The organism is Sorangium sp. So ce1153, from assembly GCF_051521595.1.
Classification (GTDB): Bacteria; Myxococcota_A; Polyangia; order Polyangiales; family Polyangiaceae; genus Sorangium.
In genome coordinates this window covers 5,581,100-5,696,442 of record NZ_CP150361.1, presented here as the reverse complement: position 1 = coordinate 5,696,442, position 115,343 = coordinate 5,581,100, and the positions used below count along the sequence as shown (strand labels likewise).

At 71.7% G+C, this 115,343-nt stretch carries 82 protein-coding genes and 1 pseudogene (2 of these 83 running past the window's edge); 39 read left to right on the top strand and 44 right to left on the bottom strand.

Annotation, left to right across the window (positions count from 1 at the left end):
- Window positions 1-2,422: the 5' portion of a PAS domain-containing protein gene (locus WME85_RS20240; RefSeq protein WP_437840329.1), read on the bottom strand. Its footprint begins 410 nt before the window's first position; only the first 2,422 of its 2,832 coding nucleotides appear in the window; it begins with the start codon at window positions 2,420-2,422; its stop codon lies off the left edge, out of view.
- A 279-nt stretch (window positions 2,423-2,701) separates the two neighbouring features.
- Here WME85_RS20240 and WME85_RS20235 point away from each other — a divergent pair, with 279 nt between their 5' ends.
- Window positions 2,702-5,101 (top strand): hypothetical protein, encoded by a 2,400-nt coding sequence (locus WME85_RS20235; protein ID WP_437840328.1) that lies wholly within the window; start codon window positions 2,702-2,704, stop codon window positions 5,099-5,101.
- 33 nt (window positions 5,102-5,134) lie between these two features.
- Here the strand turns inward: WME85_RS20235 and WME85_RS20230 are convergent, their stop codons facing one another.
- The 4 genes from WME85_RS20230 to WME85_RS20215 all read right to left on the bottom strand — a co-directional run bounded on the left by WME85_RS20230 (window position 5,135) and on the right by WME85_RS20215 (window position 10,137).
- A complete protein-coding gene (locus WME85_RS20230; protein WP_437840327.1) occupies window positions 5,135-6,556 on the bottom strand; it encodes a serine hydrolase domain-containing protein in 1,422 nt (473 codons plus the stop codon).
- Window positions 6,557-6,981: 425 nt separating this feature from the next.
- Window positions 6,982-7,800 carry a hypothetical protein gene (locus tag WME85_RS20225; protein ID WP_437840326.1) on the bottom strand — a complete coding sequence of 273 codons (819 nt, stop codon included), beginning with the start codon at window positions 7,798-7,800 and terminating at the stop codon, window positions 6,982-6,984.
- A complete protein-coding gene (locus WME85_RS20220; RefSeq protein WP_437840324.1) occupies window positions 7,797-8,948 on the bottom strand; it encodes an aromatic ring-hydroxylating oxygenase subunit alpha in 1,152 nt (383 codons plus the stop codon). The genes WME85_RS20225 and WME85_RS20220 overlap by 4 nt, the downstream gene beginning before the upstream one ends.
- A gap of 112 nt (window positions 8,949-9,060) precedes the next feature.
- The gene (locus tag WME85_RS20215) at window positions 9,061-10,137 is read right to left on the bottom strand and encodes a latent transforming growth factor beta-binding protein (RefSeq protein WP_437840322.1); all 1,077 of its coding nucleotides are present in this window, start codon (window positions 10,135-10,137) and stop codon (window positions 9,061-9,063) included.
- Between the two features lie 930 nt (window positions 10,138-11,067).
- Here WME85_RS20215 and WME85_RS20210 point away from each other — a divergent pair.
- Window positions 11,068-12,573 carry a hypothetical protein gene (locus tag WME85_RS20210; RefSeq protein ID WP_437840321.1) on the top strand — a complete coding sequence of 502 codons (1,506 nt, stop codon included), beginning with the start codon at window positions 11,068-11,070 and terminating at the stop codon, window positions 12,571-12,573.
- Between the two features lie 89 nt (window positions 12,574-12,662).
- Here WME85_RS20210 and WME85_RS20205 read toward each other — a convergent pair whose 3' ends face one another.
- The gene (locus WME85_RS20205) at window positions 12,663-13,964 is read right to left on the bottom strand and encodes a sialate O-acetylesterase (RefSeq protein ID WP_437840320.1); all 1,302 of its coding nucleotides are present in this window, start codon (window positions 13,962-13,964) and stop codon (window positions 12,663-12,665) included.
- Window positions 13,965-14,049: 85 nt separating this feature from the next.
- Window positions 14,050-14,724: a universal stress protein gene (locus tag WME85_RS20200; RefSeq protein ID WP_437840319.1), complete on the bottom strand. Its 675-nt coding sequence runs from the start codon at window positions 14,722-14,724 to the stop codon at window positions 14,050-14,052.
- A gap of 323 nt (window positions 14,725-15,047) precedes the next feature.
- Between WME85_RS20200 and WME85_RS20195 the strand changes: the two genes are divergently transcribed.
- On the top strand, window positions 15,048-15,836 hold the full coding sequence (locus WME85_RS20195; protein WP_437840318.1) for a CBS domain-containing protein: 789 nt from the start codon (window positions 15,048-15,050) through the stop codon (window positions 15,834-15,836).
- A gap of 16 nt (window positions 15,837-15,852) precedes the next feature.
- Here WME85_RS20195 and WME85_RS20190 read toward each other — a convergent pair whose 3' ends face one another.
- The gene (locus WME85_RS20190) at window positions 15,853-20,118 is read right to left on the bottom strand and encodes a DEAD/DEAH box helicase family protein (protein ID WP_437840317.1); all 4,266 of its coding nucleotides are present in this window, start codon (window positions 20,116-20,118) and stop codon (window positions 15,853-15,855) included.
- Window positions 20,119-20,354: 236 nt separating this feature from the next.
- Here WME85_RS20190 and WME85_RS20185 point away from each other — a divergent pair, with 236 nt between their 5' ends.
- Window positions 20,355-20,582 (top strand): hypothetical protein, encoded by a 228-nt coding sequence (locus WME85_RS20185; RefSeq protein WP_437840316.1) that lies wholly within the window; start codon window positions 20,355-20,357, stop codon window positions 20,580-20,582.
- A gap of 33 nt (window positions 20,583-20,615) precedes the next feature.
- Here WME85_RS20185 and WME85_RS20180 read toward each other — a convergent pair whose 3' ends face one another.
- From WME85_RS20180 to WME85_RS20170, 3 genes are all read right to left on the bottom strand, one after another.
- Entirely contained in the window at window positions 20,616-20,909 is a 294-nt protein-coding gene (locus tag WME85_RS20180; protein WP_437840315.1) for a type II toxin-antitoxin system RelE/ParE family toxin, read from the bottom strand.
- Window positions 20,899-21,195, bottom strand: a complete 297-nt coding sequence (locus WME85_RS20175) for a type II toxin-antitoxin system Phd/YefM family antitoxin (protein ID WP_437840314.1) — start codon at window positions 21,193-21,195, stop codon at window positions 20,899-20,901. The genes WME85_RS20180 and WME85_RS20175 overlap by 11 nt, the downstream gene beginning before the upstream one ends.
- 93 nt (window positions 21,196-21,288) lie before the next feature.
- Window positions 21,289-22,500 (bottom strand): FAD-dependent oxidoreductase, encoded by a 1,212-nt coding sequence (locus tag WME85_RS20170; RefSeq protein WP_437840313.1) that lies wholly within the window; start codon window positions 22,498-22,500, stop codon window positions 21,289-21,291.
- An 89-nt stretch (window positions 22,501-22,589) separates the two neighbouring features.
- Here WME85_RS20170 and WME85_RS20165 point away from each other — a divergent pair, with 89 nt between their 5' ends.
- Window positions 22,590-23,597, top strand: a complete 1,008-nt coding sequence (locus WME85_RS20165; protein ID WP_437840312.1) for a LysR substrate-binding domain-containing protein — start codon at window positions 22,590-22,592, stop codon at window positions 23,595-23,597.
- Between the two features lie 55 nt (window positions 23,598-23,652).
- Here the strand turns inward: WME85_RS20165 and WME85_RS20160 are convergent, their stop codons facing one another.
- Entirely contained in the window at window positions 23,653-26,004 is a 2,352-nt protein-coding gene (locus tag WME85_RS20160; RefSeq protein WP_437840311.1) for a nitric-oxide reductase large subunit, read from the bottom strand.
- A 202-nt stretch (window positions 26,005-26,206) separates the two neighbouring features.
- On the opposite strand from WME85_RS20160, the gene norR reads away from it, so the two are divergent.
- Together norR and WME85_RS20150 are read left to right on the top strand one after the other, a co-directional pair.
- Window positions 26,207-27,778: a nitric oxide reductase transcriptional regulator NorR gene (gene norR / locus WME85_RS20155; RefSeq protein WP_437840309.1), complete on the top strand. Its 1,572-nt coding sequence runs from the start codon at window positions 26,207-26,209 to the stop codon at window positions 27,776-27,778.
- A 107-nt stretch (window positions 27,779-27,885) separates the two neighbouring features.
- Window positions 27,886-28,296: a VOC family protein gene (locus WME85_RS20150; protein ID WP_437840307.1), complete on the top strand. Its 411-nt coding sequence runs from the start codon at window positions 27,886-27,888 to the stop codon at window positions 28,294-28,296.
- Between the two features lie 88 nt (window positions 28,297-28,384).
- Here WME85_RS20150 and WME85_RS20145 read toward each other — a convergent pair whose 3' ends face one another.
- Window positions 28,385-28,966: an antibiotic biosynthesis monooxygenase family protein gene (locus WME85_RS20145; RefSeq protein ID WP_437840305.1), complete on the bottom strand. Its 582-nt coding sequence runs from the start codon at window positions 28,964-28,966 to the stop codon at window positions 28,385-28,387.
- 66 nt (window positions 28,967-29,032) lie between these two features.
- Window positions 29,033-29,506 carry a hypothetical protein gene (locus WME85_RS20140; RefSeq protein ID WP_437840304.1) on the bottom strand — a complete coding sequence of 158 codons (474 nt, stop codon included), beginning with the start codon at window positions 29,504-29,506 and terminating at the stop codon, window positions 29,033-29,035.
- A gap of 125 nt (window positions 29,507-29,631) precedes the next feature.
- On the opposite strand from WME85_RS20140, the gene WME85_RS20135 reads away from it, so the two are divergent.
- The 3 genes from WME85_RS20135 (at window position 29,632) to WME85_RS20125 (ending at window position 33,153) form a co-directional block, all read left to right on the top strand.
- The gene (locus tag WME85_RS20135; protein ID WP_437840303.1) at window positions 29,632-30,270 is read left to right on the top strand and encodes a hypothetical protein; all 639 of its coding nucleotides are present in this window, start codon (window positions 29,632-29,634) and stop codon (window positions 30,268-30,270) included.
- Window positions 30,271-30,593: 323 nt separating this feature from the next.
- Window positions 30,594-31,877 carry a PAS domain-containing protein gene (locus tag WME85_RS20130; protein WP_437840301.1) on the top strand — a complete coding sequence of 428 codons (1,284 nt, stop codon included), beginning with the start codon at window positions 30,594-30,596 and terminating at the stop codon, window positions 31,875-31,877.
- Between the two features lie 202 nt (window positions 31,878-32,079).
- Window positions 32,080-33,153, top strand: coding sequence for a cyclase family protein (locus tag WME85_RS20125; RefSeq protein ID WP_437840300.1), 1,074 nt, complete (start codon window positions 32,080-32,082; stop codon window positions 33,151-33,153).
- A 416-nt stretch (window positions 33,154-33,569) separates the two neighbouring features.
- Here WME85_RS20125 and WME85_RS20120 read toward each other — a convergent pair whose 3' ends face one another.
- The gene (locus tag WME85_RS20120; RefSeq protein ID WP_437840298.1) at window positions 33,570-34,565 is read right to left on the bottom strand and encodes a TetR/AcrR family transcriptional regulator; all 996 of its coding nucleotides are present in this window, start codon (window positions 34,563-34,565) and stop codon (window positions 33,570-33,572) included.
- Between the two features lie 98 nt (window positions 34,566-34,663).
- Here WME85_RS20120 and WME85_RS20115 point away from each other — a divergent pair, with 98 nt between their 5' ends.
- The 3 genes from WME85_RS20115 (at window position 34,664) to WME85_RS20105 (ending at window position 38,231) form a co-directional block, all read left to right on the top strand.
- The gene (locus WME85_RS20115) at window positions 34,664-36,016 is read left to right on the top strand and encodes a hypothetical protein (RefSeq protein WP_437840297.1); all 1,353 of its coding nucleotides are present in this window, start codon (window positions 34,664-34,666) and stop codon (window positions 36,014-36,016) included.
- A 147-nt stretch (window positions 36,017-36,163) separates the two neighbouring features.
- Window positions 36,164-36,673, top strand: a complete 510-nt coding sequence (locus tag WME85_RS20110) for an NADPH-dependent FMN reductase (RefSeq protein WP_437840295.1) — start codon at window positions 36,164-36,166, stop codon at window positions 36,671-36,673.
- Between the two features lie 199 nt (window positions 36,674-36,872).
- On the top strand, window positions 36,873-38,231 hold the full coding sequence (locus WME85_RS20105; RefSeq protein WP_437840294.1) for a PQQ-dependent sugar dehydrogenase: 1,359 nt from the start codon (window positions 36,873-36,875) through the stop codon (window positions 38,229-38,231).
- A 7-nt stretch (window positions 38,232-38,238) separates the two neighbouring features.
- Here WME85_RS20105 and WME85_RS20100 read toward each other — a convergent pair whose 3' ends face one another.
- Genes WME85_RS20100 through WME85_RS20090 form a run of 3 tightly spaced genes read right to left on the bottom strand, consistent with a single transcriptional unit; the run spans window position 38,239 to window position 44,065 of the window.
- Window positions 38,239-39,498, bottom strand: a complete 1,260-nt coding sequence (locus WME85_RS20100) for a PEGA domain-containing protein (RefSeq protein WP_437840292.1) — start codon at window positions 39,496-39,498, stop codon at window positions 38,239-38,241.
- Between the two features lie 35 nt (window positions 39,499-39,533).
- Window positions 39,534-42,287, bottom strand: coding sequence for an FG-GAP repeat domain-containing protein (locus tag WME85_RS20095; protein WP_437840290.1), 2,754 nt, complete (start codon window positions 42,285-42,287; stop codon window positions 39,534-39,536).
- Window positions 42,288-42,289: 2 nt separating this feature from the next.
- Complete coding sequence (locus tag WME85_RS20090) at window positions 42,290-44,065, bottom strand: serine/threonine-protein kinase (RefSeq protein ID WP_437840289.1); 1,776 nt, start codon at window positions 44,063-44,065, stop codon at window positions 42,290-42,292.
- 234 nt (window positions 44,066-44,299) lie between these two features.
- Here WME85_RS20090 and WME85_RS20085 point away from each other — a divergent pair, with 234 nt between their 5' ends.
- Entirely contained in the window at window positions 44,300-44,947 is a 648-nt protein-coding gene (locus WME85_RS20085) for a histidine phosphatase family protein (RefSeq protein WP_437840287.1), read from the top strand.
- Here WME85_RS20085 and WME85_RS20080 read toward each other — a convergent pair.
- Window positions 44,916-45,938, bottom strand: a complete 1,023-nt coding sequence (locus tag WME85_RS20080) for a phosphotransferase family protein (RefSeq protein WP_437840286.1) — start codon at window positions 45,936-45,938, stop codon at window positions 44,916-44,918. The two genes, WME85_RS20085 and WME85_RS20080, sit on opposite strands and share 32 nt — an antisense overlap.
- Window positions 45,939-46,262: 324 nt before the next feature.
- On the opposite strand from WME85_RS20080, the gene nhaA reads away from it, so the two are divergent.
- Window positions 46,263-47,669, top strand: a complete 1,407-nt coding sequence (gene nhaA / locus WME85_RS20075) for a Na+/H+ antiporter NhaA (protein ID WP_437840284.1) — start codon at window positions 46,263-46,265, stop codon at window positions 47,667-47,669.
- A 30-nt stretch (window positions 47,670-47,699) separates the two neighbouring features.
- On the opposite strand, the gene WME85_RS20070 is transcribed toward nhaA, so the two are convergent.
- Window positions 47,700-49,442 carry a DUF389 domain-containing protein gene (locus WME85_RS20070; protein WP_437840283.1) on the bottom strand — a complete coding sequence of 581 codons (1,743 nt, stop codon included), beginning with the start codon at window positions 49,440-49,442 and terminating at the stop codon, window positions 47,700-47,702.
- Between the two features lie 103 nt (window positions 49,443-49,545).
- Complete coding sequence (locus WME85_RS20065) at window positions 49,546-51,726, bottom strand: bifunctional alpha,alpha-trehalose-phosphate synthase (UDP-forming)/trehalose-phosphatase (protein ID WP_437840282.1); 2,181 nt, start codon at window positions 51,724-51,726, stop codon at window positions 49,546-49,548.
- A gap of 585 nt (window positions 51,727-52,311) precedes the next feature.
- On the opposite strand from WME85_RS20065, the gene WME85_RS20060 reads away from it, so the two are divergent.
- Window positions 52,312-53,238, top strand: coding sequence for an SRPBCC family protein (locus WME85_RS20060; protein WP_437840280.1), 927 nt, complete (start codon window positions 52,312-52,314; stop codon window positions 53,236-53,238).
- 80 nt (window positions 53,239-53,318) lie between these two features.
- Here the strand turns inward: WME85_RS20060 and WME85_RS20055 are convergent, their stop codons facing one another.
- The 9 genes and pseudogenes from WME85_RS20055 to WME85_RS20015 all read right to left on the bottom strand — a co-directional run bounded on the left by WME85_RS20055 (window position 53,319) and on the right by WME85_RS20015 (window position 62,012).
- Window positions 53,319-54,239 (bottom strand): CBS domain-containing protein, encoded by a 921-nt coding sequence (locus WME85_RS20055; RefSeq protein WP_437840279.1) that lies wholly within the window; start codon window positions 54,237-54,239, stop codon window positions 53,319-53,321.
- Window positions 54,240-54,596: 357 nt separating this feature from the next.
- Entirely contained in the window at window positions 54,597-55,058 is a 462-nt protein-coding gene (locus tag WME85_RS20050; RefSeq protein ID WP_437840277.1) for a hypothetical protein, read from the bottom strand.
- A gap of 218 nt (window positions 55,059-55,276) precedes the next feature.
- Window positions 55,277-56,554, bottom strand: a complete 1,278-nt coding sequence (locus WME85_RS20045; RefSeq protein WP_437840276.1) for an AAA family ATPase — start codon at window positions 56,552-56,554, stop codon at window positions 55,277-55,279.
- Between the two features lie 503 nt (window positions 56,555-57,057).
- Complete coding sequence (locus tag WME85_RS20040) at window positions 57,058-58,695, bottom strand: MFS transporter (protein ID WP_437840274.1); 1,638 nt, start codon at window positions 58,693-58,695, stop codon at window positions 57,058-57,060.
- A complete protein-coding gene (pqqE, locus tag WME85_RS20035; RefSeq protein ID WP_437842332.1) occupies window positions 58,692-59,753 on the bottom strand; it encodes a pyrroloquinoline quinone biosynthesis protein PqqE in 1,062 nt (353 codons plus the stop codon). The genes WME85_RS20040 and pqqE overlap by 4 nt, the downstream gene beginning before the upstream one ends.
- Before the next feature lie 210 nt (window positions 59,754-59,963).
- Window positions 59,964-60,224: pseudogene (gene pqqD / locus WME85_RS20030) on the bottom strand (pyrroloquinoline quinone biosynthesis peptide chaperone PqqD); the annotation flags it as partial.
- Between the two features lie 7 nt (window positions 60,225-60,231).
- The gene (gene pqqC, locus WME85_RS20025; protein ID WP_437840273.1) at window positions 60,232-60,933 is read right to left on the bottom strand and encodes a pyrroloquinoline-quinone synthase PqqC; all 702 of its coding nucleotides are present in this window, start codon (window positions 60,931-60,933) and stop codon (window positions 60,232-60,234) included.
- Window positions 60,930-61,847: a pyrroloquinoline quinone biosynthesis protein PqqB gene (gene pqqB, locus WME85_RS20020; protein WP_437840272.1), complete on the bottom strand. Its 918-nt coding sequence runs from the start codon at window positions 61,845-61,847 to the stop codon at window positions 60,930-60,932. Before pqqB ends, pqqC begins: the two co-directional genes overlap by 4 nt.
- A gap of 21 nt (window positions 61,848-61,868) precedes the next feature.
- A complete protein-coding gene (locus WME85_RS20015) occupies window positions 61,869-62,012 on the bottom strand; it encodes a hypothetical protein (protein WP_436618051.1) in 144 nt (47 codons plus the stop codon).
- Window positions 62,013-62,285: 273 nt separating this feature from the next.
- Here WME85_RS20015 and WME85_RS20010 point away from each other — a divergent pair, with 273 nt between their 5' ends.
- On the top strand, window positions 62,286-62,744 hold the full coding sequence (locus WME85_RS20010) for a hypothetical protein (RefSeq protein WP_437840270.1): 459 nt from the start codon (window positions 62,286-62,288) through the stop codon (window positions 62,742-62,744).
- Between the two features lie 9 nt (window positions 62,745-62,753).
- On the opposite strand, the gene gspC is transcribed toward WME85_RS20010, so the two are convergent.
- Window positions 62,754-63,704, bottom strand: a complete 951-nt coding sequence (gene gspC, locus WME85_RS20005) for a type II secretion system protein GspC (protein WP_437840269.1) — start codon at window positions 63,702-63,704, stop codon at window positions 62,754-62,756.
- 152 nt (window positions 63,705-63,856) lie between these two features.
- Between gspC and WME85_RS20000 the strand changes: the two genes are divergently transcribed.
- The 9 genes from WME85_RS20000 (at window position 63,857) to WME85_RS19960 (ending at window position 76,412) form a co-directional block, all read left to right on the top strand.
- Window positions 63,857-65,386 carry an ATP-binding protein gene (locus WME85_RS20000; RefSeq protein ID WP_437840268.1) on the top strand — a complete coding sequence of 510 codons (1,530 nt, stop codon included), beginning with the start codon at window positions 63,857-63,859 and terminating at the stop codon, window positions 65,384-65,386.
- Window positions 65,383-66,756 (top strand): sigma-54-dependent transcriptional regulator, encoded by a 1,374-nt coding sequence (locus tag WME85_RS19995; RefSeq protein ID WP_437840266.1) that lies wholly within the window; start codon window positions 65,383-65,385, stop codon window positions 66,754-66,756. The genes WME85_RS20000 and WME85_RS19995 overlap by 4 nt, the downstream gene beginning before the upstream one ends.
- A 282-nt stretch (window positions 66,757-67,038) precedes the next feature.
- Window positions 67,039-67,905, top strand: a complete 867-nt coding sequence (locus WME85_RS19990) for a fumarylacetoacetate hydrolase family protein (protein ID WP_437840264.1) — start codon at window positions 67,039-67,041, stop codon at window positions 67,903-67,905.
- A gap of 9 nt (window positions 67,906-67,914) precedes the next feature.
- On the top strand, window positions 67,915-69,420 hold the full coding sequence (locus WME85_RS19985; protein ID WP_437840263.1) for an aldehyde dehydrogenase (NADP(+)): 1,506 nt from the start codon (window positions 67,915-67,917) through the stop codon (window positions 69,418-69,420).
- Complete coding sequence (locus tag WME85_RS19980; protein ID WP_437840261.1) at window positions 69,417-71,366, top strand: YjhG/YagF family D-xylonate dehydratase; 1,950 nt, start codon at window positions 69,417-69,419, stop codon at window positions 71,364-71,366. Before WME85_RS19985 ends, WME85_RS19980 begins: the two co-directional genes overlap by 4 nt.
- Before the next feature lie 108 nt (window positions 71,367-71,474).
- Window positions 71,475-72,713, top strand: a complete 1,239-nt coding sequence (locus WME85_RS19975; RefSeq protein ID WP_437840260.1) for a sugar ABC transporter substrate-binding protein — start codon at window positions 71,475-71,477, stop codon at window positions 72,711-72,713.
- 89 nt (window positions 72,714-72,802) lie between these two features.
- Window positions 72,803-74,386: a sugar ABC transporter ATP-binding protein gene (locus tag WME85_RS19970; protein ID WP_437840258.1), complete on the top strand. Its 1,584-nt coding sequence runs from the start codon at window positions 72,803-72,805 to the stop codon at window positions 74,384-74,386.
- The gene (locus WME85_RS19965; RefSeq protein WP_437840257.1) at window positions 74,383-75,438 is read left to right on the top strand and encodes an ABC transporter permease; all 1,056 of its coding nucleotides are present in this window, start codon (window positions 74,383-74,385) and stop codon (window positions 75,436-75,438) included. The genes WME85_RS19970 and WME85_RS19965 overlap by 4 nt, the downstream gene beginning before the upstream one ends.
- Before the next feature lie 5 nt (window positions 75,439-75,443).
- Entirely contained in the window at window positions 75,444-76,412 is a 969-nt protein-coding gene (locus WME85_RS19960) for an ABC transporter permease (protein WP_437840255.1), read from the top strand.
- Window positions 76,413-76,590: 178 nt separating this feature from the next.
- On the opposite strand, the gene WME85_RS19955 is transcribed toward WME85_RS19960, so the two are convergent.
- A complete protein-coding gene (locus WME85_RS19955; protein WP_437840254.1) occupies window positions 76,591-77,511 on the bottom strand; it encodes an SMP-30/gluconolactonase/LRE family protein in 921 nt (306 codons plus the stop codon).
- A gap of 149 nt (window positions 77,512-77,660) precedes the next feature.
- Complete coding sequence (locus tag WME85_RS19950) at window positions 77,661-78,815, bottom strand: winged helix DNA-binding domain-containing protein (RefSeq protein ID WP_437840252.1); 1,155 nt, start codon at window positions 78,813-78,815, stop codon at window positions 77,661-77,663.
- Between the two features lie 166 nt (window positions 78,816-78,981).
- Between WME85_RS19950 and WME85_RS19945 the strand changes: the two genes are divergently transcribed.
- The 3 genes from WME85_RS19945 (at window position 78,982) to WME85_RS19935 (ending at window position 84,690) form a co-directional block, all read left to right on the top strand.
- Window positions 78,982-80,574: a CotH kinase family protein gene (locus WME85_RS19945; protein WP_437840251.1), complete on the top strand. Its 1,593-nt coding sequence runs from the start codon at window positions 78,982-78,984 to the stop codon at window positions 80,572-80,574.
- Between the two features lie 199 nt (window positions 80,575-80,773).
- Complete coding sequence (locus WME85_RS19940; RefSeq protein ID WP_437840249.1) at window positions 80,774-83,548, top strand: TonB-dependent receptor domain-containing protein; 2,775 nt, start codon at window positions 80,774-80,776, stop codon at window positions 83,546-83,548.
- On the top strand, window positions 83,548-84,690 hold the full coding sequence (locus WME85_RS19935; RefSeq protein WP_437840248.1) for a hypothetical protein: 1,143 nt from the start codon (window positions 83,548-83,550) through the stop codon (window positions 84,688-84,690). Before WME85_RS19940 ends, WME85_RS19935 begins: the two co-directional genes overlap by 1 nt.
- Window positions 84,691-84,718: 28 nt before the next feature.
- Here WME85_RS19935 and WME85_RS19930 read toward each other — a convergent pair whose 3' ends face one another.
- From WME85_RS19930 to WME85_RS19910, 5 genes are all read right to left on the bottom strand, one after another.
- A complete protein-coding gene (locus tag WME85_RS19930) occupies window positions 84,719-85,951 on the bottom strand; it encodes an RNA polymerase sigma factor (protein ID WP_437840247.1) in 1,233 nt (410 codons plus the stop codon).
- Entirely contained in the window at window positions 85,951-86,370 is a 420-nt protein-coding gene (locus WME85_RS19925) for a DoxX family protein (protein ID WP_437840246.1), read from the bottom strand. Before WME85_RS19925 ends, WME85_RS19930 begins: the two co-directional genes overlap by 1 nt.
- 80 nt (window positions 86,371-86,450) lie before the next feature.
- Complete coding sequence (locus tag WME85_RS19920) at window positions 86,451-86,807, bottom strand: YciI family protein (protein WP_437840244.1); 357 nt, start codon at window positions 86,805-86,807, stop codon at window positions 86,451-86,453.
- A 378-nt stretch (window positions 86,808-87,185) separates the two neighbouring features.
- On the bottom strand, window positions 87,186-88,187 hold the full coding sequence (locus tag WME85_RS19915; protein WP_437840243.1) for a hypothetical protein: 1,002 nt from the start codon (window positions 88,185-88,187) through the stop codon (window positions 87,186-87,188).
- A gap of 203 nt (window positions 88,188-88,390) precedes the next feature.
- On the bottom strand, window positions 88,391-90,085 hold the full coding sequence (locus WME85_RS19910; protein ID WP_437840242.1) for a glycoside hydrolase family 43 protein: 1,695 nt from the start codon (window positions 90,083-90,085) through the stop codon (window positions 88,391-88,393).
- 868 nt (window positions 90,086-90,953) lie between these two features.
- Here WME85_RS19910 and WME85_RS19905 point away from each other — a divergent pair.
- Window positions 90,954-92,108: a hypothetical protein gene (locus tag WME85_RS19905; protein WP_437840241.1), complete on the top strand. Its 1,155-nt coding sequence runs from the start codon at window positions 90,954-90,956 to the stop codon at window positions 92,106-92,108.
- A gap of 69 nt (window positions 92,109-92,177) precedes the next feature.
- Here the strand turns inward: WME85_RS19905 and WME85_RS19900 are convergent, their stop codons facing one another.
- Entirely contained in the window at window positions 92,178-93,683 is a 1,506-nt protein-coding gene (locus WME85_RS19900; protein ID WP_437840240.1) for an FAD-dependent oxidoreductase, read from the bottom strand.
- Window positions 93,684-93,727: 44 nt separating this feature from the next.
- Here WME85_RS19900 and WME85_RS19895 point away from each other — a divergent pair, with 44 nt between their 5' ends.
- Window positions 93,728-94,246, top strand: a complete 519-nt coding sequence (locus tag WME85_RS19895) for a MarR family winged helix-turn-helix transcriptional regulator (RefSeq protein ID WP_437842331.1) — start codon at window positions 93,728-93,730, stop codon at window positions 94,244-94,246.
- A gap of 2 nt (window positions 94,247-94,248) precedes the next feature.
- On the opposite strand, the gene WME85_RS19890 is transcribed toward WME85_RS19895, so the two are convergent.
- Window positions 94,249-96,708, bottom strand: coding sequence for a substrate-binding domain-containing protein (locus tag WME85_RS19890; protein WP_437840238.1), 2,460 nt, complete (start codon window positions 96,706-96,708; stop codon window positions 94,249-94,251).
- 451 nt (window positions 96,709-97,159) lie between these two features.
- Here WME85_RS19890 and WME85_RS19885 point away from each other — a divergent pair, with 451 nt between their 5' ends.
- Window positions 97,160-97,966, top strand: coding sequence for a helix-turn-helix domain-containing protein (locus WME85_RS19885; protein ID WP_437842329.1), 807 nt, complete (start codon window positions 97,160-97,162; stop codon window positions 97,964-97,966).
- A gap of 197 nt (window positions 97,967-98,163) precedes the next feature.
- Here the strand turns inward: WME85_RS19885 and WME85_RS19880 are convergent, their stop codons facing one another.
- Window positions 98,164-99,045, bottom strand: a complete 882-nt coding sequence (locus WME85_RS19880; RefSeq protein WP_437840237.1) for an AraC family transcriptional regulator — start codon at window positions 99,043-99,045, stop codon at window positions 98,164-98,166.
- A 341-nt stretch (window positions 99,046-99,386) separates the two neighbouring features.
- Here WME85_RS19880 and WME85_RS19875 point away from each other — a divergent pair, with 341 nt between their 5' ends.
- The gene (locus WME85_RS19875; protein WP_437840236.1) at window positions 99,387-101,807 is read left to right on the top strand and encodes a substrate-binding domain-containing protein; all 2,421 of its coding nucleotides are present in this window, start codon (window positions 99,387-99,389) and stop codon (window positions 101,805-101,807) included.
- A 30-nt stretch (window positions 101,808-101,837) separates the two neighbouring features.
- On the opposite strand, the gene WME85_RS19870 is transcribed toward WME85_RS19875, so the two are convergent.
- Window positions 101,838-102,434 carry an NAD(P)H-dependent oxidoreductase gene (locus WME85_RS19870; RefSeq protein ID WP_437840235.1) on the bottom strand — a complete coding sequence of 199 codons (597 nt, stop codon included), beginning with the start codon at window positions 102,432-102,434 and terminating at the stop codon, window positions 101,838-101,840.
- Between the two features lie 68 nt (window positions 102,435-102,502).
- Here WME85_RS19870 and WME85_RS19865 point away from each other — a divergent pair, with 68 nt between their 5' ends.
- Both WME85_RS19865 and WME85_RS19860 read left to right on the top strand, forming a co-directional pair.
- Window positions 102,503-103,438 (top strand): LysR family transcriptional regulator, encoded by a 936-nt coding sequence (locus WME85_RS19865; protein ID WP_437840234.1) that lies wholly within the window; start codon window positions 102,503-102,505, stop codon window positions 103,436-103,438.
- 758 nt (window positions 103,439-104,196) lie between these two features.
- The gene (locus WME85_RS19860) at window positions 104,197-106,017 is read left to right on the top strand and encodes a glucuronyl esterase domain-containing protein (RefSeq protein WP_437840233.1); all 1,821 of its coding nucleotides are present in this window, start codon (window positions 104,197-104,199) and stop codon (window positions 106,015-106,017) included.
- 135 nt (window positions 106,018-106,152) lie between these two features.
- Here the strand turns inward: WME85_RS19860 and WME85_RS19855 are convergent, their stop codons facing one another.
- Window positions 106,153-107,349, bottom strand: coding sequence for an outer membrane protein assembly factor BamB family protein (locus tag WME85_RS19855; RefSeq protein ID WP_437840232.1), 1,197 nt, complete (start codon window positions 107,347-107,349; stop codon window positions 106,153-106,155).
- Between the two features lie 22 nt (window positions 107,350-107,371).
- Here WME85_RS19855 and WME85_RS19850 point away from each other — a divergent pair, with 22 nt between their 5' ends.
- Together WME85_RS19850 and WME85_RS19845 are read left to right on the top strand one after the other, a co-directional pair.
- Window positions 107,372-107,875, top strand: coding sequence for a hypothetical protein (locus WME85_RS19850; RefSeq protein ID WP_437840231.1), 504 nt, complete (start codon window positions 107,372-107,374; stop codon window positions 107,873-107,875).
- 20 nt (window positions 107,876-107,895) lie between these two features.
- Entirely contained in the window at window positions 107,896-109,590 is a 1,695-nt protein-coding gene (locus tag WME85_RS19845) for an alpha-amylase family glycosyl hydrolase (RefSeq protein WP_437840230.1), read from the top strand.
- 121 nt (window positions 109,591-109,711) lie between these two features.
- On the opposite strand, the gene WME85_RS19840 is transcribed toward WME85_RS19845, so the two are convergent.
- Complete coding sequence (locus tag WME85_RS19840) at window positions 109,712-110,764, bottom strand: NAD(P)-dependent alcohol dehydrogenase (RefSeq protein ID WP_437840229.1); 1,053 nt, start codon at window positions 110,762-110,764, stop codon at window positions 109,712-109,714.
- Window positions 110,765-111,118: 354 nt separating this feature from the next.
- Between WME85_RS19840 and WME85_RS19835 the strand changes: the two genes are divergently transcribed.
- Both WME85_RS19835 and WME85_RS19830 read left to right on the top strand, forming a co-directional pair.
- Window positions 111,119-113,524, top strand: coding sequence for a hypothetical protein (locus tag WME85_RS19835; RefSeq protein WP_437840228.1), 2,406 nt, complete (start codon window positions 111,119-111,121; stop codon window positions 113,522-113,524).
- Window positions 113,525-113,730: 206 nt separating this feature from the next.
- Window positions 113,731-115,343, top strand: partial view of an AAA family ATPase gene (locus tag WME85_RS19830; RefSeq protein WP_437840226.1) — the beginning only. The gene runs 4,384 nt beyond the window's last position; only the first 1,613 of its 5,997 coding nucleotides appear in the window; its start codon is at window positions 113,731-113,733; the stop codon falls past the right edge of the window.

The window sequence follows — 115,343 nt, the reverse complement described above, 5'->3', positions numbered from 1 at the left end:
CGACCTCCTCGATGAGCGGCCCCACGGCGACGACCTCGGTGGGCACCCGGACGCGCCCCACGCGCGAGTACTCGAGGATGGCGTCGATGAGCGAGTCCATGCGCTGCACCCGGTTCCTCAGGAGCTCCAGGTTCCGCTTCGACTCCTCGGTGAGGTGCTCGCGCGTGTCGTCCTCGATCCACTGCGAGAGGTTCGCGATGCCGCGCAGCGGCGCCTTGAGATCGTGCGACGTGATGTAGGCGAACTGGTCGAGCTCGCGGTTCATCCGCTGCAGCGCCTCCGTCAGCCTCGCCAGCTCGTCCGCGCGCTGGCGGAGCGCGACCTCCGCGTTCATGCGCACCGTGACGTCGGTGCACGCGCCCGTCATGGTGAGCGGCCTGCCGCCCGCGTCGCGGAGCATGCGGCCGCGATCGAGGAGCCAGTGGACGCTGCCGTCGGGCCACACCACGCGGAACTCGAGATCGAAGTCGGCGCCCTCGCGCACGCAGCGGTCCAGCGCGGCGAGGACGCGCTCCCGATCCTCGGGGTGGACGAGGCTCGTGAACTGGTCGATGTGGCGCGCTGTCTTGCCCGCCGGCAGGCCGAAGAGCCGATCGAGGTTCTCGTCCCAGTCGAGGCTGTTCGTGGCCGGATCCCACCGGAACGTGCCTGTCGCCGAGGCGTCGAGCGCCGCGCGGAGGCGCTCCTCCTTCTCCTGGAGCGAGCGCTGCGCCTCGCGCTGCTCGGTGATGTCGTGGCAGGTGCCGAGCACGCGCGCCGGAGCGCCGTCGGGCGCGCGGGCGACCTCGATGCGCGCCTGGATCCAGCGGGTCGCGCCGTCGGGCCGGACGATGCGGTACGTCACCTCGCCCGAGGGCCTCTGGCCGACGATCGCCTCGATCTCCGCGGCGGTGCGCTGCCTGTCCTCCGGGTGGACGCAGGCCATGGCGACGTCGGGGCGAACGCCGCCTTCCTCGATGGGCACGCCGTGGATGCGGTGCTGCTCCTCCGACCAGTCGAGCTTGCCGCTCACGAGGTCCCACGACCAGCTGCCCAGGTGGGCGACCTCCTGCGCCTTCGCGAGCAGCTCGCGGCTCTCGCGCAGCGCGCGCTCGGCGCGGGCGCGCTCGATGGCGATGGCGGCGAGGCGCGTCGCGATGCGGACCACCTCCTCGTCGGCGGGGGTCGGGGCGCCGGGGGTCGACCTGTACACGGCCCAGGTGCCCAGCACCTCGCCCCTCGAGGAGACGATGGGCGTGGACCAGCAGGCCCGCAACCCGAGCGGCAGGGCCAGGTGGCGGAAGTCCTCCCAGAGCGGGTCGGTCGCGATGTCCTCCACGACGACCGGCGCGCGGCGGTGGGCGGCGGTGCCGCACGAGCCCGCGCGCGGGCCGATGAGGATCCCGTGCACCGCCTTGTTGTACGACTCCGGCATGCTCGGCGCCGCGCCGTGGAGCAGGTGGCGGCCGTCGTCGCTCGCGAGCAGGACGCTGAAGCGGCGGCCGGCCGAGTGCTCCTCGGCGTCGCGGCACAGGGCGTCGAGCGTCTCCTCGATGCCCTCGTCGAGGACGATCTTCTCGAGCACCTTGCGCTGCCAGGCGAGCAGGATCTGCTGCCGGCGCTGCTCGGTGGCGTCCATCATCGAGCCGAGCATGCGCACGGCCTTCCCGGTCGCGTCGCGCAGGACGAGGCCGCGGTCGTAGATGTGCGCGTACTCGCCGTCGGCGCGGCGGAAGCGGTACTCGTCGCTCCACGTCGTCGCGGCGCCGTCGAGGACGTCGTGAATGCCGCGGGAGACGCGATCGAGGTCGTCCGGGTGGATCCGGTTCGTCCAGCTCTCGACGCCCGGCTCGATCTCGTAGCGCGCGTAGCCGAACATGCGCTCGAAGTTCTCGTTCCACCAGACCGTGGCGGCGGCGAAGTCCCAGTCCCAGAGGGTGTCGTTCGTGGCCTTGGCGAGGAGGTGGAAGCGCTGGTCGCTGAGGCGCAGCAGGTCCTGCGCCTTGCGGCGCGGCGTCACGTCCTCCAGCGCGCCCTCGTAGCGCACGACGCGCCCGGTCGCGTCGCGGAGGGCGCGCGCGGTGATGCTGACCCAGATGCGCACGCCGTCGAGGCGCACGAACTCGATCTCGTGGCCGTGGACGGAGCCCTCGCGGTCGAGGATGCCCATGATCTCGTGCCGCTTGGCCGGGTCGGCGTAGAAGGCCGGGACGGGCATGTCGAGGAACTGCGTCTGGTCCGCGTAGCCGAGGAGGCGCGCGAAAGCGCGGTTCGCGTCGACGAAGCGCCCCTCGGGCGTGGTCGTGAAGAGCGCGACGGGGCAGCCGGCGTAGAAGGAGGCGAGGCGTTCCTCGCTCGCACGCAGGGCGAGCTCCGCCTCGGCGCTGGATCTCTCCGGGTGCGTCTTGAATTCGGGGGGGGTGAGGCGGACGTCGTGGCTCATCGGGGGGGCTCTCGCGGCAGGGCACCTTCCTTTGAGGGCGGATCCATACGACGGCAAGCGCGATGCGGTGGCAAGCGCGATGCGGCCGATCGCGACGATTGTCCGGCGGGACGGCCGCGCTCGCTGCAGCGCGCCGGGGCACATCGGCGGCGCTGCGGGGACGCATGGCCGGGCTTCCATGGCCGGGGCCCGTGTGCCGAGGAGAGGAAATGAGCCCGTCACCTTCGCGATGCTGAATGAGACGCCTGGGGACACGCACCTGAGCGGGGCATGCGAGCGATGTCACTCAACATCTCGTGTCTCCTCTTGCTGGTCGCCTGCTCCGGCTGCGGGCCAGGCGCCTCGACCGGAAACACATCGGGCTCCGGAGGAAGCGGCGGCAGCGGCGGTTACCTCAGCGGCTCCGGCGGCGCGGGGGGCGGCGGCGGCAGCGGCGGTTACCTCAGCGGCTCCGGCGGCGCAGGGGGCGGCGGCGGCAGCGGCGGTGGCCCCAGCGGCTCCGGCGGCGCAGGGGGCGGCGGCGGCTCCGGCGGTGACCCCAGCGGCGCCGGCGGCGCAGGGGGCGGCGGCGGCTCCGGCGATGACCCCAGCGGCTCCGGCGGCGCAGGGGGCGGCGGCGGCTCCGGCGGTGACCCCAGCGGCGCCGGCGGCGCAGGGGGCGGCGGCGGCTCCGGCGATGACCCCAGCGGCGCCGGCGGTGGTGGCGGCTCCGGCGGCTCCGGTGGAAGCGGCGGCAGCGGCGGCTCCGGCGGCCCTGAATTCCGCTCTACCTGCGGCACGTCCGGCAACCTCCTCGATACGCCGGAAGCGTTCCTCGATCTGGGACACATCGACCCTGTGCGCCGGCTCTTCGTCTCCGGGGATCGCTTCCTGAGCTGGGACTACGACCGCTGGATCCTCTGGGACACGGCGGCCCGCGCCGCGATCGCCGACGGTCATGCGCCCGGCGGCATCGACTACGAAGATCCCATGGAGCCGCCGCCGGAGCTCCCAGGAGGCGTCGAGCTCCGCGGCGAGCTCGTGCTCGTCCAGACCAACCCGCTGCACGCCTTCGACCTGCGCAGCGCCGTCGACGGCTCGCTGCTGGCAACCGTCTCCGCCGAGTACGACCGGGTGGGGCTCGCGAGCGACGGGAGCTATGCGTGGACCCTCGACAACTACCGCGATCTCACCATCTGGAGCCCCTCCGGGGACGAGGTGCTGTCGACGACGGTGAGCCGCCCCGGCCCGCTCCATGCCGCCCCCGACGCGGTGCGCATCGCGCAGCAAGGGATCGGCGCGCTGCCGATCGAGGTCGTGCCGGTCGACGGCTCGCCACAGACGTTGACGCCCACGTTCTCGGGCACCTTCCACGCGTGGTCCGCGGACGGAGCGCGCTTCCTCACCACGGCCGGCACCACGGTGCGGGTGTACTCGAAGGCCGGCGTCCAGGAGAGCATCGTCTACCTGCCGACCATCGAGGGGCTCTCGGCGACCGGGGATTACCTCTGGACCTACCAGGGCAATATCCCGGGCTACCCGCTCAAGATCTACCGGATCGGCGGAGGGAACATCCCCGTGGCGGAGTACTCCTATGGCTCGAGCACGGCCGTCGTGCCCACCGAGCGCGCGATCGCCGTCATCGACTATGGGCGATCGAAGTTCGAGGTCATCGATCTCGGCGGCGCCGAGATCACGCGAATGGAGCACACGATCGCGCGCGAGACCACCAGACTGGCGCACATCGACGGAGGTCTTCGCTGGGCGGTCACGGCCCAGGGCAACACCATCGCGCAGCGGGGAACCCTGGCCGACCCCGACGCGACCGCGACCTTCGGCTGCGGACCGTCGATCCTGGACGCCTCGGCCTCCGGACACGTCGCGATCGCGACGACCTCGGGCGTGGCCGTGATCTACGATACAGCCGATCTCGACGCCGGTCCCACGATGTCCCTCTCGCTCAAGAGCTCTCACGTCGAGCTCTCGGCCGACGGACGCCTGCTCGTCGCGCACGACGCCATCAGCTCGCCGGACAGCGACCTCCGGGTCATCTCCCTGACCGACGGCGCGGAGCTGGCCTTGCCCGACGTCGGGGGTAGCCTGATCGACTTCTCCCTTTCTGCGGGCGGGACGACGCTGGGCCGCATCTATTTTCCTCCCGCCGACACGCCCGGAAGCGGCCCTCGCATCGTCAGCGACGTGAGCGGGGAGACGGTGTTCTTCCAGAGCAACGGACCCGGGCAGCTGCCGGTCATCTCCCCCGATGGCCAGCATTTCCTCCTGGCGGACAAGGGGCCCGGGAGCAGCGGGTGCGGGTTCACCCAGTTCTACGAGGAGGGGGTGCTCGTCAACGTGGTGCCCGGCTGCGCGATCGGATGGGTCGACGACACCCGCGCGCTCGTCCAGACGTACCGGCGCAACACCTCGGATCGATGGGAGTATGAGGCGTCCACCCTGTACGACCCGACCGGCAACGTGGTCTCCACGCCGGCGCTGCCGCCCATCACCACCAGGCAGCGGGGCAACATGAGCGGCGGCATCGTCTCCGTCTCACCGACGGCGATCCACGTGCGGGGCGGGAGCACCATCCACGATGTCGAGACCGGTGCCGTCGTGACGACCCTCCCTGTCGCCGGCCTCCTCGCCGCTGACCACGTCGTCTATCTCTGCGGCCGCGGGGTCTGCGCGACCCGGTACTGAAGGCCCAGCCCGCGCCGGGTCGGGTCCCGACCCCTACGGCACATCCATCAAGGACAGATTGACCGCATCGCTGACCTCCTCCGCGCGGATGTCCTCGATCATCGCGTCGAAGTCGTGCCAGTAGCACATCTGATTCTCGTCGATCCCCAGCTGATCGTACCCCGGGAGCCCGTGGTTCGTGAGCAGGATGATCATGAGATCTCGCGCTGGATCGGGGTCGATCACGAGGAGCGTCCCGGCGCCGCCGGTCTTGCTGTAGGCGACCGTCGACGTGTGATCGCCGCCGGGCCACGCGCCGGGGTCGTACATCTCCCACCCGTACCCCTTGCCTGAATAGAACAGGTTCTGCGCGAACGTCGCGGCCGGCGTCGGGAGCCCCAGATCGCCTGTCTGCAGCGTCGTCATGCTCCTTACCGCCTGCCGCGACATCACCCGTTCCCCGGGACAGAGGGAGAGGATGGGGTTGCAGAGCACGTCCAGGCCCCGGACGTGAACGCCCCGGTTCAGGAGCACCTGCGCGAACTTCGCCAGGTCCTCCGCGGTCGAGAACAGCCCGTCGCACCCGGTGAGGTGGTTGTGCTGGCCGTTCCCCGTGTTCTGCTCGATGTCGTAGTCGGTCTCGTCCTGGACCTCGCCCCGCAGGTAGCGCCCGCGCGCGCTCGACCAGGCCGTGCCGACGAAGCGGTCGCACTTCGCCGGCATGTGGACCTTCGGCCTGTAGGACGTGCTCGACATGTCGAGCGGATCGAAGATGTACTCCTTCATCAGGCCCTGCAGCGATCTGCCGCCGACCTCCTCGAGGGTATGGCCGAGGATGCGAAACCCGAGATCGCTGTAGAGGACCTTCTGGGCCGGCGTGTAGAGCAAAGGGGCCGTGAGCATCGTGCGCCAGCGGTCGTCGGCGCCCACGATGCCGCCGGCGTCGATGTCCTCGCCCGACGCGTAGCGCATCAGGTCCCTGAGGGTCACGAGGCGCTTCTCCGGGCTCGACGCGTCAGCGAACTCGGGAAAGTACTTCACGACGGGGTTGTCGACGCTGAAGCCAGGGAATCGCCCGGACTCCTGCATCCTCATCGCCAGGAAGACGGTGAACGGCTTCGTCATCGACTCCAGGTCGAAGATCCCGTCGCGCGGCATCGGCGGCGACGGCATCTCTGGCCAGCGCTCGTTCGACCCGTCCCTCTCGCCTCGCGCCTCGTGGAGCACGATCCGCCCGTGGCGCGCGACGAGGAGGACGGCGCCGTTGATGTCGCCGTCCGCAATCGCGTCCTCCAGCGCCAGGGTCGCGCCGCGGAGCGCGGCGCTGCTCATGTTCACCGACTCCGGAGCCGCGCGCTCGAGGCTGCGCGGCCACACGCCGCTCGACGGCTGAGAGACGAGGGCGTGAGCGACGTCCGGCGCGCCGAGGCATGCCAGGACCGCCACGGAAGACACGAGGAATGACGTCGTTCTCATGGATGGTGCCTCCTCGCCAGTGCTGCTGGCGGCGAAAGGACGAGACCTTCATGATAACTCGCGATCGAGCGCGTCAGCCAGGGGGTTTGTACCGATATCCTTCGGCACGCGCACGCGCACGCGCGCGCGCGTTCTTTCAGCGAGGTACACGCGCCGCGAACACGCGATATCAAGGCGAAACGAGCTCCCATGTGCGAAGGCGCCGCCGCCGAGCGCACGTGTCCGATGCGCGTTCGCCAACGATCACGATGTCAGATGTCGCGCAGGTCACAGGGTGTCAGTCAGGTGCTCCCCGACCGCCCTGCTCCGGCCTGACGCGGCGCGATATCAGCGCCGCGGCGCGGGCTCGCCCGGCCGGCCAGCGCCCGCGGGGCAGTCGCGATCGTCGCGTTCGTCGCGCTCGTCCACCACGCGCTGAGCCGCGCCTACCGCCGGTGGAGCCGCTGGAGTCGCTTCACGAACTCCGGCTTGAACACGCCGTCGACGCGGATCGAATACCGGAAGAACGGGTCCGCCTCCACGCCGTGGTAATCCATGTCGTTGAACCAGTAGATGGGCGCGCGCACGACCGTGCGCTCCTCCCCCTCCCTGTCGCAGACGTAGAATCGCTTGTCGCCGCGCGGGTCGAAGGAGATCGACTGCGCCGCCCCGAGCGCGCTCCCCGGCTCGGTGTCGCGGTGCGCGGGCGCGTGATCGTTCGCCTCCAGGCCGAAGAGCACGCACCGGCCGATCTCGACGAACGGCAGGCTCCGGATGAACTCGACGGTGCGGGGGAATACCGCCCTCGCCTCCTCCGAGAAGTCCTTTCCGGCGCCCGAGTGCTTGTCTTCCCAGCGATCGTTCTCGAGGAGGTGATAGCAGACCTTCCAGGGGAAATAGACGCCGTAGCGGTACTTCAGGTAGAGCATCTGCGCCCGCGTCAGCGGGTGTTCGGTCTCGTCTCCGAACGTGTACTCGCGTCGCCGATCCAGGTCGAAGGCGGCCGGGTCCTCGCCGAGCGCGACGAAGTCGCGGAACTCCTCGCGCGAGAAGCCGCCGATCACCTGCCCGTAATCCACGTACGGGTCCTCGTGCACCCACGGGGCGACGACGCCCATCCATTTCAGGCTGCCGCCCGTGTACGAGGGCTCGACGCGGCAGAGGCCGAGCACGATCTCGCGATCGAGCTCCGCGAAGCAGGACGTGTCGATCAGCGGCGACAGGTCGACATAGGGGCGGCCCCACAGGCCGCAGAGCTTGCTCATGCCGTCCTCGCGCCGAGGGCCGAGAGGTACCTGCGCGCGACCATCCCGTCGAACGCGTGGACGCCGTCCTCCACCATGGCGTACGCCGACGGGGCGTACCCCGGGGCGCGGATCCCGCGCTGCTGGCGCTCGCAGATCGCGCGGTCTTCCCGGTTCACGGCGTCCCAGAAGGCGAAGACGTCGCCCGGAGCGAAGCCCGGGACGAACGCCGCGGGGTGGAAGTACGTGTCCGCGACCACGAGCGTCCGGTCGGGAGCGCGCGGCGTGAGCCGGTAGGTGAGCAGGTAGTCGGGCTGAAGGCTCGTGAGCAGGCCCGGAAACAGCATCGCGTCGCGCACGCGCCGCCGCTCCGCCTCGGGGACGACCAGCGGCCGCGCGCCGCGCGCCGCGCTGGTCGAGACCGTCTCGGCGCCGGGCGCGAGAGCCATCATCCCACCGAGCCACGGGCCGCCCGCGCCGCCCGTGCCCCACGAGACCGCGTCGTCGCACGGGGTGAGCCGCTCCAGCCCGGGGTGCACGCGCGGAAAGTGGTGCGACTCCTGGAAGTTCTCGACGCAGAGCTTCCAGTTCGCGGCGACCTCGTACTCCACCCGCCTGCCCCGCCGCAGCGAGCGCAGCTCCGGGCGCGAGAGCCACGGCGGCACGTCGCCGAGCGCGCTCTCCAGCGCCGGCGCCCCGGGATCGAGCGTCACGAAGAGGAAGCCGAACAGGGCGCCCGCCCGCGCGCGGAGGAGCCCGTGCGCGCCGCGGTCGAAGCCGGGCGGCGCGTGGGGCGCCGCGCGCAGGGCGCCGGAGAGCTCGTAGGTCCAGCCGTGGTACGGGCACTCGAGGTGATCGAGCCGGCCGCACGCGCCCTCGACGAGCGTCGCCGCCCGGTGGCGGCAGACGTTGTGGAACGCGCGGAGCTCCAGATCGGCGCCGCGGACGACGAGGACCCCCGCCGGCGTGAGCGGCGCGAGCAGCCACTCTCCGGGGCGGGAGAGCTCGTCCTCCCGCCCGACGCAGAGCCAGGAGCGCCCGAAGATCTCGGCCTGATCGAAGGCGAAGACGTCCTCGTCCCAGTAAGCGCGCGCGGGCAGCGGGCGGGCGCTGTCGAGCGGCGCGAGGACGGCGTGGAGATCGGCTGAGGAGAGCGGGAGTTCCGGCAAGCGGGGCGATGCTACCAGAACGCGCAGGGCGACGGGCTCCTCGCCCGCCGAGGAAGCGGCCGGGCGCGCGCTCAGGCCGCCCGGGGGGCGCTGCGCCTGCGTAGACCGCGGATCAGCACGCGAACACGCCGCCGGCGCTGCACGAGTAGTAGCACTCGTCGCAGTTCAGGCACCTATCGTAAGGGTGGTACAGGGACGCTCCGTCCGGATGGGCCGCTATGCACCTGTCGATGCAGGCCGAGTCCGCGCAGGTCACGGCGCATTGCCTGAAGTAGATGCACTCGTCGTTGCTGACGCACGCCGCGAGCTCGTCGGCGCAGCTCCCCTGGTTCGCGCACGCGACGCACCCGGTCGTCCCGCTGCCGCAGCTGTGGAGACCGTCGCAGGTCCCGGCGTCCTTGCAGTCGTTGACGTCGGTGCCCTCTTCGCAGAGCCCGGTGCCCTCGGGCTCGTCGCACTCGCCGTTGTTCTTGCTCGCGCAGGGCGCGACCGCGCAGTCATTGACGTCGGTCCCCTCCGCGCACCGCTTGGTGCCCTCGGGCTCGTCACACTCGCCGTTGTCCGTGCTGTCGCAGGTGGGCACCGCGCAGTCCTCCATGTCTGTCCCCTCCGGGCACAGGCCAGTGCCCTCGGGCTCGTCGCAGGCCCCGTCTCCCACGTGGTCGCACGACGGGGGCTCGCAGTCCTCGGTGTCGGTGCCCGCCGGACAGAGGCCGGTGTGCCCGGGTTCGTCGCAGACGCCGTTGCCTGTGTACGGGCAGAAAGACTGGCAGTCGACGGGGTCGGTGCCGTCCGGGCACCTGCCGGTGCCCCCGGGCTCATCACAGGTGCCGTCGCCCTCGCTGGGGCAAGGATCTTGCTCGCTCGGCTCGAGGCAGCCGAGGAGCGCCGCCGCCGCCACCTCGCACCCCTCCGCCGCGTGATGGCCGTCCACGCACCGGCCCTCCAGGCGGACGCAATCGATGTAGGCCGTGTGCTCGGCCTGGCACCGCTCCTCTGCCTGCTGCGCGAGCGCGCCCTGCTCGGCCTCGCACAGGCCACCTTGGTCCCCGGAGCAGCCCTCGCAGGCACAGCGCGCCTCGCAGACCGTCGCATACACCGGCTTCCCGCTCTCGCCGCCCTCCGAACCGGCACAGGCCGCAAACAAACCGGCGAGGGCTGCTGTGGTCATCACGTGTCTGACACGCATCGTGGTCTCCTCATCCTCTGGCTGAGCGAAAGGTCATCGCGGCGAGGCGCCAGGGGGCCGCCGCAAGCCGGCAAAGGAAAACGACATGCTGGCGCTGGAGGCTCCAGGTACCCTTCTCCGGCGCACACCGCGCTCGACCGCAGCTCGCTTCGAATGCAACTGTAAATTTCGGTTAGAAGAGAAACGGCTACCTATACCAGCCTGCGAAGCGGCCGGTCAATCGTCGAAGTGGCGCTCGGTCCGAGAGGAGCGGAGTGCACGGCCCGAACCAGGTCGGGACAGGTACGGGCAAGGGGGTACACAGCGCAGCTCCAGCCAGCGGCCATGCCGCATGCCGCGATGGGCGATGCGCGCGGCGCGCTCTGACACCTCGTCAGGCAAGTTCGTCCCTGGGCGCACATGAGGTCTCGCCGAGTCACCGAGCCAGAGAGCCCCTGCTCGTCGCGCGGCGCGGGGGCCCCTGCCGGACTCGGGTCCCCTCGCCCCTGCGGCGTGTTCTGGACCGCTCATTCTGGAATGAACTGTCCAGCATGAGCCGCGGGAGGAGGGCAGCTGGGCGACGGGCGGAGAATAAGGACGTTGCTACCCGCAATGAGTCATCCGTTATTGCGGATCGAGCGCGGCAACCAGGAGCGAACGCGGCAGTCGCGCAGACGCCCGTCGGAAAGCTGCTGTTTTCGTTCTCGACCGGGAGAGAGGGCGAGCGCGGGGGAGGTCGGGTGCGGTTAGCCGGATGCTCCCCGCATGAAAGAGCCGAGACGGCGCAAAGAGGCGTTGGCTTCCGTGCCGTTTCGGCAGAAGATGTGCGCGCAGATCACGAGGCGGGGCCGTACACCTCCGAGAACCCGGCGCCGCGTCACTGGACCCTTATCTGCTGGAGAGCTGCGGATGAAGAAGCGATCTTTGGTGTGCCTTTTTGTGCTCGGTTTGATGACGACCGCAGCGTGCGGCGATGATGAGTCGACGACGCCCCCGGGGACCGGGGGCGGCGGGGGCCTGGGTGGCGCGGGGGGCGGCACCACCACGGCAAGCAGCACGACGGGTACCGGCGGCGACGGCGGCGGCACCACCGGCGGCGGCGACGGCGGCGGCACCACCGGCGGCGGCGACGGCGGCGGCACCACCGGCGGCGGCGACGGCGGCGGCACCACCGGCGGCGGCGACGGCGGTGCGGGCGGCGGGACCACGACCACCACGGGTGCCGGCGGCGACGGCGGCGACGGCGGCGGCACCACCACCACCACCACCACGACCTCCGCCACCACGGGCACCGGCGGCGACGGCGGCGGCACCACCACCACCACCACCACGACCTCCGCCACCACGGGCACCGGCGGCGACGGCGGCGGCACCACCACCACCACCACCACCACGACCTCCGCCACCACGGGCACCGGCGGCGACGGCGGCGGCACCACCACCACCACGACCTCCGCCACCACGGGCACCGGCGGCGACGGCGGCGGCACCACCACCACGACCTCGGCCACCACCACGACCTCGGCCACCACCACGACCTCCGCCACCACGGGCGCTGGCGGCGGCGACGCCGGCGACGACGGCGCTCCCTGCACGGAAGACGCCGAATGCGACGACGGCTTCTGCCTCACCGAGACCCTCGACGGCCTGCCTTCCGGCTACTGCACGGGCCTGTGCGAGGCGGACAGCGACTGTGCCGGCGGCGGCGTCTGCGTCATGACGACCAGTGGAATCGGCATCTGCTTGGCCGCGTGTACCACGCCGGCTGAGTGCCGCACCGGCTATACGTGCGACGACGAGCTCTGCCAGCCGGCCTGCACCAGCGACGCGCAGTGCCCGGAGGTGGGCGTGTGCGATGAGGCAGAGGGCATCTGCGGCGCCCCGGCGAGCCCGGACGGCACCAGCTGCGCGGCGGACGACGAGTGCGCCAGCGAGATCTGCGCCACCGAGCTCGACTACGGCTGGCCCGGCGGCTTCTGCACGGGCCTGTGCGCGGAGGACAGCGAGTGCAACGGCGGCATCTGCGACCCCGTCACCGGCCTCTGCTTGACCACCTGCACGACGGCGAGCGACTGCCGCGCCGGCTACGTGTGCTGGGAGGACGGCACCTGCTGGCCGGGCTGCACCAGCGACGCGCAGTGCACGCTGGAGGGCGCCACCTGCAATCCCGAGTCGGGTCGATGCGACCCGGCGCCCGGCGAGGCCGCCGACGGTGCGCCGTGCAGCGCCAACGCCGACTGCATGGGCCTCATCTGCATCAGCGAGGCCAGCGAGGGCTGGCCCGGCGGCTACTGCACGAGCGGGTGTGATCCGGAGCTCAACGACTGCGCCGACGGCTCCGTCTGCGAGATAGCGACCTCCGCGGGCGACGCCTTCTGCTTCACCGCGTGCACCTCATCGAGCGACTGCCGCGAGGGCTACGAGTGCAGCTTCGGGAGCTGCTGGCCGGAGGAGTGAGCCATCGACGATGAGCGCCTGCAGAGGCCCGTGCGGCGTGACGACGGGCCTCTGCGGCGCCATCGCCCTGCGTCACCGCCCGTGATGCGTCATCCGGCCTGCCGCCCGCGAGGACGGCGGCGACGCAGGCCCGCGAGCGCGGCCAGCCCGAGCGCCGCCGCTGTCGACCCAGGGCCCGCCCCCGCGGCCATTCCGCAGCCACAGCCGCCGCTCTCGCCGGCGCCCGCCCCGCTCGATCCGGCCGCGCTCGCGGCGCTGCCCGTGGTTGCGGTGGCTCCGCTGGATCCCCCCGTGGCGCCCCCTCCCCCCGCGCCCGCGCTCCCGGCGCCGCCCGTGACGGCCGCCGAGCTCCCGGTCGCGCCGGAGCCGCCCCCGGCGCTCCCGCTCGATCCGGCGGTGGCGCTTCCTCCCCCCGCGCCCGCGCTCCCGGCGCTGCTCGCCGATGCGGCGCTCGGCGAGTCCTCCCCGTTGGCCAGAGCGATGTACGCGTCGGCGAAGCGCTGGCCGAGGACCTGGTATGCGGTGGAATCGAAATGGTACCCGTCGTCGGGCGCCCGCGGCGCGAAGTCGTCCGTGTCGACCCACGCGACCCGGGGGACCTCGTCGGCCACGGCCACCTGCGCCGCGCGCACGGCGTCGATGTTCGCCTCCCGGCCGGCGGCGATGGGCCCGCCGTTCGCGGGGTAGAGGTTGTCGCTGACCCGGCCGAGCACGACCGGGAGATCGGGGACGCGGAGGTCCTCGCGGACCGTGGCGATGAAGCTGCGCAGCAAGTCGCCGTAGCGGAACGCAGCCGACCACCCCGCCTCGTTCTCGCCCTGCATCCAGACGAGCGCCGCGATCTCGTAATCGTGCCCCTCCGACTCGAGCCGCGCCAGGGCGCCGTCGAGCCGCGTCACCTCGTCGGGATAGAGCAGGGCGCGATCGCCGGTGTACGTGGCGGAGTCCAGGCTGCCGAGGAGCGTGTGGTAGAGCTGCGACTTGTAAAGCACCTCGGGATCGGGCGGGAGCCCGCGCCCCCAGTGGTCGACGAGGTTCGTGCCCCCCTGCGCCACCTTCACGATCGCGATCCGGTGCTCCGGAAACGCCGCTGCCACCGCGCGGCCGAACGTGATCTCGGGCCCGTAGCGGCGCGCGTCGCCCTTCGGCTCGAGCGGCCCCCAGTCGGTGCTCGTCGCCGAGGCATAGGGCCCTCCCTCACGCGCGTCGGGGTTGTAGTGGTCGTACCAGATGTCCGGCTGGCTCCCGAGCTCGGGCGGGAGATCGCGGCCCACGCCGAAGCCGACCATGTTCGACTGGCCCGCGAGGACGAACACCTTCACCGGCTGCGCCATGGCGGACGCGGAGAGGGACATGACGCCGGCCAACATGGCGATGCAAGACCGCTTCATGGCACGGTATATCCCCCGCGCGCGCCGCCACGTCAACACGGCGGCGCGCGGCCGAGATCGCGGTCGGTCGGGGCTCGCCTCGGGGTCACATCCCTTCGGGCATCGTCTGATAGACCGAGGTCGACGCCGCGCAGACCCCGTTGGTCGCATACGAGTAGCGGTGCGGTCGCGCGTGGTGCTCCGAGTGGCGCGCGCACCAGAGCGCTGCGCCGCCGGTCTCTTGCCGGTGCTTCACGCACTCCGGGCAGGGCGGCTCGATCTCGGGGACCCGGCCGGCCGTCGCGTGATCCTTGGGCCGGACGATCCACACGGGGCAGCGGGCGAGCCGCGAGACGCGCTCGGCGACCGAGCCGAGCAGCAGCCGCTCGATCCCGTGATGGCCGTGCGAGCCGACGACCACGAGGTCGGCCTCGAGGTCGGCGGCGAGCTGGGCGATGTTCTCGGCGGCGGCGCCGCGGCGGAAATGGACGACGACGCGCTTCAGCCGCCTGCCGTCGAGCTTGCTGCCCATGGCGCGCACGCGCTCGCTCGCGCGCTGCTGAAGCTGCTGGAGCGCGACATCGGGCTTGGTGGCCTCCGCGGGCGCCCGCGAGAGCCCGAGGCCGACCCAGCTCTCGGGCTCCACGTAGACCGCGTGCACCTCCGCGTTCTCCCGGCAACAGGCGGACTCGAGCGCCTGGTCGAGCGCACCGTTGCTCGCCTGCGAGAAGTCGACTCCGACGACGATGACAAACCGACCCGCTGCGCTCGCGCTCGACATGAAAAGAGCCTCCTCTGCCTCGTTGCAAGGCCATGACCGCGGGAAACCCGCGCTGCCCAGCACGCCCTCGAACGCCCTCGCACGCCGCGTGCCACGCGGTCCGGCGCTCGAGAGGCGCGCTCCTCTCGCAGGGGCCGACAGCGCGCTCCGCGCGCGGGGCGAGCCAGCCGCACCCTGTTCGCCGCGGCGCAAACGGCGCGCGGGGGCGCGGGCGTGGCGCGACCAGGGCCGCGGCGCCCCGGGGATCGAGGCCGTGGCACGCCCGGTGCTCATGTGGTGCTGCGCCTCGAGCGAAGGACGCCGGGCGAAGCGGAGAGAAGACGATGACGAGCCCTGAGCCGATCAACGGAGAGCACCCCATCGCGCACCACCTGATCCGCAGCGCGCGGATCGTGGGAGACGACGGGGAGGAGTCGGGCGCGGCGACGGTCTACTGTCCCTTGCAGGAGCGTTCGACGACGGTCGCTGAGTGCGAGTCGTGCCGCCGCTTCCACGCGTTGCACTTCGACGCGACCGCGCGCACGACGTCGGTCGTCTGTCATGCCGGCCCGGCGACCCCGGGCGAGGAGCGCGCGGATCTGCTGCGTGGCGTGGGCGGGCCGCTGGATCCGGAGACGCCGCTCGCCGACATCATGACGAGGGACGTCATCTGCGTCCGGCCGGAGGTCACGGTCGACGAGATCGCGGCCCTGCTCGTTGGCCACGAGATCAGCGGAGTGCCGGTCGTGGACGCGGAGGGCAGGCCGGTCGGGATGGTGTCGCGCGCCGACGTCCTGCGGGCAGCGCAGGAGCGCGGGGACACGGAGGAGTCGCGGCGGGTGACCCTGCAGCCGGACGACATCGCGCCGCTCGACATCGAGCAGGGCTTCCACGTGTACGAGCCCATCAAGACCACCGCGCGCGACATCATGACGCCGGTGGTGCTGCAGCTGCACGAGAGCGCGAGCATCCGGCAGGCCGCGTCGCTCATGGCCTACGAGGGCGTGCACCGCCTGGCCGTGACCTCGGACGACGGCAAGGTCGTGGGCATCCTTTCATCGCTCGACGTGCTGCGCTGGTTCGGGCGGAGCTGCGGATACCTGATCCCGCTGCCCGCGCGCAAGAGGAGCTGAGGTCCTCCCCCCACCATCACGTCGCTCCTGTCGCGTCCGCCTCTGACGCGAGCACGAGCGCCCATCCCGTGTCGATCCACCGCGTCGCCGCCCTCGGCGTCCCTTCGAGGTAGCGCAGCCGGTTGACCCGCTCCTCGTCCAGCAGGCCTCCGTTCTTCTTCACATCGTCGCGCGCGACGATCACCCAGGCGAGATCGGTGAGCGACACGGTCCGCTCCTCGAAGCCGCCCGGGCCACCATCGATGCGCAGCCCGCCGGCCTCGGTCCGCCCGACGATCCGGCAGCGCTCGCCGTCCCGCTCCACCATGGCGCCCGCGCCGGGCCGGCGGAGCAGTTCCTCCACGAGCGCCCGCGCCCGCTCGCGCGCCCCCGGAGGAAGCGATCGTGACGCCCTGCGGCCTGAGCCCAGCGCGCGGTACGCCGCGTGGTCGATCCCCGGACAGGCCCAGAGCCCCTCGTCATCGAGATACCTGGCCACACCGGCGTATCGCCAGGCGGGCTCGCCGGGCGACCGCACGAGGACGAAGGCGGTCTCTCCGGGACGGCGCTGCTGCACTGCTGCCGGCGCCCGGATGCGATCAGGGGCAACGAGCGCCCCCGGCGCCTCCAGACAGAAGAAGAGGTGTCCGCCGACACGGCCGGTCCGCGGCGGCTCGTCCAGGCCGAACGCGTCGGCAGCAGCGCTGTCGTCCGGGAAGCGCTCGCCGAGAGGTGGGCCGAGGTCCTCGGGGCGGATCACCTCGACCAGGCTCGCGATCGGCACCGTCTCGGCGGTCGCCTCGAACGACGGCCTGTCAGGGTTGTCCGAGCGAAGCCACCACCGCGGCCCGTCGCGCACGATCCGCTTGATCTGATACGCAAACCCGAGATCGCGATCCGGGATCTGCACCAGCGCCACCTTGCCGTCGAGCGCCTCAACGGAGGCGCCGCGCGCAAACCGCAGGATCAGCCAGTCGCCATCGCGGATCGGACGCTTCCCGCCATCCATCGAGTCGCCCGCCGCGCGCACGGCGAAGAGCCCCTCGCCCCGCGCCACGGTCGGCAACATCACGGCCTCGGCCCCGGGAGAGAGCTCCGTCGGCGCGCCGGCGGCGCCGGCCGCCGCGCGCAGATCGGGAAAAGCGACGAGCGCGCCGCGCGGCGCCGTGGAGACGCCTTCAGGGCGCTCCGGCTCGGCCCAGAGGCCGTCGGGCGATCGGGCGAAGCGGACGTGGAACGCCGTTCCAGGACGGCCAGCGCCGAGGCCGAACCATCGACGCAGGAGGTCCGGGAGCTCGTTGCGCTGCGAGCCCACCCGGTGGGCGACATTGCAGAACTCCTTCATGAAGCGAAAGCGCCACACCTCGCCGTCGGGGAGCCGGACGTCGGTATCTCCCGCAGGCAGATCAAGGCGGGCTTTCCGTGAAGGCAGCTTGAGGATCGGGTCGCGCTGGTTCCACAGCACCTTGGTCGAGAACGAGGCGCCGGAGCCGTCCTCCCGGCGGCGCGCGCGGTACATGGCGAGACGATAATCGACGAGCTCCCGTGTCATCGCGGCAAAGACCTCCTCGTCGCCGGGAGGACACGAGAGCTTCGAGACGAAGCGATCGCCGTCGAGCGCGAACCAGCGGCGGTTGCGCTCCCCGGTCCACGCCGCGATGGGGTTGGTCTTCCAGTAAGCGACGAAGCGGCCCAGCTCCAGCGATCCGCCGCCTCCCAGCTCGGCCACGCCCTCGAGGTCGCGAGAGAGCTCAGGCGAGCGAGCGAGGAGGGCGTGGCTCCTGCGCGCGAGCTCGTCGACCGACACCCCCTCGAAGAGCGCGCCTGCCTCGAGCAGCGCCTCGAGGGTGACCATCTTGTAACACTTGCTCATCGCGGTCACCTCGAGCTCCCGGAACCACGCGCCGGCGGCACGGAGGACCCGGAGCTCGGGCGCGCTCAGATCGCCCTCGGTCGCCACGAAATCGAACCAGCCCTCGTGCGCCGGCCGCAGCGAGGTAGGCCGGTAGCCCATCCGGTAGAGCTCGCCGGCCGTCGGACGGTCGTCGCGGGCCTCGCGGAGATCGCGGTACGCGCGCTCCACCTCGCTCTTGCCGCGCGCCGGGAGCAGGCTGAGCAGGAGGTCCTTGGCCTCGAGATCGAGGTCCACCGTGCACCCCGGCGGCAGGCGCGCGGCGCGGACCCCGCCGAGAAAATCGCGCAGGTCGGAGGCCTCGGAGCCCAGCGAGACGAGCGTCCGCACGCGGTCGAGGAACACGCGGTGATTGCCGACGAAATCGAGCACGGTGAGCTGCGCCTTGCCGTCCGACCTGCGCAGACCACGGCCGAGCTGCTGGAGAAAGACGACCGGCGACTCCGTGGGTCGGAGCATCACCACGCGATCGACGTCGGGCAGATCGACCCCCTCGTTGAACAGATCGACAGCGCACAGCGCGTCGAGCTTGCCAGCGATGAAGTCCGCCAGCGCCTCCTCGCGCGGCGCTGACTCCGGGCCTGAATGGACGGCCGCGATGCGCACGCCTCGCCTCGCGAAGAAGTCGCAGGCGTGGTGCGCGTGCCGGATCGAGCAGCAGAACACGAGCGTGCGCGCCCCCGGGTGCTCCTGCCACGCGCGCCACATCTGCTCGAGTCGACGATCGGTGTCGATCGCCCTCTCCAGCTCCTCCGGATCGAACCGGCGGTTCTTGAAGGTGACGGATCGATAATCGGTCTCGTCCCGGAGGCCGAAGTACGCGAATGGGACGAGCAGCTTCCGCTCGATGCCGGTGCCGAGATCGGCCCGGTAGGCGACGTGATCGTCGAACAGCCCGACGACATCCGCGCCGTCGGCGCGCTCGGGCGTGGCGGTCAGGCCGAGCAAGAAGCCGGGCTCGAGGCGGTCGAGGATCGCGCGGTAGGTCGGCGCGGTCCCGTGGTGGACTTCGTCCACGATCGCGTAGTCGAAGCTCCCGCGGACGAGGCGCGCGAGGTGCTCGGGGCGCGACAGCTTCTGCACCGAGGCGAAGACCATGTCGCCGTCGAGCTCGCCCGCGCTCCCGGCGCACCAGCTGAAGCGCGCAGCGCGGCCCTGCGGGAGGCGGCGGAGCGTCTTCGCGGCCTGGAAGAGCAGCTCCTCGCGGTGGGCGAGCACGAGCACGCGCGGCGAGCGGCCCTGGTGCTCGGTCCAGGCGGCGACGTCGAGCGCCGCCAGGTACGTCTTGCCCAGCCCCGTGGCGAGCACAACGAGCGCGCGGCGGCGCCCCTCGTCCGCGCGGCTCCGCTGAAGCGCGGCGAGCGCCTCGATCTGGATGGCGTGCGGCGGCGGCGGGGGCTCGATCGCCTCCGCGTCCTCCTCGCCGGGCGGCAGGTCGGCCGAGATCTCACGCGCGCGGCGGGCGTAGCGCTCGACCCAGTCGGCCGTGAGCGGCAGGGCGCGGGACCACCAGCGCTCGAAGGCGTCGGCGGCGGCCCGGTAGGCCTCTGGATCGCGGTGCCGGTCGACGCGCAGGTTCCACTCGACGCCGCTGCCGAGCGCCGCGCGCGAGACGTTGCTCGATCCGACGAACGCTGCGCCGAAGCCCGGGCCCTCGAAGCGCCACGACTTGGGGTGGAACGAGCGGATCTTGCCGGGCAGCGCGTCGACCTCGACGACGCGCGCCTCGAAGCTGCCCCGGACGCCCTCGGCGTCCGCGAGCGCGGCGTTGCCGCCGGCCCAGTCGAGCAGCTCGGCCAGCGCCGTGGCCTGGGTGATGTGGAGGTAATCGCCGGTGACGAGCCGCACGCGGGCGCCGCGCGCGAGGGCGGCGAACACGTGGCCCTCCAGCACGTCGAGGCCGCTCTGCTGGACGAAGGCCGCGAGGATAGCGACGTCGGTCGCGCGCGCGAAGATCGGCGCGATATGGCGCAGGAACGGGTCGTCGGCGCCGCCCGTCGCGAGCGGAGAGGGCCTCCCAGCGAGGTAGTTCCCCTTGCCGGGGATGACATGGCGCACGCCGCCGCGCGGGTCGTCCACGTCGCCGCGGAAGCGGGGGATCACGTGGACGTGCAGGTGCATCACCGTCTGCCCTGCAGCCTCGCCCGCGTTGATGCCGATGTTGTAGCCGTCCGGCCGGAGCTCCTGGTCGAGCTGCCGCTTCACGGCGTCGACGAGCTCGAAGATCGCGGCGCGCTCCTCGACGGTGGCGTCGAACCAGGTCGAGACGAGGCGGCGCGGGATGACGAGCGTGTGGCCCTGGCTGACCGGGAAGCGGTCGCGCAGGGCAAACGCGAGCGAGTTGCTCGCGACCCAGGCCGAGCCAGGCGCCTCGAGGAACGGGGAAGTCACCAGGGCCGCGATGGTACTTCGGAGCAGGAGCCGTGTGTATTCGTCGGTCCGCCCCGCGGCCGCGTCGCGTCTCGGACGCGCTGCTCCTCTTCCGATGGCCTCCACTCGGCCGGAAGCTCGTGGGGCCCGCCGGCTCGCCGCGAGGCGCTCGGCAGACCCGCAGCCCTGGCGTTCGTCCCCCAGCTCCCGGGCTGTTCGCCGACCTCGTATCTGCTAAGTTCACGACGAGCTCGACCATGGCGACACCGGCGACTGTCCACATCGACGTGGAGCTGCCTTCCGACCTTGCCCAGCTCCGGCTTCCTGAGGGGGTCGATCGCCGACTGCAGGCGCTCCTGAACAAGCAGGACCGAGGAGAGCCGCTGTCGGCGGATGAGGCCACCGAAGCCGAAGGGCTCGTCCATCTGGCCGAGCTGCTCAGCTTGCTGCGGCTCCGCGCATCGCCCACGCCCAGGAGGGCCTGAGGCGCGCTGTCGTGATCCGGGGGCCGCGGAGCGTCAGCGCTGCCGGCTTGCTCGCAGCCGTCGGTGGCCCTCAAGCACGGTGAGCACGACGACGCGCTCCGGCTCCACACGATAGATGATGCGATAGCTCTTCAGGAACACTTCCCGGATGTCGGGCTCCTCGATCTCCGGAACGACGCGACCTGCGCGGGGATGGGCCGATGCCTTCTCGGCCTTGCTGATGAGCTTTTCAATCCAGGCTTCGGCGGCCTTCGGATTATCGCGCGCGATGTAGGCGCAAATGTCCTCGAGGTCGGCGAGCGCCTCGGGCGACCACTCAGCGGGCACCTGAGCTCGCTCGGACCTTGGCCTTGAGCCGTGCGCGAACCTCGGTCGACGAGAGGGTTCCTTCTCTCTCGACGCTCGCGATCCCTGCCTCGACCTTGGCCTTGACGAGCTCTCGGCGCTCGATCTCTTCGAACGCGTCGGGGGTGATCACCACCGCAGCCGGCTTGCCGTTCTGGGTGATGACGAGCGGCCGCTGGGTCGCGTGGAGCTGCCGGAGGAGCTCGGACGCATGCGTCTTGAACTCACCGATGGGAACGATGTCCTCTGCGACGTTGATCTTCTTCATCAGGGTCCTCGAGCTCGCGGTCTGGTCGAAATTACGACCATCCGCTCCAGCCCGCAACGTGGGCTGGGCTCGATCCCCCACCCCTCCACCCCGCTAGGCCACCCGCGCCTCCCAGTCGATCCGGTACGCGTACGCGCGCTCCTGCGCCGCCGCGCCGATCCGCAGGAACAGCGGCAGCGCCCGGTCGCGGAGCCACTCTGCCACCGGACCACCGACGGCCTTGCGGCTGCCGTTCCGCCGCGCCTGGCGGACGATCGCCTCGACGCGCGGCCGCCGCAGGCGCTCGAAGGCCGCGAACGCCTGCTCCGGCTCGGCCGCGTCGCGGAGGCACCTCGCGAGGAGCATCCCGTCTTCCATGGCCAGCGACGCGCCCTGACCGGCGTGCGGGGTCGCCGCGTGCGCTGCGTCGCCGATGAGGCACACCCGGCCAGCGTGCCAGCGCGGCATCGTGAGGATATCGTGGAGCCGCCACGGCCCGAGCACCTCCGGCGTCGCGCGCACCACGTCGGCGATCCATCCCGGATCACCCTCGTGCGACGCCAGGATGCGCTCGCGGAGCGACCCCGGCGCCGCGGCGCCGCCCGCCTCGGGCTCCCCGCTGTTGTGGAACCACCAGACCTCGCCGTCCGGCGCCGCGAACGCGCCGAAGAACGCGCGCCGGCCGAACACCATCACGTTCCAGCCGGGCGTGAGCGGCGCTGAAGGGCAGCGCGCGAACCCGCCGAAGTCGATGAGCCCCGTGTACCCCGGCGCCGGCGCGTCGGGCAGCGCGCGCGCCCGCGTCCGCGAGCGGAACCCGTCGCACCCGATGAGCACGTCCCCGCGCGCCTCGCCGCCCGCGCCCCCCTCGCCGCCCTCGCCGAAGCGCGCCACGACCTCGCGCGGATCCGACCGGTCGATGTCGGCGAGCCGCGTGCCGTACCGGATCTCGACGCCGCGCCGGACCGCCTCCTCGGCGAGCGCGGCCTGCAGCGCGCCGCGCCGGATCATCACGAGCCCCGCCCCGAACCGCCGCGCCGCCTCGCGCTGGTCGATCTCGCCGATGCGCCGGCCCCGCGCGTTCTCGAACCGGAGCCCCTCGCAGAGCGCGCCCCGCGCCTGCACCGCGCCCGCGACGCCCAGCTCGACGAGCACGTTCATCCCGTTCGGCGCGACGCCGAGGAACGCGCCCTCGCTCTCCACCAGCGCCTCGCGCGCCTCGTAGATCGTCACCTCGACGCCGAGCCGCCGCAGGAACATCCCGAGCACCGGGCCCGCGATGCCCCCGCCGATGAGGATCGCGCGCCGCACACCCCGCTGTTTCATCCCGAGACCTCCTCTCGATGTCCAGGCCAGCATGGGTGCGACTGGCGCTCATTGCCAGTGATGATCCGTGATGATAATCGTCACCGCCGGTGAACTTATCTGCGATCGACCTCAACCTGCTGCTCGTCCTGCACACGGTGCTCGAGGAGCGGAGCGCGGCGCGGGCGGCGCGGCGGCTCCGCGTCACGCCGTCGGCGGTGAGCAACTCGCTCGCGCGGCTGCGCGCCCACTTCGGCGACCCGCTCGTCGTGCGCAGCGGGCGCGGCCTCGTGCCGACGCCCCGCGCGCTGGAGCTCGCGCCGCGGCTGCGGGCTGCGTTCGGGGAGATCGCGGGGGCGATCGAGGGAGAGCGCTCGTTCGACCCGAGGGCGACGACGCGCGCGTTCACGCTCGCTTGCTCGGACGTCGACCAGATCTGCAGCCTGCCGGCGATCGCGCCGGCGTTCGCGGCGGCGATGCCGCGCGCGGCCCTCCGCGTCGTGAGCGTCGATCACCTCGAGGCGTCCGGCGGGCTCGGCGGCGGCGAGGTCGACGCGGCGCTCTCGCCCGCGTACCCGCTCCCGCCCGGCCACCACGCCGCGGACCTCTTCGAGCAGGAGAGCGCGTTCGTGGTCCGCCGCGACCACCCGTGCGCCGGCCGCCGGCTGACGCGCGAGCGCTTCAACTCGCTGCGCCACATCGACATCCACCTCGCGCTCGGGCGCGGCGGCATCGGCAACCGGGCCGCCCAGGAGATGCTCGCGGCACAGGGGCTGCGCCGCGAGATTGCCGTCACCGTCCCGACCTTCGCCGCCGCCGCGGTCGTCGCCGCAAGCACCGATCTCGTCACCGGGATGCCGCGCCGCCTGGCCGACGCGCTCGCGCGGATCGCGCCGCTCGCCGTCGTCGAGCCGCCGGTGCCCGCGATGGTCTTCCGCATGCAGCTCGTCTGGCACGAGCGGACGCACCTCGACGAGGGCGCCCGCCGCTTCCGCGAGGTCGTCATCGCCGCCCTGCGCGAGCCCCCGCTCAGGCGCAGCGACGAGGGGCGCAATCAGAAGAGGAGCTCTATCAAGAAGGCAGGGAGAGGAAGAGAGAGGTCGAGTCGCGCTTCCTGACCTCTCGCCCGCCGGCGCTCTCGCCCCCCCGGCGAGAGCGCTCATCGCGAGCAGCTCAGGCCGCCGGAGCCCCGCTCGCCACAGGCGCGGCCATCGCCGCCGCAGGCGCGGCCATCGCCCCCACCTCGCCCGCCTCGCCGGCGCCCGCCGCGGGCCTCGCCGAGGCGGCGCCCGCCGGCCGCCGCGTGAAGAGGCCCGCGACGAACCACACGAAGGCCGCCACGCCGGCGATGAACAGGCTGTCTCCGACGAACCGCATCCAGCGCAGCGCCTCGAGGAGCGGCTGCTGCATGAACTCCGCGCTCCGCGCGTACCACAGCCCGCGCTCGACGCTGGCCCACGCCTGCGCGAGCCCGATCGGCAGGAGGCTCAGCAGGATCATGAGCCCGAGCCCGCCGTTCATCCCCCAGAAGGCGACCCGGAGCCGCCCCTCGCTCCAGACCGCGTGAGGGAACAGGCGGCGGAGCATCAGCAGCACGAGGCCGAGCGAGAGCAGCCCGTAGACGCCGAAGAGGGCGGCGTGCGCGTGCACGGGCGTCGTGTTCAGGCCCTGCATGTAATAGAGCGCGATCGGCGGGTTGATGAGGAAGCCGAACAGCCCCGCGCCCACGAAGTTCCAGAACGCGACCGCGACGAAGAACTGGATCGGCCAGCGATACGCCTGCATCCACCCGCTCCGGTGCTGCATCTGCCAGGTCTCGCGCGCCTCCATCCCCACGAGGACGAGCGGCACCACCTCGAGGGCGCTGAAGCTCGCGCCGACGGCCATCGCCGAGACCGGCGTGCCGCTGAAATAGAGGTGGTGGAACGTGCCGGGGATGCCCGAGACGAGGAAGATGCACGTCGAGAGCAGGGCCGCGCGCGCCGCGCTGTCCGGCCGCAGGAGGCCGAGCCGCGTGAAGAGGAACGCGATCGCCGCGGTGGCGAAGACCTCCATGAACCCCTCGACCCAGAGGTGCACGACCCACCAGCGCCAGTACTCCATCACCGAGAGGTGCGTCTTCGCGCCGTAGAACATGCCCACGCCGTAGAACATCCCGATCGCCACCGTCGCGCCGGTGAAGAGCAGCACGATGTGCCGGCTCAGGTCGCGCCGCGCGAGCGCCGGCCAGAGCGCGCGCAGCATGAGGACGAGCCAGAGCACGAGGCCGCCGAAGAGCGCGATCTGGAAGGCGCGGCCGAGGTCGACGTACTCGTACCCCTGGTGCCCGAACCAGAACGACGCCTCGAGCGCGAAGCGCTGCTTCACCGACAGCCACTCTCCCGCGAGCGAGCCGAAGACGACGAACACGAGCGCCGCGAAGAGGACGTTCACCCCGAGGCGCTGCCCCCACGGCTCGCGCCCGCCCACGGCCGGCGCGAGGAACAGCCCGGTCGCGAGGAAGGCCGTCGCGATCCAGAAGACGCCGAGCTGGACGTGCCAGGTGCGCGTCACCGCATAAGGCAGGTAGTCCGCCACGGGCAGCCCGAAGACCTCGTGTCCCTCGACGGTGTAGTGCGCCGTCAGCGCGCCGAGCGCGACCTGGAGCACGAGCAGCGCGACGACGACGAAGCAGTACTTCCCGACGGCCCGCATCGACGGGGTGAGCACCCAGCCCTCCAGCGGATCGCGCGCGGGCGCGGGGACCGAAGGCTCCTCGGCGCGGCGGAACGCGTGATACCAGACCAGCGCGCCGATGCCGGCGAGCAGCAGCACGACGCTGACCACCGACCAGAGCACGTTGGCGCTCGTGGGCACATTGCCGATGAGCGGCTCATGAGGCCAGTTGTTCGTGTAGCTCGCGCCGGTCCCGGGGCGCTCCGCGGCGCAGGCCCACGAGGTCCAGAAGAAGAACGCCGTCAGCTTGTCGCGCCGCCCCGCGTCGGGGACCGCGCCCGTGTGCAGCGCGTAGCTCTCGCGCAGGCCGTCGAGGCCGGGCTCGTCGCCGAACAGCGCGCGGTAGTGCGCCGCCGTCTCCTCGATCGCCCGCGCGCGGTCGTCGGAGACCGTGAGCGCCCCGGTCGCCGGGTCGAACCCGTTGTGGCGCATCGCCTGCCGGAGGCGCGCCTTCAGCGCGGCCTGCGCCTCCTCGGGCAGCGCCGCGAACGGCGCGCCGTGCTCGCGCTCGCTCCAGAGCGCGAGCTGCGCCTCGGCCTCGCGATGGAGCCAGTCGGCCGACCAGTCCGGCGCCTGGTAAGCGCCGTGCCCCCAGACGCTGCCCACCTGCTGTCCGCCGATGCTCTGATAGACGAGCTGCCCGTCGAGGATATCGTCCTTCGTGAGCAGCACCCTGCCCGACGGCGTCTGCACCCGCTCGGGGATCGGCGGCGCCTTGCGGTACACCTCCCGGCCCATGAAGCCGAGGATCAAGAATCCAGCGGTGATGACGGCGGCGAGCGCCAGCCAGAGTCGTCGTAGGCTATGCATATCGACCTCGTTGTTCGCGTGAGCCCCGGGCGCGCCCTCCGCGGCGCGGCTCCGGGGGCTCCGGTCGTGACGCCAGGCCGTAAAGCAGGCGGCGTGCCGATCCCCTCGAGCCCTTCGTTTCGCGGACCCAGACGGCTGATGTTGCGCTTTCAACAACACGCGCCCGTTGTCGAATCCACAACAGCGTTGTACATTCGACAACATGCCCAACCTGGAGGCGCTGCTGTCGGTGGCGCTGGATCTCACGACGTCGCTGGGGGCCGAGGATCGCTACCGGCGCCTGCTGGAGGCGGTGCGGCAGATGGTGCCGTGCGATGCGGCGTGCCTGATGCGGTACGACGACGGCGTGCTGGTGCCGCTCGCGGCGCACGGGCTCGCGCCGGAGGCGCTGGGGCGCACGTTTTGCGCCCGGGCGCACCCGCGGCTCGACATCCTCTGCCATGCCGAGGCGCCGGTGCGGTTCCCGCCGGACACCGATCTTCCGGATCCCTTCGACGGGCTGCTCGCGTCGGACGCGACCTCGCTCGCGCACGTCCACGCCTGCCTCGGCTGCCCGCTGCGCGTCGAGGGCAAGCTCCTCGGGCTGCTCACCGCGGACGCCCTCGACCCGCGCGCCTTCGAGGGGGTCGATGAGACGACGCTCTCGTGGGTGGGCGCGCTGGCGGGCGCGGCGGTGCGCACGAGCCAGCTCATCGACGCGCTCGAGCACAGCGCCGAGCGGCTCGGCCTGGTCGCCGACGACCTGCGGCGGGCCGCGGAGCGCGAGCGGGGCGCCGGCCTGCTCGGGACGAGCCCGGCGATGCAGAGGCTGCGGGACGAGATCGCGCTCGTGGGGCCGTCGGATCTCACGGTGCTGATCACGGGAGAGACGGGCGCGGGCAAGGAGCTCGTGGCGCGCGCCGTCCACGCGGCGTCGGCGCGGCGGCGCGAGCCGCTGCTCCACGTGAACTGCGCGGCGCTGCCCGAGTCGGTGGCGGAGAGCGAGCTGTTCGGCCACGTGCGCGGGGCCTTCACCGGGGCGGAGCACAACCGGCCCGGCAAGCTCGAGGTCGCCGACAGGGGCACGCTGTTCCTCGACGAGATCGGCGAGCTGCCGCTGTCGATCCAGCCGAAGCTGCTGCGCGCGTTGCAGGAGGGCGAGGTGCAGCGGGTCGGCGCCGACAGGTCGCTGCGCGTCGACGTCCGCGTCATCGCGGCGACGAACCGCGAGATCGAGAGGGAGGTCGCGGAGGGGCGCTTCCGGGCCGACCTGTTCCACCGGCTCAACGTCTACCGCCTCGCCGTGCCGCCGCTGCGCGAGCGGAGGAGCGATATCCCGCTGCTCGCCGGGCATTTCTGCGACGCGGCGCGCGCCCGGCTCGGCCTCGGGCCGGTGCGCCTGACGCCGGCCGCGCGCGCGCTGCTGATGCGCAGCGCGTGGCCGGGGAACGTGCGCGAGCTGGAGAACACGCTGTTCCGGATGGTGCTGCAGGCGTCGCGGGGCGTCCCGCGCGGGGCGCCCGTGCTGCTCGAGCCGGACCACGTCGGCGCGGGCCTCCCCGGCGCGGCGGCGCCTGGGCGGGGCGGCGGCGCGGCGCAGGAGCAGGCGCCGCCCGCGCGGGCCGGCGGGGCGCAGGAGCAGGCGCCGCTCAACGAGCAGGTCGACGCCTTCCAGCGCGGCCTCATCCGGGAGGCCGTGGCGCGGCACGAGGGCAACTGGGCCGCCGCGGCGCGCTCGCTCGGGATGCACCGCAGCAACATGCACCACCTCGCGAAGCGGCTCGGGCTCCGCTGACGCGGCGCGCGGCGCGCGCGTCCGCCGTCGCGCCGGGGCCGCGAGGTGAGGTATCTTCGCGCGCGCGCCGCTCCCCTCCCCCGGCGCCGTCGACGGAGGCTCTCCCCATGTTCAAACGCATCGCGCACGTATGTCTCAACGTGAGAGATCTGCAGCGCTCGGTCGACTTCTACGGCAAGCTCGGGTTCACCACCAAGTTCCGCTTCACGCGCGAGGGCGCGCCCTTCGGGGCCTACCTGGAGATCGCCGACGGCAACTACGTCGAGATGTTCGAGGATCGCAACCTCGGCGAGGTGGTCAACACAGGCATCGCCCACTTCTGCCTCGAGACCGAGGACATGGACGCCGTGATGGCGACGCTGAGGAGCCGCGGAGTCCCCTTCACCGAGAAGAAGCTCGGCTGCGACAACACCTACCAGATCTGGCTCGCTGACCCCGACGGCAACAAGTTCGAGGTGCACCAGTACACGCCGACGAGCACGCAGCACACCGGCGGGGTGATCGAGGCGGACTGGTAGCCCCGGCGGGGCGGCCGCGCCGGGATCGCGGCGGGCCGTCGCGCCAGCGCCCGGGGGGCCGTGGGGCGAGCGCGCGGCCCGTGGCTGCTCACCTGGGACAGTCGAGGTTGATCACCGCGAGGTCGTAGTTCATCACGGCCTGCTCGGGGTCGATCAGGAGCTCGGCGTCGCGCGGGAGGTGGCGCGTCTTGCGGATGTCATCGCCCGCATACGCGCGGATGTCGTCGCGCGACCTCCAGTAGCTGATCACCATGAAGTGCGTCTCCGCGCCCACGGTCTCGCGCATCAACTGATAACCGAGGTTCCCCGGGATGGCGCGGAACTTGGGTAGCGCGCTGGAGATATAGGCCGTGTATTCGTCGGCCTTGTCGTTGCGCGTGCGGCCGTGCCACACGCGCGCGATGCGCGCGGCGCACGATGACGGCGCGGCCGCGGATGTCGAAGGGTTTACGGGAGGCGCCGTGGGCGCTGCGACGGGAGGCGCCGTGGGGGCCGCGGCGGGCTGCGCGGTGGCGGGCGCGACAGCGGGATCCGGGGTGGCTGGCGGCGCCTGCTCCATGCTGGAAGTGCAGCCGAGCAGGGCACACGCGGCGAGCAGCGCGACAAGGGCGAGAGGGACGCGGCGCGAGGTGCCGCTGGGCGCGCCCTCTGGTCGAGCGGTCTTGTTCATGGGCCGATCATGCACGAGAACGTCGCGGCCGGGCGACTCCTCATCGACACAAAATTGACACGGACCTCAGAAGCGCGGCAGCGGCATGGTGACGTCACCGCAGGAGAACCGGGTCGGAAACTGGTCCTCCGGGTAGCTGAAGATGAGCATCCGCGTGACGGTCTCGCCAGGCTTGAACTCCTCGACGTCAGGGGCCGGCCCGTGAATGAAGTAATCGTGGTCTATCACGCCCGGGAGCACCCGAGAGTCGCCGAGGTCCAGGTCGCACCGATCGTAGTTGAATTTTTGCGGAGCGCTTGAATCGTTACGCAACTCGATCCTCGCCCAGAGGAACCGCTCGTCGTCGGCGGGCACGTACCTCATCATGCCGCCCCAGCCGTAGTCGTTGGGGCCATCGGTCAGCTTCAGCAGCGCGATCGTCCAGCCGCCGCCGCGCCGCTCGATCCGCTGGTTGAGGAGCGTCGTCGAGCAAGCGGCCAGCAAAGGAAGCATGAGGAGCAAGAGGGCGCGACCGCGCGCCGCCGGGGTTGCGTCTCGCATACGAGCCATGCTGCCATGGGGCGTCGTCGGCCGTCCAGCCGCTCCACTGCGCAATGCGGGTGCACGCGCGGCCGTCTTCGAATAGAGTGCGCGCGATCTCGGGGCCTCGAACCGGAGACGGAAACATGCGATTGCCTTGCTTCGTCGGCCATTTTGCTCTCTTCGCCGCTCTGCTCCTCGGCCGGGAAGCAGGCGCGGTGGAGCCGATTCACCCGTCGTTCTCTGCTCCCGCGCTGGAGCAAGGGAGCGATCTCGAAGCGACGTACGATCTCAATGCCCTCGGCGTCGTCCGGAGGTCGTCGCCGTCGACCTGGTGGCGCCCCGTCCGGGGAAAGTACCGCTGGGCCATGTCGTATGAGGATTTCTTCACGCACCTCGGGCGGCCGGACCTGGCCGAGGAGCAGGACCGGCGACAGCTGATCAAGGGGACCCTCTTCTGGGGGAGCTTCGCGCTGACGCTGGGCGGTGGTTTCCTCTTCGTTCACGGGATGTACAGCTCGGGGTTCGGCGCGGAGGCGGCCATCGGCGCCGGCGTGGCGGCCGGCGGGTTCGCGGCGCAGGTGACCAGCAGGTTCATCCGCAGCCCCGTCGTGCCGGCGGACGAGGCGGAGGACATGGCGGCCCGGTACAACCAGGCGCTCGCGGGCTTCCTCGAGCTGTCCCCGGTCGAAGCCGGGGCAGCCGCGAGCGAGCCCGCGCGGCTGAAGCTCCAGCCCGTCGTGGGACACGGGTTCGGCGGGCTCACCCTCGTCGGCGCATTCTGAGCCGCCGCCCGTCTCATCACACAGCGCCCGGCGCTCCGCCGAACGCCGACAGGTTCTCGCGCACCCAAGTGCGCGCGTGGGGGCTCCTGGCCTGCACGCCGCGCCAGGCGCGTCTGCGCGCGTGACGACCGGCGAGGTCGGAGAGGATGCCGGCGAGCATCGCGAGCAGCTCGCCGCGGCGCTGCGCTCGTCGTTTCGCCGTGATGGTCCGCCGCCGACACGCTCGCCCATGCGGGCCATCGCCGCTCACATGAAACCTGGATCCATAGGAAAATTGTGATCCACGTTAGCACCAGGTTGGCGTAAAATCGCCCGCTGACGCGATGGACGAGCAGAAGACCGAGGCGCTCGAGGCGGAGGTGGACGCGTTGCGGAAGGAAGTGCAGCGCCTGCGCTCGCGCAACGCCGAGCTGGAAGAGGCCGGCCGCAGCCTCCCGGAGCGCGTGCTCGACGCGCTGCCCAGCCTCGTTTACGTGCTCGATCTCGATGAGCGGCGGTACATCTACTGGAACCGGGAGCTCGCCGAGCTCGCCGGAGGGCGCGACGGCGCGGCGGCGGGCCCGCCCCGCGCCGACGGCCTCTCCTCGATCGTCCATCCGGACGATATCGGTCGCATCGAGGAGTACCGGGCTCGCCTGGCCGCCTCGGAGGGCGGGGAGCAGGCGACGGTGGAGTACCGCGCGCGGGATCGCGACGGCGGCTTTCGCTGGTTCCTCGAGCGAGGCGTCGCGATCGGCCGCGATCTGGAGGGATCGGGGCGCCGGATGCTGGGATCGGCGCACGACATCACCGCGCGCAAGCATACGGAGCAGCTGCTCGAGAGGAGCGAGAGCCTGCTCCATGCTTTCCTCGAATACACGCCGTCGATGATGGTCGCGGTGGACGCCGCGGGCCGGCTCCTGCTCGTGAACCGCGAAATCGAGTCCTTTTACCGGATGAGCCGCGAGGAATTGCTCGGAAAGGTCGTCTACGACCTCCTCCCGCCGGCGGCGTCCGCCTCGATACGAAAGGCCAATGAAGAGACCGCGGCCTCCGGGCGGTCGGGGGCCTCCGAGCACGTGCTCGTCTATCCCGACGGTCCGCGCGACTACCTGTCGACCAAGTTCCCCATCCGCGACGCCGAGGGGAAGATCTACGCGGTCGGGACGGTCTCGGTAGACATCAGCCGGACCAAGCAGGCCGAGGCCGAGCGCGCGGAGATGCAGCGGCAGCTCATCGAGATGCAGCAGGCGACGATCCAGGAGCTCATCACGCCGCTCTTGCCCCTGGCGCGCGGCGTCGTCGCGATGCCCATCGTCGGAAGCGTCGACCCCGCGCGCGCCGAGCAGATCCTGACGACGCTGCTGGAAGGGATCGCCGCCCGGAAGGCCAAGATCGCGATCCTCGACATTACCGGGGTGAAGGACGTCGACGCGCGGGTGGCGCAGTCCCTCGTCGACGCGGCCCGGGCCGCGGGGCTGCTCGGTACCCGGGTCGTGCTCACCGGGATCAGGCCGCAGATCGCGCAGACGCTCACGACGATGGGCGCCGATCTGAGCGGCGTCGTGACCAAAGCGACCCTGGAGAGCGGCATCGCCTACGCGCTCGGACGCCGGAGCCGCTTTTGACCGAGCGCGCTCCCGCCGGGAGGCCGGGTGGTCGCGCGTGTGCACAAGTCCTCCACGGCGTCGGCGGAGCACGCGAACGCCGCGGGTGAGCGGTTCTCTGGCGGCCCTGACGGTGTACGATGTTGATGACATGCGTCCGCGCCCGTGACGGGCGTGCGGGGCGCTGTCGGTACAACGTGCGATGTAGCCCAGGAGGTTGTCGATGAAGCCTGGAGTGATGCCGTTTCGGGGCGCGATCGTGGTGACCATGGCCGTCAGCCTGATCGGAGGCGCGGCGCTGGCCCGCGGCGTGCCGATGCTGGAGGGGTACGATCCATTGCCGGGTCCCTCGCCGTGGGGGCCTGACGACGAGGCGGGCGCCTCCAACACGCAGACGCCCGCCAAGGTCCTCGAGGGCAGGGGCCTGATCAAGAAGGGCAAGGTCTATCGCCTGGGCCACGTCTACGAGCCGGAGATGGCGACGTTCCCCGGCAACCAGGGGCTCTCCGTGGAGCCCGGGCCGATCTCGCTGATCCAGCAGCAGGTCACGAACTCCGAGGTGATGCACGGGGAGTTCGGCCAGATGGGGACGCAGTTCGACGCGCTCGGCCATTTCGGTTACATCCCGCCCGGGAGCTCGGACCCGGCCGACGCGCTGTTCTACAACCAGTTCACGGGCGCCGAGGTCATCACCGAAGACGGGCTCGCGCACCTCGGCGTCGAGCACGTGAAGCCCCTCGTCACGCGCGGCGTGCTCCTCGACGTCAAGCGCCACGCGAACGGCGGGGAGACGCTCGCGTGGGGCCAGGAGATCACGCTGTCCATGGTGATGAAGACGCTGCGCGCGCAGAAGATGGACGCGGGCGACATCGGCGCCGGCGACGTCGTGCTGATCTTCACGGGCTGGGAGGAGAACTGGGAGCTCGGCACCGAGGGGTATTACACGCAGCCGGGCGTGGGGCTGGCCCAGCCGGGGATCGGGCTCGAGGTCGCGAAGTGGCTCTCCTCGAAGGGAATCGCCTGCGTCGGCTCGGACAACTTCGGCGTCGAGGTCAGCCCGCCGAAGCCTCCGGTCGCGCCGGGCGTGGTCTTCCCGGTGCACCATCACCTGCTGGTGAAGAGCGGAATCTTCATGCACGAGGCGATGGTGCTCTCGGAGCTGGCCGCGGATCTGGCCGCCGAGCTCGAGGAGCGACGGCACGGCCACAAGAGCCCGTACGAGTTCTTCTACGTCTACAGCCCGCTGCCCCTCCGGGGCGCGTCCGGATCGCCCGGGATCCCGCTCGCGATCCGGTGAGCGGATCGGCGGCGCCGCTGCCGGCGCCGCTGCCGCCATTTCCGAAGCGCTCGCCGACCGGAATTCCCGCTCGAGAATTTCGGGATTCACGAACGATTTGAAGCCCGCTTGCCAGATTGGATGATCTCGGTCTACCTCCTGTACATCTGGCGTAGCAGACAAATGCAGCTCATCGCTTATTTCCTTCAGGCAACTTTCCAGGCGCGGACCATTGCGCCTGGCCAGATCTACTTGTCTCTCGAACGAACAGGTATCATCGATGGCATGAGTCGGCAGCCTCTTCTGGGTGATGATGGTTTCGTCCGACGGTGGCCATGGAGGTCTCGGGCGCCGTTCGGCGCTGCCTCATCCCATCCAGGACGAATCCTGAGGTCACCCACGTTCGCCGCGAGCGCGGGCGCGCAGAGGTGCAGCGATCACCGCCCGTCGGGCGCGTTGCGCGCCCGGTAAGCGCGCTGCTGGCAGGCCCGTGAGCAGTAAGCCCGCGGCCGCCCCGTGGCAGGCTGGGCGATCTCGCCGCCGCACTGCGCGCACGTCGGCCGATCCTCACGCCGAGGGGTGCCGCCGGGAGTTTCGTCACGCTCACGCGCCCGAGCCCCCGTTTCGTCACAAGTTTCGTCACGGTGGCCGGAGCGCGCTCGGACGAGCGCCTCGATGCCCTCGAGCACGCGCTGCAGGCCGAACAGGAACACCTCCTCCGTGAAGGGGTGCTCGTCGAAGGCGCCCGAGCGCATCAACTTCGCCATCGTCGGGAGGCGCTCCGGGTCGAAGAGCTTGTCCCAGAAGTACTCGCGCTCGGACCACCACTGCTCGTCGGTGACGCCGGTCTCCCGCTCGGCCTCGGCCGCGTCCACCGTGAGCCTCGCCGCGCCGCGGACGTACCCGTCGACGAGGTGGACGGCGGCGATCACCTCGCGGTCGCTGAGGCCGATCCCGCAGACCGCGCGGAGCTCCGCGTCGTACGCCGCCATCCCGTTCGGCCCCATCACGGGGCGCACCGGCGTCACGTGCAAGAACCACGGGTGGCGGTGGTAGAGCGCCCAGTCCGCGAGCGCCGACGCCTCGAGCTTGGCCCGCCATCCCCCGGGGACGCCGTCGACCAGGGGTAGCTCCCCCGCGACGGTGTCCAGCATGAGATCCAGGAGCTCGGCCTTGCTCGGCACGTACCGGTAGAGCGACATCGTGGTGAACCCGAGCTTCCCGGCGACCCGCTGCATCGACAGCGCCGAGAGCCCCTCGCCGTCGGCGAGCTCGATCGCGGCCCGCACGATCTGATCGACGCTCAGGCCAGGCCTGGGCCCCCGGTTCGTCCGCTTCCTGGCCCCCCACATGAGCTCCAGGCTGCGCACGGCGTCGCCGCCGCCGCTGTACTCCGTCGCCGTTTTCCGACGCCTCGGCGGTTTGACAGCCATCCCTCGACTGCGTATACCACATACACAAATGTGTACGTTATACACATTTCAGGGAGGTCCGCTTGAAGCAGCACGACCCGACGCGATCGATTCGATCGATGCGAACGACGACCATGCCCCTCCACGCGCGCGGCCTCTCGGCCGTCGTGCCGCTCGCGCTCTCGCTCGGATGCGCGGTGCAGGAGCGGGAGCCGACGCCGGAGCCCACGTTCTGGCAGGACGTCGCGCCGATAACCACGTCCAGGTGCACCGCGTGTCATCAGGAGGGCGGGCTCGCGCCCTTCCGCCTGGACGACTACATCTCGGCGAAGGCGCGCGCCGGCGCGATCGACGACGCCGTGCAGGGCGGCCATATGCCCCCGTTCCTCGTGGCGCACGACGGCTCGTGCGGCGACTTCAAGGACGAGGCGACGCTCACCGCCGAGGAGCTCGACATCATCCATCGCTGGGCGACCGGGGCGCGCGCCGAGGGAGACCGCGCGGGCGCGCCGCCCGCCCCGCCCGTGCCCACGCTGGAGGGCGGGGTCGACTACGCGACGCCGCCGATCACCCCTGTGGTCGACCCCGCCAATCCCCTCGCGGCGCACGACGAGTGGCGGTGCTTCCAGGTGGACCCGGGCATCGAGGCGGACCGCTTCATCACCGGATATCAGGTGACTCCCGGGGTCCGGTCCATCGTTCATCACGTCACCGTCTTTCGGGTGACTCCCTCGGAGGCGTCGCTGGTGGAGGGCAAGACGAACCAGGATGTGATGACGGAGCTCGACGGCGCCTCGCCAGACCGACCCGGCTGGGAGTGCTTCGGCAGCCCGGCCGACGAGATGCCGTTCCAGCCGCTGTTCGCCTGGGCGCCCGGGCAGGACGTTGTCGAGTTCCCCGGCGGCACCGGGGCGCCGGTCGCCTCGAAGGACCATTTCGTCGTCCAGGTGCATTACAACCTGCATGACCACGCGGACGCCGCGGCCGAGGACTCGACGCGCATGCGGCTCCGCTATGAGGACACCGTGGAGCGGCGCGCCGTGTTCGTCGGGGACGACGGCTTCCTCACGACCCTCTTCGAGCCCGAGGGGCCGGACACGCTGCCGCCCGGGCAGCAGGACGCCGCCTATACGTGGCGCAGGACGCGGGCGGAGCTCGCGCTCGACCCGGCGCTGCCCCCGATCGAGGTGCTCGGCGTGATGCCGCACATGCACGAGCGCGGGCGCACCTTCGACCTGCGCGTGGCGTCGGGGGCGCAGGAGAGCTGCATCGCGCGCGTGGACGACTGGGACGTCCACTGGCAAAACGTGTACTGGTACCGCACGCCGCCGCTGCTCGACCCGGGCTCCTCGGTCGCGGTGACATGCACCTTCGACACGCGCGACGCCGAGGCCCCCGTGCTGCCAGGGTGGGGCACGCAGAACGAGATGTGCAACATGAACATCCTGGTCGCGCTGCCGATGACGCCGTGACGTCGTGACCGCCGCCTCGCCCGCGGTCCCCGCGGTCGCCCACGCTTGAGCGTGAGATCGATGACGCGTCTGACACGGCCTGGCATGACTCCGACGGAGCAGGCATCCTGGTTTGAACTCCCCCCGCGCCCCGTGTAGTGTCAGCCGGTGCGGATACTCGGCATCTGCGGGAGCCTTCAAGCGAGATCATCGAACCTGACGCTGCTCCACACGGCCAGAGCCATGGCCCCCGAAGGGGTCGAGCTCGTCCTGTACGACGGTATCCGCGAGCTGCCCCTCTTCAACCCGGATCTCGAGGCGAGCGGCGCGCCTCCGGCCGTCAGTGAGTGGCGGCGCGCCATCGCGGCGAGCGACGCGCTGCTGATCGCCTCGCCCGAGTACGGCCACAGCTTGCCGGGCGCCCTCAAGAACGCGATCGACTGGGTGATCGGCACCGGCGAGCTCGAGCGCAAGGTCGTCGGCGTCACGGCCGCGACGGTCAGCCCCGAGCGCGGGCGCCTCGGCTTGCAGGCGCTGCGAGGCACGCTCGGCGCCGTGAGCGCCAGGGTCGTCGGCGGCGAGCCCATCGCGCGGGGGCCGTCGTTCGAGCGCGAGCTCGCGGCGCTCCTCGGCGCCCTCATCGACGCCGCGCGCGCCGGGCCGACGAGCGAGCCGTGAACCCCTGAAGCAGACCGGAGCAACGATGTCCGCGCCGCCGCCCTGCCGCCGGCGAGGCCGAGCTCCCGGGGACGCCCGGCTGAGGCATTGATGGGACAGCGTCCCATGCAAGGCGAGGAGATTGGCGGGCTCATCGGTCGAGCCGCGCCGTGGACAGAGATCCGTGGACAGAGGAGGATCTCAATGCCAACTAGAGTCAATGGACAACGGAAGATCTGACCGCAGGTGGGCCCGGCACGGGGTCGCCCTGGTGCTCCTGGCCGGCGCGGGCGCGCCCGCCGCGTGCTCGCCCAAGCGCGCCGAGGTCACGACACCGCAGCCAGCGCCCACCGACAGGATCCTCACCGGCGCCGATGCGCTGGGCGACTGGAGCACGGACGCGCCGGGCGTCAAGCGCAAGATCACCGTCGCCGATCTCCCCCCGCCCAACGAGGAGGAATCGGTGACCAACAGGCCGAGCAAGGCAGATCGTCAACCGGGGATGTTCCCCAAAGTGCCATCGGGATTCGCCGTCACCGAGCTCGCCACAGGCCTGGAGGAGCCCCGCGTGGTGCAGGTGGCGCCCAACGGCGATGTGTTCGTGGCCGAGAGCGGCGCGGACCGGGTGGCGGTGCTCAGGGACACGGACGGCGACGGAAAGGCCGACGTTCGCAGCGTCTACGCCGAGGACCTCAAACGCCCCTTCGGCATCGCCTTCTATCCGACCGGCACCGACGCGCCGACGCACGTCTATGTGGCCAACACCGACAGCGTGGTGCGGTTCCCGTACAAGGCGGGGGACACCAAGGCCAGCGGGCCGGCCGAGCCGCTCGTCACCAATATCCCCTCGGGCAAGGAGGCGGTGGGCGGCGGCGGCCACTGGACCCGCGATATCGCCTTCAGCAAGGACAACCAGCGGATGTTCGTGTCCGTGGGCTCCCGCTCCAACGTCGACGACGACGAGGACGAGCACCGCCGCGCCTGCATCCTGGCCTTCACGCCCGACGGCAAGAGCGAGACGCTGTATGCGTCCGGCATCCGCAATCCGGTCGGCCTGGCCATCGAGCCGGCGACGGGCGCGCTCTGGACCAGCGTGAACGAACGCGACGAGCTGGGCGACAACCTGGTCCCCGATTACGTGACGCGCGTGCAAGAAGGCGGCTTCTACGGCTGGCCCTGGTACTACCTCGGCCCGCGCCAGGATCCGCGCCACGAGGGCAAGCACCCCGAGCTGAGAGACAAGGTGATCGTGCCCGACGTGCTGCTCCAGTCGCACTCGGCGTCCCTCGACCTCTGCTTCTACACGGGCCAGCAGTTCCCGGCCGACTACCAGGGCCACATCTTCGCCGCGGAGCACGGCTCGTGGAACCGCTCGCGGCGCACCGGATACAAGGTGATCCGCATCCCGGTCAAGGACGGCAAGGCGGCGGGCCATTACGAGGACTTCATGACCGGCTTCGTCACGAATACGGGCGACGTGTGGGGTCGTCCTGTCGGCGTCGCCGTGGCCAAGGACGGCGCGCTGCTGGTGACCGACGACCAGAGCAACACCGTGTGGCGCGTGGCCTACGGCAAGTGAGGCGCCCTCAGAACCGCCCGCGCACGCCCGCCGACAGGAGCCCGACCGTGAACTCGGCCCCCGCGCCGCCGGGAGCCTTCTCGGGCGGCGCCGGCGCGGCGGGCGCGCCCGAGAGCGTCGGCTCGTCGAAGGCGAAGAGCCGGAAGCCCACGGCGAACGCCGCGAACGACACGCCGCCCGCGATGGCCGCCGCCGCGCCGAGCCGGCCGCGCGCGTTCACGGCGGCGTTGTAGCGATCCCGCTCCGACGGCGTGAGCGAGCTCGCGTCCTGCCTGTCCCGCAGCTCCACCGCCTCGCCCTGGCGCGCGAAGGCGAGCCCCGCGAGCGCGCCGGTCGCGACGACGCCCGCCGCCCCGACGCCGAGCACCGCCCACGCCGCGATGCGCCGGGGCGTCATGCGGAGATCGGCGTCGAACCGGACCGTCTGCTCGCGCGCCACCCGGATCTCCTGCCGGTAAACCTGGTGCCCTGGCAGCGAGACCTCGACGACGTGCGCGCCCGGCTCCACCGCGATCGGGGCCGCCGTCGGCACCGTCGCCCGCTCCTGCCCGTCGACCGCGACCCGCGCGCCGCCCGTGCCGGTCACGTGCAGCTGCGCCGGCTTGGGTCGCAGCACGACGTGCGCCGGCATCAGCTCGCCAGAGACCGCGACCACCGTGAGCTCCTCCTCGTAATGCCCGGTCGCCTGCACGCGCACGCGGTGCGGGCCAGGGGCGACCGGCGCCACGAGCGGCGCCGGGACGAACGGCTGGCCATCGACCGACACCCGGGCGCCCTCGGCCCGCGAGGAAAGGAGCAGCCGCGTGCCGCCCGCCGGCGGGCTCGCGGCCGCGGCGTCACCGCGCCCGGCCGCGGAAGCCGCCCCTGGCGCGGCCCCCTCGACAGCGATCGCGACCCCCTCGCCGGCGAGGCGCGCCTCCAGCGGGACGAGCGCCTCCAGCGCGTCGACCGCCTCCTCGCGGCGCGCTGCCTTCGGATCGGCGCGCAGGTACTCGCGGTAGAGCGCGACCGCGCGGCGCAGCGCGTCCGGCGCCGCCTGCGTGAGGTACTGCCGCCGGAACGCCTGCGCCGCCGAGAAGAGCAGCGCCGGGCTCGGCACGAGCTCGTGCGCCTCCAGGAACGCCTCCGCGGCGACCTGGTACTGGCCCGCGTCGTACGCCTGCGCGCCGGCGTTGAAGAAGGCCTCGGCCCGCGCCGCCTGCTCGGGCGCGCGGCGCGCGTCGGCCAGGGCCGCGGCGGGCGCCGCGTGCGCCGCGGCGAGGGTCACGCAAGCCCAGAGGACCAGGGAACGAGCCGCCGCCCTCATTGCAGCACCGGCGCGCCGCGGAACACCTTCAGGAAGGCGGAGCTCATCGCCACGGCGAGATCGTCGACGCCATCGCCGTCGAAGTCGGCCGCGTCGAGGGCGACGAGATCGCTGGTGGCGTCCGGCGGCGGGCCCGGGAACGGGGCGCCGAGAGCGCGGAGCTGCCGCGCGCCGGCGTCGAGGTCGTACAGGTCGAGCCGCCCGGGCCCGGCCACGGCGACCTCGAGGGCGGCGTCGGCGTCGGCGTTGAGCAGCGCCACGGAGAGGCCCACGCAGGCATCGTCGCCGTCGCAGGGCGGCTCCGGCGCGGCGAGCTCCGCCTCGTCGAAGCCGCCGCCGGCGCGACCCCAGAAGGCGATGATCTTCCCGGTGTCCGCGCGGGCGAGGAGATCCTGCTGCCCGTCGCCGTCCAGATCCGCGACGAGCGGTCGCGGCGCGTACTTCGGCGGGCTCGCGCGCTCCACGACCGCCTTGAAGCGGTGCGCCGTCTGCTGCCGGAACCGCTCGACGAGCGTCCTGCCGTCCGCCCCGTAAACGGCGAGCTCGCCGTCGTCGAGCCACACGAGCTCGTCGCGGCCATCGCCATCCGTGTCGATCGGCGCGAGCACGCACGCTTCGCACGGCGGCGACCCCTCGCCGGGCCGGCCGGAAGCCGCGGGGGCGAGGTTGTCGCCCTCGGGCGAGCCCGTGATCAGCCAGAGCTGCGTGCCCTCCGGCGCAGGAGCGGGCCCGGAGGCGATGTGCTCCGTGATCGCGGCGAGGCTCTGCACCGCGCCGCCGCCGTCCCCCGCCGCGAACATCCCGCCCGCGACGCCCAGCAGGCGCACGGGCAGGATGGAGCTCGACGCGCCCCCGCCCGGAGGCGGATCCGGGGCCATGTCGCCGGGCACGGGGAAGTAGAAAGGCGCGCGGATGAGGCGCTCGCTGTCCCCCTCGATGAGCGCGAGCCCGGAGCCGGGCGCCCCCTCCATCCCGCGCGGGAGACCGCGCACGGCGACGAGCTGGGCGCCCGTCGTCCCCTCGATGACCCGCCCCGCGACGAGTCCGGCGGCCAGGTCGAGGCGGCCGTGCCCGGTCGGCGGGGACGGGGCGGAGAAGGCGTTGCCATAGGCGACGTCGAGGAGGGTCCACGGCTGCGGAGGCGACGGCCGCGCCTGCTGATCGAAGTAGGCGATGTCGTTCACCCGGTCGCCATCGACGTCAGCGACGGCGAGGTAGTGAGGCGGGCACCGCGTCGCGATGCGCTGCGGGTAAAAGGTGCCGTCCGACGCCCCGGTGTGGATCGCGATGTCGGGGAGCTGCGCCGCCGTCGCGACGATGTCGAGGTGACCGTCGGCGTTCACGTCCGCGGCGACCGCCTCACACCCTCCCTCGATGCGGCCGCAGACCGGCGACTGGAACAACGTCGCGTTCGAAGGGCAGTCCAGCGGCACGAGCTCGGGGCCCGGGCGGGAGGCGTCGAAATCGCCGGCGACGAAGATCCGGTCCAGGTCGGCGAGCGCTGCCTCGAGGTCCGCGTCGCCCAGCGAGAGGGCGCCGGTGCGCTGGTCGGGCACGCCGTCGGGCGGCGCGCTCGGCGTCGAGTGGAAGCGGCCCCCGCCGACGCCGTACGCGACATGGATCTCGCCGAGGTCGCCTCGAAAGGCGTTCACGATGAGGTCGAGCTGGCCGTCGCCGTTCTGGTCGTGCACGGCGATCGAGGCGTTGGCGCCGCGGATCATCGCGCCGCCGCCGAGCTGCACCTCGGGCAGGGCCGCGAGCTCGAACGAGCCCCCGGGGCCGCACACGGCGTGGATCCGGATCCGATCGTCGCACTTCCTCGCCACGATCACCTCGTCGCAGGCGTCGCTGCCGGCGGCGCCCTCGACGAGATCGGCGGCGACCACGGCGGCGATCTCGACGGGGTTCACCGCCTCCCCGGCGAGCGTCTGCGGCATCATTCCCGGGTCCGACATCACCGCGATTCGGCCTGGGCCGCCGCCGGACGGCGACGGGCAGCCGGCGCCGCCGCCGCTGCCCGCGCCGCCCATCGCCGCGGCGTCTCCAAGGAAGATCAGGGCGGCGTCGCGGCCGCGCAGCCGCACCGACAGGAGGCGCGCGGCCTCGCTGTCGAGGCGCGTGGTCGAGTAGAGCGTGGGCGTGATGGTGACGCTCTCGGAGGCGGAGTACACGAAGAGGCCGTTCGCCGCGTCGCCCCGGGCGGCGACCACGTCTCCCCGCCCGGGGACGACGAGGTCGAGCTGGCCGTCGCCGGTCATGTCGCGCAGCAGCGGCGCGGGCGAGGTCTCCTCCTCGGACGTGGCGCGGGCGATCCGCAGCGCCTGCTCCGCCTGCGCGCACAGGCCGGGCGCCTGGCCCGGAAACGCCGTGATCGTGGTGCCCTGGAGCGTCGTGTGCACGAGCTCGTCGCAGCCGTCGGCGTTGATGTCGCCGGTCGAGAGCTCCATCGCGTTGACCGTGCTGCGCGTCGCCAGCTCCTCGAACGCGCCGCTGGGGCGCCGGCAGACGCCGTCCGCGCCGCACCCGTAGCCGTCGGGGCACGCGAGCCCGTCGGCGCCGCAGAGGTACCGGCACTGGTGCGCGCTCCCGGGCGCGCCGCAGCCTTCCTGCCCGTCGCAGGCCTCGTCCGGCTCCTCGACGACGCGGTTGCCGCACACGTCCTCCTCGAGGAGCGAGAGGTTCGCGCAGCCCGCCGCCGCAAGCACGAGCGCGAGCGCGAGCGCGAGCGACCATCCGTGCGTTCGCTTCATGGTCAGGGTGCTCCGACGAAGCTGTCGAACGCCGGCTTCTCCAGGTCGGCGTGGTGCTTGCGCGGGCGGCTCGGCCGGGTGCCCGAGCCCGCGGCCGGCGCGGAGGAGGCGCTGGCCGTCGCGGCGGCCGGCGCCGCCTGCGCGAGCCCGCCGGCGGCCCCGCTGGCCTCGCCGGGCGCCTCCGCCTGGCCGGCCGGCACGCCGGCGGCGCCCGGGCCCGTGGCGGCCCCGCCGGGCGCCGGCGTGGCAGCACCGCCGGGCACCGGCGTGGCGGCACCGCCGGGCGCCGTGGCCGCTGGCGTGGCCGGGGGCGAGACGGCGTCACCGCCGGCGCGCGGCCACGCGAGCGCCACGGCCACCGCGCCGCCCAGCAGCAGCGCCGCGAGCACCGCGGCGCGGCGGGCCCCGGTCGCCGGCGCCCGGGCGGGCGCGGCGAGGGGGGCGTCAGGGAGCGGGGCGAGCGCCACGGTCCGGCCGACCTCGGCGGGCCCCGCCGCGCCCGACGCCGGGTCCGCGTCGCGCGGCGCCGCCGGCAGCATGGGCTCGGTGTGCCCCGCCGCCCCGCTGCCGCTCGCTCCAGGGCTGCGCAGCGTGCCGGAGGGGCCGGCGCGCCCGGGCTCGGCCTCGGCGTCTGGCGCGGCGACGGCGGCGGTCGCCACGTCGGCGGCGACGGCGGCGGTGGCCACATCGGCGGCGACGGCGGCGGTCGCCGCGTCGGCGGCGACGGCGGCGGTCGCCGCGTCGGCGCTGATGTGCCGCGGCCCGATGGACACGGCGCGGTCGCCGCTCCGGGGCCGCGACGCGTCCGCGCCGTCGAGCCCCCCGAGGCCGAGCTTGCGCACCTGCTCGACGAGCGCCTGCACCGCCGCGCCGGCCGACGGCGGCCGTTCCTGGGCGCGCTTCGCGAGCATCGCCAGCACCGGAGCGTCGAGCTCCGGCGGGAGATCCGCGCAGACGCTCGACGCCCGCGGCGGCTCGTTGAGGAGGTGCATCATCATCACGTCCATCGCCGAGTCGGCCTGGAAGAGCAGCGTCCCCGTGAGCATCTCGTGGGCGATCACGCCGAGGGCGTAGATGTCCGAGCGATGGTCCACGGCCTTTCCGCGGACCTGCTCGGGCGACATGTAGGCGGGCGTCCCGACCGCGACGCCCGTGGCCGTCTTGTGGGCGAGGGCCTCGTCCGCGAGCTTCGCCACGCCGAAGTCGAGCAGCTTGGGGAAGTAGCGGCCGCCCTTCTCGGTCGCGACGAAGATGTTCTCGGGCTTCAGATCGCGGTGCGTGATCCCCGCCGCGTGCGCGGCGTCGAGCGCGTCGGCGATGCCCTCGAGCAGAGACGCGGCGCGCCCCGGCGAGAGGCGCCCCTCGCGCCGGATCAGCGCGCCGAGGGTCAGCCCGTCGAGCAACTCCATCACGAAGTAGTGCCGCTCGTCGATGACGCCGAAGGAGAAGATGTCGATGATGTTGCGGTGGCGGATGCGGTTCACCGCGCGCGCCTCGCCGACGAAGCGCGACACGACGGTCGGATCGGACGCGAACCGCCGGTTCAGGACCTTGATCGCGACCCGCTTGCCGATGAGCGGGTGCTCCCCCGCGTAGACGTCGCCGAACGTCCCCGCGCCGAGCATCCGCTCGACGCGGTACTCGCCGATCATCGCGCCCGGCTGGAGCTCCAGGTCGTCGCCGGAGAAGGCCTCGTCCGGCAGCAGCGCGCCGCCGTGCTCCGGGCAGGTCGCCACGTTGTCCGGATAGGCTACGCGACACACGGAGCAGGTGGCCATCGACCGTCGCCCAGTCTAGGCGCCGTGGCCGGCGATGAACAGCGCAGCGGAGGAGCGCGCCTGCGGGTGTGCGCGCGCTCGCTGGTACGTGCTCCGGCGCGCGGGTGACGGAGGCCGCGAGGGCGCCCGAGCTCATCCGCGTCGCGGCGCAGGGGCGATCTGGCGTTCGAGGGGCGGCCGCCCACGCCAGCCCACGCTAGGCTGGCGCCGAGCGGCCCTGCTCGCGCCCGAGCCATGCGACCCTGCCTCTTGATCCTCGTCCGCCACGGTCGCACCGCCGGCAACGGGGCGGGTCCAGGGACCCCGATGAGCGGGTGGACCGACACGCCGCTCGACGCGCAGGGCAGGCAGGAGGCCGAGGCGCTGGGCCGCCGCCTCGCCGCGGGCCCGGCGTTCGACGCCGTGTACGCGAGCCCGCTCAGCCGCGCGCTCGAGACGGCGCGGATCGCGGCGGGCGTGTGGGGCCCGGTGCGCCCGCACGACGGCCTGCGCGAGATCTCCTGCGGCGACGTCGATGGCGCGCCGATCGAGGAGGTCAAGGCGCGCCACGCCGCCCTCTGGGAAGCGAACCTGCGCCAGGACGACGACGATTTTCGCTGGCCCGGCGGGGAGAGCTACCGCGAGCTCCGCGCCCGCTGTCTCGCGGCGATCCGCTCCATCGCCGCAGCGCACCCGGGGCAGCGCGTGCTCGTGGTCACGCACGCGGGCGTCATCGGCCAGATCCTCGGGGCGCTGCACGGCGTCCCGCCCGCCCGCTGGGAGCCGTTCCGGCCGGGCAACGCCAGCCTCACCTCGGTCTCGTGGCAGGGCGAGCGCGGCGTCTTGCTGCGCTTCGACGACCGCGAGCACGTCAGCGCCAGCACGCGTCGGCCCGGCGGATGACGCGCAGCCAGTCCGCCGCGTTCCGGGCCGCCGCCGCGCGCGCGTCGGACGCGGCGCCGGGCTGGCCGGCGCTGCTGTCGCTCGCGATCGAGAGGTGGTACCCGAGCGCGCCCGCGAGCGCGTTGGACGCGGCCGCGAACCAGTAGGCGTCGCGCAGCGGCCGGGTGAGCGCGGGGGCGAGGCCGCGCGCCGCGAGGTAGCCGGCGAGCAGCGTGTCGTGGCGGCGCCTCGCCTCCGGCTCCCAGTAGCCGAGGACCTGGAGCCACGAGCTCACGTCCTCGAGCGGCGAGCCGACCCGCGCGCGCGCCCAGTCGAGCAGCACCGGCTCGGCGACGCCGTCGCGCCGGCGGACCATGACGTTGCCCGGGTGCACGTCCCCGTGGATCACGGCGGTGCCGAGCGGCTGGAACGCGAGGAGCTGGCGGCGCATCGCGGGCAGCGCCGCGACCACCCGCCGCAGGGCGGGCATCGCCCGGGCGAGCGCGGGGACCTCGCCGCGGGGCAGCCGCTCGGCCAGCGACAGGGTGCCCCGCGCCGCGGCCAGGCTCTCTGCCTCGTAGTCCCACGCCGGCAGGGCGGCGCCCGGCGCCGTCTCCCCGTGGAAGCGCGCCAGCTGCTCGAGCACCCGGGCGGTGTGCGCGCTGTCGGTCCACGGCCAGGGGTGCGCCGGGACGATCCTCTCCAGGTAGAGCAGCCAGCGCCGGCGCCCGAGCCGCTGCGCTCCGAGCAGCTCGGGCGAGAAGCGCCGCGCGACGGACGTCGAGAGCCTCCGGTACACGGCCGCCTCCCGCGCGCCGTCGACGACCTTGGCCACCAGCGCGACGCGTCGCGGCCGCGCGCCGCCGCGCAATCGCGCGGTGATCAGCGCGACGTCCGAGCAGAGCCCACCCTGAAGCGGGCGGATGTCGATGACCGCGCCGCCGAGCGCAGCGCCGTGCCGCGCGACGAGGAACGCCGCCACCGCGGCGAGATCGAGGGTAACCCGCGTCATCCGTCACCTCCCCGATCCACGGTGCATCGCGGCCAGCTCACGTTCCACACTGCGCGTCGGATCGATCGCTCCTCCTTTCCGCTCCGCTTTGCAGCGACCGCTCAGGCGCCTCCGCAGCGGGGCCCCCGGCCGGTCCGCAGCCGTGCACCTCACCGTCTCCGCGGCAGCGCCCCCGGCCCGGCGCGCTCGTTCGCGCTGGATTCGATTGCCCGGATGAGTATTCTCCCGTGCGGGTGTCGGGGCCGTGGAGCGCCGCGACAGGTCATCACGGGACGGTCGGGCCGCCTTCCCCAAATGCGCGACGTCACTCGCGCCTGGTGGCCATTGAATCGACCCGACTCCCAGCTCGCCCCCGGAACCTGGGCCCCCGCGCGCCGCCTCGCCCAGCGCGTCCTCGGCCCGCTCGATCGCTTCCTCCACGTCGAGGCCGCCAGCGGGATCGTCCTCCTGATCGCGTCCGTCATCGCCCTCGCCTGGGCGAACTCGCCGTGGGGCGGCGCGTACGAGCACCTCTGGCACGTCCCGATCACGATCGGCGCCGGCTCGCTGGTGTTCACGCAGCCCCTCCACTTCTGGATCAACGAGGGGCTGATGACGATCTTCTTCTTCGTCGTCGGCCTGGAGATCCGGCGGGAGATCCACGAGGGAGAGCTCTCGGATCTCAAGCGCGCCGCGCTGCCGGTCGCCGCCGCGGCGGGCGGCATGACCGCGCCCGCGCTCCTCTACCTGTCGTTCAACTCATCGCCTGTCTCGCGGCACGGCTGGGGCGTCCCCACGGCGACGGACATCGCGTTCGCGGTGGGCGTGCTGGCCCTGCTCGGCAAGCGCGTGCCCCCTGCCCTGCGCGTGCTCCTGCTCGCGCTCGCGATCATCGACGATATCGGCGCGATCATCGTCATCGCGCTGTTCTACTCGTCGGGCGTCGCGTGGACCGGGCTGCTCATCGCCGGCGGCGGCGTGCTGGCCGTGCTCGTGCTCCAGCGGTTCGGCGTGCGCCGCCCCGGGGCCTACGTGGCCCCAGGCGCCGTGATCTGGTTGGGCATGCTCCGCGCCGGCGTCCACCCGACGATCGCCGGCGTCGTCATCGGGCTGCTGACGCCGGTGCGCTCCTGGTTCGGCAGCCACGGGTTCCTCAAGACGGCGCGCGGCGTGGTGGACGAGGTCGGCGCGCTCGCCGAGCGCGAGGGCCACAGGGCGGACGAGCTGCTGAGCCCCCTCCGGCGCATCAAGCAGGCCCAGCGCGAGGCGCTGGCGCCCGTCGTCCGGCTCCAGGCGGCGCTCCACCCGTGGGTCGCCTACGGCATCATGCCGCTGTTCGCCTTCGCGAACGCCGGCGTCCGCGTCGACGGCTCGTCGCTGGGCCACGCGGCCTCGGGGACGATCCTGCTCGGGGTCATGGTCGGGCTCGTCGCGGGCAAGCCGCTCGGCGTGTTCCTCGCGAGCTTCGCGATGGTGCGGCTCGGCGTCTGCGCCCTCCCGCGCGGCGTCGGCTGGCGGGGGATCGCCGTCGTCGGCTGCGTCGCGGGGATCGGCTTCACGATGGCGATCTTCATCGCGGGCCTCGCGTTCGACGACGCCGCGAAGCTCGCCGCGGCCAAGCTCGGCGTCCTGCTCGCCTCGGCCGTGGCGGCCGTGATCGGCCTCCTCGTCGGCCGGCTCGTGCTCTCGGGGGTGCCGACGCCCGGCGCGGCGCGGACGCTCCACGAGGCCGAGACGTCGACGGAGCGGTAGCCGCCGCGCGCGGGCGCTCGCGCGGCCTGTTCAGCGACCGCCCCCGTCCTTGCCCGCCTCCTCCGGCGCGCCGGCGTCGCCCGTCGCGGGCTCCGGCGGCGCGCACGGCGCCGTCGAGACGACCGCCCGCCACCGCGCGCCCTCGCGGACGTGGACCCGGTCCGTGCGCAGCGCCGGCAGCGCCCGCAGCGCCGCGCGAACCGCCCCGATGTCCTCCGCGTCCTGCTTCGGCTTCTCGCCGGGGTCCGCGGGCACCTCGACGCACCCGTGGAGCGCCTCCGCTTCGTCCACCCAGGCGAGCGCGGGCCCGGCTGCCTGGAGCCAGGGCCAGCCGCCCGCCGGCTCGGCGACGATCGGCTCCGGGGAGATGGCGCGGTCCTGCACCGCGACCTCCGCGCCGAGCTCCCGCGAGAGCGCGCGCCCCAGCAGATCGGACGCCGCGTCGCCGAGCGCGGGCCCGACGTGCACGACCTCCACGACGACCGGATCGTTCTCCGGGAACCGGAGCCGCCACGCGACGAGCGGCCCCGCCGCGTGCGGCCACGCGCCCGCGAGCGAGGCGGAGAGTTCCTGGCGGAGGAGCACGAGCTCGGGCTCCTTGCGCACCACGTCGATGGGCGCCGAGGTCGCCCGGACCGACGCCGCCACCTCCTCCAGCGCGCTCGCGTCGAGGACGGCGATCACATCCACCTTCGGAGGCATGCCCGCGACCGCGGCGATCTTGTCGCGCAGGTCCTGCTCGATCCGCTCGGCCTCGTCGGCTCGCCCGAGCGTCACCAGGCGCACCGCGACGGTGCCGTGGTCGACGGTGAGGCTCGAGCGCACCGTGCTCTGCGGCAGCGCGTCCAGCATGCGCTGGATCGCCCCGCGGACGCGGACCTCCCACGACACCCGCGCGAGCGCCTCGCGCAGCGGAAAGTACACGGCGCCGAGCAGCGCGAGCGGCATCATCACGCGAAAAATCCACCCGTGACGGAGCTCGAAGAAGACCTGGAGCACGCGCGCCACGCGGCGGATCGCCCCCGGCTTCTGCTTCGCGAGCTCGGCGTGCTCGAGCTCCGCGGTGCTGACGGCGCCGTAGCCGAGGAGCAGGAAGCAGAGGATCGCGAACAGGAGGATCGCGCAGAGGTTCGCCGTGAAGAGCAGCGCGGCGCCGCTCGCGATGCTCTTTACCCGCGTGCCGATCCCGTAGCCGACCACGCAGAGCGGCGGCACCAGCGCGATGCCGATCGCCGTCCCCGCGGCCGTCGAGGTCGTGTCCGAGCCGGGCCGCACCGTGGTGTAGGCCGCCGCGATCGCGCAGAAGATCGCGATGAGCAGGTCGAGCGCCGTCGGCGAGGTGCGCGCGGCGATCTCCGCCGTCACCTCGTGGAACGGCAGCATCAAGGTCAGCAGCGCGGCGCCCGTCACCACCGTGACGATGCTGAAGGCCACGCGCGAGAACGAGCGCAGCGCGAGGAAGGGCGAGCCGATCGCGAGGCCCATGCCGAGCTCGACGATGGGCCCCATGAGCGGCGAGATCAGCATCGCGCCGATGACCACCGCCCCGCTGCCGAGGACGAGCCCGAGCGCGGCGATGCCCATCGCGAGCAGGAGCTGGAGCCAGTAGCCGGCCGCCCCGCGGGCGCTCCGGTCGAGCATGCCCCGGACGATGGCCTCGCGGGCCTCGGGCGTGATGTCGAAGGCGGCCGCGATGCGGTCCTGGAAGGCCGCCCCCGCGGGCCGCACGTACGGCCCGTCGGCGGGCGGCTCACGGCCGGGATCCTGGTCCATGGAGGGCCTCACCACGCGCGTCGGCGCCGCGCGTTCCTCGGGGAGCGCGGGGCGCCGGTGGACATCGCCGCGCCGCGAGCGGAGGCGGCGCCGGTCCCCGCCGTCAGGCATGGATCGAGCGCAGGAGGCTGCGCACCGCGCCCGCGTCGGGCAGCCGGTAGGCGGCGCGGCTGTTGCTGTTCCCGACGTGGATGGTGCACGCCGACGCCGGGAGCGCCGCGAAGATGTCCTCGTCCGTGCGATCGTCGCCGATCGCGATCACCTCCGCCCGCGCCGGGACGTCGTCCAGGATGAGCGGCACGACCCGCCCCTTGTGGACGCCGCGCGGCCGGATCTCCAGGACCTTCGCGCCGCCGAGGAGCTCGAGGGCATCCAGGGAGACGCGCTCCGCGAGGCGCGCGCGCAGCTCGCGCACGTGCTCGGCGGCGAGCTCGGGCTGGGCGGTGCGGTAGTGCCACGCGAGGGTCACCGTCTTCTCCTCGATGAAGCTGCCCGGGGTGCGCCGGGTGAAGTCCTCGAGCACGGCCCGGACCTCGCCCTTCCAGGCGGCGGCGTCCGACTCCAGCGGGACCCAGTCGTCGCACGCCATGGGGCGCGACCAGAAGCCGTGCTCGGCGTGCAGGTGGAGCGGCAAAGCGCCGAACCAGCGCTCGATGTCGGCCCGCCGGCGGCCGCTCACGACGTGGACGCGGTCGCGCTGGGACAGCGCCCGGAGCAGCGCGAGGAGCTCCTCGTCGGGCGCCGCGAGGTCGGGCACCGGGGCGAACGGGACGAGCGTGCCGTCGTAGTCGAGGATCCAGACGCGCTGCGGCGCCAGCCGGACGCGCTCGACGACGCTCTCGGGCACGTCCCGGCGCGCGGCCATGCCGGCCGCCGCGGGCGCCGGCGCGGCGGCCCGGTCGAGGTCGTCCAGGAACGACTGCGCCCAGGTGTGCACGTCGTGCGTGGCCACGCGGCGCCGCAGCGCCGCCATCCGCAGCCGCTGCTCGGCCTGCGGCATCACGATCGCCTGCTTCACGGCCGCGGCGACCGAGCCGATGTCGTACGGGTTGACGGAGATCGCCTCCGAGAGCTCGGCCGCGGCCCCGGCGAACTCGCTGAGGATCAGGGCGCCGTCGTCGTCGATCCGCGCGGCCACGTACTCCTTCGCGACGAGGTTCATCCCGTCGCGGAGCGGGGTCACCAGCATCACGTCGGCGGCGAGGTAGAGGGCGATCACCTGCTCGAGCGGCAGCGAGCGGTGGATGTAGTGGATCGGCGTCGCGTGCGTCGTGCCGTGCTGCCCGTTGATGCGGCCGACCATCTCGTGCACGAGCCGCCGGAAGTCGGCGTACGCGCCGGCCATCTCCCGCGTGGGAACGGCGAGCTGGATGAACCGGACATCGTCGCGCAGCTCCGGCTCGCGCTCGAGGAACCGCTCGATCGCGAGCAGGCGGCGCGGGATCCCCTTCGTGTAGTCGAGGCGGTCGATCCCGAGCACGATCTTGCGGCCGCGCGCCTCGGCGCGGATCCGCGCCGCCTCCTCCCGGACGCCGGGGTGGGCCGCGAGCCGCTCGATCCCCGCGACGTCGACGCTGATCGGGTGGACCCCGAGCGCGACCCTGCGCCCGTCGTGCTCGATCGCCGCCTCGCCCGGATCCACGTCGAGCACGTGCGCGGCCGACGCGGCGAAGTTCCTGAGGTAGCCGGCGGTGTGGAAGCCGAGCAGGTCGGCGCCGAGCAGGCCCCGCACGATCTGCTCGCGCCACGGGAGGATGCGGAAGACCTCGGCGGACGGGAACGGGACGTGGAGGAAGAAGCCGATCCGCGCCCCAGGCAGGCGCTTCCGGAGGAGCGCCGGGAGGAGCATGAGCTGGTAGTCGTGCACCCAGATCGCGTCGCCCGGCGTGTACTGCTCGGCCACGGCGTCGGCGAAGCGCTCGTTGACGCGCTGGTACGCCTCCCAGTCGAGCTCCGCGTCCAGGTTCACCTTGTCGAGCAGGTAATGGAACAGCGGCCAGAGGACGCCGTTCGAGAAGCCGTCGTAGAAGCGGCTCTGCTCCGCGGCGCCGAGGTGCACGGGCACGGCGCGGATCCCGGCGAGCGCCGCGTCGGCGTCCTGCCGCTGCTCCGGCGAGAGGCCCGCGACGCTGCCCGGCCAGCCGATCCAGAGCGCGCACATCCGCTCGTGAGGGCCGCGCATCGCCGCGGCGAGGCCGCCCGAGGAGCGCGTCAGGCACAGCGCGCCGCGGTCGACCCGCACGCTGATCGGGAGACGGTTGGAGACGATGAGCAGTCGAGGCATGGAACTCCCCTCCTCTGCGGTGGCGCGGAACGCCCGCCGGCGCGCGGCCCGACCCCGCCGCCGGGCGCGCCGCGCTCGGACACAGGAGACGGCGGCGCGCCGCGAGGCGAGCTGCCGCGCGGCGCCGGACATGAAACAGCGCGACGCTGCCCGCGGCTCGCCGCGGGCAGGCGTGGCTGCTCGATTACTTTGAACTCAAAACATATCGAGCGGCCTCACGCAAGCTGATCCGGCGTGCCGGACGATCGCCCGCGTCGATCGCCCCGCGGTCCGACGCGGCGCGGCGCGGCGGATCGCGCGGCTCGGCCCCGCCTCCCTCGGCGGTCGGCCCCGCGGAGCGCGAAGGCACGATGCTTTGACCTGAAACCATCGTGCCCCCGCGGGAGCAGCGCCCGTGCCTCGTGCCCTGAGGCTCCGCGCGTCGCCTACGGCGCACCCCGACGGCGCAATCCGCATGAGCCAGGGTGCCGGCCGCGGCACGGCCGGTCCATCTGCCCTGCGTTCCCTGGCTCCGACCTTCCATGGCGCGCGGAGGCGGGGCGCATCCCGGGGCCCTGACGGGACGAGGTACGGAGGAGGATCACGATGAACGTGTTCGACAAGGTGCTGCGATCGGTGGTTGGACGCAGGCGGTACGATCTTGGCGGTGGGGCGGCCGTCGCGGCCGGGCTCGGCCTTGGAGCCGGTCTCATGTACGCGCTCGATCCCGACCGGGGCGCGCAGCGCCGCGCGAGCGTCCGCGAGGGGGCCGTGAGCCTCGCCCACCGGGCGGGCACATCGCTCGACAGCAGCACCCACGACCTCGCCCGGACCGGCGAGCGGCTCGAGCTCACGCAGGCGAGCTGGCCGCCTGCCGCGCGCGTGCTGGTGGGCGCGCTCGGCGTGGGGCTCGTGGGCTACGCGATCAAGCGCCGCGGTCCGCTCGGGGCCTTGCTCGGCGTCGTCGGCGCTGCGGTGCTGCTCCGGGGGCTCGACGATCGCCCGGCGAGGCGCGTGCCCGGCGTCGGCGCGGGGCGCCGGGCGGCCGTGGACTTCCAGAAGACGATCACGGTGCGCGCGCCCATCCGGGAGGTGTTCCTGGCCTTCATCCAGTTCGAGAGCTTCCCCGGGTTCATGTCGCACCTGCGCCAGGTGGAGACGCTGGGCGACGGCCGCATGCGCTGGACCGCCGTTGGCCCGGCGGCCATCGCCGTCTCCTGGGACGCCGAGCTGACGCAGCTCGTGCCGAACGAGGTCGTCGCATGGCGGAGCCTGCCCGGCCAGGCGATCGAGAACGAGGGCAGCGTGCGGCTCGAGGAGTGTCCCGAGGGCACCCGCCTCGACGTCAGGATGTCGTACAGCTCGCCCGCGGGCGCGCTCGGCGACGCCGTGGCGGCGCTCTTCGGCGCCGATCCGGAGCGCGCGATGGCTGAGGACCTCGCGGGCTTCATGGCCTTGCTCGAGGAGGGCGCGGCCTCGGCCGGTGGAGATGTGCTGGTCGTCGGAGACCTCCAGGGCGCCCGCTCGACCTGACTCACGGCCGCGCGCGTGGCGTGGCCCCGCCGCGAGCGCGGGGCGCGCGCCTGACCGCGCGCGGACGTGGGGCCGGGGCGCTACGCGCGCGCCTCGCGCTCGGAGATCGAGCTCAGCAGCTCCGACGATCTCGCCCCGCCGTCCCTGGCGGCGATGTCCGACAGGCTGATGACGCCGACAGGGTGCTTCTGGTCATCGACACAGACGATTCTCGACTTCTTGTGATCGCTCATGAGGCGCTCGGCCACGCTCAACTCCTCGTCCGGCTTGCAGTAAACGACCTCTCGGGTCATGACGTCTTCTGCCCGCGTCGAGGAGGCGCTGCGGTGCTCGGCGAGCACGCGGATCGCGAGGTCTCGATCGGTGAGGGTCCCGATGACGGTGCCATCGTCACGGCAGACTGGAACGAAGCCGATGTTCCGCGCCTGCATCAGCTCGGCGATCTTCTCGACGGGCTCGCTCGTCTTGCAGCATGCCACGTCGGTCTTCATGAGTTCGGAGCAGTTCATGGTCTCTCCTCCTGGAATCGCATTCAGAATCGTGCTCGAGACGCCCATCGTCCCGTCTCGAAGTCCAGCAAACAGCGGGCCATGATGCACGGCGAGGCGCCCTGTCGAGCTCATTCGCGCCGCGGCCATACCCACGCCCTGGGCCGCGGGGGCCGATCCTGCGGCGGCGACCGGTCGCCGTCGCACGAGGACGGCGCCGCTGTCGACGACGATCGACTGCCCGGTACAGAAGCCCGCGCGTATCAGGAAGACATGGGCCTGTGCCAGGTCGTGCGCCTCGCGCTTCATGGCCACTGGCAACCTCGCACGAGAGACGCACCGTTTCTCGATAGCTGACGCTGTGACGGGCGCGCTGTCCTTCGTCCCTGTTGAGCGCCGGATCGGCTGCGGAATGCACATGCGCGCGAAGCGCGAAAGGGCGGCCAACGGCGGCGATGCGTGCCCCGCCCCGGAACAGGCCGACGCGGCCCCGCGCCTGGCGTCGTCGACCATCGCAAGAGCCGCAAGGTACCGCGCCCATGGCCACGGCTGGGCGGTCACGCTGGGAAGCGTTGGGTGCCCCCGCGAGACTGGCTCCGGTCGCCGGGGGGCGGTTCGGACGCCCGCCGAGACCGGTTCCGGTCGCCGGGGGCAGTTCGGACGCCCGCCGAGACCGGTTCCGGTCGCCGGGGGCAGTTCGGACAGCTTTGCCTTATTGCCTTAGAAGCTGTCCGCGCCTCGAAAGCTGATCGTCTGCCTCAGAACGATCAGGCTGGCCGCCGTGCGTCAGACTCCGACGCTGTCGCCTACCTCACCCGGCCGTTCTCCAGCGTCGCCCGGCCCAACGCCGGCCCATCGCGGGCGCGTGCCTCAGGCGTCGCCTCGCACGAGCTTCCCCTGGCGTCGCAACTCGGACGCGATGAAGGGCGCGCGGTGCTCCAGGAACGCGAGATCGATCCCCTTGTTGCCCGGGCCGAGCCAATAGAGCTTCACATATTCTTCGCGCTGTTGCCAGCAGTCACGAAGGTTCAACATGGGCAGGGTGTTGTCGATCTTCGCATGCTGCGCCTTCGGCGCGCCGCGTCCTCGCTGAACGTGAAACGTCGCGAAGTCGAGCTCGAACCACCCTGCCTGCACCTCGAATGGGTCCACCACATCCAGCGCCCCCTTGGCCGTGTTCACGTAGGCTGCGCTGAGCCGATAGTTCGACCACTCGTAGACGAGGCGCCAGTTCTTCGACGTCGGGATGAAGTGGTCGACCGTCGGGCTCCCCATCGCCCTCTCGATGTGCATGGCGAGGTAGGCGCACTGCTGGCCGTAGAGGTCCATCATGTCGTCGAGCGTGCTCTTGCCGTCGGCTCTACGAGGCCGACGCCAGAGGGCCGGGAACCTCTCCGAAGGGATGTCTCTTGCGCGAGGATAGGTCTTTTTCGGCTTGCGGCCCCCCTTGCCCTTCACAGGCTTGCCCAAGAGCCTCGCGATCGCCTCTTTGCCTCGCTTGCGAACGAGATCATCGAAGCTGGGTGGCTCGCCGGCCAGGACAACCCGGATCACGTCCGCCTCCGCCGCGGCTTCGCCGGTGCCTGTTCTGCTCGACGGTCGCGGAAGTAGCCCCATCGCACCCAGAACGGGTCGATGTCGGGCAGACCGGCGTCTCTCAGCGCCTTGTCCGCAGCGGCGACGGCGACGTCGGAAGCTGCCTCTTGGTCCATCAGGGCTAGAGCTGCCTTCACGGCTCGCTCGCCCTCGAGCGATCTGGGCTCCTTCAGATCGAAGGCTTCGCTCGTGAGCCAATTGCCGACCTCGCCGTGGCGCACGTAGGTCCGCGGCGTCAGCTTGACGGAATAGGGCTTGTTCGTGCGGTCCAGATCGAGATCGAACCAAGCGTCCTCGTCGGCGTCAAAGAGAGGCTCGACCGAAGCCAGGACGAGCGGGGAGTGCGTCGCGGCGACGAGCTGGACTCGCGAACCGTGTTGCCCGGTGAGGATGTCCATCACCTGCAAGAGCGCCGGTACGATGCGTCGCTGCCATTGCGGATGCAGGTGGGCCTCGATCTCGTCGATGAGGAAGACGACCTCTTTCGCCGGTTGCTCGCCGCGCACCCTCGCAGAGGCGAGGTGCTCCTCCCACGTCCAGATGAGGAGATAGCCGAGCGCGATGATCCTGCGCATCCCGGCCGAGGCGTGGATGACGGCGACGTCTTCGCCGTAGGGCATACGCAAGGTCGGGTACCTGAGGGGGTCGCTCACCGTGAGCTTGCGCAGATCGCCCGCTTGAAGCTTCTCCTTCTCGTCGCTCGACGGCGACAGCGCCCCGAGCACCTTGCTCAAGAGCTCGAAGGGGCGGCTCTTCTCGCGTTGCCACGAGCCCCAGTCGCGAAGCAGGCCCTCGCAGTATTGGTTCCCTGCCCAGACCTCGGACGCCGAAAAGAGGTAGGCGTTCGGGCGATCGGGCGTGTCTTCCGTCCAGTAGTTTCGCGCCGGATCCCAGACGGAGAACGCTCCGTCCACCTGTGCATACAGGATGAGCCCAGGGATCGCGGGGCGCCCCTGGTTCACGCTCCATCGCTCGACGGCGGGGTCGTACTTGCTCGTGTAGGTGTAGGGCTTGGGCGTCTTCTTCGTGTACGAATACGAGATCGATGCGCCCTTCGTGGTCGGGACGACAGGATGGCGGGCCCACGTCCGCGTCAGCGCCCACCACGCCACGTCGAGCAGGAAGCTCTTCCCGAGCCCGTTGTCTCCCGTGACGAGGTTCAGCCTCGGCGCCAGATTCATCGTCATCTCGGGCGCGGGGCCGACGTTTTTGAGGTGAATCGACTCAAGCATGGGCGCTGCCTCGCTTCGTCTGCTTCCGGTTCTTGTCGATGGTGCCCGGCATGATGTCGGCGGCGTCGCGCGCGAACGCGGGCAACCGTTGCCCGCGTCTGCGGACGTACACCAGGGGCCGCGGAGACGGCAACCTCTGCCGAAGTCGAAAGCGCGGGCGGGCGCCCGCACCCTTGCGATCGCACTTGGGGCAGCGGAGCAAGTCGACCCCCCACGTCCGCTTCATGAGCTCAGCCCACTCAACCTCGCCGAGCCGCCCTCCGGGGCGAACGGTGCCCCCGGGGAGCTAGCGCCCCCTTCGGGCGCCGTCCGGAGCCTCCGTGCGGACCGCGGCGGACGCCTGGCTCCAGGCGCGGCGACGCCCTTCCAGCGAGCGAAGTAGGGGCCGGCGTACGTTGACGCGCTTGTCCTGAAAGCTGATCGCCCGCCTCGAAACCCAGGGCGATCACGCTGATGTGAGGCAAAGCTGGTCCGGACGCCCGCCGAGACCGCTTCCGGTCGCGCTATCGCGGCGGCCCCGCCGGCGCCACCGCCCCCGCGCGCGGAGCCGATCGCGCCGCGGTCACGCCCGCCCCCAGGACCGCGAGGGCCGACGCGACGAGCATCGTCCCCCGGAACGCCACACCGAACGCGCCGAACGCCTCACCCCCCGCCACCTCGCCCGGCCGCCCGCCGCCGAGCGCCGCGAAGATCGCCCCGGCGGCGGCCACGCCGCACAGCATCCCCACGTTGCGCGCCTCGGCGAGCAGGCCCGCCGCGGCGCCCTGCTGATCGCGCGGCGCCGCGCCCATGATGCGGCTGTTGTTCGGCGCGGTGAAAAGCCCCGAGCCAAGCCCCACCAGCGCGAGCGCGGCGAGCAGGCTCGCGCGCCCCGGCTCGGGGCCCATCGTCGCCAGGCGCGCGAGCCCCACGGCGAGCCCCGTCATGCCCGCGAGCGCGGGCCCGCGCGCGCCGACGCGGTCCGAGAGCCAGCCGCTCGCGGCGGTGGTCGCCGCCATCACCGCCGGCTGCACCGTCATCACCAGGCCTGCGTCCGCCGCGCTCATCGCGAGCGGCCCCTGCAGGTAGAACGGCAGCAGGAACAGCATCATGTACGCCGCCGCATACTGGAGAAAGGCGGCGACGAGCCCGGTCACGAGCGCCGGCTGCGCGAGGAGCGCGGCCGAGAGCAGCGGCGCCGGGCTCCGCCGCTCCACCCGCACGAACGCCGCGGCGAGCAAGGCGCCCAGGGCGAGGAGGCCAACGACCCTGGGGCTCAGGACACCCCAGCGCTGGCCGCGCGTGAGGGCGACGAGGAGCGCGCTCAGCGCCGCGCCGAACAGGATCGCGCTCGCCCACGGGAAGGGCCGCGCGCGCACGTCAAGCGCGGGCGGAGCCGACGCCTGGCCCGGAGTCGACGGCGGAGAGTCGGCGCCGCGGCCGGCGGCGGGACCCGCGGTCGACGATCGCGAGCCCGCGCCTCCCCCGGCGCCAGGGGCCGCGCCGGCCGATACGCCGGCCGCTCCGCGCCCGAGGAGCGACCGGGCGAGCAGCGACCGCGCGAGCAGCGCCCCCGCGAGCGAGATCGGCACGTTGACCCAGAAGGCCGCGTGCCAGCCGGCGCGCTGCGCGAGCCAGCCGCCGATCGACGGCCCCAGCGAGAGGCCCAGGTACGTCGCCGTCGCCTGCAGCCCGAGCGCGCGGCCGCGCTGCGCCGGCGGGAACGCGGCGGTGGTGAGCGCCGGGCCGTTCGCCATCAGCATCGCCGCCCCCGCCCCCTGGAGGGCGCGCGCCGCGATGAGCGACGCGAGCGTGGGCGCGAGCGCGGAGAGCGCCGAGCCCGCGCCGAAGACGCCGAACCCCGCGGCGTACACGCGCCCCTTGCCGTGGCGATCGCCGAGCCGGCCGAACGGAAGGAGCAGCGCGCTCACGGAGAGCGAGTAGGCGGCGAGCACCCAGCTCGCGGCGCCCATGTCGGCCCCGAGGTCGCGGCGGACGAGCGGCACCGCCACGTTGATGAGGCTGCTCCCGAGCGCCGACATCAGGGTCCCGACGGCGACCACGCCGAGCACGGCGTACGGCCTGGGCGCGGGGGAGCCGGGCGCGGGGGAGCCGGGCGCGGGGGAGCCGGGCGCGGGGGAGCCGGGCGCGGCGGCGCTCAACGGGGCGCGCCGCGGTAGAGATAGCGGGGCTCGGCCCGCGCGGAGGCGGCGCGGAGCCGGGCCTCCTCGACGATCCCGTGCGCCGGCGAGAGCGAGCACGCCGGGTCCGTCGCGGCGGCGTCGCCGGTGAGGTGGTAGGCCTGGCAGCGGCAGCCCCCGAAGTCGACCGCGCGGCGGTCGCAGCCCTGGCAGGGCTGCGGCATCCACGCGTCGCCGCGGAAGCGGCGCATGCCCGGCGACTCGCGCCAGATCCAGGCGAGCGGCCGCTCGCGCACGCTCTCGAAGCCGAGCCCCGGGATCGTGTGCGCCGCGTGGCACGGCAGCACCAGCCCGCCCGGCGCGACGTGCAGGTAGCGGCGCGCCCAGCCATCCATGCACGCCCGCGGCCAGTCGGCGTGGTAGTCCGGCGTGACGAAGACCATCTCCATCCGGCCGAGCAGCCGCTCGCGCGCCGCCGAGGCGACGGCGAACGCGCGCTCGAGCTGGTCGCGCGCCGGCAGGAGCGCCGCGCGGTTCGCGAGCGCCCAGCCGAGGTACTGGGTGTTCGCGAGCTCGAGGCGGTCGGCCCCGAGCCGCTCGGCTAGCGCGATGATCGCCGGCACGTTCTCGATGTTCGCCCGGTGCAGCACCACGTTGACCGTGAGCGGCAGGCCCTCGGCCTTGACCCACCCGGCCACCGCGAGCTTGTGATCGAAGGCCGCGTAGCCGGCGATGCGATCGGCGCGCTCCGCGTCGGCGTCCTGGACGCTGAGCTGCACGTTGTCGAGCCCCGCCGCCCGCAGCGCGGCGAGGCGCTCGCGCGCGAGCGGGACCCCGGAGGTGATGAGGTTCGTGTAGAGGCCGAGCTCGCGGGCGCGGCGAACGAGCGCCTCGAGGTCGCGCCGGGCGAGCGGCTCGCCGCCGGTGAGGTGGAGCTGCATCACCCCGAGCTCGGCCGCCTCGGCGAAGACGCGGCACCACGTCTCCGTCGAGAGCTCGCCGGCAGCGCCCGCGAGCTCCATCGGGTTCGAGCAGTACGGGCACCGCAGCGGGCACCGGTAGGTGAGCTCCGCGATCAGCGTGTAGGGGCGGTGCGACGCCGCCTCGGCGGCCGCGCCGCCCCCTGGTGCGAGCGCTGGCGCGGTCCCGCGCGGGGCCGCGCCTCCGGGGGCCTCCGCGGCTTCCCCGTCCCTGGCCGCCAGCGCGGCATCGCCGGGCGCCCGCGCGGCATCCCCGGCCGCCCGCGCGGCGCCCCCGGCGGCCTCCGCGGCGCCTCGCTCGAGCAGCCCGCGCGCGGCGAGCTCTTCCAGGAAGGCGATCACGTCGCGCTCCACCTCGCCCGGCGGCGCGGCCGCGAAGGTCGCCGCGATCTCCGCGGCGATCGCGGCCACGGTGCGCGTGCCGTCGAGGCGCGCGGCGACCGCCGCGGCGACCGGGTTCAGCGCGAGGCCGCGCTCCGGGTAGAGCAGGATCTCGCGGCCCGTGGAGCGGTCGCGCACGAGCCGCGCCTTGCTCGCGAGGAGGAGCCGGTCGCCGGGCGCGAGGCTCATCCCGGCGTCACGCCTCGGGCCCGTAGGCCGCCGCGATCGCGTCGAGCATCGCCCAGAGGATGTCGCACTTCGTGATGAGCGCCGCGACGCACGCCTCCTGCGCGGCGCGCGTGGTCGCGCGCGCCGTGACGAAGTCGATCGCCTCGGTCGAGTCGGCCCGCGCGCGCGTCACCCGCCCGCGGAAGTAGTCGAGCGTGGCCCGGTCGACCCAGGGATAGTGCTGCTCCCAGGCGACGACGCGCCGGGACATGAGATCCGGCGCGAAGAACTCCGTGAGCGACGAGGCCACCGCCTCGAGCAGGCTGCGCTCGCGCACCAGCGTCACGTACGCGTCGCAGGCGAAGCGCACCGCGGGCAGCACCTTCGTGAGGCCCGCGACCTCGTCGCGGTCGAGCCCCACGCCCTCCGCGAGCCGCAGCCACAGCGCGAGCCCCCCCTCGCCCTCGCGCGCGCCGTCGTGGTCGACGATGCGGTGGATCCAGAGCCGCCGGAACGACGGATCCTCGCTCTTCGAGAGGAGGATCGCGTCCTTGATGGGGATCCGCGTCTGGTAATAATAACGGTTCAGCACCCAGCCCTGGATCTGGCGGCGCGAGAGCTCGCCGCGGTGCATGCGCTGGTGGAACGCGTGGTTGTCGTGGTAGCGCCGGGCGCCCTCGTCGCGCAGCCGCGCGACGAACGCTTCCCGCGAGAGCGGCGCGTCGTTCATAGGTCGATCACCAGGCCGTCGGCGGCCACCTCCCAGCCCGCCCCCTCCACGGCGCGCCGCTCGGGCGAGCCCTCGACGAGGATCGGGTTGGTGTTGTTGATGTGCGTGTAGATCTTCCGCCCCGCGGCGACGCCCGCGAGCAGCCTCAGGCTCCCGCCGTCGCCGCCGATGGGCAGGTGCGCCATGTCCTCGGCGCGCGCCTTGCCGAGCCCGAGCCGCACGAGCTCGTCGCTCGACCAGAAGGTGCCGTCGAAGAAGCACACGTCCGCGCCGTCGAGGCGCGGCACGTACTCGCCCGCGGACCCCACGGCCGTCGCGACGACCGCGAGGCGCCCGCTCGCGGCGTCGCGGACCCAGAGGCCGATGTTGTCCTCCGGCGAGGGCGGCGCGAGGCCCTCCAGGTGCTTCGGCACCTTGCCCGGCATCGCGACAGGCACCACCGTCACCCCGGTCGGCGCGCCGTCCGGCCCCGCGAGCTCCGTGGGCTGCTCCAGCTCGAGGCGCCGCCACACGGTCTGCCCGGGGAAGCGCTGGAGCGTGCGGAACATCGTATTGCCCTCGGCGAGGCCGCGATAGACGGCCTCGGTCGCGTAGACGGCGAGCGGCGTGTTCTCGCGCAGCGAGAAGAGGCCCAGCGCATGGTCGAGATCGCCATTCGTGAGGATCACGCCGGCGATCGGCGAGGCGCGGCCCGCCCGCGGCTGCAGCGGCGGGAATGCCTCGATCTGCCGGTGGACGTCGGGGGACGCATTGACGAGGAACCAGCGGCCGTCGCCCACCCCGAGCGCGAGCGCGTCCTGGGTGCGAGGGCGCACGCGCGGCGAGCCGCGGCGCGCCTCGACGCAGTTCGGGCAGGCGCAGTTCCATTGCGGGAGACCGCCGCCGGCGGACGAACCCAGGACGCAGAGGCGCATTCCGATGCTCGCCCGGGGCCCTTACTCGGCCTCGCCCGCTGCGTCCGCGCGCTCCGCCGGAGCCGGGCGCGTGAAGCGGATCGGGTCAGGGTCGAAGTCGCTCTGATACGAGCCGATCTCGGCGTCCATCTTGATCTCGACGAACTCGGGCTTCTCGTAGCGCATGGTGGCCTCCTGATTCGATTGCGTGAACGACGGCGATCGGCGGCCGCGAACGCGAGGCCGCCACTCGACCGCTTCACAGCCTCGGGACACGAGATTCAGCACCAGGAAGTCCCACGTCAAGCACGATTCGCAGCGCAAACGGCGTTCGACGCCACGCCCCCGACTCCGCATTCAGGTCGATCCGTACAGCGCGCGGCTCCCCCCGTCCGGAGACGCAGTACACGCGATGGATATTAATTTGACCTCAAACTATGAGCACGCTAAAAAGTTGTCATGAGCCTGTCGTTTTCCGGGCCGAAGGGGTGGATCGAGCAGCGCTGGATCGTGTACGCGCTGCTGCGGGACAGCATCCAGCACCACCTCGAGGAAGGGAGGCCTGGTGAGGAGTTCAAGACGGTCCACGAGGTCGCCGGGGCGCTCGGCGGCCGGCGCGTGATGCTCCCGGCGCGGAAGCTCCACGAGGAGCTCAGGCGCGCGCGGGACGTGCTCGCGGGCCGCCCGCTCGACGCGCTGGCGATCAGCGCCCGGACGCGCGCGGTCATCAGCCTGTCCTGGCCGCCGCCGGACGAGCGCGAGACGATGCTCGTCAGCGACTGGGGCGACTCGGTCCCGCTGCTCGGCGCGCCGGGCGGCGATAGCCTCGACGACGTCTTCGGCCACCTGCTCGACGGCCTCCTGCGCATCACCGAGGGAGCCTCCGAGTCGGACCAGGTCGAGGTCATGGACCTGTGAGCCCGAGGCTCACTGGATCCGGAGATCGATCGTCATGTCCTTTCCGCCCCGCTGGACCACCACCGCGAGGTTGTCCGCCGAGCGCAGCCGGGCATAGGCCTGGAGCGCGCTCTGCGGGTCGGTCATATCGAACCCGTTGATCGAACGGACCGTGTCCCCGGTGCGCAGGCCGACCGCCGTCAGCAGCGAGCCGGGCGTGACCCGCGCGAGGCGGACGCCGATCACCCGCTCTCCCTCCCGCGCCGGGACGATGCGCGCGGAGCGCATGAGCTCGCCTTGCTTCTCCAGGACCAGATCGATCGCCGTCCGGTCGACGACGAACTCCGTGTCGCTCACCTTCCGGATCTTCGACGCGATCTCCGGCGGGAGCGCCCCGCGCTTCGGCGGCCTGGGCGCGGCCGGAGGCGCGGGCGCCGCCGCCCGCGCCGGGGCGCGGCGGTTGTCGCCGATGCGGACCTGGCAGCGAGCCCCCGGCTCCGCGAGCCACACGCGATCCCAGCCGATCGCGAGGACGGAGCGCCCCTCGACCGGATCGCCCGCCCGGCGGAGCAGCGGCTCGCCCCGCCCGACCGCGATCGTGGCGAACGACCAGGTGGGGTCCTCCGAGGCGGTGATCAGCAGCACGCGCGCGTCCTCGCAGGTCGGGTCCAGCAAGGGATCGCCAGAGGCGGCGGGGCCCCCGTCCCCCTCCCCTGGCGCCACGGGCCTCGGCGTGAGGGGCCCCGTCACCGAGTCGAACGGGTTCCGCGCGAGGATGGCCGCCGCGCTCGTCGCGTGGACGCCGGGATCGTCGGCCGGCGGCGGCGGCCGCACGGGCGGCCGCGAGCGCGGCAGATCGGTGGTCCACACGGCCGCGATCAAGGACGAGATCCCGCGCGCCTGATGGTACGCGGCCGTCATGATCATCCCGCCGAGGAGCGCCGGGAAAGCTCGCTTGATGAGGAGTTCCGGAATCACCATCGTCTTTCGGATCGAATCGGTCGTCGACAGCGGACTGCGACAGAGCAGCATCCGTGCCCAGGTGGCTTGGGAGTTGCTGCCCGCCAGCGCATGACGAGAAGGACAGGACCGATGAGGTGCGACTTCGTGTCGCATCTGGGACAATGGATCGCATGACCGCGCAAGACCGAGAGGGGCGGAGCGCGATGGGGCTGACGCTCCAGCTGTGGCTCATGCTCCTCGCGCCGATCGTCCTGGCCGTGGCGCTCTACGGCGCGGCGATCCACACGACCCGGCACCAGTTCCTCCGCAGCCAGGCGGCCGCCGAGCTGCGCCACCACGCGAGCCTGGTCGAGGCGGCGATCGGCGGGGCCGTCGAGCGCGGCCAGGTCGAGCTGCTCAAGCACCGCATCGAGCGGCTCGCGCAGGCCGACCGCATCCTCGGGATCGCGGCGTTCGACGCCGGCGGGGCCCCGATCCTCGTGACCGATCCGATCGCCGGCGAGGCGGCGGCGCTCGCGGCGCTCGCGCGGAGGGCGCTCGCGACCGGCGCCGAGATCGAGGAGGAGCAGACGCTCGGCGGGGCGCCGGCGCTCGTGCGCACCGTCACGTTCTCGCAGCGCGGGCTGTCGGTCGTCGCGGTGGTCGTCCGGGAGCTCCGCTACCTCGACGCGTTCGCGCGGAGCTCGAACCGCGGGCTGGCGCTCGCCGGGGCCGCGCTCCTCGCCGCCACCGCCCTGATCGCGGCGTTCGCGAGCCGGGCGACGGTCGGGCGCCCTGCCGGCGCGATCGTCGCGGGCGTCGAGCGGGTGGCGCGCGGCGAGCTCGGGGTGACGGTGCCCGAGGCGGGCGCCGAGGAGCTCCGGCGGCTCGCGCGGGCGTTCAACGCGATGACGGCCTCGCTCGCCGAGGCGCGCGCCCACCTCGAGCAGGAGCAGGCCGCCAGGGCCGCGGTCGAGCGCAAGCTGCAGCAGGCGCACGCGCTCTCGGCCGTCGGGCAGGTGGTCGCCTCGATCGGCCACGAGATCGGCTCCCCGCTCAACGTGATCCTGGCGCGCGCCCGCCGCCTCGCGGACCAGCCGGGCTGGCCCGAGGCCACCCGCGGCGAGCTGGAGACGATCGCGACCCAGTCCGAGCGCATCTCGCGCGTCGTGGCCCGGCTGCTCTCGGTCGCCCGCCCGCCGCGGCTCCTCGGCCGCGGCAGCGACGTGGCCCAGGTCGCGCGCGAGGTGCTGTCGTTCCTCGGGCCCGAGTGCCGGCAGCGCGGGATCACGACCCGGATCGAGCCCGACGAGGCGCCGCTGCACGTGGTGCTCGACGCGGACCACCTGTTCCAGGTGGTGTTCAACCTGTGCCTGAACGCGGCGCAGGCGCAGCCGAGCGGCGGCGAGATCACGGTGCGGCTCCGGAAGCTCGACGCCCGCAAGGCGGCGCTCGAGGTCGAGGATCGCGGGCCGGGCGTCCCCCCCGACGTCGCCGAGCACATCTTCGAGGCGTTCTTCACGTCGCGGGGCGACCGCGGCGGCACCGGGCTCGGGCTGGCGATCGTCGAGGGGCTCGTGCGCGAGGCGGGCGGCTCGGTCGAGCTCGTCGCGCCAGGTCACGGCGCCCACGGCGCCCACGGCGGCGCCTGCTTCCGCGTCACCCTGCCGCGCGGGGCCGGCGCGCCGATCGGCGCGCGCGGCGCGGAGGCCCTCGCGTGAGCGCCCGGGCGAAGGTGCTCGTCATCGACGACGAGCTCGAGATGGTGAAGCTCGTGGCCGACATCGCCCGCGACATGGGCCACGAGCCGGTGACGCTGACAGCGCCGCTGCTCGCGCTGCCGCTCCTGGAGGAGCGGGAGTTCGACCTCGTCGTGACCGACGTGCGCATGCCCGAGATGGACGGGATCGAGCTCATCGAGCGGATCGCGCGCTTCGACCCCCGGGCGGCGATCATCGCCATGACCGCGTTCGGCTCGATCGACACGGCGGTCCGCGCGATGCGCGCCGGCGCGTTCGACTACCTGCCGAAGCCGTTCCAGCCCGCGGACATGGCGCTCCGGATGGAGCGGGCGCTCGGGCAGCGGGCGATGACGGTCGAGCTGACCGAGCTCCGCTCGGAGGTCGCGCAGCGGTTCTCGATCGCGGGGATGATCGGGCGCAGCCAGGCGATCGAGGAGGTGATCGCGCTCGTGAGGCGCGTGGCCCCGAGCCCCGCGACGGTGCTCGTGAGCGGCCCGAGCGGCAGCGGCAAGGAGCTCGTGGCGCGCGCCCTCCACGGCGAGAGCCGGCGCCGCGCGCGGAAGTTCGTGGCGGTCAACTGCGCGGCGCTCCCGGAGGCGCTCATCGAGGCGGAGCTCTTCGGGGTGCGCAAGGGCGCGTACACGGACGCGCGCAGCGACCGGCCCGGGATGTTCCAGGAGGCCGACGGCGGGACGCTCTTCCTCGACGAGGTGGGCGAGCTCGCCCTGCCGCTCCAGGCGAAGCTCCTGCGCGCGCTCCAGGAGCGGGAGGTCCGCCCGGTCGGCTCGGCGTCGTCCGAGCCCGTCGACGTGCGCGTCGTCGCGGCGACGAACCGCGATCTGCGGGCGGCGGTCGCCGAGCGCTCGTTCCGCGAGGACCTCTTCTACCGGCTCGCGGTGATCGAGATCGCGATCCCGCCGCTCAAGCACCGGACGGACGACATCCTCCCGCTCGCCGAGCACTTCCTGGCCCGCGCGGCCGCGCACGCGGGCAAGCCGATCGCCGGGTTCTCCGGCGCGGCGGTGAAGCGGCTGCTCGCGTACGACTGGCCGGGCAACGTCCGCGAGCTGGAGAACGCGGTCGAGCGGGCGGCGGCGCTCTGCGACGGCGGGCGGATCTCCCCGGACGACCTCCCCGAGGGCGTGCGCGCGCGGCGGGGCGCGCCGGATTTCCTGGAGACCGCGGCGGACCGGCTGATGACCCTCGACGAGCTCCAGCGCGAGTACGCGCAGATCGTCCTGCGGCGCGCGGGGGGCAAGAAGCAGCGGGCCGCGGCGCTGCTCGGCGTCGACCGGCGCACGCTCCAGCGCTGGTTCGGCGGGGGGAGCGAGGGCGACGAGGGGGCGTGAGCGGCCGCTCGGGCTGCCGGTAGCCCCGGAAGGTGAGCGTCTGCCGCTTGAGTACGGGCCCCGTCGCGTCGCGCCAGCGGTGGACCTCGGGGCCGCCGATCTCTCGGGCTCAGGGGTACCCGCGGCCCCGCCGACAGGCGCTGATATCTGCGATGTGAACGTTCACACTGTAGCATTATCGCGATCGCGGTGAGCGGAGAAGTTGTGGTATGGCCTTCGACGCTGCACCGACGGTGACCCGGGGCGCTGGAACCCCGCCGTCGTGCTCAGGAAGGCGCAGGCATGAAGCTGTTTCGGTTTGCAGGCGGTGGCGGGCCGCGCCTCGGCATCGAGGACGAGCAGGGAGCGCGCCACGATCTCACGGCGGCGTCCCCGGAGGCGTTCGCGTCCGTCGCCTCGTGGCTCGCCTTGCCCGATCCCCTCGGCGCGGTGCGCGACGCGCGCGCGCGCGCCGGAGCCCATCCCCTCCCGCCCGACGTCCCGCTGCTCGCCCCGATCGACGAGCAGGATGTCTGGGCGGCGGGCGTCACCTACGAGCGCTCGCGCAACGCGCGCAAAGAAGAGAGCGCCGGCGGCGGCGACTTCTACGACCGCGTGTACGAAGCCGAGCGCCCGGAGCTGTTCTTCAAGGCGACGCCCCGCCTGGTCGTCGGCCCGGGCGCGCCGGTGCGCATCCGGCGCGACTCGAGCTGGAACGTGCCCGAGCCGGAGCTCTCGCTCGTCGTGTCCGCGGCGGGCCGCATCGTCGGCTACACGGCCGGCAACGACGTCTCGTCGCGGTCCATCGAGGGCGACAATCCCCTCTACCTGCCGCAGGCGAAGGTCTACGACGGCTGCTGCGCGCTCGGCCCCGCGATCGCGCTCGCGGACGAGCCCGGGCTGGATCTGCGCGCGCTCTCCATCCAGCTCGCGATCCGGCGCCAAGGCGAGGCGGTGTTCGCGGGGGAGACCTCGACCGCGAGGATGCGGCGCGCGCCCGAGGAGCTCGTCGCTTACCTCACGCGCGAGCTGAGCTTCCCCGCGGGCGTCGTGCTCATGACCGGGACCGGCATCGTGCCGCCAGACTCGTTCACCCTGGAGCCTGGCGACCTCGTGGAGATCACGATCCCGGGCGCCGGCACGCTGGCGAACCCCGTATCTCGAGGCTGACGAGGCACCATGGAATTCTTCGCCCATAACGCCGCCACCGGGGAAAAACTCGGCGCCTTCCGCGACGCCACCGCCGCCGAGATCGACGCCGCCGCGCGCGCCGCCGCCGCGGCAGCGGGGGCCCTCGCCGACCTCGCGCCGGAGGTGCGCGCCCGGTTCCTGGAGACCGCCGCCGACGAGATCATGGCGCTCGGCGAGCCGCTGATCCAGACCGCGCACCGCGAAACCGGGCTGCCCGTCGCCCGCCTCGAAGGCGAACGCGGCCGCACCACCGGCCAGCTGCGCCTCTTCGCCGCCGTCGTGCGCGAGGGCTCCTGGGTCGATGCCCGGATCGATCCCGCGCTGCCGGACCGCAAGCCGCTCCCGCGCCCCGACGTGCGCCGCATGCTGCGTCCGATCGGCCCGGTCGCCGTCTTCGGCGCGAGCAACTTCCCCCTCGCGTTCTCCGTCGCCGGCGGCGACACCGCCTCCGCCCTCGCCGCGGGCAACCCGGTCGTGGTCAAGGCCCACCCGGCGCACCCCGGCACCTCCGACCTCGTGGCCTCGGCCCTGCGCTCCGCCGTCCAGAAGGCGAGCCTGCCCGCTGGCGTGTTCGGCATGGTGCACGGCGCCTCGCCCGAGGTCTCGCTCGCGCTGGTGCGCCACGAGGCCATCCAGGCGGTGGGCTTCACCGGGTCCACCCGCGCCGGCCGCGCCCTCCATGACGCCGCCGCCGCCCGCCCGCGGCCCATCCCGGTCTTCGCCGAGATGAGCAGCGTCAACCCGCTGGTCGTGCTGCCCGGCGCGCTGCGCGAGCGCCGCGACGCGATCGCCGAAGGGCTGGTCAACTCGTGCACGCTCGGCGTCGGCCAGTTCTGCACCAAGCCGGGCCTCGTCCTGGGGCTGGCCTCCCCTGAATGGGATGCGTTCGCGCGGTCGGTCGCCGACCGATCCCGCGCGGTCACGCCCGGCGTGATGCTGCACGCCGGTATCCAGGCGTCGTTCGACCGCGCCGTGCGGGAGCTGAAAGGGGTGGAGTGGCTGACCGACACCGGCGCGCGGGTCGCACGCGTCTCCGCCGCCGACTTCGCGCGGCAGCCGCACCTCGCGCACGAGATCTTCGGGCCGTACACGCTGCTCGTCACCGCGTCGAGCCGCGGAGAGCTGCTCCAGCTCCTCGGCGCGCTCGAAGGCCAGCTCACCGCCACGCTTCACGGGACCGACGACGATCTCGCCGCCGCCCAGGACCTTGTCGATGTCCTCGGCCGGGTCGCTGGCCGCCTGCTCTTCAACGGCTACCCGACGGGCGTGGAGGTGTCGCACGCCATGCACCACGGCGGGCCGTATCCAGCCACCAGCGACGTGCGCTTCACCTCGGTGGGAACCGCGGCCATCTTCCGCTTCGCGCGTCCCGTTTGCTACCAGTCGTGTCCGCCCGCGCTGCTCCCGCGGGAGCTGCGCGACGAGAATCCGCTCGGGATATCGCGCCTCGTCGATGGCCGGACCACCCGCGACCCCCTCGCGCCCCGCGCATGAGCCACGACCCGGTGTTCGAGTCCGGCAGCGAGGCGATCTACACGCTCCGCACCACCGCGCCTGGACCGTCGGGGCGCCTCCCGCTCGAGGCCGAGCGGCTCCGCGCCATGTCCAGCGGCGAGCTGTTCGGCTGGACTCAGAACGCCGGGATGGGGTGGGATCCTGCGCGCCTCGGCGGGAAGCAGTTCCTCGTGCTCAGCACGCAGGGGGGGATCCGCGCGCCCGACGGCACGCCGATCGCGCTCGGCTACCACACGGGACACTGGGAGGTGGGCCTGCTCATGGAGGAGGCCGCCCGCACGCTGTCGGCCAGCGGGGCCATTCCGTTCGCCGGCTATGTCAGCGATCCGTGCGACGGGCGGACCAATGGCACCGTCGGCATGCTCGACAGCCTCGCTTACCGCAATGACGCCGCCATCGTCTTCAGAAGGCTGATTCGCTCGCTGCCCACCCGCCGAGGCGTGCTCGGCGTCGCCACCTGCGACAAGGGCCTGCCGGCGATGTTGATGGCGCTCGCCGGCACCCTCGACCTCGCCACGGTGCTCGTCCCGGGGGGCGTCACGCTCCTCGCCGAGGAGGCGGAGGACACCGCCAAGGTCCAGACCCTCGCGACGCGCTTCGCGCGCGGCGAGGTGAGCCTCGACCACGCCGCCGAGATGGGCTGTCGCGCCTGCGGCTCCCCCGGCGGCGGCTGCCAGTTCATGGGGACGGCCGCGACGAGCCAGGTGGTGGCGGAGGCGCTCGGCCTCGCCCTCCCGCACGGCGCGCTCAGCCCGTCGGGCGCCGAGATCTGGCGCGACCTCGCCCGCCGCTCCGCGCACGCGCTCCTGGCCCTGGAGCGACGCGGCGTGACCACGCGGGACATCGTCACCGACGATTCCATTCACAACGCGATGGTGCTGCACGCCGCCGTCGGCGGGTCGACCAATCTGGTGCTCCATGTGCCGGCGATCGCCCATGCGGCTGGGCTCCGGCGCCCCACGGTCGACGACTGGGCGCGCGTCAACGCCCTCGTTCCGCGCCTCGTGGACGCGTTGCCCAACGGGCCGCGACACTACGCCACGGTCCAGGTCTTCCTCGCGGGAGGCGTCCCGGAGGTCATGCTCCACCTGCGCGAGCTCGGCCTGCTGCGGCTCGACGCGCGCACCGTCAGCGGCCGGACGCTGGGCGAGAACCTCGAGTGGTGGGAGCGCAGCGAGCGGCGCCGGCGCCTGCGCGACAAGCTACGGCAGCTGGACGGCATCGACCCGGACGACGTGATCATGTCCGCCGGGAAGGCGCGCGAGCGCGGCCTCACCAGCACGGTGACCTTCTTGCGCGGCAACCTCGCGCCCGAGGGAGCGCTCGTGAAGAGCACCGCGATCGCTCCCCAGGCGATCGGACCGGACGGCGTTTATCTGCACGAGGGACCTGCGCGCGTGTTCGGCAGCGAGGACGCGGCGATCGAGGCGATCAAGGCTGGCGCCGTGCAACCGGGTGACGTGATGGTGCTCATCGGCATCGGCCCCGGGATCGGAATGCCGGAGACGTACCAGATCACCTCCGCCCTCAAGCACGTGAAGGACGGGCACCGCATCGCCCTGGTCACGGACGGTCGCTTCTCCGGCGTCTCCACCGGGGCGTGCCTCGGCCACGTCAGCCCGGAGGCGTGGGCGGGTGGGCCCATCGGCCGCGTGCGCGACGGCGACCGCATCAGGCTCCGGATCGACACGCGCAGGCTGGAGGGCACGGTGGACGTCGTGGGCGTGGACGCCGGCGGTCTCGCCGCCCGTGCGCCCAATCCGGCCCTCCAACCCGACGGCCGGGTGAACGCGGATACGCGATTGTGGGCTGCGCTTCAGGATGCCAGCGGCGGCAGCTGGGGTGGGTGCGTCTATGACGCGGAGCGCATCATCGGGCTCCTCGGTCGCGCCATCGCGGCTGAGCGGGGCTCCTCGGGTGCATGAGCGGTTGAGCTCCGGTCACTCTTCCATTTTCCAGGTGATGGGCCGTAGAGTATCTGTCTAACCACGTCTCTTTGCTCGAAAGGTAGCGGCACGATGTCGATTGGCCAGTTGGTGTCTCGTGGAGCGGCGCGGCGCGCAGCGGCGGTGTTGAGCTGCGCGCTCGGGCTCTGGGGCCTCTCTGCCTGCAAAGGTAAGCCCGAAAGCACTCAGGCCGCAGGTGGCGCCGCCAGCGCCGCGGTCGAGCAGGCGCCGAGCGGGCAGGCGACGAGCGGGCAGGCGACGAGCGGGCAAGGGCCCAAGGTCGTGTCAGGGCCCGGCTTCAACCCCGAGTGCTTCGCGCCGTGGAAGAAGGACACCAAGTATTTGCAGTGGACGGCGCGAAAGCCGCCGTTCCGCCTCGCGCTCGTCAACGGCTACGTCGGTAACGCCTGGCGCATCCAGATGGTCAAGACGGCCAAGGCCTTCGCCAAGGACCCGGCGATCGCGCCGCTGCTCAAGGAGTTCAAGGTGGTGTCGACCGGCACCGACGTCGCGGCCCAGCTCGGTGCGATCGAGGACTTCATCAACCAGGGCTTCGACGGCATCGCCACGCTCGCCGTCAGCCCCGACGGCTTCGATCGCGTGATCCGCCTCGCTGACAAGAAGGACGTCGTCCTGGTTCCGTTCGACAACGTGCTCGACACGGACAAGGTGATGCAGGTCAACGAGGACCAGCTGGCGATGGGGCGCCAGTGGGGCGAGTTCATCGACAAGCAGCTCGGCGGGAAGGGCAAGGTGCTCGAGGTCCGCGGCCTGCAGGGCAACTCCGTCGATCGCGACCGCCACGTCGGCTTCCGCGAGGTCATGGAAGCGCCGGGGAAGAGCTACACCATCGTGGAGGTGGTGGGCAGCTGGGACGACGGCAAGGCGCAGAAGGCGGTCGCCGACGCGCTGGCCGTGCACCGCCAGTTCGACGCGCTCTTCGCGCAGGGCGGCTCGACGGGCGCCGTCCGCGCGCTGCTCGACGCCGGCCACAAGCCGATCCCGGTCGCCACCGAGGCCGAGAACGGCGTGCGCAAGCTGATCGCGAAGCACCACGAACAGGGCATGAAGGGCCTGTCGCTCGGCCAGTCGCCGGGGCTCGCGGCCATCGCCATGAAGGCGGCGCTCGAGGCCCTGCAAGGCAAGGTGATGCCGCAGATGATCTCCGTGCCGATCCCCGCCGCCGATCACACCACGCTGAAGGACGGCGAGAACTTCTTCTCGCAGCTCTCCGACAACTTCTTCACGCCCAACGAGTTCCCGCCCTGCGGGGTCAACATCTCGGGCGTGAAGATCATGAACGAGTCCGAATCCGACGTGAAGTAGACGTTGAAGTAGACGCAAAATAGGCGTGAAGTCGACGCAGATAAACGTGAAGCAGACGTGAAGTAGCGCCCCGCGGGCGCCCCAGCATCATGACCGAACCGGTGAGCCCTCCGCTTCTCCAGCTCCGGGCCGTCTCCAAGCACTACGGCGGGGTCACCGCCCTGAGCGGCGTCGACTTCGCCTGCGAGGCGGGGAAGGTGCATGCGATCCTCGGCGAGAACGGCGCCGGCAAGAGCACCCTGATCAAGATCATCGGCGGCGTGGTCGAGCCGAGCGCCGGGGAGCTCCTGCTCCACGGCGCGCCGGTCCGGTTCGACCACCCGATCGAGGCGAACGCCGCCGGCATCGTCTGCGTCTTTCAGGAGCTGTCCCTGATGCCGACGCTGACCGTGGCCGAGAACATCGGTATCAGCATGCCGACCAACCGCCTCGGGCTCTTCGACCGCAAGGCGCAGGTCCGCAGGGCCGAGGAGCTCCTGGCGCGCGTCGGCTGCGAGGGCGTGAACCCGAACGCCTGGGTGAGCGACCTGCCGCTCTCGCGCCGCCAGATGGTCGAGATCGCGAAGGCGCTCGGCAAGGACCCGCGGCTGCTCATCCTGGACGAGGCCACCTCCGCGCTGACCAGCAGCGACGTCAAGAAGGTCTACGCGCTCCTGGCCGAGCTCAAGGCTCAGGGCGTCGGCATGCTCTACATCTCGCACCGCATGCACGAGATCAAGGAGCTCGCGGACGTGATGTCGGTCTTCCGCAACGGTCGGCACATCGAGACCTTCGCCAGGGGCCAGCACAGCGACGACCAGATCGTGGAGCTGATGATCGGCCGTGACATGGGTCACGTCTTCCCGCCGAAGCCGGCGGCGCGCAGCTTCCCGGCGACGCTCCTCGAGGTGAGCGGCCTGAGCTGGGAGCGGCAGCTCGAGAACGTGTCGTTCAAGCTCGGCAAGGGCGAGATCCTCGGCATCGGCGGGCTCGACGGCCAGGGCCAGCGCGAGCTGTTGCTCGGCTTGTTCGGCGTGCTCAAGGATCTGCGCGGCGAGATCAAGATCGACGGCAAGCCGGTCAAGCTGACGAGCCCGCGCCATGCCAAGGACCGCGCGCACGGCATCGCCCTCGTGCCCGAGGACCGGAAGAGCGAGGGCCTGATGCTGCCGATGGCCATCGGCGCGAACATGTCGCTGGCCTCGCTCGACAAGTTCACGAGCGGCGTGGTGCTCGACCGCCAGCGCGAGGCCGCGCGTATCGACGAGATGGTGCGCCGCATCCAGATCAAGATCGGCTCGCTCGACGATCCGGTGTCGTCGTTGTCCGGGGGCAACCAGCAGAAGGTCGTGCTGGCCAAGTGGCTGATGACGGAGCCGCGGCTGCTGATGCTCAACGACCCCACCCGCGGCATCGACGTCGGCACGAAGCAGGAGATCTACCAGCTGCTCCGCGAGCTGGCGGACGCCGGCACGTCCATCCTCTTCTACACCACGGATTACGACGAGCTGATCGGCTGCTGTGACCGCGTGCTCATCCTCTACCAGAACCGCGTGCAGGGCGAGCTCGTGGGGCCCGACATCACCGAAAAGAACATCCTGGACCTGGCCCTCGGTCTGCGCGGCGGGCCCGAGCGCGGCGGGCCCGAGCGCGCGAAGCCCGAAGCCGAGCGCGCGCCATCAGAGGCACGATGAAGGACTGGAAGCTCCGCCTACGCCAGAACCAGGGCCTGCTCGTGGCCGTCGGTCTGTGCATCTTCTTCTACGGGCTCTACTCGCTGTCGCACCCCAAGGGCTTCAGCGCGTCGCTGGTGGGGCAGAACGCCAACGAGTCGTTCGTGCTGGTGGCTGCGGCCATGGCCCAGACGATCCCCGTGCTGACCGGCGGCCTGGATCTGTCCGTGGGCGCGGTGATCACGCTCGTCAACTGCGTGGCCTCGCACGTCGTTGCCGGCGGCGCGCGCGAGAATCTCCTGGGCATCCTGCTCTGCCTGGCCGTGGGCACGGCGGCGGGCCTGCTCAACGGCTGCCTCGTCGTTTACGGCCGCCTGCAACCGATCATCGCCACCCTGGCCTCGGGCACGATCTTCATCGGCATCGCGCTGTTCCTGAGGCCGACGCCCGGCGGCCAGGTCGACGGCGATCTGGCGTTCGCGGCCACCTTCGATCTGAACGAGCTGCTGCAGGCCGCGGGCGCCGCTCCCCTCGACGGCGCGCTGGGCTTCGTCGGCAAGGTCCCGTCGCCCGCGGTCTGGATGGCGCTGCTCGCGCTGCTCTGGACCTACTACCGCCGCACCCGCTACGGCCTCGGCGCTTACGCCGTCGGCGCGTCGCCGGAGGCGGCGTACATGTCGGGCGTGCGCATCAAGCGCGTCAAGCTGGCCGCGTACACGCTGTCGGGGTTCTTCGCCAGCGTCGGCGGCCTCTACCTCGCGCTGCAGACGACGTCGGGCAACGCCGACATCCCACAAGCCGGCTCTTACACGCTGAACTCGATCGCCTGCGTCGTGATCGGGGGCTCCTCGCTGTACGGAGGTACCGGCGGCGCCATCGGGTCGCTCTTCGGCGCGCTGGTGCTCCGCTCCGTCGCCTTCAACTTCCGCGTCCTCAACGAGGGCTCGGCGCTGGGCTTCCTCGCCAACCCTCTCTACCAGCCGCTCTTCGAGGGCCTCATCCTGCTCGCGGCCGTCTGCCTCGGCGCGCTCTGGGTCGTCCGCGTCAAGAACCGGCTGCACGTCTTCCGGTGAGCTCGATGCAACAGCTCCCCTCCCTCAAGAGCCGCCTCGGCGAGATCGACAGGCCGACCTGGTACGCGCTGCTGTCGATCGGCGTCGTCCTCGTGATCGGCTCGATCGGCACGCTGGTCACCCAGGGCACGCTGAGCTTCCTGAACCCGTATTACATCCTGCAACAGCTGCAGATCGCCGCCTTCCTGGGCGTGGCCGCCACGGGCATGATGATCGTGATCCTGCTCGGTCACATCGATCTCTCGCTGCCGTGGGTGCTCACCTCGAGCGCCATGCTGGCCGCAGGGCTGGGCGGCTGGGCCGCGTTGCCGTATGGCCTGGCCATCGGCGCCGCCGCGGGTCTGGTGAACGGGCTCGGCGTCGCCTACCTCCGCGTGCCCTCGATGATCTTCACGCTGGGCACGAACACCGTGCTTCAGGGGCTGATGGTGGTCTACACCGGCGGCTTCGCCCCGCGCAGCGAGGCGCCAGCGTGGATGGAGGTCCTGGCCGTGGGCAAGACGCTCTCCATCCCGAACTCGTTGTTCGTCTGGATCCTGGTCGGCGGCGTCGGCACCTTCGTGCTGAAGAAGACGGCGCTCGGCCGCTACATCTATGCCGTGGGCAACCAGGAGCAGGCCGTCTATTTGTCAGGCATCAGGACGCACCTTGTGCTGATCGGCGCCTTCGTGATGAGCGGCGTGTGCTCCGCCATCACCGGCATGCTGCTGGCGGGCTTTTCGCACAAGGCCTACCAGGCCATGGGCAACGACTACCTCATGCCGGCCATCGCCGCGGTGGTGATCGGCGGGACCAACATCATGGGCGGGCGCGGGACGTACCTCGGCACCGTCCTCGGCACGATCCTGATCGTGCTGCTCCAGAGCATGCTCAGCGTGCTGCAGATGCCCGAGGCTGGCCGCCAGATCATCTACGGCGCCGTGATCATCGCCATGCTGCTGGTCTACGGCCGGCAACATCAGGAGGGGCGATGACCGCGCGCTCGGTCCTGGAGCGGCAAACGGTTTGAAACCACGAGAAGAAGCAGGAATTTCACAGGGAGGCGGGGAGGCGGGGAGCGAGAGACGGCAAGAGAAAGAACTTCATTTTTTTCTTTCTCCCCGCCTCCCTGTGAAAATCCTCCGGGTTTCACCGTCATCGGTGTTCTGATGCTCAGCGCCCGGCGCCGCGGGTGTTCAGGTACACCGCGTACAGCGAGGTCGTGCCGCAGATGAACAGGCGGTTGCGCTTCGCGCCGCCGAAGCAGACGTTGGACACCGTCTCGGGGATCAGCACCTTGCCGAGCAGCGCGCCGTCGCTCGCGTGGCAGTGCACGCCGTCGCCGGCCGACAGCCACAGGTTGCCGTGCACGTCGACGCGGAAGCCGTCGTAAACGCCCACCGGGCAGGTCGCGAACACCTCGCCGCCGGTCAGCGTGCCCTTCGCGTCGACGCGGAACCTGCGCACGTGGTGCGGGCCGTCCTTCACGTGCGTCGCGCCGGTGTCGGCGATGTACAGCAGCGACTCGTCCGGCGAGAAGGCGAGGCCGTTGGGCTGCACGAAGTCGTCCGCCACGACCGTCAGCGCACCGGAGACCGGGTCGACGCGGTAGACGCGCCGCGCGCCCTGCTCGCTCGGCGACGCGTCGCCTTCGTAGTCGCTGTCGATGCCATAGCTCGGGTCGGTGAACCAGACGCTGCCGTCGGACTTCACGATCACGTCGTTCGGCGAGTTCAGCCGCTTGCCCTCGAAGTGCGACGCGAGCACCGTGCGCGAGCCGTCGTGCTCGGTGCGCGAGACGCAGCGGCCGCGGTGCTCGCAGGAGACGAGGCGGCCCTGCAGGTCGACGGTGTGGCCGTTGGTGTTCATCGCGGGCTGGCGGAACACCGAGACCGAGCCGTCGGTCTCGTCCCAGCGCATCATGCGGTCGTTCGGGATGTCCGACCAGACGAGGTAGCGCCCCGCCGCGAACCACGCCGGCCCCTCCGCCCAGCGGCAGCCCGTGTACAGCGTATCGACGTGCACGTGCGGGAGCGCGACCTTGCGGAAGCGCGGGTCGATCTCCTCGAAGCTCGAGGTCAGCTCGATGACCATCAGGTTCTCCTCCTACAATCCAGATGCCTGCGCACAATCAGCCCGTCTCGCTCGAACGTCCACTCAGCCATGGCTCCTCCTGGTGGCTGCCACGGTCACAACCTGGTCTGCATACATGGCGTCGAGCGCAAAGCCACCCTCCAGCGCCCTCAGCGCTGTCCCCTGCCCTTCGCCCGCGCGGCAGGCGCCTTCGCGGGCCCGGGCTTCTCGAAGCGCACCTCGAACGCGCTGGCGTCCTCCTCGACGAAGCGGAGGAGCGCCTCCCCTTCCTCGGCGAGCTGCTCGCGCGCCTGCCTGGAGAGGGCCTCGAACGGCGCGAGCACGAGCGCGGCCGAGGCCTTCTTCCGCTCGACCGTCCACGTGCCGGCCACGAAGCCGTCCACGAGGAACGTCGGCAGGATGCGCAGGTTGGCGGACAGGAGGATCCGACCGCGATGCTCGTCCGCGATGACCCGCGTGCGGTCGTCGTGCGCGAGCAGGAGGTTGTCGTAATCGGGGAGGAACCGGACCGGCGCGGCTGTGTCCGCTGGCGGCCGCGGCGCTTCGGTCAGATCGAAGAGCTCCCGGCCGCGCTCGTCGCGGAACGTGCAGAGCCGCTCCCGCAGCGGCTGGAGCACATCCTTGATCCGGGTCAGGCCGGACCAGGTCTGCAGATCGGTCGCGGTCGCCGGGCCGAACGACGCGAGGTAGCGGAGCACGAGCGCGCGAGGCCCGTCGTGCTCGCGGAACGGCTTGCCCAGCCACGACTCCGCCGGGGCGAAGTCCGCCGTTCCCGGGTATCCCCACGCGGCCTCGGTGGGGACCTGGACGACCGGCAGGTGCATGCGAACCGCCAGGGCCATGGCCCGCACGTCGCCCTCGGGGTGACGCTGGGCGAGGTGGTCGCGCAGCTCGTCCATGGTCCGCGGCTCCTCGTCGAAGTACGCGCGCGCCTCGGCGACAAGCCGCTCGATGTCGAGGGCGTCGGCGCGCTCGCGGAGGACCGACCGCACCGCCGCGTGGTGCATGGGCGCGAGGATCGGGTGCAGATCCAGGTAATCCTTCGCGCTCACGAGGTGCAGCGTGCCCCGCAGGAACGGCGCCCGGACGACCTCGCGGCGCAGGGCGAGCTGGACGAGCTCCTCGCGCCGGAACCCCGCGAGCCGCGACCAGAGCCCGATGAACGGCGGCCGCGCGAGCTGGGCCTGGAGGGCGATCAGCCGCTCGAGCCCGTGGACGGCCGTGGCCCGCTCTCGCGAGAGCAGCATCTGTCGCGCGAGCGTGGCCCGGCTCAGCTCTCTTCGTGTCAGCGTCGTGGGAGGCACGCCGCCGAGCTTACTCGAAACGAGGTTGACCCCGACCAGGCGACGGCCGCGTGCTTCGGCCCTGACACCCGGGTCGGCCTGGTGAGGCCGCCGAGCAGCTGGAGGGCTGCCTTCATCGGCCAGACGACCACCGACGTTGGCGCGCCCGCGCGCTAAGATCGTCCTCATGCGAATCTTCCGTTCATTCTTTCCGTTGACGACGGCCTTGCTCCTGGGATCGCTGCACGGAGCCGGCTGCTCCGACGAGCCGCGCGATCCGGCGGACGACCCGTCCGGCACCGGCGCAGGCGCCGGCAACGGGGGCCCCGGGTGCGAGCCGTCGGGCGGCGGGCCGTACTGGCTCCTGGAGGGGGAGACCGTGACGTTCTCGGTGGCGTGCGCGACCGGCCTCGCGCTCGCCGGCGACGCGTTCGAGGTGGGGCCGCTCCCCGAGGGCGCCGTCTACGACCCTGTCGCGCGCGAGGTGACGTTCTCGCCCGGGCTCGATCAGGCCGCGGTCTACGAGATCGAGATCCGCGCCGCGCAGACGGCGGAGGTCGGCCGCGTGAAGGTCGGCGTCGCGGACAACTGGGCCGATCCGGCGAACGTGCCCGTCGTCGATCCGGCCCGCTACCCCGAGGAATACGGCCTGCCGGTGCTCTTCCTCTCGCCGGCCCCCGACGCGAAGGAGTACGCCCCGGCCACGGTCGTCTACCGCGGCCACACCTACGAGGCCGAGGCCGAGCTGCGCGGCGAGAGCTCGCTCTCGTACCCGAAGCAGAGCTACACCCTCAAGTTCCCCAAGGCGGACAAGTTCAACGAGCCTGACGAGGCCGGCGGGTTCACCGACAAACGCAAGGTCGTGCTCGTCAGCACGTTCGACGACAACTCCTATGTCCGGCAGCGCCTCGCCTACGACCTCTGGAACCGCCTCGATCCGGCGCACATCCAGATCAAGACCTACAGCGCCGTGCTGTACATCGACGGGGAGTACCGGGGGCTCTACACCGTCGGCGATCACGTGGATGGGTATCTGATGGAGGACCACGGGTACTCGCAGGACGGCAATCTCTACAAGGCGGTCAACCACGACGCGAACTTCGCGCTGACGGCCCACGGGGGCGACGGCGAGCCGAAGGAGACGCTGCACGACGGCTTCGAGAAGAAAGAGGGCCTGCCGGAGGAGGGCGAGCCGGGGGCGTTCGCGGACCTGGAGGACCTCGTGAACTTCGTGGCCACGTCCGACAAGGAGACGTTCCTCGCCGAGCTCGGGTCGCGCGTCGATCAGCGCGACTACGAGGACTGGTGGATCTTCGTCACGTTCATCGTGGCCAACGACTCGGCCGGGAAGAACAGCTACCATTACCGCGACCCGGCGACTGACGGCGTCTTCCGCTACGCGCCGTGGGACTTCAACGCGAGCTTCGGCCAGTCGTGGGAGACCGAGCGCGAGTCGGCCTCGGCGCGCGTCGATTACGCCGGCGTGAACCTCCTCTTCCAGCGCTTCCTCGAGGAGCCCGCGATCGGCGACCCGCTGCGCGCCCGCTACGACGAGGTGCTGCACGGCGCGTTCGGCGACGCCGAGGTGCAGGCGCTCGTGGACGGCTACGTGCAGCGCATCGACGCGAGCGCGCGCCGCGACGAGGCGAGGTGGGGTGAGGCCTACCGGACCTACGAGGGCTGGAGCAGTCGGGGCGACTTCACGACCTACGAGGAGGAGATCGCGTACCTGAAGGCGTGGATCTCGGAACGGTGGCAGTACCAGGACGCGCTCTACTGAGCGCCGGCGCGGCGGGTGGGGAATGGTGTGAGACACGGTGGAGCGATGTCCGTCGTGGCGAGCGCGCCGCGAGCGCGCTGGCGAGAGGCGCTATCGCGAGAGGCGTGGCCGCGAACCACGGTACGCTGGGCCAGAGCACGGACCCGGCCGCAAGAACCATCTTTTCGCCTCCTCGTCGTCATGCGAGAGGGCGGACCGCATGCCTTCCACAGCGTCCTCTGTGATGCGCCTCATCGTCTCTGAAGCGCTGCTGCTCGCCGTCGCCCTGACCGGCGGCGCGGCGCGCGCGCAGCCCGCCGGCGCGCCGCCGCCGGAGCCCCCGCCCTCCGGCGGCGACGGCGACACGGGCGGCATCTCCGTTCCCCGCGGCGGGGCCGGCGCGGTCGTCGTCCCCCAGCCGGGCACGGCCCAGCCGGCGCCGGCCGCCGCCGCCGAGCCGAAGCTGATCAAGTACGCCCCGCCGGCGTATCCGGAGGAGGCCCAGCGCGCCGGCGTCCAGGGGAGCGTCATCCTCAAGCTCGACATCGACAAGACCGGGCGCGTGACCAAGGTCGAGGTGGCGACGCCGGGCGGACACGGCTTCGACGAGGCCGCGCTCGCCGCCGCGCCCGGCCTCGAGTTCGAGCCGGCGCGGCGCCCGGACGGCACGCCGGCGGCGGTCCGCATCCTCTACCGTTACTCGTTCACGCTCACGCCGAAGCCCGCCGAGGCGGCCGCGCCCGCGCCCCCGGCGGACGTCGAGACGGTGGTCGGGACCGTCATGGCCGCGGGCACCGGCGAGCCGCTCCCGGACGTCGCGGTCAGCCTCCTGCGCCCCGACGGCGGCCGCGAGGAAGCGAAGACGGACCAGGGCGGCAAGTTCCGGTTCAAGAACCTCCCTCCCGGCAAGTACCGTGTCGAGGTCGCCGCCCCGGGGTTCGAGCCGTTCGCCGCCGACGAGGAGATCGCGGCCGGCGAGGCGATCGACGTGCGTTACCGCATCTCGCTCGCGGCCCCCAAGGACGGCAAGGCCCCGGCCGGCATCGAGGTGACCGTGCAGGGGGAGCGCCCGCCGCGCGAGGTGACCCGGAGGACGCTCGAGCGCCGCGAGATCGACCGCATCCCCGGCACCGGCGGCGACGCGCTGCGCTCGCTGCAGAGCCTCCCCGGCGTCGCGCGCAGCGGCTTCGGGCTGCTCATCGTGCGCGGCTCCGCGCCCGAGGACACGCTCACGTTCATCGACCGCACCCCGGTGCCGATCATCTACCACTTCGGCGGCCTCTCCTCGGTCGTGCCGACCGAGATGCTCGAGAAGATCGACTTCTACCCGGGCAACTTCAGCGCCGTGTACGGCCGCGCCATGGGCGGCATCGTCGATGTAGGGCTCCGTTCGCCGAAGCAGGACGGCAAGTACCACGGCGTCGTCCAGCTCGATCTCATCGACGGGCGCCTGCTCCTCGAGGGGCCGGTCCCGGGCCTCGAGGACTGGACGTTCATCGCGGCGGGGCGCCGGAGCTGGGTCGACGCGTGGCTCGGGCCGGTGCTCAAGGAGACGGGCTCCAGCGTGACGCAGGCGCCCGTCTATTACGATTACCAGTTCGTCCTCGAGGGCCACCCCTCGACGAGCGAGCGCGTGCGCGCGAGCTTCTACGGGTCGGACGACGCCTTCAAGATCACGCTGGACAAGCCGCCGGAGGAGGAGCCCGCGCTGACGGGCGATCTCGGGCTGCACACGGCCTTCCAGCGCCTCCAGCTCAGCTACGAGAACCGCCTCGGGAGCCGGGATCGGCTCCTCTGGTCGCTGGCGCTCGGCCGGGACGTCTTCGACTTCCAGGTCCCTCCCCTCGCCTTCAACGTCACCACGAAATCGCTCGACCTCCGGCTGGAGCTGTCGCACCGGTTCGCGCGGTACCTCACGATGAATGTAGGGACCGACCTCTCGGGCGGCATCGCCACGGTCAACCTCCGCGCGCCGTCGCAGAATCCCGCCGGACACCCGTCGAACCAGCCATTCTCGCTCGCCCCGTTCCAGGACCGCTCGTTCGACGGCGCGTACTCCCGGCCGGCCGCGTATGCCGAGTTCGAGGTCGTCCCCTCGTCCCGCGCGCGGATCGTCCCCGGGGTGCGGGTCGACTATGCGCTCGACACGCAGACGCTCGACGTGAGCCCGAGGATCAACGGGCGCTACGACATCAAGAGCGGCTTCCCGCGGACGACGGCCAAGGGCGGCGTGGGCCTCTATCATCAGGCGCCCCAGTTCCAGGAGACCATCGAGCCGTTCGGCACCGCGGGGCTCAAGTCGAACCGCGCCATCCATTACGGCCTCGGCGTGGAGCAGGAGCTCACGCCCCAGCTCGACGTGACGGTGGACGGGTTTTACAAGGCGCTCGACCGGCTGGTCGTCTTCTCTCCGGAGAAGGAAGGCTACGCCAACGACGGCACCGGGTACGCCGTCGGCGGCGAGCTGCTCCTGAAGTACAAGCCGGACGAGCGCTTCTTCGGCTGGGCGGCTTACACGCTCTCGCGCTCGGTGCGCACGGACGGCCCGGGCGAGGAGGAGCACCTCACGCCGTACGATCAGACGCACGTCCTCACCGTGCTCGGGAGCCTGCGGCTCGGCCGGGGCTGGGAGCTCGGCGCGCGCTTCCGCCTCGTGTCGGGCAACCTGCAGACGCCCTATGTCTGCAACCCCGAGGAGAAGGGGTGCAATCCGAACCGGGTGAACGCGATCTACCACGCTTCCTCGGCGCGGTACTCGCCCATCCCGCTCGGGGGCGACTACAGCGAGAGGATGCCGCTGTTCCATCAGCTCGACATCCGCGCGGACAAGACGTGGAAATTCAAGAACTGGCAGCTCGGCCTCTACCTCGATATCCAGAACGTCTACAACCACGCGGCGGCGGAGGGCATCAGCTACAACTTCAACTACACGAAGCGGGAGTACGTGACGGGGCTCCCCTTCCTGCCCACGCTCGGGCTGCGAGGAGATTTCTGATGAAACGGACCGTACTGCCCGCGCGCCGCGCGCTGCTCGTCGCGCTCTCGGCGCTGGCCCTGGGCGTCCCCTGCTGCGCCGGGAGCGACCTCTCGCCCCCGTCCGAGGTCGAGGGGCTCCGCGTCCTCGCCGTGACGGCGGACAGGCCGTACGCGGCGCCGCCGGGCGAGGACGTGACGTTCGAGATGACCTACGCCGACGGGCTCGACAAGGCGGGGAGCGGCGCGCGCCCGGTCGAGATCACGTGGCTGGGCGGCTGCGTGAACCCGCCTGTCGGCGTGGACGAGCACATCGGGTGTCTCCCGCAGCTCCTCGGCGCGGTGGCGCAGCTCGCCGCGGGGGGCGCGGACGACGGCGAGAACGAGGAGGGAGACGACTCGCCCCGGCTCTTCGATCGGGACATCATCATCGCACCGGAGCCGAGCGACGAGCCTGGCAGCGAGCCTCCCCGGGCCAGGTTCACGATGGATCTGCCCGACAACATCCTCGACGGCGCGCGGCCCACCGAGACCGGGACCGTGTTCTCGACGGCCTACGTGTTCTTCACCGTGTGCGCCGGCAAGGTGCGTGTCGCGTCGGCGCCGGGAGAGGCCGGGTTTCCGCTGGAGTGCGTCGGCGAGGACGGGGCGGTGCTCGGCCCGGACAGCTTCGTCGTGGGCTACACGCAGGTGTATGTCTTCGGGGATCGGCGGACCAACGCGAACCCGCGGATCGATGGCTTCACGCTGAAGCTCGATGGCAACGAGGTCACGGCGGGCGCGGGCGGTTTGCCCGTCGTGAAGCGGTGCGATCGGCCGGAATCGGAGGCCCAGGGCTGCAGCGCGGGGCAGCCGGCGGACGACGAGTGTACGACCTACGAGATCGAGGCGCTCGTGCCGCCCGGCTCCGCCGAGGAGGACGTGGAGGCGGCCGGGCTCGGCGGGCCGCCGGCGCGCGAGGCGATCTGGGTCGACTATTACACGGACGGGGGCGAGTTCGACGGGGCGCGGCGCCTGGTGAGCGACACGGTGTCCGGCGACCGCGCGGACAACGGGACCACGTGGATACCGCCTTCGGAGCCGGGGCGAGTGTCCCTGTGGGCGGTGGTGCACGACACGCGGGGCGGCGCGAGCGTGACGCACCGAGAGGTGCTGGTCGAGTAGCGCGCGCGTCGCGCCGGGCCGAGGAGCCTCATGTCGCTCGTAGCGACGCCAACCGTTTCAGAAGGTATGCCTTCAGGGCCTCGTCGGTCGTGAGTCCGACGGCGATGGTCAGCGCCTCGACGGCCGGGGCCGCGTCGCCGGCGCGGGCGAGCAGGTGCCCCTTTGCGGCCCAATAGGGCTGGTAGGAGAGCATGCGTTTGTCGGCCTCGAGCGGCGTCAGATCGGCGAGCGCGGCGCGCGGACCGTCCACCTCCGCGCGCGCGACAGCCCGGTTGAGGACGACCACCGGCGAGCCAGTGAGCGCCAGCAGATGGTCGTAGAGCGCGACCACCGCCGGCCAGCTGGAGGAGCCGGCCAGGCGGCGGGCGACGTGCGCGGACTGGATCGCCGCCTCGATCTGGTAGCGACCGCTCGGCCCCGCGGCGTTCGCCTGATGTAGCAGGTCTTCGGCGAGCGCGATCAGCGGCTTGTTCCAGAGACCCGTGTCCTGTTGTTCGAGCGGCACATAGGCGCCGGCCGCGTCGCGCCGGGCCGCGCGGCGGGCGGCGGTGTAGAACATCAACGCCAGCATGCCCTTCGCTTCGGGTTCGTCGGGGAGCAGGGAGACGACCGTGTGGCCAAGCCAGATCGCCTCGTCGGCGAGCTCGGGCACGGCGTCGTCGCCCACCTCGTTCCAGCCTTTGGAGTAAGCGGCGTAGATCGCGTCGAGAACGGCGTCGAGGCGTTCGGGCAGCTCTTCCGGGTCGGGCACGCGAAAGGGGATGCCCGCGGTGCGAATGCGGGTCTTGGCCCGGACCAACCGCTGCCCCATGGTCTTGGGCGGGATCATGAAGGCAGCGGCGATATCCTCGGCGCTCAGGCCGAGGATGGTCTGGAGGATCAGCGGCGCACGAACGGCGCGCTCGATCGCTGGATGGGCGCAGGCGAACATCAGGGCGAGCCGGCGGTCCGGGATCACGTCCTGCTCGTCTGCCACCGCTTCGATCTCGTCGCCGATCCGCTGCAGGTGCTCCTCCCCGGCCTTGCGGGTCTGCGTTCGGCGAACCGTGTCGGTCTGCCGTCGGCGGGCCGCGGTCAGCAGCCAGGCGTCCGGATTGTCCGGCACGCCGTCCACCGGCCACACGCGCAGGGCTGACGTGAAGGCTTCGCCGAGCGCGTCCTCGGCGCCCGCCACGTCGCGGGTGCGCGCGCTCAGGTAGGCGACGAGGCGGCCGTAGCTTTCGCGCGCCACGCGCTCGGCAGCACGGCCGGCCTCGTCCATCACATCACCCCTTCTGGCCTACCTGCGGGGGCCGCGATCCACGGGCGGCCGAGGGTCCGGCTCGCCGGCCGGAGCGCCCACGAGGCGACGGCGAGGGCGGCGAAGCCCAGCGTCACGGGGACGTGCCACGCGGGGCTGCGGCAAACCAGGTGGGACGCTGCTGCGCCCGTCATGTTGAAGACGATGCCGGCATAGGCCCACTCCTTGACCCTCGGGAATCCTGGGGCCAGGAGCGCCAGCGAGCCGAGCAGCTTCCACACGCCGAGGATCATCACGAAATACGCGGGATAACCGAGCTGCCTCATGCCGTCGATCGTCTCCGGTCGTTGCGCGAGCTCAGCGATACCTCCGCTGGTCATCGCGAACACGACGATCCCCGTCGTCACCCAGTACCCGATCGACCTCGCGGTCACCTCCATGGCTCGCCTCGCACGTGGACTGCTGCCGCTGTCGGGGACGCCGCGGGTCTCGGCAGCACGGATGGCCTCGCCCGACACCATCAGCGCTTCCCACCCGCCTGGGGATCCATGACGGGACGGATCTCGATCGACCCATATTTGCTCGACGGGCAGCGCTTGGCCCAGGCGATCGCCTCGTCGAGGCTCGGGGCTTCGACGAAGAAGTAGCCGGCGAATTGCTCCTTCGTGTCCGCATAGGGGCCATCGAGCACATCGGTCTTGCCGTCGTGCTGGCGCACGGTGGTCGCCGCCGAGCTCGGCTGCAGCCGCTCGCCCGGAGCAGAGCCGGCGGCCTTGGCCAGCGCCTGGTTGAAGGCCGCGTATTCGGCCCAGAGCTCCTTCTGCGGGGCCGCGGCGAGAGCAGGTTCGTCGTGGTGGATCAGCATCATGAATCGCATGTCGTTGGCTCCTCCAGCGGAACCGCGGGTCCCGCTGTGACAATGACGGGCGAGCCTCGAGGATTTCTACCGGCCCCCAGAAAATCTACTCCACGGCGGGAGCGTGCAGAAGAACGCGAAGCCAACGCGTGAGATCGGCGGGCCGTCCTTCTCCCGAGCGGCCTGGCCGCGGCGGGCTCGACGTTCTACGTAAGTTTGATCACACATCTGGTGCGACCGGCAGCCCGAGCAGCCGACCGATCACCTCGTGAACGAACCGAGCCCCCACCTGTCAAGCTGGGGCGCACCGGAACGCGAGCTCCCTCGGTGAGCGAGGAGGCGGGCGCAGGCGCTCGCTCCGCGCAGCAGCGCGAGAGCGGGCGCCGCAGGCGACCTCGTTCACTCGCCCAGGAGATCCAGCCTCGAGCCTGGCACCATCCTGTAGTCACCGATCGCCAACCCCTGCAGATCGCTGGTGAACTCGAACGGACCGAACACGTCAATCACCTCGCCGGTCGTGTCGCCGCCGCCGCTCGCGCCGCCTGTACCGCTCGTGCCGCCGGCGCCGCCGTCGCCGCTCGTGCCGCCGTCGCCGCCGGCGCCGCCCGTACCGCCGTCGCCGCCCGTACCGCCGTCGCCGCCCGTACCGCCGGCGCCGCCCGTGCCGCCGGCGCCGCCCGTGCCGCCGGCGCCGCCCGTGCCGGCGGGCCTCGTGACCTTGATGGAGTCGACGTAGACCACGGTCGGGTTGGACCAGGGCCCTGAGATACCTGCGTCGACCCTCACGCCGATGCGCCTCACCTGGGTCTTGTCGAACGTCATGGACTCATCCGCAGCGGCGGTGGCATCGACGTCGATGGTGAGCTCCGTCCACTCCTTCAGGCTGCTGAGGTCCGTCCACGCCCAGGGGAGGCCTATCCAGGCCTGTCCACCTCCGTTCTGTACGAACGTCTGCACGCCACCGCCGGTGCCGACGTACGCCTTCACACGGAACGTGACGGTGGCGCCGGTCAGGTCGATCAGCTCCGGTATGTCGAACTGGAACAGCGTCCCTGTGTCTTCCTCGGTGAGCGGCACGGCCAGCCGGGCGCAGCCCGAGCAGCTCTCGTCCGGACCGGGACCGATGTCCACTTCTTCGCCGCCGCCCGCACCGCCTTCCCCGCCCGCGCCGCCCGCGCCGCCTTCCCCGCCCGCGCCGCCTGCGCCGCCTTCCCCGCCCGCGCCGCCCGCGCCGCCCTCGCCGCCCTCGCCGCCCGATCCTCCCGTGCCGCTCGTCGACGAGCTTCTCGAGCTGCTTGTCGTGGTGTCTCCACCGGCCCCGCCGTCGCCGCCGGACCCGCCCCCGCCGTCGTCATCGCCGCACCCCGTCGTGACGAACGAGCCAGCCAGCAAGCCGCACATTGCCAAAGCAAAAACTGATCTCATCGCACCCTCTCTACGCTCTATTCTTTGGTCCCGCGCGATGACGCGCGGTTCGGGCCGGCGTTCGCCGTGCCTGCTCCCCTTGGTCCCAGCTCTCTGAAAGCCAGCCGCGCCGGCCCCCGGCATTCGCTATGCTTGCCGGGAGCGCGCCCGCTGGATCATCGCTCCAGGGACCGGCACCGTCAGCTCGCAGACGCCCCGCTACGCCCGGCTTTTCGCGCACGACGCCGCGCGACGACCGCGCCCAACGCGGTCAGGGCGGCGAGCACGCCCGCCGCGGAGCTGGGTCCCGATGCGACCCGGCACCCACACCCGCCCTCGTCCTCGCCAGCGCCGTCAGGTGGCGCGGCGCCAGCGCCGCCCGTGCCGCCCGTGCCGCTGCCGGTCGTCGCGGCGCTGCTGACGCTCCCCCCCTCACCCGAGCCGCCGCTGCCCGCCGCGCCCCCTTCACCCGTGTTCGGACCGCCCCCGCTGCCTGTCGGATCCGTGGCGTCGCGCAGAGTGAATTTCCACCAGTTGAAGTTGAACAGGGGACCGTTCCCACCGGTGAACGTCAGATACAGATCGTGTATCCCTGTCGCGCCGTCGACCGCGCAGGACGTGGTAACCCAGGTCTGAGGGCCGCCGGTGCCCTCAACCTTGCAGGTCCCCACCAGCGTGCCGGTCGTGCTGTCGAGGCGCAGCTCGATGCTGCCACCGCCGGTCGCCGAGGCCACTCTTGCATCGAAGGACTCCGCGCCGTCACCGAAATCGACGCCCTTCACCTTGATGTAGTCCCCGTCTTCGATCGACGTGACATTCACTCCGCCCTCGCTGCACGCCTCGGTCTCGACACCGGATTCCCAGGCGATGGTCTCAGCCTCCGTCATGACGTACGGATCGAGGGTGCCAACGCCAGGCGGGCCCTCCTCGGTCATCGTGATCGTCGGGATGGTGCCGTCGGCGTTGTATGTGAATCGCTCGACGGCCACCGAACGGTGATAGCCGCCTCCGCCCGGCAAAGCGCCGTTGTGATAGAAGAAGTACGAGTTGTCCTTGAAATCGATGATGCCCGGGTGATTGGTGAAGCTGCCGCCTTCCGTGGGCATGATGACCCCCCGGTAAGTCCAAGGGCCGGTGGGGCTGCTGCTCGTGGAGTAGGCGATGTACTCGGGGAGGCCTCCAGCCGGATACGCCAGGTAGTACAACCCATCGCGCTTGTAGAGCCACGGCCCTTCTTCGTACAGGGTCGGTCGTTCGGTGCTCCCGACGCGCTCTCCAAAGCTCTCCGCCGTCATGGGCACGCGGACGACGCTCCCCTGGTAGGAGGTCATGTCCTCATTCAGCTTCACGTAGCACAGGTTGGGGTTTCCCCAGTAGAGATAGGCCTGGCCGTCGTCGTCGATGAACACCGTCGGGTCGATGTCGCCGCAATTGGCGGTGATCAGCGGCTTCCCCAGGGCGTCTTCGAACGGACCGACAGGGCTGTCCGACACGGCGACGCCGATGGTCATCCTGCTGAGCGTCCTGCTCGTCGTGGGAACGTAGAAATAGAACTTCCCGTTCCTGTGGATGACCTGACCTGCCCAGGCATCTGCCTTTGCCCAGCTGAAATCCTTGTATTTCAGCGGTGATCCGCGATCCGTCCAGTTCACCATGTCCGTGGACGAATATACTCTCCATTCGTTCATCCCGAAGAACGTCGAGGCGCTGTCCTCGTCATGTGTGGTGTAGAGGTACAGGGTACCGTCGTGGACCATCGGGGCAGGATCGGCGGTGTAGATGGTCTGTACGATGGGGTTGTCCGCCATGGATTCAGACGAAAACACGGCTGTTCCACAGAGCGACAATGCCGCGATGAGGAGCTTGTGCTGGAGGGGTTTTGTGATCATGGCCATTCCTGGACCTCGCTGCTCTCCTGAAAAATCGTTAGGTGTCGCCAGACGTCACAGATCGCTCAGGCGATGACTCTCCGGCGCTTCTCGTTGGGGCGCGTCGCCGCGCTGAAGGCCCAGCCCATCAAGAGCTCATCAGCGATCGCGCCCGAGGCGACGGATCGAATGGAATCAGCGCCGAGGCCGAGGTCGGGGTCGGGATCGATCGGATGACGAAGGTCTCGGTGCGCATGACGACCCATCCAGGGCCAAGCAAGAGGTAACCGTTCACTGTCGGAGCGCGTTCATGAGCAATTTCGGTTACTTACGAGCCCATCAAGCGCTGGCCTCACAAGCCCGCTCGGCGTTGCAAGTGTTTGGAATCGTTGCGTTTGTTGATCCGACCGTGAAAGTTTACAGCAAGAGGGTATCGCCCGGACCCATTGTGAACGTTCACACTTTCGCTGTCAAGCAACGGGGGCGCGGCTTGAAGCCAACATGGCCCCGCGACCGGGGGTGGTGCTGTCATTTGCCCAGAGAGGGTTCACATGAAGGCGGTAAGGCGGGAAGATCATTGAGATTTTCTTCCCGCCTTACCGCCTTCATGTTCAAATGACAGCACTACCCGACCGGGAGCGAAGCGCAGCGCACAGGCGGGGCACATGCGGGTGCGCTCTCGCTGGCGCTGTCGAGCTCGCCAATCGAGGCCATCGAGCGTGAGACGGCGGCGCGGCGCGAACAGGACCGCGGGGCGCGAACACGAGAACGATAATGCCCCATGATCCTGGCCGCGGCGCGCCGGACAGCGAACCTACACCGCCCGCCACCGGGCTTTTCGCATTTTTTACTCCGGCGCTCGCGCCGGCGGCGGAGCAGCGGATAGCGTGGAAGGATGAAGAACGCTCTGCACTTTCCCCTGGTGATCGCGCTGCTCCTCGCCGCCTGCGACTCCACGCCGGGCTCCGGCGGCGACGGCGGCTCGGGGCCAGACACGCCCTCGCCGCACCCCGACGGCAGCGGAACGAGCGCTGGCGGCGGGGGCAGCGGAACGAGCGCTGGCGGCGGGGGCAGCGGCGACACATCGCCGCCCCCCGGCACGCTGAGCGAGCGCTACCCGGACGACGTCGGGATCGCCGGTGATCCGGCCGTGCTCTTCCACGACGACTTCGAGCAAGGCTGGGGGCGCTGGGACGGGCCGACCGCCGACACGCGCTACCTCCACATCGAGGCCGATCCGGCCACCGCCCATGCCGGACAGGGCTACCTCCGCTCGACCGTGACGACCGCCGATCTGGCGGAGGAGACGTACATCTCGTCGTCCACATGGGTCACCCACGCGCGCGTCGACGCGACGTACTGGCGCTTCCACGTGCGCTTCCCCGAGCTCGCTCCGAACCCGCACCACTGGGTGCGCATGGCGGCGGGCACCGAGAGCTGGGACAGCAGCGGCCTGGCGAACACGGTGCCGCCCGGAGACGAGGGCTTCTGGTTCGACTTCGACACGAACACCGACGACGTCTTCAACTTCTACGCCTACTGGTACAAGATGCGCTCCGGCCGCTGTAACGACGGGACCGCCACGCCTGGCTGCGCGGGAGATCAGGGCACGACGTACCACTACGGAAACGGCTTCCAGCCGCCGGGGCAAGCGCCGTTCCCGCGGGACCGCTGGTTCTGCGTCGAGCTGCACGCGCGCGCGAACAAGGTCGGCCAGAGCGACGGCGCGCTCGCGTTCTGGATCGACGGCGTGGCGGTCGGCGACTACCGCCCCGGCCACCCCGACGGCACCTGGCTCCGCGACCAGTTCCACACGGGAGGGTGCGATTTCAGCGCGTGCACGCCGCCCGAGCCGTTCGAGGGCTTCGACTTCCGATCGAGCGATGACGTGCGCTTCAAGAGCTTCATGCTCGACGCCTACTACGAGCGCGACTCCAATGCTCGCCGGCGGGCGGAGATGGAGGAGCGCGGGATGACCGTCTCCGACGCGCACACCATTCTCTACGACGATGTCGTCGTCGCGACCGAGCGCATCGGCTGCCGCCGCTGAAGCACGCGCCGGGGGCCGGGCCGACGCTCACGCGGCCGCGGGATAGGTGACATCGCGCCCTCGTCCCTGTCATCCCCTTGAAGGGAGGCCGACGCTGGCAAGGTAGGCTTCCAGAGCCGGCGCATGATCGGACGACACGATCGCGCCGATGTATCCGTCCGGCCGCACGAGCACCCAGTCGCCGAGCGACACGCCATAGGCAGCGCGGAGGTGGCCGCCATCGTCGACGATATCGCCGTGCGGCCCGACGGCGTGGATGTGAAGTCCGGGGCGCGGCTCGACGGCCGAGAGCCGGTCCAGCCCATAACCCAGCAAGGTCCAGTGCGGCCCCTGGAAGAGCTTGAAGAGCCGCGTCGGCATCCCCGCCACGCCGCGGACGGGCGCGTCGGGCGCTCGGCCGCCCGCGACGACGCCGCCGCTGCGCTTCGGCTTGTCCATGGCCAGCGACGACTCCGGGTATCCCAGATCGAGCTGGTGCACGTCGCGACCGCGGCGCATGACGCCTTGCTTCGCCGCCTCCAGGAGCTTCGTCGACAGGCCGAGCACCTCCGCGGCGATCGGCCGGCGCTCCTCCTCGTAGGTCGCGAGCAGCGTCTCCGGCGCGCCTGCCAGGACGGCGGCGAGCTTCCAGCCGAGGTTGTAGGCATCCTGCACGCTCGTATTGAGGCCCTGCCCCCCCGTCGGCGGGTGGATATGCGCGGCGTCGCCGGTGAGGAAGACACGCCCGTCCCGGTAACGGTCGGCCAGACGCGCGTTCATGGTGTAGGCGGAGGCCCAGGAGACCGAACGGATCATAATATCGCCCCTGCCGGTGCGGCCCGCCACCATCGCCGTGAGGCCCTCCGCGGAGAGATCGACGTCGCCCTCCAGAGGAACCGGCGCCTGCAGCTGGAACATGTCGGTGCCGGCGAGCGGACACAGCGATATCTGCTTCTCCATCGACCTATCGTTGAAGCGATGCCAGGCGGCCCTGCTGAGCCCATCCAGCACGACATCGGCGACGACGGCGCGCACCCCCAGGGTCTTGCCGGGAAAGCCGATCGCGAGCGCTTGCCGCACGACGCTGCGGCCGCCGTCCGCTCCGACGAGATAGCGGACGCGGACGGTCTCCTCGCCCGCCGGGCCAGCGATGCGGGCAGTGACGCCCTCGCCGTCCTGCTCGAAGCCCTTCAGCTCGCGGCCGAACTCCGGGTAGCCCCCGAGCTCCGCCAGACGCTCGCGCATCGCGGCTTCCGTGAGGAACTGGGGCACGAGGAGCGGCAGACGATAGGGCTCGCCAGGCGTCGGGTCCTGAGGATCCATGACCTGCGACTCCTCGTAGCTCCCGTCGTCGCGATACGCCCGCGGGGTCGGGTACAGGCCGCCAGTCGCGACGACGCGGTCGAGGATGCCCAGATCCTCGAACACCTCCTGGCTGCGCGGCTGGATCCCCTTGCCGCGCGAGCCGCGAAACGGCCCGTCCAGCCTCTCGATGAGTCGGAACGCAACGCCCCGACGGGCGAGCTCGATGGCCAGGGTCAACCCGGAAGCACCCGCGCCAACGATCAGGACATCCGTCGAACAATGAGTGTGCATTTCAAGCTCCGCTTCTCTTGTACTGCGCCTCGAATATGTGTACTATGCATATAGTCACGCCTCCCGAAGCGTCAAGAAAATTTGTGCAAAATACACGCAATTCAAAGAAGAAGCTCCGCGAGCTCCACGGGGCCATGGTCGATCTGATCGCCGTCATGAATCAGCCGCAGCGCGATCAGGCGCTGCTCGCGGAGGCGGGCGTCTCCCTGGATCCAGCCCTCTTTCGGCTGCTGGTGGGGATCGAGCGCTTCGGGCCGATCGGCGTGGTCGAGCTCTCGGAGCGAGCCGGGCGCGACTACACGACCGTCAGCCGCCAGGTCGCGAAGCTCGAGAGCCTGGGGCTGATCGAACGCCGGCCAAGCCCGGCCGATCGTCGCATCCATGAGGCGGTGATCACCGACAAGGGGCGGCAGATCACGGACGCCCTGGACGCCGCGCGCCAGCGGCTTGCGGCCCCGATCCTCGCCAGGTGGAGCGAGGAAGACCTCAGCGACCTGGTGCGCCTGATGCGCCGGTTCGTGGACGACTTGATGGCGCCGTCGAGCGGAACGGACAAGACCTGAGGCTACGACGCGCGGCGGTAGACGATCTGGCCGCCGGTCTTCGCCAGCGCGTAGGCGAACCCGAGCTCCAGGGTCGAGCGGGTGACCACGGTCCCGAGGTCCACGCCCTCCTCCACCATCAGCCGCGCCGCCGCCGGCGTGATGCCGACGAGCACGACCTCGGCGCCGAGCAGCCGCGCCGCCCGCGCCGCCCGCAGGAGGTGCTCCGCCGAGGCGGCGTCGACGGCCGCCATCCCCGTGACGTCGACCAGCACCACGCGCGCTTGACGCTCGGTGATGTCCTGCAGCATCGACTCGATGAAGCGGCCAGAACGCTGCGCGTCCATCGTCCCGATGACCGGCATCACCAGGATGTTCCGCGCGATGGGCACGACGGGGCTGGAGAGCTCGAGGATCGTGTCGAGCAGCGACTCCTGGTGCCGGTTCGCCTGCTCGAGCTCATGGGTCCGCTCGGTGATCCGATTGACGAGCTCTGCATTCTCGACCGCCACGGCCACCGTGTCGGCGACACGCTCGAGGAGCGCGACCTCCTCGAGCGTGCACGCCGCGCGGCGCTCGCTCTCCAGGACGAGGACGCCGAAGGCGGTCCCGCCCGCGAGGAGCGGGACGCCGACCAGGGTGTGCACCCCCCGCCCGCGCGCCTCGACGACATCGGGCGCGCCGTCGTGCTCGCTCGCGTGCGTGTCGACGATGATCGATCCGGCGGTGCTCAGCACGCGCTCCACCAGCGACCCCGCTTCGAGAGGTGCGCGCTCCTCGCGGAAGTCCTGTTCCCCCACGTTCATGCCGGCGACGAGGAACTCGAGCGGGCGGCCGGCCCGGTTCAGCCGGCGCCGCCGCTTCGTCGCCCTGCGGGTCGCGTCCAGCGTCAGGTAATCCGAGAGCGCGATGGACCACGGCGTGCTCTCGACCGTCACGACGTCGACGCCGGTGTCGATGAAGCGCAGCGCGCGCCCTTTCCCGGCGGCCCCGCGTGCTGGCAGCCCGGCGAGGGTCTCCTCGACGCCGTTCGACACGATGTCGTGGAGCAGCTGCACCGAGCGATAGCCCATGTCGTGCTCGCGCTGGACGATGGCCGCATGGATGGTGCCCTCCCTGAGCATCGCGATCGTGTCCATGATGAGATCGAAGGCGATGACCTTGAGCTTCCCCTCCCTCCCCAGCGTCCTCGCGGCCGTCCCCCAGAACGGGCCATTCGCCGCGCAGACGCCGAAGGCGCCGGCGACGCCCTGGTCCTCGATCGCCTCCCGGACGTGCCGCATCGCGGCGGGCAGATCGTGCAGGTCCTCTGTCGGCGGCAGCACGTTGAAGGACGCGCCGGAGAGCGCCGCGTCGAACCCCGCGATTCGCTCCCTGCTGTGGATGGATGCGACCGAGTACGTCTGTACACCGATCTTGCCCCCGTCCGGGAGCAGCCGCGCCAGCAGCTCCCCGGCGACCCGCCCCGCCGCCGCGTTGTCGGTGCCGACGTAGGCCAGCGCGCTGCTGCCCTCGACGGGCGGGGTATCGATCGTGACCACCGGGATCCCGGCCGCCGCCGCGCGCCGGATCGCCGGCTCGATGAGCTCCGGGTTCATCGGCGTCACGACGATGCCGTGCACTCCCCGGTCGATGCCCTCGTCGACGAGCTCGCGCTGGGCGATGTCGGCGGGGGCGCCGCCGCTGACGATGCTGGCGCTGCGGACGTCCATGTTGATGCCGAGGCTGCGCCCCGCGGTGAGGGCGCCGTCACGGATGTTGTTCCAGTACGCCACCGGCGGTCGCCGCGGGACGTAGTAGCTGCGGGTCTCTGGAGCCGCGGCGCCGCCGCGCGAGGCGGAGCCCCCGCGGGGGGCCTCGCTCAGCAGGACGAGGTGCACCGAGCTCCACTGCGGCCTGAGCTGCACGCTCTTGATGCCCTTCGAGATCATCTCCACGAGCTCGTGCGGGCTGGTCCGCGCCGCCACGGCGCTCAGCACCGCCTCCAGCACGCGAATCTCCTGCGCGGACTGGGCCTTGTCGTCGTAGAGCTTCCGCCGCTCCAGCGCCGCGCCGGCGCGGTCGGCCAGCGAGAGGAGCCGCGCCCAGCGCTCGTCCGAGGGCGCCTGCTCGTCCGGCTGCTCGACGGCGAGCACGCCCAACGTCTGCCCCTGCGTCCGCACCGGGACGAGGACCACCGCCGCGCCCGCGGGCACGAAGTGCAGCGCTGGCCCGTCCGGCAGGTGCGCTCGGTACCACGCGGCGGCCGCCACGACGCGAGCGCTGTCCGCGGGCTCGAGCACCGAGAGCTCGGTGGCCGGCCCCGCATCGGCGAAGAGACGCGGCGGACTCGCGAGCACGCCGTCGAAGCCGACAGAGAGCCTGTGGACCAGCCGCTCTCCGTCCCGGGTCAGCAGGATCCCGCGCTGCGAGGAGGGCAGGATGCCCACGGCCTCCTTCACGATGTGCTGGAGCGTTGCGAAGAGATCCAGACCGGTGATCATACGCCCTCCGCCCGCGACCCACTCCGACGACGGCGAGGGCTCACGTCAGCAGGCGCGATCGAGCGGCACCTTGTCAAGAGGGGACGGGGCGGCGCGGGGGCGCCGCGCGCCTTCTCGGTCCCGGGTCCAGGTTGCACGGTGTGCGCGCAGGTGAGCTGTAACCAGCCCGCCAGGGGCCTGGTGGAGAGGAGGGCTCAGCGCGGCCTCACCTCGTCACGAAACGTGATCTCGGCCACCTTCTCTTCTATCGCGGCGGGGTTGGAGTACGTCCGCTGCCGCGCCCGTGATGGTGCCGCTGGCGACATCGGTACACCCGCTGTCGACCCGGCGGCCGATGCCTCGACCCACGTTGTTGATCCAGATGTCTTGGAAGGATCGGACATTTCATCGTCCTTCCGCCCAGCTTGAACGACCGCAGTGGACCCGCTAGACTACGCGCGTGCTGCGCACGATGGACTCTGCCGCCTTGACGTTCTCGCTTTCGCGCTTCGTGGAGGACGTTCGCGCTCTCGTGCCAGTCGCTGGGCGCGCACTCCACGTTGAGCGGCTGCCCGACGGAAGAACGACCCTTGTCTTTCGAGTGATGGAGGGGGGCCGGAGAGGGGATGTGACCGTCGCGGGCCCGCGAACGCGGGCGCTGTTCAAGGACGCAACCGGCGTCGCGCGGGCGGTGATGCTGCAGTTCAAGCCAGGCTGGTCGGCGCCGCTGCTGGGCGTGGCGGCGAGCGCGCTGACGGACCGGAACGTCCCGCTGGAAGACATCTGGGGCCGTTCGGGCGGCGACCTCTGCCTCGATCTCCTTGCGGCGCGAAGCGTGCCGGAGGTGCTCGACCGGCTCTCCCGGGCGATCGCCCTTCGTACCCACCAGACATCCGAACCGGCGTCGGCACGGCTCGCTCGCCGCGCGGTTCGCTTGCTCGAAGGGGACGAGGTTCGGGTGGAGAGCGTGGCGGAGCGGCTTGGCGTCACGGCGCGGCATCTTCGCCGCGCCTTCACGGAGAGCGTCGGCATCGGGCCGAAGGAGTTCGCGCGGACCGTTCGCCTGCAGCGTGCCGTGCGGATGGCGGCGACCTCGAGGGACTGGGCGCGCATCGCCGCGGACGCGGGCTATTACGACCAGGCGCACCTCATCGCCGACTTCCGGGAGCTCGTCGGGCTCACGCCGGGCGCCTTCCTGAAGCGCGCGGGCGATCGCGGCGTTCGGTTCGGCTCCGGCGAGGCGGAGGCCGATCTCCACCGGTCACCTCCGCCCCAGTAGGTGATACCGGTAACGCTCCCCAGATCGGTTCAATCGCCGCAGAATGGGATCGTGTGATCGGATCGAGCGTTGCGTCCTTTGCTTCATGACCCCCGTCCACCCCCGGCCGGCAACCCGGTATTGATCGAGCTGGAAGCGGCAGGGCTCGTCGCCGGTCGCACTGCAGTGCTTCCGGGCGCCGCGCCGATCCTTCGCCGTCAGCGGGTCAGGACACCTCGAGGTCGCGCGTTCTGCCGGCCCCTTCCCCGCGCCCCCTCCGGCGCGGCTGACGCGGCGATGGCGATGTGGTGCAACTTGACGCGTTCGTGCGAGGACTGGGCGATGAGCGCGGTCGGCGAATTGCCGGAGAGGGCCACGAACTCGCGGATCAGGTGCGACTGATCGCAGAAACCTGACGCGGCGGCGAGCCGGGCCCAGTCCGGATCGCGCTCCCGATCGGCCAGCGAAAGCGCCCGCCGAAAGCGCGTGATCCGGGCGAACGCCTTCGGGGCGAGGCCGGTCTCGGCGGTGAACACGTCGATGAGCCGGCGGTGGCTGATGCCGAGCGCGGCCGCGACGTCGACGACGCGCCTTTCGCCGCCCTCGAGCGCCGCGATCGCGTGCGGCACCAGGGGATGACCGGGGCGCGCGTTCGAGAGGCGGTCGAGCAACGCGCCCTCGAGCAGCGCGAAGCGAGCGCGCGGCTCCGGCGCCGCGCACAGGCGGTCGCGGAGCTCCGCCGCTCGCAGCCCCCAGAGGTCCGCGAGGTCGGCGTGCGTATCGGTCAGCGCGCCGGGCGGCGCGCCGAGGAACGGCCACGCGCCGCCGGGCCGGAAGTGGACCCCGACCATCGACGCGTGCTCGCGTGTGTCGACGCCGAAGGAGGACTGGTAAGCGCCCGACACGACGGCACCGGAGTAGCGGCGAAGGGTGGCGCCGTCGTAGATGCGAAGCGCGTCCTCGTCGAGGTTGATGACCAGCTGGAGGGTACCCGAGGGCAGGATGCGCTCGGCGGCGCGGGGCGGAGCAGCCGAAAGGCACCAGAGCTCGGCGACGTGCGCCGAGAGCGGCGGACCCGGCACGTGGCGGACATACAACACGTGTGCATGATGGCCGACAATCACGTCCCCAGCCACATCGCTGCCCTGCAAAGGCGACGGTGAGTTGCGCAGAAGCGATCTCTCGCACATGGCCACCGAAGGCCGGCGGCTCGACGATCCCGTGAGGCCGATGAGGGTCGCAGATCACCTGCGTGCGTCGAATGCTTGCGCGGGAGACGCCCGGCGGAGGAGCGGCGCGCGAAGCATCCCGGTCACCCCCTTGACAAGGTGCCGTTCGATCACGCCTGCTGGCGTGGGCCCGCGCGATCCTCGGGGTGGGCTGCGGGAACGCAAGGCGCATGGTCACCGGTCTCGATCTTCACGCAACACTGCATCGGATCTTGAGGGATGCCGTGGGCGCCCTGCCCTCCGCGCAGCGCGGGAGCCTCCTGGTCCGGGACGGGGAGCAGCTGGTCTACAAGGCCTCTGTCGGCCTCGCTGGCGTGCTGGCGAGCCCGCAGGACGTCGCCGGGGGCGCGGGGCCGGCCTCCGTGCTCGCGACGCTGGAGGCCGTGGACAGCACCCGCGTCATGGCGGCCGCCGACTGGTACCGCGAGCACCTGCCGGGTGCGCCGGCGCTGCACCTCGTGCCCGCGGGCGCGCTCGTGGCCCTCACCCCGGTGCACGTGCAGGGACAGACGATCGGCGTGCTCGCCGTCGAGCTGCCGGACGGCGAGGCGCCTTCCGGCGAGCGCTGGGCGCGGCTCCGCGCCCTGGCCGAGAGCGCCGGCGTGTCGCTGGAGCGGCGAGAGCTCTACAACGTTCAGGTGCGGTCGGCCCAGGAGGTGCGCGTGCTCGAGGCGGTGCTGAACGCCGTGGCCGCGCAGACCAGCCCGCACGAGCTCGTGGAGATGATCTCGAAGGGGCTCAAGAGCGTGCAGCTCAGGCCGCAGTGGCGCTCCGTGCACCTCGTCCTGCTGAGCGACGCTCCCTCCGGGGGCTCGCGCGGCGACGCCGCGGCCCGCGAGCTCTGCATCTACCGCGTCCCGCAGCGGTCGCCGCTGGCGTTCTGGAACAACGTCCGTGATGGCGCCGTCGTCGCGGGGCGCGGCCTCGGGATCCACGTCGACGTCCGCAACGCCCCCGCCGACAGCGCCGTCGAGCAGCGCGGGCTCATCGAGGACGGCATCGAGCGGGGCGTGCACGGTATCGCCGTGGCGCCCATCATCCCGGAGGTGCTCGAGCCGGCGATCCGTCGGGCGGTGGAGGCCGGGATCCCGGTGGTCACGATCGACTCGCCGCCCGTCGAGGGCAGCTGCGCTCAAGCCTACATCGGCACCGACAACGTGGTGGCGGGGCGGCTCGCCGCGGAGATGATGGCCCGGCTGCTCCCGGGCGGAGGCAAGGTCGGCGCGCTGACGTTCTGGCTCAGCGCCGTCAACAGCCGCGAGCGCATCGAGGCGTTCCGCGCGGCGGTCTCCGGCATGCCCCTCGACCTGCAGCCGCCGTCCGAGGACCGGTTCGACTTCGAGCTCGGGATGCGGATCGCCCGGGAGGCCGTGCAGACCGGAGGGATCGCCGGCGCCCTCGGCGTCTGCGCCGAGAACGGCCTGTCGTGGGGTGCGGCCGCGAGGGCGCTGGGACGAGCGGGGGACCTCAAGATCGTCGCCTTCGATCTCCTCACGGACACGCTCGCGATGCTCCGCGAAGGGACCATCCACGCGGCCCTGGTCCAGCGCGAGCACGAGATGGGCTACCGCGCGGTGCGGCTGCTCCACGACATGCTCTCGAGGGGTATCGAGGCGGCCCTGGCCGGGCTGCCCACGCGCGCCGGCGCCGGGGGACGGTCCGCGCTGCGCTGCATCGACACCGGCATCGACGTCGTGACCATCGAGCGCACGCCCTGGTCGCTCCCCCTCTCCGAGTACCTGGCCCTGGAAGCGAACCGCAAGGCGGCGAAACGGAGAGAGCAGCTCTCCTACGAGAGCCGCACGAAGGAGTTCCTCCTCATCACCGTGGACGCGGGGAGCGACGGTTACCAGGACGAGCGAGCCTTCCTCGACGCGAGCTCGATGGTCGGGCGCGTGCTGACCACCGCCCGGCCGATCGTCCTCGATACGCTCGATACGCACTCGAGCGAGCTCCACGACGCTCCCGATGTCGTCGAGGCGCGCGCGAAGGGGGCGCGCACCCTGGTCGGCGTCCCGCTGCTCGCCGGCGGGTCCGCCTTCGGCGCCCTGGTCCTGGAGAGCGAGCGCCACGCGGCCTGCTCCCTCGACGATCTCACCATGATCGAGCGCGTGGTCGACACGATGGCCGTGGCGGTCGAGAACGCACGGCTCGTCCACCGGATCACCGACCGGACCCATGAGCTCGAGCAGGCGAACCGGCACCAGGAGTCGCTGCTCGACACGATCCGCGAGCTCTCGAGCCCGGTCGTGCCCATCGCGCGGAACATCCTCGTGATGCCGATCGTCGGGACGATGGACGCGCAGCGGTCCGGCCGCTTCATCGAGTCGATGCTGCAAGACATCACCGAGCACCACGCGCGCGTGGTGCTGGTCGACGTCACGGGGATGGCGGTCATCGACGCCGCGTCGGTGGAGCACCTCCTGCGCGCGGCGCGCGCGGCGCGGCTGCTCGGCGCCGAGGTCGTGCTCGTCGGCATCAGGCCGGCGGCGGCGCGCCTGATGGTGGATCAGGGCGTGGACCTCGGGAGCACGGTCACCCGCTCGACCCTGGAGCTCGGGTTCGCCTATGCACTGTCGAAGACCGGCGGCCAGATCGTCTATCGCCGCTCACCGCACGTCCAGCCCTTCTGAGCCGAGACGGGACGGCCCGGAACAAGGGTCTCAGCCGGATCTGGCACGAGATTGCCGCGCGTCCCGCTCGCCGATGCGCTCCATTTCCCGGAGCCAGGCCGCTCGTTGCACGGGGGTTCGGGTCTTCTGGTTGAAATAGGTGGTCTCGCGGACGGGCCCGAAACCGACGAAGCGCAACGTTGCGTTGACGAACGACGCATGAACGGAGCGCCGGTGCCAGAAGCGGTACCACCAGCTCGGGCTATCCATCGTCGTCACGACGCGCGCGCTGCGACCGGCGAGCAACCCCTCGGGCAGCGCGCTTCGCTGGCGATAGGCGAACGACCAGCCGGGCAAGAAGGTGCGGTCGATGAAGCCCTTGATGAGCGCGGGGGGCCCCGCCCACCAGGTGGGGAAGAACCAGGCCACGTGGCTCGAGCGCTCGATGGTGGTCCGGGCGTGGAGGAGATCCGGCTCGAGCTCCTGTCGACCGCTGAAGCCGGCGCGCAGGTGCGGATCGAAGGTGAGCGAACGCAGGGCCAGGTGCTCGACTCGGGCTCCGCCTCTCTCGAGGCCGCTGGCATAGGCCCGAGCGAGCGAGTCGCTCAGGCTGTCGGGAGCTGGGTGACCTTGGATGACGAGGTGCATGCGTCGATCTTGGCCATGCGGCAGCACCTGGGTAGACGAATTCGAGCAGGCGTGCCATGCGTGGATGCATGGCTCGCCCTCCCGCTTCCCCGCGCGCTGGCATGCCGCCCACCGACGTGGACTGGGCCGATCTGCGCCTCTTCCTGGAGGTGGCGCGCACCGGCAGCTTCTCGGCCGCCGCTCGCAAGCTCGGAGTCGAGCAATCGACCGTGAGTCGGCGCATGGCCGCCTTCGAACGAAAGCTCCGGGTGGCGGTGTTCGATCGGCTACCGGGAGGCTCCATGCTCACCCCGCTCGGCGAGCGGCTCCGCCGCCATGTCGAGGCGATGGAGGCCGGCGCCGACCAGCTCGTGCGCGAAGCGAATGGCCACGAGAAAGAGGTCGAGGGCCTGGTTCGCGTGGCGCTCACCGAGTCGATCGCCGTGCACGGCGTCATTCCGCGCGTGCTCCCGGTGCTCGCCGAGGAGCACCCGCGCGTATCGGTCCACCTGCTGACGAGCTACGAAGCGGCGGAGCTGGGCCATCGTGAGGCCGAGATCGCCGTGCGTTTCTTCCGGCCGAGGAGCGGCGATCTGGTGGCCGCGCGCATCGTCACCCTGCCCACGGTGCCTGTCGCCCACCGCAAGCTCTCGAAGAAGAGCCGCGACGAGCTCGACTGGGTCGGCGTCGATCTCGGCCGCAAGCCCACCATCGAGGAGGACTACCAGAGGCGGCACGTGAAGAAGGCCCCCAGGCTCGTCGTGAGCAGTTACATCGCTCAGATCGAGGCCGTGCGTGCGGGTCTCGGCGCCGCCGTCTTGCCGTGCAGCGTGCTCGATCTGGACGCCGACCTGGTGGAGCTCGATCTGGGTCTACCCGCAGGTCCAGTGCTCGAGCTCTGGCTCGTCACCCCCCGCAGCCTGCGCCACGTGCCGCGCATTGCCGCCGTGTGGAGCGCCCTCGAAGAGCAGCTCCAGTTTCTGCACGACGCGCGGCGCGCGCGGGCCCGTCCGCGATCGCGGTGAGTCGCATGGCCGTCGCTGCGCCCGTGGCTGGCGGAGGGCTCCGCCGCGACATGACGCACCGCAGCACGAGGAGCGAACGAGGGCCGGCATCGTCACCACGTCCGCGCATCTTGCACCCACCCGCGCCCCGGCCGAAGTCCCGACCTGCGCGCCGAGGGTAGTGCTGTCATTTGAACATGAAGGCGGTAAGGCGGGAAGAAAATCTCAATGATCTTCCCGCCTTACCGCCTTCATGTGAACCCTCTCTGGGCAAATGACAGCACCACCGCGCCGAGGTCGGCTGTCCAGTCTCTTTGCTCATCGTCGAGGCCGCCCCTCTTGCGACAGAGTGCGAAGTGTTCAACAGGCCTGCATTCAGCGTCGGGCTCAGCGCCAGAAGCATGAGAAACGCGTTCTGCGGGTGCAAGAGCGTGATCAAAGCCCTCTTCACCGGGAATGTCTCATGGGGTCGCGCTGCGGTCCGGTGTTCCCTGTGGAGCAAGACGCGGCAGGACCGGTTCGAGCACGATCTTTCTTCCTCTGATGCCCGGCCTCATCCCGCAGGGCACCCGCGATGTGAGTATCGCTCCGACAAACATCATCTATGCCAGGCATGTGGTCGGCACAGGCCCGCGGGTGCAACCGTGATCAAAAGCACGCTGGCCGGGAATCTTGATCTCTAACCGATGGATCGGGAGAGCTCGCAGGCGTCTCGCTGGTTTACATCCCCTTCTTAGAGGATGCCCGCGGCTCGAACGGTCCGAACATGGAGAACCTGAATGCGCATCACTCGCTTGCTTGGCTACATCTCTGCTTCGCTCGCGTGCAGCCTGACGGCGTGCAGCGGTGAGTACATCGAGGACGAGGACATCGACTTGCTGGACTCCGGGCTGAGCAGCCCGGACGGCACCATGTCGGCGGAGCTGACGCTTCAGTCGCAGTGGGGTACGGGCTACTGCGCGAACGTCACCGTGAAGAACACGAGCACCAGCCGGACCACGGCCTGGGGGATGGTCGTCGCGCTCAACGGCTCCACGGTGAGCAACTCGTGGGGCGCGCGGGTCACGCCGTCGGGCGGGCAGCTGAGCGCGGCCAACGAGACCTACAATGGCACCCTGGGCGGGGGCGCGTCGACGAGCTGGGGCTTCTGCGCCAACGGCACCGGGAGGCCCTCGCTCGTGTCGGTCAACGGCAGCGGCGGATCGGGCACGTCGAGCAGCTCCAGCAGCAGCTCGTCCAGCAGCTCCAGCAGCAGCACCTCGAGCAGCTCCAGCAGCAGCTCGTCCAGCAGCTCCAGCAGCAGCACCTCGAGCAGCTCAGGGACCGGCGGCGGAGGCGGCGCGGGCGGCGCAGGTGGATCGGGCGGCGCGGGCGGCGCGGGCGGCGCGGGCGGCGCGGGCGGCGCAGGTGGATCGGGCGGCGGAGGCGGCGCTGGCGGCTCGGGCGGGACCTTCGTGGAGGATCAGGGGACCGATTGTGCGGTTTCCAGCCTGCCGGAAGCCGGGTCTCTCCCCGCGATCGCCAGGCTGCCCGACCCGTTCAAGAAGCTCGACGGAACGCGCATCTCCTCCAAGACCGATTGGCGCTGCCGAAGGCAGGAGATCAAGAAGCAAGCCGAGAAGTACATCTACGGCACGAAGCCGCCGAAGCCTGAGAGTGTCACGGGGACCGTCTCCAGGACCAGCATCACGGTCAACGTGTCTCACCAAGGCAAGAGGACCAGCTTCACTGCCAGCGTCGAGCTGCCCACCACCGGCACGGGTCCCTACCCGGCGATCGTCGGCCTGGGGGGCGGCTTCCTCGGGTTCCCGTTGAACACCAGCCTCGTCAAGGGCGAAGGCGTCGCCATCATCAACTACGATCCCTACGCGGTTGGCGCCGAGTCCGGGTCGCGGAGCGCCAAGCGAGGGGCGTTCTACGACATCTACGGCTCGAACAGCACCACGGGCCTCCTGGCCGCGTGGTCCTGGGGCGTCAGCCGGATCCTCGATGTCATCGAGCAGTCGGGCGGCGCCATCCTCAAGGCGGATTCCGTCGGGGTCTCAGGGTGCTCCCGCTTCGGCAAGGGGGCATTCACGATCGGCGCCTTCGACCAGCGCATCGCCTTGACCCTGCCGATCGAGTCTGGCAGCGGCGGCGTCCCGATCTGGCGCGGGATCCCCGGGGAAGGAGCCCAGAGCCCGAGCAGCGCCTACGGCGAGACCTACTGGCTGGGTGACGCGTTCAATTCGTTCACCAGCAGGGTCACGTCTCTGCCTCTGGACACGCATGAAGTGGTGGCCATGGTCGCGCCGCGTGGGCTCTTCATCATGGATAACCCGCACATCGCAAATCTCGGTCCCAAGTCTGCGCACGTGGCCGCGCTGGCCGGCGCAGAGGTGTACAAGGCGCTGGGGGCCGGGAGCAATATCTCCTACATATCGGCGGTGGCGGACGGCACTCATTGCGCGCAGCGCCCCGAGTGGAGCGAGCCCCTGCGGCAGAACATCCGCAAGTTCTTGACGAAGACAGGAAGCAGCTCTGGCACCATCTCGGCGGCGAGCAAGGCGACTGGCAACCTGTCAGAGTGGAGAGACTGGACCACGCCGACGCTGCCCTAGCTGTCATCGAGCGCCAGGCCCGGCGCCAGGCGCCGGGCTTCCTCGTGTCGCCCGCTCGGCGATCCCGCGCGGGCGACACGAGGCCTGCCGCGGGCAGCGCGGGCTCCGAGCCGCGCCTCGGGTCCGAAGGACCGGCTACGGCGCGAGCTTCGCGACGAAGCCACGGGTCGTGTACGGTCCCTCGAGGATGGGCACGTCCGGGAAGGCGCCGGCGCCGAGATCGAGCGCGCCGGAGTAAAAGCCGGTGAGGAGCACGTTGCCCCAGGGGTCCACCGCGGAGCCCTGGGCCCGGGACTCACCGCGGTGGAGCCAGCCCGCGTCCGGCGGTGGGGTGCCCTCGTAGGTCCGGCTCGCGAGGTGGGCGCCGTCCGGCGCGTAGCGGGCGACGAAGATGCGCCACGCGGCGGCGTTGCCCTCGAGGTTGCCGCCGCCGAGATCGATCCAGCCCTGCGCCACGCCGACGAGCACGAGGTTGCCCGCCGCGTCGAAGCTCGGGCGGGTCGAGCCCATGACCCCGAGGATGGAGCGCTCCCAGCGGGGCTGTCCGCTCGCGTCGAGCGCTTGCAGCAGGAGCCCGGGGCCGGGATGGACGTAGCACCCCAGGTCGGTGCTCCCGCCGATGCCCGCGTCAGCGACCATCAGCGCGCCGTCGTCCGGCGCGGCGACGAGGCGGATCGCCGGTGAATGGCGCTGCGCGGGGAAGGTCCTGGCCCAGAGCACCTCGCCGCTCGGGCCCAGCCGCTGCACGACCCGCTCGTGGGTGACCTCGAGCGGCTGGACGGCGAGCCGCTCCACCACGGCCTGCACCAGCGCGCCGCCGGAGGGCATCGCGGCGACGTCCGGCGCGCTCAGGAACATGGAGCCCCTCGGCAGCGGAGGCGGCGCGAGCGGCGCGGCGATCGTCGTGGACCAGGCGACGGCGCCGCTCGCGTCGAGCGCGAGGACGAGCACGTCGCTGCTGGGGGTGTCGCCCTTCGCGCTGAACGAGGCACCGCCATAGGTGACGGAGCCGTAGAACGGGATGATCAGGACCACGCCGCCGTCGCCGGTCGGCGAGAGGGCGGAGACCTCGCCTGGCAAGCTCTTGCTCCAGAGCTCCTCGCCGTCAGGCCCGAGCTTGGCGATGCTGTGCGGGACGCCAGACACCTCGGAGGTCGTCGTCCAGAGGGAGCCCTGCGCGTCGACCGCGACGCGCGCCGGCAGGACGGTGGGCGCGCTCGCCCACAGCGGGTGCCCCTCGGGATCGAACTTCGCGAGGAAGCGCCCGTGGCTGAAGAACGACACGCCCGACCCCAGGTCGACCGGTCCGTCGACGTCTCCGACGAGGGTCACGTTCCCGCTCGCGTCGGCTGCGATGGCGCTGCCCTGGCCGGACGAGGTCCCGTCACCGAACGCGGCCGCCCATGCGGTGGTGAAGGCGCCGTTCCCCAGCGACGGCGGGAGCGGCGCGCAGGTCGCTGCGCCGCCGGTCGACGAGGACGACGCGGAGGAGGACGACGGCGGCGAGCCACCGCCCCCGGACGACGAGGAGGACGACGGCGGCGAGCCACCGTCCCCGGACGACGAGGAGGACGACGGTGGCGAGCCACCGTCCCCGGACGACGAGGACGACGTGGAGGAGGACGACGGTGGCGAGCCACCGCCCCCCGACGACGAGGAGACCTCGTGTACCTCGCCGGAGCAGGCGATGCCGAGGACGAGGAGCGACGAGACGAACAAGGCCTTGAAGGTGTCGTGCATGCTGGAATGGTGCGACCTCGTGGCCCGGGCGCGACTTAATTGGGTCTTAAACAGCGGCGGCGCGATACCCTCTCAGGGGCGCGATCCTCGCGGGCGCATTCGCCGGTCTGGCCGCTGACCGCTCGGAGGCGCCGCCCCGTGCCGCTCGGCGCGGCCTCGCTCCTCGACCGGCGCGCCGAGCGCGAGGCCACGCCCTGCTGTATGCTCCTCGCCATGGTGTGGTGGAGACATGACGTCGTGTACCAGATTTACCCGCGCAGCTTCCGCGACAGCAGCGGCGACGGCGTGGGCGACCTCCCGGGGATCCTCGAGAAGCTCGACTACCTCGCCGACGTGCTCGGCGTGGGCGCGGTGTGGATCTCACCTTTCTTTCGATCGCCCATGGCCGACTTCGGCTACGACGTCTCGGACTACTGCGATGTCGATCCGCTCTTTGGCACCCTCGCCGACTTCGATCGGCTCGTGAAGGAGGCGCACGCCCGCGGGCTCAAGGTCATCGTCGACTACGTGCCCAACCACACGTCGGATCAGCACCCCTGGTTCGTCGAGGCGCGCGCGTCGCGGGAGGCTCCCCGGCGCGACTTCTACGTGTGGAGGGACCCGAAGCCGGACGGCTCGCCGCCGAACAACTGGCTGAGCATCTTCGGCGGACCGGCCTGGGAGCTCGACGGCGACACCGGCCAGTATTACCTGCACACGTTCCTCAAGCAGCAGCCGGATTTCAACTGGCGAAGCCCCGCGGCGCGCGCGGCGATGCTGGACGTCCTGCGCTTCTGGCTCGCGCGCGGCGTCGACGGCTTCCGCATCGACGCCTTCCACTTCGTCATGAAGGACCCCGAGCTCCGCGACAACCCGCCGAACGCCGCGGCGCACGCCGCGTTCCACAGAGGGCTGGGCGCCTACGACCTCCAGCTCCATCTGCACGACGTGGCGCACCCTGATCTGCACGACGTGCTCCGCGACATACGCCGGGTCCTGGACGACGCCGGCGCCGAGGGGAGTGAGCGCGTCGCGATCGGCGAGGCGCACATCTACGATCCCCAGCGGCTCTGCGCGTACTACGGCGCCGCGCTCGACGAGCTGCACCTCCCCTTCAATTTCGGGCTGCTCAAGGCGGCATGGCAGGCGCGCGCGGTGCGCGCCGTCGTCGATGCCTACGAGGCGGCGCTGCCGCCCGGGTCCTGGCCGAACTACGTCCTCGGCAATCACGACGAGCCTCGCATCGCGTCGCGCCTCGGCGAGGACCAGGCGCGGGTCGCGATGATGCTCCTCTTGACCCTGCGCGGCACGCCGACGCTCTATTACGGCGACGAGCTCGGGATGCAGGACGTGCCCATCCCGCCGGATCAGGCGCAGGATCCGTGGGGCAAGAACGTCGAAGGCCTCGGGCGCGACCCGGAGCGCACGCCGATGCGGTGGGACGCCGGCCCGAGCGCGGGCTTCTGTCCCCCGGCCGCCGTCCCGTGGCTGCCTGTCGGCGGGGACGTGGACCGGATCAACGTGGCGGCCCAGCGCGACGACCCCCGATCGATGCTGACCCTGACGCGGCGGCTGCTCGCGCTGCGGCGCGCGCGAGAGGCGCTCTTCGCCGGCGCGTATGCGTCGGTGGATAACGAGGGCATCCCGGAGACGTGTTACGTGTTCACCCGGGAAGCCGGCGGCGACCGCGTGCTCGTCGCGCTCAACTTCTCGAATGACGCGTGCGAGGTGCGCTTGCCCGGGGTGCGCCTCGGCGAGCTGCTCGTGTCCACGCACCTCGACCGCGAAGGGGCGCTCGGAGAGGGCGGCCTCGCGCTCCGCCCGGCCGAGGGGTGCGTCGTGACGCTGCGCTAGGACACCGAACAGATTCAAAGCCCGAGAAAATGAACCACAGAGGCACAGAGGGCACAGAGTTTTTTCGTTGTTCCTCTGTGTCCTCTGTGCCTCTGTGGTTCACCTCTCTTCATTCCCGGGCTCAGGTCGCGGCGAGCGACGCGCTGTCGATGACGAAGCGGTAGCGCACGTCGCCCCGGACCATCCGCTCGTACGCCGCGTTGATCTGCTGGACAGGGATGATCTCGATATCCGAGACGATCTTGTGCTCGGCGCAGTAGTCGAGCATCTCCTGCGTCTCGGCGATCCCGCCGATCATCGAGCCGGCGAGCCGCTTGTTCCCGGCGATGAGGGCGAACGCGGCCACGGGCGTCGCCTCCGGCGGGACGCCGACGAGCACCATCGCGCCGTGGGGGCGCAGCATGCCCAGGTACGCGTTGTAGTCGTGCGGGGCGGAGATGGTGTCGATGATCAGGTTGAAGCGACCGGCCAGCTTCTGGAACGTGGCCTCGTCCTTCGTGACCTCGAACGCGCTCGCGCCCATCCGGCGCGCGTCGGCCTCCTTGGCGCGCGACGTGCTGAGCACGGTCACCTCCGCGCCCATCGACGCGGCGAGCTTGACGGCCATGTGGCCGAGCCCGCCGAGGCCCACCACGCCGACGCGGTCGCCTCGCTTGCAGTTCCACTGGCGCAGCGGCGAGTAGGTGGTGATGCCGGCGCAGAGCAGCGGCGCCGCGCCGGCCGGGTCGAGGCCGGCCGGGATCTTCAGCGCGTAGCGCTCGGCGACGACGATCTGCGACGAGTACCCACCCTGGGTCGGCGTCTTCCGGTCCATCTCGGTGCCGTTGTAGGTGGGGGCCATGCCCCGCTCACAGAACTGCTCGGTGTTCGCGCGGCACGGCTCGCACGCGCGGCACGAATCGACGAAGCACCCGACCCCGGCGAGATCGCCGACCTTGAGCTTCGTGACCTGATCGCCGACGTGCTTGACCCGGCCGACGATCTCGTGCCCTGGCACCATCGGGAAGATGGAGCCCCCCCACTCGTCGCGGACCTGGTGGAGGTCGGAGTGGCACACGCCGCAGAAGAGGATCTCGATGAGGACGTCGTGCGGCCCCGGATCGCGCCGCTCGATCGTGAACGGCCGGAGCGGCTCCTTCGCGGACACAGCAGCATAGGCGGGAGTCTTGAGCATTGGGCGGTCCTTTCGGCCGGCAGTCTGCGCCCTGCGTCGCGCTTGTAAAACCTCTATTTGCTCTCGACGGGCTCGTGAGCTCCGGACAGCGAGGAGGTGACCGGGCTGATCAACAGCCGGCGGCTCCGCAGCTCGGCCCGGTCGTCCACGCGGAAGACCCGCTGGCCCGCCGGCGATCGTGCCCGCGGCGCCGCTGCCCCTTCGCGCGCCGGCCAGCTCGCTCCTCGTGCGGCATCGCATCGATTGCGGCATCGATTGCGAGCACGTTTCATCGGTGGAACACGGGCGTCGCACCGGAATCCGGATTGAACCCAGCTGCCACGCTCATGTAAGCTCTCTTTCAACATGGGAAGCATGTTCAAATCGGGTAGCGCGCTCGTGGTGGCTCTCGGCCTCGGGGCTGCCCTCGCTGCGTGCTCTGCGCAAGGTCAAGGCACCGAGACGCCCGCGGCGTCTGGCGGAGGAGGAGTCGGCGGCGGCGGCGGGGGCACCACGACGGGTGGAGGCGACACCTCCAGCTCGAGCGGCGACTTCGACCCCACGGGCCCGGGCGTCGGAGGCGGCGGGGGCAACGTCCCGCTCGGGTTCACGGTCGAGCCGAGCGACCTCCAGACGATCGCCGTCGTGGCGGGGGAGGCGCCGCCATCCGTGAGCTACACGGCGGTGCTGAGGGGCTCGCCCATCAGCGTGGGATGGTCGGTCGACCGCGGCGAGCTCGGGGCCGTCAGCGCGGGCCCGGCGAGCATGGCGACGTTCACCCCCAAGGGGACCACGGGCGGCCTCGTCACCGTGCGGGCCGGGTTGAACGGCGAGACGGTCGAGCGCAACGTCTTGATCCAGCTGACCGCCGCGCAGAACGGCGCCGACGCGGCCGTCCCGGCCCAGGCGCAGCAGATCGCGACGGATCCGACGCAGCTCACGCTCGGCGGCGGCGTCGGCGGGGTCGGCGGCGAGGGCCTCGGCGTGGCGGTCGCGAGCACGGCCACCCTCGACGCCCTGCAGCACCCGGCCAGCGACGGCGTGGCGGAGAAGCTCAAGTTCCTTTACCCGTACGACGGCACGGTGTGGCCTCGAGGCCTGCTCGCGCCGCTCCTGATGTGGCAATGGACGCCTGGAGACGCCGACGCGATCCAGATCGAGCTCAGGACGACGAGCGGCTCGTTCTCGTGGAAAGGGACGTTCGGGCGGCCCGAGATCCTGGCCACCACCGGCGGGCCGTTCATCCGGCACCCGATCCCCCAGGACGTCTGGCGCACGGCCACCGACAGCGCCGGAGGGCCGACGCCCGGCGGCTCGCCGGACCGGCTCACCGTGAGCCTCACCGTCGCGCGCGACGGACAGGCGTACGGGCCGATCTCCCAGACCTGGACCGTCGCCCCGGCCCGGCTGTCGGGGATCATCTACTACAACTCGTACGGCACCCGCCTGGCGGAGAACCACGACGGGGCCGTGGGCGGCAATGGCCGGTTCGGCGGGGCCGTGCTGTCGATCCGGGGGGGAGACACGGCGCCCCAGCTCGTCGCCGGGGGGAACGGCGACGATAGCCAGTGCCGGGTCTGTCACTCCGTCTCGGCCGACGGCTCACGGCTCCTGGTCCAGAACGGGCGCAACTCCTACGGCCTCAGCGCGGCCTACGACCTGACCCCCGCGGGCGCCACCGAGCACGCGCTCTCGACCGCGGCGCCCTTCGCCGCGGTGTCTCCGGACGGGTCGCTCGCGCTCACCCAGGCGGGCGAGCTTCTCTCGCTGCCGAGCTCCAGGAGCCTCCCGACCTCCGGGCTCGACGACGTGGCCTACGAGCTCGGGACGCCGGCGTTCTCGCCGGACGGCACGCGCATCGTGTTCAACGCGATGTCCGGCCCCGGCGCGAACGTCCGCAAGCAGCTCTTCGTGATGAAGTTCGACGCGGCGACAGGCGACTTCACCGATCCCGAGGTCATCGTCGACGACACAGGCGAGCCCGCGGGCACGCGCCCGGGGTGGCCGGCGTTCCTCCCCGACAGCAAGTCGGTCGTGTTCCACCACCAGACCGACCCGGGCAACGAGGGCGACAACTTCGGCGATCTGAGGACGCGCCGGGGCGCCAAGGCCCATCTCGCCTGGGCGAGCATCGATGGGTCGGGCACGGCCGTCCCCCTCGATCGGATGAACGGGAGGGACGGCCCGCGCTCGATCTACCTGCCCAGCCTGAGCGCGCCGGTCGAGATGACCTGCACCGCAGACGAGACCTCGGTGGGCGACATCGACAACCGCCACAAGGACGACATCAACATGAACTACGAGCCGACGGTCAACCCCGTCGCGTCGGGCGGCTACGCGTGGGTCGTGTTCACCAGCCGCCGCCTGTACGGGAACGCGGCGACGATCCCGCCGTTCTGCAGCGATCCTCGCGGGGTGGACCTGGTCGAGAACATCACGACCAAGAAGCTCTGGGTCGCCGCCATCAACCTGGACGCGGCGCCCGGCACCGACCCGAGCCACCCCGCGTTCTACCTGCCCGCGCAGGAGCTGCTCGCGGGCAACGCGCGCGGGTTCTGGGTGCTCGATCCGTGCCGGTCCGAGGGCGCGTCGTGCGATACGGGCGATCAATGCTGCGGCGGGTACTGCCAGCCCGGCTCCGACGGCGAGCTGATCTGCTCGAACGCCCCGCCGGACGGGCACTGCTCGCAACCTCAGGAGCGGTGCGAGACGGCCGCCGACTGCTGCGATCCGACCAACCGCTGCATCAACGGGTTCTGCGCGGTGGAGGGGCCCCGCTAGCTCTCGCGGGTCGCGCTGGTCCGGAGGACGAGCCCGACTGTCGATCAGCCCTCGCGAATACCGCGATGTCGACGCGCACGACGCCGCTCGTTCGTGGCGAGCGGGCGAGAGAGCGCCGTTATTCCTGTGGCGAAGCGCAGCGTTTGGGCCAACATCAGGATCGACCCTGACGCCTCGGAGGCCGCTCCGGCTGCCGACGATCTCGTATGCCTGATAGTCCGCGTTACCTCGTGCTGGAGGTCCTGCACCAGGGTGCAGATACGATCCTCTACCGAGCGCGGCGCAAGGAGGACGGCCGACCGGTGGTGCTCAAGGTCCTGCGGCGCGACCACACGAGCCCGCGCGCCCTCGGGCGGCTGCATCATGAATACGACGTCGCCCGGGCGCTCGACACGCCGGTCATCGTCAAGGCCCACGCCATCGAGGCGTTCGGCGACCAGGTGGCGCTGGTCCTGGAGGACTTCGGCGGCCGCTCGCTCGACCGGCTCCTCGATGCGCCGATGCCGCTCGAGCGCTTTTTCCCCCTCGCCCTCCGCCTCTGCGGCGCGCTCGCCGAGCTGCATCGCCACCACGTCATCCACAAGGACATCAAGCCCCAGAACCTCCTTTACAACCCGTGTACGGAGGAGGTGAAGATCACCGATCTCGGGATCGCCTGCCTCTCGCCCCGCGAGTCCCAGGAGCTCGCCCGCGACGCGCTCATCGAGGGGACGCTCGCGTACATGGCGCCGGAGCAGACAGGCCGGATGAACCGCAGGATCGACGAGCGGACCGACCTGTACTCCCTCGGCGTCACCTTCTACGAGATGCTGACTGGCACCCTGCCCTTCCAGGCGAGCGACCCGGTGGCGTGGGCGCATTGCCACATCGCCCTGAATCCATCTCCGCCGCACACGCTCGTCCCCTCGATCCCTCCGCAGCTGTCGGCGGTCGTGCTCAAGCTGCTGGCCAAGGCCGCCGAGGAGCGTTACCAGAGCGCGCTCGGCCTGCGGCACGACGTGGATCAGTGCTTCGCCAGGCTGCGGACAGGCGGCGTCATCGAGGCCTTTCCGCTCGGCCAGCGCGACGTCTCCGATCGGTTTCAGGTTCCGCAGCGGCTCCATGGGCGCGAGCGGGAAGTCGAGGCGCTGCTCGCCGTCTTCGAGCGCGTGGTGGCGCAGGGCCGGCCAGAGCTCGTGCTCGTGTCGGGCTACTCGGGCATCGGCAAGTCGTCGCTCGTGGCCGAGCTGCACAGGCCGGTGGTGCGCGAGCGGGGCTTCTTCCTCTCCGGCAAGTTCGAAGAGCTCAAGAGGGATATCCCGTACCACGCCTTCCTCCAGGCGTTCCGGGGGCTGGTGCAGGAGATCCTTGGCGTGAGCGAGGAGGAGCTCGAGCGCTGGAGGGAGCGCCTCCAGGAGGCCCTCGGCCCGAACGTCGGGCTGCTCGCCGGTGTGCTCCCCGAGCTCGAGCTGCTCCTCGGCCCGCAGCCGCCCGCGCCGGAGCTCCCGGCCATCGAGGCCCGGCACCGATTCCACGCGACGCTCCAGCGCTTCATCGCGGCGTGCGTGCAGAAGGAGCGCCCGATGGTGCTCTTCCTCGACGAGCTGCAATGGGCCGACGCGGCGAGCCTCCAGCTGCTCGATCAGCTCATCACGCACGCCGAGGCCGAGCACCTCCTGCAGATCGGCGCCTACCGGGACAACGAGGTCGGCCCGGCGCACCCGCTATCGCTCATGCTGTCCGACGCGCGGAAGCGCGGCGCCGTGGTCAGCGACATCGTCCTCGCGCCGCTCTCGCCCGCCGATGTCGGAGCGCTCGTCGCGGAGGCGGTCCACGCCAG

Coding starts and splice junctions, on each gene's coding strand:
- WME85_RS20235 (WP_437840328.1), top strand. CDS start 2,702: ATGTCACTCAACATCTCGTGTCTCCTCTTGCTGGTCGCCTGCTCCGGC.
- WME85_RS20230 (WP_437840327.1), bottom strand. CDS start 6,556: ATGAGAACGACGTCATTCCTCGTGTCTTCCGTGGCGGTCCTGGCATGC.
- WME85_RS20225 (WP_437840326.1), bottom strand. CDS start 7,800: ATGAGCAAGCTCTGCGGCCTGTGGGGCCGCCCCTATGTCGACCTGTCG.
- WME85_RS20215 (WP_437840322.1), bottom strand. CDS start 10,137: ATGCGTGTCAGACACGTGATGACCACAGCAGCCCTCGCCGGTTTGTTT.
- WME85_RS20210 (WP_437840321.1), top strand. CDS start 11,068: ATGACGACCGCAGCGTGCGGCGATGATGAGTCGACGACGCCCCCGGGG.
- WME85_RS20205 (WP_437840320.1), bottom strand. CDS start 13,964: ATGAAGCGGTCTTGCATCGCCATGTTGGCCGGCGTCATGTCCCTCTCC.
- WME85_RS20200 (WP_437840319.1), bottom strand. CDS start 14,724: ATGTCGAGCGCGAGCGCAGCGGGTCGGTTTGTCATCGTCGTCGGAGTC.
- WME85_RS20195 (WP_437840318.1), top strand. CDS start 15,048: ATGACGAGCCCTGAGCCGATCAACGGAGAGCACCCCATCGCGCACCAC.
- WME85_RS20185 (WP_437840316.1), top strand. CDS start 20,355: ATGGCGACACCGGCGACTGTCCACATCGACGTGGAGCTGCCTTCCGAC.
- WME85_RS20175 (WP_437840314.1), bottom strand. CDS start 21,195: ATGAAGAAGATCAACGTCGCAGAGGACATCGTTCCCATCGGTGAGTTC.
- WME85_RS20170 (WP_437840313.1), bottom strand. CDS start 22,500: ATGAAACAGCGGGGTGTGCGGCGCGCGATCCTCATCGGCGGGGGCATC.
- WME85_RS20160 (WP_437840311.1), bottom strand. CDS start 26,004: ATGCATAGCCTACGACGACTCTGGCTGGCGCTCGCCGCCGTCATCACC.
- norR (WP_437840309.1), top strand. CDS start 26,207: ATGCCCAACCTGGAGGCGCTGCTGTCGGTGGCGCTGGATCTCACGACG.
- WME85_RS20150 (WP_437840307.1), top strand. CDS start 27,886: ATGTTCAAACGCATCGCGCACGTATGTCTCAACGTGAGAGATCTGCAG.
- WME85_RS20145 (WP_437840305.1), bottom strand. CDS start 28,966: ATGAACAAGACCGCTCGACCAGAGGGCGCGCCCAGCGGCACCTCGCGC.
- WME85_RS20140 (WP_437840304.1), bottom strand. CDS start 29,506: ATGCGAGACGCAACCCCGGCGGCGCGCGGTCGCGCCCTCTTGCTCCTC.
- WME85_RS20135 (WP_437840303.1), top strand. CDS start 29,632: ATGCGATTGCCTTGCTTCGTCGGCCATTTTGCTCTCTTCGCCGCTCTG.
- WME85_RS20130 (WP_437840301.1), top strand. CDS start 30,594: ATGGACGAGCAGAAGACCGAGGCGCTCGAGGCGGAGGTGGACGCGTTG.
- WME85_RS20125 (WP_437840300.1), top strand. CDS start 32,080: ATGAAGCCTGGAGTGATGCCGTTTCGGGGCGCGATCGTGGTGACCATG.
- WME85_RS20120 (WP_437840298.1), bottom strand. CDS start 34,565: ATGGCTGTCAAACCGCCGAGGCGTCGGAAAACGGCGACGGAGTACAGC.
- WME85_RS20115 (WP_437840297.1), top strand. CDS start 34,664: ATGCGAACGACGACCATGCCCCTCCACGCGCGCGGCCTCTCGGCCGTC.
- WME85_RS20105 (WP_437840294.1), top strand. CDS start 36,873: ATGGACAACGGAAGATCTGACCGCAGGTGGGCCCGGCACGGGGTCGCC.
- WME85_RS20095 (WP_437840290.1), bottom strand. CDS start 42,287: ATGAAGCGAACGCACGGATGGTCGCTCGCGCTCGCGCTCGCGCTCGTG.
- WME85_RS20090 (WP_437840289.1), bottom strand. CDS start 44,065: ATGGCCACCTGCTCCGTGTGTCGCGTAGCCTATCCGGACAACGTGGCG.
- WME85_RS20085 (WP_437840287.1), top strand. CDS start 44,300: ATGCGACCCTGCCTCTTGATCCTCGTCCGCCACGGTCGCACCGCCGGC.
- WME85_RS20080 (WP_437840286.1), bottom strand. CDS start 45,938: ATGACGCGGGTTACCCTCGATCTCGCCGCGGTGGCGGCGTTCCTCGTC.
- WME85_RS20070 (WP_437840283.1), bottom strand. CDS start 49,442: ATGGACCAGGATCCCGGCCGTGAGCCGCCCGCCGACGGGCCGTACGTG.
- WME85_RS20065 (WP_437840282.1), bottom strand. CDS start 51,726: ATGCCTCGACTGCTCATCGTCTCCAACCGTCTCCCGATCAGCGTGCGG.
- WME85_RS20060 (WP_437840280.1), top strand. CDS start 52,312: ATGAACGTGTTCGACAAGGTGCTGCGATCGGTGGTTGGACGCAGGCGG.
- WME85_RS20055 (WP_437840279.1), bottom strand. CDS start 54,239: ATGGTCGACGACGCCAGGCGCGGGGCCGCGTCGGCCTGTTCCGGGGCG.
- WME85_RS20050 (WP_437840277.1), bottom strand. CDS start 55,058: ATGATGGACCTCTACGGCCAGCAGTGCGCCTACCTCGCCATGCACATC.
- WME85_RS20045 (WP_437840276.1), bottom strand. CDS start 56,554: ATGCTTGAGTCGATTCACCTCAAAAACGTCGGCCCCGCGCCCGAGATG.
- pqqC (WP_437840273.1), bottom strand. CDS start 60,933: ATGAACGACGCGCCGCTCTCGCGGGAAGCGTTCGTCGCGCGGCTGCGC.
- pqqB (WP_437840272.1), bottom strand. CDS start 61,847: ATGCGCCTCTGCGTCCTGGGTTCGTCCGCCGGCGGCGGTCTCCCGCAA.
- WME85_RS20015 (WP_436618051.1), bottom strand. CDS start 62,012: ATGCGCTACGAGAAGCCCGAGTTCGTCGAGATCAAGATGGACGCCGAG.
- WME85_RS20010 (WP_437840270.1), top strand. CDS start 62,286: ATGAGCCTGTCGTTTTCCGGGCCGAAGGGGTGGATCGAGCAGCGCTGG.
- gspC (WP_437840269.1), bottom strand. CDS start 63,704: ATGGTGATTCCGGAACTCCTCATCAAGCGAGCTTTCCCGGCGCTCCTC.
- WME85_RS20000 (WP_437840268.1), top strand. CDS start 63,857: ATGACCGCGCAAGACCGAGAGGGGCGGAGCGCGATGGGGCTGACGCTC.
- WME85_RS19990 (WP_437840264.1), top strand. CDS start 67,039: ATGAAGCTGTTTCGGTTTGCAGGCGGTGGCGGGCCGCGCCTCGGCATC.
- WME85_RS19985 (WP_437840263.1), top strand. CDS start 67,915: ATGGAATTCTTCGCCCATAACGCCGCCACCGGGGAAAAACTCGGCGCC.
- WME85_RS19980 (WP_437840261.1), top strand. CDS start 69,417: ATGAGCCACGACCCGGTGTTCGAGTCCGGCAGCGAGGCGATCTACACG.
- WME85_RS19970 (WP_437840258.1), top strand. CDS start 72,803: ATGACCGAACCGGTGAGCCCTCCGCTTCTCCAGCTCCGGGCCGTCTCC.
- WME85_RS19965 (WP_437840257.1), top strand. CDS start 74,383: ATGAAGGACTGGAAGCTCCGCCTACGCCAGAACCAGGGCCTGCTCGTG.
- WME85_RS19960 (WP_437840255.1), top strand. CDS start 75,444: ATGCAACAGCTCCCCTCCCTCAAGAGCCGCCTCGGCGAGATCGACAGG.
- WME85_RS19955 (WP_437840254.1), bottom strand. CDS start 77,511: ATGGTCATCGAGCTGACCTCGAGCTTCGAGGAGATCGACCCGCGCTTC.
- WME85_RS19945 (WP_437840251.1), top strand. CDS start 78,982: ATGCGAATCTTCCGTTCATTCTTTCCGTTGACGACGGCCTTGCTCCTG.
- WME85_RS19940 (WP_437840249.1), top strand. CDS start 80,774: ATGCCTTCCACAGCGTCCTCTGTGATGCGCCTCATCGTCTCTGAAGCG.
- WME85_RS19935 (WP_437840248.1), top strand. CDS start 83,548: ATGAAACGGACCGTACTGCCCGCGCGCCGCGCGCTGCTCGTCGCGCTC.
- WME85_RS19930 (WP_437840247.1), bottom strand. CDS start 85,951: ATGGACGAGGCCGGCCGTGCTGCCGAGCGCGTGGCGCGCGAAAGCTAC.
- WME85_RS19925 (WP_437840246.1), bottom strand. CDS start 86,370: ATGGAGGTGACCGCGAGGTCGATCGGGTACTGGGTGACGACGGGGATC.
- WME85_RS19920 (WP_437840244.1), bottom strand. CDS start 86,807: ATGCGATTCATGATGCTGATCCACCACGACGAACCTGCTCTCGCCGCG.
- WME85_RS19915 (WP_437840243.1), bottom strand. CDS start 88,187: ATGTGCGGCTTGCTGGCTGGCTCGTTCGTCACGACGGGGTGCGGCGAT.
- WME85_RS19910 (WP_437840242.1), bottom strand. CDS start 90,085: ATGGCCATGATCACAAAACCCCTCCAGCACAAGCTCCTCATCGCGGCA.
- WME85_RS19905 (WP_437840241.1), top strand. CDS start 90,954: ATGAAGAACGCTCTGCACTTTCCCCTGGTGATCGCGCTGCTCCTCGCC.
- WME85_RS19900 (WP_437840240.1), bottom strand. CDS start 93,683: ATGCACACTCATTGTTCGACGGATGTCCTGATCGTTGGCGCGGGTGCT.
- WME85_RS19895 (WP_437842331.1), top strand. CDS start 93,728: ATGCATATAGTCACGCCTCCCGAAGCGTCAAGAAAATTTGTGCAAAAT.
- WME85_RS19890 (WP_437840238.1), bottom strand. CDS start 96,708: ATGATCACCGGTCTGGATCTCTTCGCAACGCTCCAGCACATCGTGAAG.
- WME85_RS19885 (WP_437842329.1), top strand. CDS start 97,160: ATGGACTCTGCCGCCTTGACGTTCTCGCTTTCGCGCTTCGTGGAGGAC.
- WME85_RS19870 (WP_437840235.1), bottom strand. CDS start 102,434: ATGCACCTCGTCATCCAAGGTCACCCAGCTCCCGACAGCCTGAGCGAC.
- WME85_RS19865 (WP_437840234.1), top strand. CDS start 102,503: ATGGCTCGCCCTCCCGCTTCCCCGCGCGCTGGCATGCCGCCCACCGAC.
- WME85_RS19860 (WP_437840233.1), top strand. CDS start 104,197: ATGCGCATCACTCGCTTGCTTGGCTACATCTCTGCTTCGCTCGCGTGC.
- WME85_RS19850 (WP_437840231.1), top strand. CDS start 107,372: ATGGCGCTGCCCTGGCCGGACGAGGTCCCGTCACCGAACGCGGCCGCC.
- WME85_RS19840 (WP_437840229.1), bottom strand. CDS start 110,764: ATGCTCAAGACTCCCGCCTATGCTGCTGTGTCCGCGAAGGAGCCGCTC.
- WME85_RS19835 (WP_437840228.1), top strand. CDS start 111,119: ATGTTCAAATCGGGTAGCGCGCTCGTGGTGGCTCTCGGCCTCGGGGCT.